This window comes from Pantoea sp. EEL5 (assembly GCF_049892805.1).
GTDB lineage: Bacteria > Pseudomonadota > Gammaproteobacteria > Enterobacterales > Enterobacteriaceae > Pantoea > Pantoea ananatis.
The window spans coordinates 230,687-346,029 of record NZ_JBNDNJ010000003.1 but is presented as its reverse complement, the minus strand read 5'-3'; the positions used below and the strand labels follow the sequence as shown (position 1 = coordinate 346,029).

At 53.9% G+C, this 115,343-nt stretch carries 105 protein-coding genes, 3 tRNA genes and 3 pseudogenes (2 of these 111 running past the window's edge); 77 read left to right on the top strand and 34 right to left on the bottom strand.

Translation table 11 applies throughout. The annotated features are described in order from the left end of the window. The 11 genes from ACPXSQ_RS15830 to pntB form a co-directional block, all read left to right on the top strand. Positions 1-384: the final stretch of an MFS transporter gene (locus tag ACPXSQ_RS15830; protein WP_024472350.1), read on the top strand. 927 nt of this gene lie to the left of the window's left edge; 384 of the gene's 1,311 nt are visible here — the last part of the coding sequence; the start codon falls outside the window, past its left edge; the stop codon is at positions 382-384. Between the two features lie 87 nt (positions 385-471). Continuing rightward, positions 472-1,140, top strand: coding sequence for a 3-oxoacid CoA-transferase subunit A (locus tag ACPXSQ_RS15825; RefSeq protein WP_064373136.1), 669 nt, complete (start codon positions 472-474; stop codon positions 1,138-1,140). Next, on the top strand, positions 1,133-1,789 hold the full coding sequence (locus tag ACPXSQ_RS15820) for a 3-oxoacid CoA-transferase subunit B (RefSeq protein ID WP_080721688.1): 657 nt from the start codon (positions 1,133-1,135) through the stop codon (positions 1,787-1,789). Before ACPXSQ_RS15825 ends, ACPXSQ_RS15820 begins: the two co-directional genes overlap by 8 nt. A 13-nt stretch (positions 1,790-1,802) precedes the next feature. Next, a complete protein-coding gene (locus ACPXSQ_RS15815) occupies positions 1,803-2,144 on the top strand; it encodes a cupin domain-containing protein (protein WP_064373138.1) in 342 nt (113 codons plus the stop codon). Between the two features lie 16 nt (positions 2,145-2,160). Next, on the top strand, positions 2,161-2,949 hold the full coding sequence (locus ACPXSQ_RS15810) for an SDR family NAD(P)-dependent oxidoreductase (protein ID WP_024472346.1): 789 nt from the start codon (positions 2,161-2,163) through the stop codon (positions 2,947-2,949). Positions 2,950-2,959: 10 nt separating this feature from the next. Next, the gene (locus ACPXSQ_RS15805; RefSeq protein ID WP_105078966.1) at positions 2,960-3,886 is read left to right on the top strand and encodes a 3-hydroxyacyl-CoA dehydrogenase family protein; all 927 of its coding nucleotides are present in this window, start codon (positions 2,960-2,962) and stop codon (positions 3,884-3,886) included. Between the two features lie 4 nt (positions 3,887-3,890). Beyond that, on the top strand, positions 3,891-4,829 hold the full coding sequence (locus ACPXSQ_RS15800) for a cyclase family protein (protein WP_024472344.1): 939 nt from the start codon (positions 3,891-3,893) through the stop codon (positions 4,827-4,829). Between the two features lie 193 nt (positions 4,830-5,022). Continuing rightward, positions 5,023-6,207, top strand: coding sequence for an acetyl-CoA C-acetyltransferase (locus ACPXSQ_RS15795; protein WP_024472343.1), 1,185 nt, complete (start codon positions 5,023-5,025; stop codon positions 6,205-6,207). A gap of 17 nt (positions 6,208-6,224) precedes the next feature. Beyond that, a complete protein-coding gene (locus ACPXSQ_RS15790) occupies positions 6,225-7,085 on the top strand; it encodes a 3-keto-5-aminohexanoate cleavage protein (RefSeq protein WP_174261189.1) in 861 nt (286 codons plus the stop codon). A gap of 85 nt (positions 7,086-7,170) precedes the next feature. After that, positions 7,171-8,697: a Re/Si-specific NAD(P)(+) transhydrogenase subunit alpha gene (gene pntA / locus ACPXSQ_RS15785; protein WP_426144139.1), complete on the top strand. Its 1,527-nt coding sequence runs from the start codon at positions 7,171-7,173 to the stop codon at positions 8,695-8,697. Between the two features lie 9 nt (positions 8,698-8,706). Continuing rightward, the gene (pntB, locus tag ACPXSQ_RS15780; RefSeq protein WP_105080465.1) at positions 8,707-10,095 is read left to right on the top strand and encodes a Re/Si-specific NAD(P)(+) transhydrogenase subunit beta; all 1,389 of its coding nucleotides are present in this window, start codon (positions 8,707-8,709) and stop codon (positions 10,093-10,095) included. A gap of 556 nt (positions 10,096-10,651) precedes the next feature. Here pntB and ACPXSQ_RS15775 read toward each other — a convergent pair. Beyond that, positions 10,652-10,783: pseudogene (locus ACPXSQ_RS15775) on the bottom strand (transposase); the annotation flags it as partial. Positions 10,784-11,096: 313 nt separating this feature from the next. Between ACPXSQ_RS15775 and ACPXSQ_RS15770 the strand changes: the two are divergent. From ACPXSQ_RS15770 to ACPXSQ_RS15755, 4 genes are all read left to right on the top strand, one after another. Continuing rightward, positions 11,097-11,588, top strand: coding sequence for a hypothetical protein (locus ACPXSQ_RS15770; protein ID WP_426144138.1), 492 nt, complete (start codon positions 11,097-11,099; stop codon positions 11,586-11,588). A gap of 264 nt (positions 11,589-11,852) precedes the next feature. After that, positions 11,853-13,238, top strand: coding sequence for a lysine decarboxylase (locus ACPXSQ_RS15765; RefSeq protein ID WP_426144137.1), 1,386 nt, complete (start codon positions 11,853-11,855; stop codon positions 13,236-13,238). Positions 13,239-13,270: 32 nt separating this feature from the next. Continuing rightward, entirely contained in the window at positions 13,271-14,767 is a 1,497-nt protein-coding gene (locus ACPXSQ_RS15760) for a class I adenylate-forming enzyme family protein (protein WP_426144136.1), read from the top strand. A gap of 124 nt (positions 14,768-14,891) precedes the next feature. Next, on the top strand, positions 14,892-15,857 hold the full coding sequence (locus tag ACPXSQ_RS15755) for a DMT family transporter (RefSeq protein ID WP_029568415.1): 966 nt from the start codon (positions 14,892-14,894) through the stop codon (positions 15,855-15,857). Positions 15,858-15,898: 41 nt separating this feature from the next. Here ACPXSQ_RS15755 and ACPXSQ_RS15750 read toward each other — a convergent pair whose 3' ends face one another. The 6 genes and pseudogenes from ACPXSQ_RS15750 to ACPXSQ_RS15725 form a co-directional block, all read right to left on the bottom strand. Continuing rightward, positions 15,899-16,777, bottom strand: a complete 879-nt coding sequence (locus tag ACPXSQ_RS15750; RefSeq protein ID WP_277285768.1) for a LysR family transcriptional regulator — start codon at positions 16,775-16,777, stop codon at positions 15,899-15,901. A gap of 582 nt (positions 16,778-17,359) precedes the next feature. After that, a pseudogene (locus ACPXSQ_RS15745) lies at positions 17,360-18,229 on the bottom strand (phosphorothioated DNA-binding restriction endonuclease). A 200-nt stretch (positions 18,230-18,429) separates the two neighbouring features. Beyond that, entirely contained in the window at positions 18,430-18,615 is a 186-nt protein-coding gene (locus ACPXSQ_RS15740) for a hypothetical protein (protein WP_227022888.1), read from the bottom strand. A 125-nt stretch (positions 18,616-18,740) separates the two neighbouring features. Next, positions 18,741-20,285: a methyl-accepting chemotaxis protein gene (locus tag ACPXSQ_RS15735; RefSeq protein WP_426144135.1), complete on the bottom strand. Its 1,545-nt coding sequence runs from the start codon at positions 20,283-20,285 to the stop codon at positions 18,741-18,743. Between the two features lie 547 nt (positions 20,286-20,832). Next, positions 20,833-21,459, bottom strand: a complete 627-nt coding sequence (locus ACPXSQ_RS15730) for a LysE family translocator (protein ID WP_207806412.1) — start codon at positions 21,457-21,459, stop codon at positions 20,833-20,835. Positions 21,460-21,694: 235 nt separating this feature from the next. Continuing rightward, on the bottom strand, positions 21,695-22,981 hold the full coding sequence (locus ACPXSQ_RS15725) for an MFS transporter (protein WP_013024435.1): 1,287 nt from the start codon (positions 22,979-22,981) through the stop codon (positions 21,695-21,697). A gap of 708 nt (positions 22,982-23,689) precedes the next feature. On the opposite strand from ACPXSQ_RS15725, the gene ACPXSQ_RS15720 reads away from it, so the two are divergent. From ACPXSQ_RS15720 to acpT, 25 genes and pseudogenes are all read left to right on the top strand, one after another. Continuing rightward, entirely contained in the window at positions 23,690-24,223 is a 534-nt protein-coding gene (locus ACPXSQ_RS15720; protein WP_024472337.1) for a DUF2778 domain-containing protein, read from the top strand. Next, positions 24,220-24,435, top strand: a complete 216-nt coding sequence (locus tag ACPXSQ_RS15715) for a hypothetical protein (protein ID WP_041457457.1) — start codon at positions 24,220-24,222, stop codon at positions 24,433-24,435. Before ACPXSQ_RS15720 ends, ACPXSQ_RS15715 begins: the two co-directional genes overlap by 4 nt. Before the next feature lie 299 nt (positions 24,436-24,734). Next, entirely contained in the window at positions 24,735-25,931 is a 1,197-nt protein-coding gene (rbsK, locus tag ACPXSQ_RS15710) for a ribokinase (protein WP_013024438.1), read from the top strand. Between the two features lie 46 nt (positions 25,932-25,977). Then, positions 25,978-26,898: a dihydrodipicolinate synthase family protein gene (locus tag ACPXSQ_RS15705; RefSeq protein WP_019105032.1), complete on the top strand. Its 921-nt coding sequence runs from the start codon at positions 25,978-25,980 to the stop codon at positions 26,896-26,898. 52 nt (positions 26,899-26,950) lie between these two features. Further along, on the top strand, positions 26,951-27,442 hold the full coding sequence (locus ACPXSQ_RS15700; RefSeq protein WP_064352929.1) for a YhcH/YjgK/YiaL family protein: 492 nt from the start codon (positions 26,951-26,953) through the stop codon (positions 27,440-27,442). Continuing rightward, a complete protein-coding gene (locus tag ACPXSQ_RS15695; protein WP_072137779.1) occupies positions 27,439-28,728 on the top strand; it encodes an MFS transporter in 1,290 nt (429 codons plus the stop codon). The genes ACPXSQ_RS15700 and ACPXSQ_RS15695 overlap by 4 nt, the downstream gene beginning before the upstream one ends. Before the next feature lie 496 nt (positions 28,729-29,224). After that, positions 29,225-29,614, top strand: coding sequence for a hypothetical protein (locus ACPXSQ_RS15690; RefSeq protein ID WP_022622303.1), 390 nt, complete (start codon positions 29,225-29,227; stop codon positions 29,612-29,614). A gap of 35 nt (positions 29,615-29,649) precedes the next feature. Next, positions 29,650-30,185 (top strand): annotated as a pseudogene (locus ACPXSQ_RS15685) (methyltransferase); the annotation flags it as partial. Positions 30,186-30,238: 53 nt separating this feature from the next. Beyond that, complete coding sequence (locus ACPXSQ_RS15680; protein WP_022622301.1) at positions 30,239-30,961, top strand: beta-ketoacyl synthase chain length factor; 723 nt, start codon at positions 30,239-30,241, stop codon at positions 30,959-30,961. Beyond that, entirely contained in the window at positions 30,940-31,773 is an 834-nt protein-coding gene (locus tag ACPXSQ_RS15675; protein WP_031283437.1) for a lysophospholipid acyltransferase family protein, read from the top strand. The genes ACPXSQ_RS15680 and ACPXSQ_RS15675 overlap by 22 nt, the downstream gene beginning before the upstream one ends. Then, positions 31,754-32,011 (top strand): phosphopantetheine-binding protein, encoded by a 258-nt coding sequence (locus ACPXSQ_RS15670; protein WP_019105036.1) that lies wholly within the window; start codon positions 31,754-31,756, stop codon positions 32,009-32,011. The genes ACPXSQ_RS15675 and ACPXSQ_RS15670 overlap by 20 nt, the downstream gene beginning before the upstream one ends. Positions 32,012-32,023: 12 nt before the next feature. Further along, positions 32,024-32,275 carry an acyl carrier protein gene (locus ACPXSQ_RS15665; protein WP_019105037.1) on the top strand — a complete coding sequence of 84 codons (252 nt, stop codon included), beginning with the start codon at positions 32,024-32,026 and terminating at the stop codon, positions 32,273-32,275. A gap of 6 nt (positions 32,276-32,281) precedes the next feature. Continuing rightward, complete coding sequence (locus ACPXSQ_RS15660) at positions 32,282-32,860, top strand: hypothetical protein (protein ID WP_014595234.1); 579 nt, start codon at positions 32,282-32,284, stop codon at positions 32,858-32,860. Then, a complete protein-coding gene (locus ACPXSQ_RS15655) occupies positions 32,860-34,221 on the top strand; it encodes an AMP-binding protein (protein WP_031283435.1) in 1,362 nt (453 codons plus the stop codon). The genes ACPXSQ_RS15660 and ACPXSQ_RS15655 overlap by 1 nt, the downstream gene beginning before the upstream one ends. After that, a complete protein-coding gene (locus tag ACPXSQ_RS15650; protein ID WP_019105040.1) occupies positions 34,208-34,561 on the top strand; it encodes a hydroxymyristoyl-ACP dehydratase in 354 nt (117 codons plus the stop codon). The genes ACPXSQ_RS15655 and ACPXSQ_RS15650 overlap by 14 nt, the downstream gene beginning before the upstream one ends. Beyond that, positions 34,552-36,243, top strand: a complete 1,692-nt coding sequence (locus tag ACPXSQ_RS15645) for a glycosyltransferase family 2 protein (RefSeq protein ID WP_014595236.1) — start codon at positions 34,552-34,554, stop codon at positions 36,241-36,243. Before ACPXSQ_RS15650 ends, ACPXSQ_RS15645 begins: the two co-directional genes overlap by 10 nt. A gap of 3 nt (positions 36,244-36,246) precedes the next feature. Beyond that, entirely contained in the window at positions 36,247-36,669 is a 423-nt protein-coding gene (locus ACPXSQ_RS15640) for an acyl-CoA thioesterase (protein ID WP_041930962.1), read from the top strand. Beyond that, positions 36,666-37,271: a LolA family protein gene (locus ACPXSQ_RS15635; RefSeq protein WP_014595237.1), complete on the top strand. Its 606-nt coding sequence runs from the start codon at positions 36,666-36,668 to the stop codon at positions 37,269-37,271. The genes ACPXSQ_RS15640 and ACPXSQ_RS15635 overlap by 4 nt, the downstream gene beginning before the upstream one ends. After that, a complete protein-coding gene (locus ACPXSQ_RS15630; RefSeq protein ID WP_013024454.1) occupies positions 37,240-39,558 on the top strand; it encodes an MMPL family transporter in 2,319 nt (772 codons plus the stop codon). The genes ACPXSQ_RS15635 and ACPXSQ_RS15630 overlap by 32 nt, the downstream gene beginning before the upstream one ends. Positions 39,559-39,674: 116 nt before the next feature. Further along, positions 39,675-40,211 (top strand): DUF3261 domain-containing protein, encoded by a 537-nt coding sequence (locus tag ACPXSQ_RS15625; RefSeq protein ID WP_042677869.1) that lies wholly within the window; start codon positions 39,675-39,677, stop codon positions 40,209-40,211. A gap of 1 nt (position 40,212) precedes the next feature. After that, complete coding sequence (locus tag ACPXSQ_RS15620; RefSeq protein WP_019105044.1) at positions 40,213-41,382, top strand: beta-ketoacyl-[acyl-carrier-protein] synthase family protein; 1,170 nt, start codon at positions 40,213-40,215, stop codon at positions 41,380-41,382. Next, on the top strand, positions 41,379-41,855 hold the full coding sequence (locus ACPXSQ_RS15615; protein ID WP_013024457.1) for a 3-hydroxy-fatty acyl-ACP dehydratase: 477 nt from the start codon (positions 41,379-41,381) through the stop codon (positions 41,853-41,855). Before ACPXSQ_RS15620 ends, ACPXSQ_RS15615 begins: the two co-directional genes overlap by 4 nt. Continuing rightward, positions 41,852-42,583 (top strand): 3-ketoacyl-ACP reductase FabG2, encoded by a 732-nt coding sequence (locus ACPXSQ_RS15610; protein WP_013024458.1) that lies wholly within the window; start codon positions 41,852-41,854, stop codon positions 42,581-42,583. The genes ACPXSQ_RS15615 and ACPXSQ_RS15610 overlap by 4 nt, the downstream gene beginning before the upstream one ends. Beyond that, positions 42,580-43,809, top strand: coding sequence for a beta-ketoacyl-ACP synthase (locus ACPXSQ_RS15605; protein WP_013024459.1), 1,230 nt, complete (start codon positions 42,580-42,582; stop codon positions 43,807-43,809). The genes ACPXSQ_RS15610 and ACPXSQ_RS15605 overlap by 4 nt, the downstream gene beginning before the upstream one ends. A 1-nt stretch (position 43,810) precedes the next feature. Then, a complete protein-coding gene (acpT, locus tag ACPXSQ_RS15600; RefSeq protein ID WP_014595240.1) occupies positions 43,811-44,389 on the top strand; it encodes a 4'-phosphopantetheinyl transferase AcpT in 579 nt (192 codons plus the stop codon). Positions 44,390-44,426: 37 nt separating this feature from the next. On the opposite strand, the gene ACPXSQ_RS15595 is transcribed toward acpT, so the two are convergent. Beyond that, positions 44,427-44,639 carry a hypothetical protein gene (locus ACPXSQ_RS15595; protein WP_014606673.1) on the bottom strand — a complete coding sequence of 71 codons (213 nt, stop codon included), beginning with the start codon at positions 44,637-44,639 and terminating at the stop codon, positions 44,427-44,429. 249 nt (positions 44,640-44,888) lie between these two features. Here ACPXSQ_RS15595 and ACPXSQ_RS15590 point away from each other — a divergent pair, with 249 nt between their 5' ends. Next, complete coding sequence (locus ACPXSQ_RS15590) at positions 44,889-46,079, top strand: alpha/beta hydrolase-fold protein (RefSeq protein WP_022622295.1); 1,191 nt, start codon at positions 44,889-44,891, stop codon at positions 46,077-46,079. A gap of 116 nt (positions 46,080-46,195) precedes the next feature. On the opposite strand, the gene ACPXSQ_RS15585 is transcribed toward ACPXSQ_RS15590, so the two are convergent. Then, positions 46,196-46,675 carry a GNAT family N-acetyltransferase gene (locus ACPXSQ_RS15585; protein WP_014606671.1) on the bottom strand — a complete coding sequence of 160 codons (480 nt, stop codon included), beginning with the start codon at positions 46,673-46,675 and terminating at the stop codon, positions 46,196-46,198. On the opposite strand from ACPXSQ_RS15585, the gene ACPXSQ_RS15580 reads away from it, so the two are divergent. Both ACPXSQ_RS15580 and ACPXSQ_RS15575 read left to right on the top strand, forming a co-directional pair. After that, positions 46,635-46,874, top strand: coding sequence for a hypothetical protein (locus ACPXSQ_RS15580; RefSeq protein ID WP_033774915.1), 240 nt, complete (start codon positions 46,635-46,637; stop codon positions 46,872-46,874). The genes ACPXSQ_RS15585 and ACPXSQ_RS15580 overlap by 41 nt on opposite strands. A 231-nt stretch (positions 46,875-47,105) precedes the next feature. Beyond that, positions 47,106-47,780, top strand: a complete 675-nt coding sequence (locus tag ACPXSQ_RS15575; RefSeq protein WP_227008667.1) for an EAL domain-containing protein — start codon at positions 47,106-47,108, stop codon at positions 47,778-47,780. 155 nt (positions 47,781-47,935) lie between these two features. Here the strand turns inward: ACPXSQ_RS15575 and qhpR are convergent, their stop codons facing one another. Together qhpR and ACPXSQ_RS15565 are read right to left on the bottom strand one after the other, a co-directional pair. Next, positions 47,936-49,000, bottom strand: coding sequence for an AraC-like transcriptional regulator QhpR (gene qhpR, locus ACPXSQ_RS15570; protein WP_014606669.1), 1,065 nt, complete (start codon positions 48,998-49,000; stop codon positions 47,936-47,938). Positions 49,001-49,129: 129 nt separating this feature from the next. Further along, a complete protein-coding gene (locus tag ACPXSQ_RS15565) occupies positions 49,130-50,134 on the bottom strand; it encodes a phosphotransferase enzyme family protein (RefSeq protein ID WP_181134754.1) in 1,005 nt (334 codons plus the stop codon). A gap of 243 nt (positions 50,135-50,377) precedes the next feature. On the opposite strand from ACPXSQ_RS15565, the gene eat reads away from it, so the two are divergent. Further along, positions 50,378-51,742: an ethanolamine permease gene (eat, locus tag ACPXSQ_RS15560; RefSeq protein ID WP_014595250.1), complete on the top strand. Its 1,365-nt coding sequence runs from the start codon at positions 50,378-50,380 to the stop codon at positions 51,740-51,742. 63 nt (positions 51,743-51,805) lie between these two features. After that, a complete protein-coding gene (locus ACPXSQ_RS15555; RefSeq protein ID WP_015701027.1) occupies positions 51,806-53,146 on the top strand; it encodes an aspartate aminotransferase family protein in 1,341 nt (446 codons plus the stop codon). 155 nt (positions 53,147-53,301) lie between these two features. On the opposite strand, the gene ACPXSQ_RS15550 is transcribed toward ACPXSQ_RS15555, so the two are convergent. The 6 genes from ACPXSQ_RS15550 to ACPXSQ_RS15525 all read right to left on the bottom strand — a co-directional run bounded on the left by ACPXSQ_RS15550 (position 53,302) and on the right by ACPXSQ_RS15525 (position 60,922). After that, complete coding sequence (locus ACPXSQ_RS15550) at positions 53,302-55,791, bottom strand: hypothetical protein (RefSeq protein WP_133344756.1); 2,490 nt, start codon at positions 55,789-55,791, stop codon at positions 53,302-53,304. 29 nt (positions 55,792-55,820) lie between these two features. Further along, on the bottom strand, positions 55,821-56,900 hold the full coding sequence (locus ACPXSQ_RS15545; protein WP_133344758.1) for a glycoside hydrolase family 88/105 protein: 1,080 nt from the start codon (positions 56,898-56,900) through the stop codon (positions 55,821-55,823). A 382-nt stretch (positions 56,901-57,282) separates the two neighbouring features. Next, on the bottom strand, positions 57,283-58,044 hold the full coding sequence (gene kduD, locus ACPXSQ_RS15540) for a 2-dehydro-3-deoxy-D-gluconate 5-dehydrogenase KduD (protein WP_133344760.1): 762 nt from the start codon (positions 58,042-58,044) through the stop codon (positions 57,283-57,285). A gap of 55 nt (positions 58,045-58,099) precedes the next feature. Continuing rightward, on the bottom strand, positions 58,100-58,936 hold the full coding sequence (kduI, locus tag ACPXSQ_RS15535; RefSeq protein WP_019105053.1) for a 5-dehydro-4-deoxy-D-glucuronate isomerase: 837 nt from the start codon (positions 58,934-58,936) through the stop codon (positions 58,100-58,102). A gap of 420 nt (positions 58,937-59,356) precedes the next feature. After that, complete coding sequence (locus tag ACPXSQ_RS15530) at positions 59,357-59,953, bottom strand: hypothetical protein (protein ID WP_426144134.1); 597 nt, start codon at positions 59,951-59,953, stop codon at positions 59,357-59,359. A 9-nt stretch (positions 59,954-59,962) separates the two neighbouring features. Next, a complete protein-coding gene (locus ACPXSQ_RS15525) occupies positions 59,963-60,922 on the bottom strand; it encodes a hypothetical protein (RefSeq protein WP_014595257.1) in 960 nt (319 codons plus the stop codon). 505 nt (positions 60,923-61,427) lie between these two features. Here ACPXSQ_RS15525 and ACPXSQ_RS15520 point away from each other — a divergent pair. From ACPXSQ_RS15520 to ACPXSQ_RS15510, 3 genes are all read left to right on the top strand, one after another. Beyond that, positions 61,428-63,164: an ABC transporter permease gene (locus ACPXSQ_RS15520; protein WP_022622292.1), complete on the top strand. Its 1,737-nt coding sequence runs from the start codon at positions 61,428-61,430 to the stop codon at positions 63,162-63,164. 10 nt (positions 63,165-63,174) lie between these two features. Then, a complete protein-coding gene (locus ACPXSQ_RS15515) occupies positions 63,175-64,512 on the top strand; it encodes an AAA-associated domain-containing protein (protein ID WP_014595259.1) in 1,338 nt (445 codons plus the stop codon). A gap of 458 nt (positions 64,513-64,970) precedes the next feature. After that, entirely contained in the window at positions 64,971-68,459 is a 3,489-nt protein-coding gene (locus ACPXSQ_RS15510) for a beta strand repeat-containing protein (protein WP_426144133.1), read from the top strand. Positions 68,460-68,682: 223 nt separating this feature from the next. Here ACPXSQ_RS15510 and ACPXSQ_RS15505 read toward each other — a convergent pair whose 3' ends face one another. Beyond that, the gene (locus ACPXSQ_RS15505) at positions 68,683-69,936 is read right to left on the bottom strand and encodes an enolase C-terminal domain-like protein (protein ID WP_015701020.1); all 1,254 of its coding nucleotides are present in this window, start codon (positions 69,934-69,936) and stop codon (positions 68,683-68,685) included. Positions 69,937-70,260: 324 nt separating this feature from the next. Here ACPXSQ_RS15505 and ACPXSQ_RS15500 point away from each other — a divergent pair, with 324 nt between their 5' ends. The 4 genes from ACPXSQ_RS15500 (at position 70,261) to ACPXSQ_RS15485 (ending at position 74,451) form a co-directional block, all read left to right on the top strand. Beyond that, positions 70,261-71,028 (top strand): SDR family oxidoreductase, encoded by a 768-nt coding sequence (locus tag ACPXSQ_RS15500; RefSeq protein ID WP_022622289.1) that lies wholly within the window; start codon positions 70,261-70,263, stop codon positions 71,026-71,028. Positions 71,029-71,069: 41 nt separating this feature from the next. Then, positions 71,070-72,101, top strand: coding sequence for an L-idonate 5-dehydrogenase (idnD, locus tag ACPXSQ_RS15495; protein WP_029570973.1), 1,032 nt, complete (start codon positions 71,070-71,072; stop codon positions 72,099-72,101). A gap of 142 nt (positions 72,102-72,243) precedes the next feature. Continuing rightward, the gene (locus ACPXSQ_RS15490) at positions 72,244-73,641 is read left to right on the top strand and encodes an MFS transporter (protein WP_014595264.1); all 1,398 of its coding nucleotides are present in this window, start codon (positions 72,244-72,246) and stop codon (positions 73,639-73,641) included. 99 nt (positions 73,642-73,740) lie between these two features. Further along, entirely contained in the window at positions 73,741-74,451 is a 711-nt protein-coding gene (locus tag ACPXSQ_RS15485) for a FadR/GntR family transcriptional regulator (RefSeq protein ID WP_013024491.1), read from the top strand. Here the strand turns inward: ACPXSQ_RS15485 and ACPXSQ_RS15480 are convergent. Both ACPXSQ_RS15480 and ACPXSQ_RS15475 read right to left on the bottom strand, forming a co-directional pair. Next, positions 74,429-74,647 carry a hypothetical protein gene (locus ACPXSQ_RS15480; RefSeq protein ID WP_146109178.1) on the bottom strand — a complete coding sequence of 73 codons (219 nt, stop codon included), beginning with the start codon at positions 74,645-74,647 and terminating at the stop codon, positions 74,429-74,431. The genes ACPXSQ_RS15485 and ACPXSQ_RS15480 overlap by 23 nt on opposite strands. Positions 74,648-74,726: 79 nt before the next feature. Further along, a complete protein-coding gene (locus tag ACPXSQ_RS15475) occupies positions 74,727-75,395 on the bottom strand; it encodes a YecA family protein (RefSeq protein ID WP_014606658.1) in 669 nt (222 codons plus the stop codon). 473 nt (positions 75,396-75,868) lie between these two features. Here ACPXSQ_RS15475 and ACPXSQ_RS15470 point away from each other — a divergent pair, with 473 nt between their 5' ends. The 3 genes from ACPXSQ_RS15470 (at position 75,869) to ACPXSQ_RS15460 (ending at position 78,503) form a co-directional block, all read left to right on the top strand. Next, positions 75,869-77,011 carry a serine hydrolase domain-containing protein gene (locus ACPXSQ_RS15470; protein WP_024472366.1) on the top strand — a complete coding sequence of 381 codons (1,143 nt, stop codon included), beginning with the start codon at positions 75,869-75,871 and terminating at the stop codon, positions 77,009-77,011. A gap of 131 nt (positions 77,012-77,142) precedes the next feature. Continuing rightward, a complete protein-coding gene (locus ACPXSQ_RS15465) occupies positions 77,143-77,649 on the top strand; it encodes an RcnB family protein (protein WP_014595268.1) in 507 nt (168 codons plus the stop codon). Between the two features lie 146 nt (positions 77,650-77,795). Further along, positions 77,796-78,503: a GNAT family N-acetyltransferase gene (locus ACPXSQ_RS15460; RefSeq protein ID WP_024472367.1), complete on the top strand. Its 708-nt coding sequence runs from the start codon at positions 77,796-77,798 to the stop codon at positions 78,501-78,503. 22 nt (positions 78,504-78,525) lie between these two features. Here ACPXSQ_RS15460 and ACPXSQ_RS15455 read toward each other — a convergent pair whose 3' ends face one another. From ACPXSQ_RS15455 to ACPXSQ_RS15445, 3 genes are all read right to left on the bottom strand, one after another. Continuing rightward, positions 78,526-78,960, bottom strand: coding sequence for a hypothetical protein (locus ACPXSQ_RS15455; RefSeq protein WP_426144132.1), 435 nt, complete (start codon positions 78,958-78,960; stop codon positions 78,526-78,528). Positions 78,961-79,210: 250 nt separating this feature from the next. Beyond that, positions 79,211-81,502 carry a phosphatidylglycerol--membrane-oligosaccharide glycerophosphotransferase gene (gene opgB, locus ACPXSQ_RS15450; RefSeq protein WP_072404412.1) on the bottom strand — a complete coding sequence of 764 codons (2,292 nt, stop codon included), beginning with the start codon at positions 81,500-81,502 and terminating at the stop codon, positions 79,211-79,213. 203 nt (positions 81,503-81,705) lie between these two features. Beyond that, complete coding sequence (locus tag ACPXSQ_RS15445; protein ID WP_072404414.1) at positions 81,706-82,719, bottom strand: glycosyltransferase family 32 protein; 1,014 nt, start codon at positions 82,717-82,719, stop codon at positions 81,706-81,708. Positions 82,720-83,225: 506 nt separating this feature from the next. Between ACPXSQ_RS15445 and ACPXSQ_RS15440 the strand changes: the two genes are divergently transcribed. Further along, complete coding sequence (locus ACPXSQ_RS15440; RefSeq protein ID WP_013024499.1) at positions 83,226-84,176, top strand: YncE family protein; 951 nt, start codon at positions 83,226-83,228, stop codon at positions 84,174-84,176. Here the strand turns inward: ACPXSQ_RS15440 and ACPXSQ_RS15435 are convergent. Next, positions 84,173-84,727: a histidine phosphatase family protein gene (locus ACPXSQ_RS15435; protein WP_014595273.1), complete on the bottom strand. Its 555-nt coding sequence runs from the start codon at positions 84,725-84,727 to the stop codon at positions 84,173-84,175. The genes ACPXSQ_RS15440 and ACPXSQ_RS15435 overlap by 4 nt on opposite strands. 585 nt (positions 84,728-85,312) lie before the next feature. On the opposite strand from ACPXSQ_RS15435, the gene ACPXSQ_RS15430 reads away from it, so the two are divergent. From ACPXSQ_RS15430 to ACPXSQ_RS15415, 4 genes are all read left to right on the top strand, one after another. After that, complete coding sequence (locus tag ACPXSQ_RS15430) at positions 85,313-86,707, top strand: MFS transporter (protein ID WP_015701011.1); 1,395 nt, start codon at positions 85,313-85,315, stop codon at positions 86,705-86,707. Positions 86,708-86,753: 46 nt separating this feature from the next. Then, positions 86,754-87,809: a LacI family DNA-binding transcriptional regulator gene (locus ACPXSQ_RS15425; protein WP_014595275.1), complete on the top strand. Its 1,056-nt coding sequence runs from the start codon at positions 86,754-86,756 to the stop codon at positions 87,807-87,809. Further along, positions 87,790-88,776 carry a nucleoside hydrolase gene (locus tag ACPXSQ_RS15420; protein ID WP_015701009.1) on the top strand — a complete coding sequence of 329 codons (987 nt, stop codon included), beginning with the start codon at positions 87,790-87,792 and terminating at the stop codon, positions 88,774-88,776. The genes ACPXSQ_RS15425 and ACPXSQ_RS15420 overlap by 20 nt, the downstream gene beginning before the upstream one ends. Before the next feature lie 196 nt (positions 88,777-88,972). After that, positions 88,973-90,193, top strand: a complete 1,221-nt coding sequence (locus tag ACPXSQ_RS15415; RefSeq protein ID WP_014606652.1) for an MFS transporter — start codon at positions 88,973-88,975, stop codon at positions 90,191-90,193. Here the strand turns inward: ACPXSQ_RS15415 and ACPXSQ_RS15410 are convergent. Beyond that, complete coding sequence (locus ACPXSQ_RS15410) at positions 90,190-90,654, bottom strand: YbaK/EbsC family protein (protein WP_014606651.1); 465 nt, start codon at positions 90,652-90,654, stop codon at positions 90,190-90,192. The genes ACPXSQ_RS15415 and ACPXSQ_RS15410 overlap by 4 nt on opposite strands. Before the next feature lie 212 nt (positions 90,655-90,866). Continuing rightward, positions 90,867-91,964 (bottom strand): GGDEF domain-containing protein, encoded by a 1,098-nt coding sequence (locus tag ACPXSQ_RS15405; protein ID WP_024472369.1) that lies wholly within the window; start codon positions 91,962-91,964, stop codon positions 90,867-90,869. A 252-nt stretch (positions 91,965-92,216) separates the two neighbouring features. Between ACPXSQ_RS15405 and ACPXSQ_RS15400 the strand changes: the two genes are divergently transcribed. Beyond that, positions 92,217-92,453 (top strand): DUF1435 family protein, encoded by a 237-nt coding sequence (locus ACPXSQ_RS15400; protein WP_024472370.1) that lies wholly within the window; start codon positions 92,217-92,219, stop codon positions 92,451-92,453. Positions 92,454-92,526: 73 nt separating this feature from the next. Here the strand turns inward: ACPXSQ_RS15400 and ACPXSQ_RS15395 are convergent. From ACPXSQ_RS15395 to rsmC, 4 genes are all read right to left on the bottom strand, one after another. Further along, positions 92,527-92,613 (bottom strand) — tRNA-Leu (locus tag ACPXSQ_RS15395). A 28-nt stretch (positions 92,614-92,641) separates the two neighbouring features. Then, positions 92,642-92,728, bottom strand: a tRNA-Leu gene (locus ACPXSQ_RS15390). A 30-nt stretch (positions 92,729-92,758) separates the two neighbouring features. Beyond that, positions 92,759-92,845, bottom strand: a tRNA-Leu gene (locus tag ACPXSQ_RS15385). Positions 92,846-93,006: 161 nt separating this feature from the next. Further along, a complete protein-coding gene (gene rsmC, locus ACPXSQ_RS15380) occupies positions 93,007-94,038 on the bottom strand; it encodes a 16S rRNA (guanine(1207)-N(2))-methyltransferase RsmC (RefSeq protein WP_105091738.1) in 1,032 nt (343 codons plus the stop codon). Positions 94,039-94,143: 105 nt separating this feature from the next. Here rsmC and ACPXSQ_RS15375 point away from each other — a divergent pair, with 105 nt between their 5' ends. The 3 genes from ACPXSQ_RS15375 to yjjG are packed head-to-tail and all read left to right on the top strand — an operon-like array spanning position 94,144 to position 95,666. Further along, positions 94,144-94,554, top strand: a complete 411-nt coding sequence (locus ACPXSQ_RS15375; RefSeq protein ID WP_013024509.1) for a DNA polymerase III subunit psi — start codon at positions 94,144-94,146, stop codon at positions 94,552-94,554. After that, positions 94,526-94,966, top strand: a complete 441-nt coding sequence (gene rimI, locus ACPXSQ_RS15370) for a ribosomal protein S18-alanine N-acetyltransferase (protein WP_014606647.1) — start codon at positions 94,526-94,528, stop codon at positions 94,964-94,966. The genes ACPXSQ_RS15375 and rimI overlap by 29 nt, the downstream gene beginning before the upstream one ends. Positions 94,967-94,985: 19 nt before the next feature. Beyond that, positions 94,986-95,666, top strand: a complete 681-nt coding sequence (gene yjjG / locus ACPXSQ_RS15365; protein ID WP_014606646.1) for a pyrimidine 5'-nucleotidase — start codon at positions 94,986-94,988, stop codon at positions 95,664-95,666. Positions 95,667-95,794: 128 nt separating this feature from the next. Here the strand turns inward: yjjG and ACPXSQ_RS15360 are convergent, their stop codons facing one another. After that, positions 95,795-96,463, bottom strand: coding sequence for a YtjB family periplasmic protein (locus ACPXSQ_RS15360; RefSeq protein ID WP_029570983.1), 669 nt, complete (start codon positions 96,461-96,463; stop codon positions 95,795-95,797). A 107-nt stretch (positions 96,464-96,570) separates the two neighbouring features. Between ACPXSQ_RS15360 and serB the strand changes: the two genes are divergently transcribed. The 10 genes from serB (at position 96,571) to ACPXSQ_RS15310 (ending at position 108,090) form a co-directional block, all read left to right on the top strand. Then, positions 96,571-97,548, top strand: a complete 978-nt coding sequence (gene serB, locus ACPXSQ_RS15355; RefSeq protein WP_014595282.1) for a phosphoserine phosphatase — start codon at positions 96,571-96,573, stop codon at positions 97,546-97,548. 13 nt (positions 97,549-97,561) lie between these two features. Next, positions 97,562-98,944 carry a DNA repair protein RadA gene (gene radA, locus ACPXSQ_RS15350; protein ID WP_013024514.1) on the top strand — a complete coding sequence of 461 codons (1,383 nt, stop codon included), beginning with the start codon at positions 97,562-97,564 and terminating at the stop codon, positions 98,942-98,944. Positions 98,945-99,036: 92 nt separating this feature from the next. Then, complete coding sequence (gene nadR, locus ACPXSQ_RS15345; RefSeq protein WP_014606644.1) at positions 99,037-100,275, top strand: multifunctional transcriptional regulator/nicotinamide-nucleotide adenylyltransferase/ribosylnicotinamide kinase NadR; 1,239 nt, start codon at positions 99,037-99,039, stop codon at positions 100,273-100,275. Between the two features lie 328 nt (positions 100,276-100,603). After that, positions 100,604-101,536, top strand: coding sequence for a winged helix-turn-helix domain-containing protein (locus ACPXSQ_RS15340; RefSeq protein WP_029570984.1), 933 nt, complete (start codon positions 100,604-100,606; stop codon positions 101,534-101,536). Beyond that, entirely contained in the window at positions 101,533-101,982 is a 450-nt protein-coding gene (locus ACPXSQ_RS15335; protein WP_029570985.1) for a hypothetical protein, read from the top strand. The genes ACPXSQ_RS15340 and ACPXSQ_RS15335 overlap by 4 nt, the downstream gene beginning before the upstream one ends. Before the next feature lie 209 nt (positions 101,983-102,191). Next, positions 102,192-102,779 carry a fimbrial protein gene (locus ACPXSQ_RS15330; protein ID WP_231963267.1) on the top strand — a complete coding sequence of 196 codons (588 nt, stop codon included), beginning with the start codon at positions 102,192-102,194 and terminating at the stop codon, positions 102,777-102,779. A gap of 39 nt (positions 102,780-102,818) precedes the next feature. Beyond that, a complete protein-coding gene (locus ACPXSQ_RS15325) occupies positions 102,819-103,508 on the top strand; it encodes a fimbrial biogenesis chaperone (protein ID WP_019106382.1) in 690 nt (229 codons plus the stop codon). 5 nt (positions 103,509-103,513) lie between these two features. Further along, the gene (locus tag ACPXSQ_RS15320) at positions 103,514-106,042 is read left to right on the top strand and encodes a fimbria/pilus outer membrane usher protein (protein WP_033776867.1); all 2,529 of its coding nucleotides are present in this window, start codon (positions 103,514-103,516) and stop codon (positions 106,040-106,042) included. A 7-nt stretch (positions 106,043-106,049) separates the two neighbouring features. Then, positions 106,050-107,333, top strand: coding sequence for a fimbrial protein (locus ACPXSQ_RS15315; protein ID WP_029570987.1), 1,284 nt, complete (start codon positions 106,050-106,052; stop codon positions 107,331-107,333). A 1-nt stretch (position 107,334) separates the two neighbouring features. Then, positions 107,335-108,090, top strand: a complete 756-nt coding sequence (locus ACPXSQ_RS15310) for a fimbrial biogenesis chaperone (RefSeq protein ID WP_029570988.1) — start codon at positions 107,335-107,337, stop codon at positions 108,088-108,090. A gap of 45 nt (positions 108,091-108,135) precedes the next feature. On the opposite strand, the gene ACPXSQ_RS15305 is transcribed toward ACPXSQ_RS15310, so the two are convergent. Further along, positions 108,136-109,137, bottom strand: a complete 1,002-nt coding sequence (locus ACPXSQ_RS15305; RefSeq protein ID WP_014606636.1) for a zinc-binding alcohol dehydrogenase family protein — start codon at positions 109,135-109,137, stop codon at positions 108,136-108,138. A 95-nt stretch (positions 109,138-109,232) separates the two neighbouring features. On the opposite strand from ACPXSQ_RS15305, the gene ACPXSQ_RS15300 reads away from it, so the two are divergent. Continuing rightward, positions 109,233-110,129: a LysR family transcriptional regulator gene (locus tag ACPXSQ_RS15300; protein WP_029570989.1), complete on the top strand. Its 897-nt coding sequence runs from the start codon at positions 109,233-109,235 to the stop codon at positions 110,127-110,129. 36 nt (positions 110,130-110,165) lie between these two features. Here ACPXSQ_RS15300 and ettA read toward each other — a convergent pair whose 3' ends face one another. After that, positions 110,166-111,833 (bottom strand): energy-dependent translational throttle protein EttA, encoded by a 1,668-nt coding sequence (ettA, locus tag ACPXSQ_RS15295; protein ID WP_013024525.1) that lies wholly within the window; start codon positions 111,831-111,833, stop codon positions 110,166-110,168. Between the two features lie 238 nt (positions 111,834-112,071). Next, positions 112,072-112,836, bottom strand: coding sequence for a DNA-binding transcriptional repressor DeoR (gene deoR, locus ACPXSQ_RS15290; RefSeq protein ID WP_024472311.1), 765 nt, complete (start codon positions 112,834-112,836; stop codon positions 112,072-112,074). Between the two features lie 385 nt (positions 112,837-113,221). Between deoR and rbsK (ACPXSQ_RS15285) the strand changes: the two genes are divergently transcribed. Beyond that, complete coding sequence (gene rbsK, locus ACPXSQ_RS15285; protein WP_013024527.1) at positions 113,222-114,139, top strand: ribokinase; 918 nt, start codon at positions 113,222-113,224, stop codon at positions 114,137-114,139. A 9-nt stretch (positions 114,140-114,148) separates the two neighbouring features. Then, on the top strand, positions 114,149-115,343 hold the 5' portion of the coding sequence (fucP, locus tag ACPXSQ_RS15280) for an L-fucose:H+ symporter permease (protein ID WP_426144131.1). The gene runs 131 nt beyond the window's last position; 1,195 of the gene's 1,326 nt are visible here — the first part of the coding sequence; the start codon lies at positions 114,149-114,151; the stop codon falls past the right edge of the window.

Genomic DNA, 115,343 nt, shown 5'->3' with positions numbered 1-115,343 from the left:
GGTACCCGAAAAGCCAGCATCGCTTACGCCTTTTTCTTTGCTGTCACTCACGCCTGCCTGCTGGTTCGCGGTAGCGATTACTTTACCTATTTCACGCTATTAATGGTGGGGGCGAGTATCGCCGGTATCAAAGAGCTCTGTACATCGATGGTCGGTACCGTTTATGGCCGCTATGACTTCTCCGCCGCTAACCGTCTGGTTTCAACCATTGCGTGTTTATTCCGGGTCAGTTGTTTTGCGGTGGCGGCTATTAGCCTGAAATATACCGGCGATTACGACGCAGCTTATATTTCATTTATCGTGCTGGATATTATTGCCGCCGTATTAATTTTCATGATTAACGACAAATGCAAAGGCAAAACAGATTCCGTCGTCGCCGGATAACAATTTTACAGTTCCTCACCAGGGAAAACTGTTTTCGTTAACTATCGGTTTGCAAACAGTAACGTCACTTATTCAGGAAGTCATACCATGCTAAAAAAAGAAAATATTTCGCCGCAACGCGCAGCCGACATGGTGGAAGAGGGCATGACTATCATGATTGGCGGATTTATGGCGGTTGGGACGCCAGAAAAAATTATTGATGCGCTGGTGGAAAAAGGCGTGGGTAATTTAACGATTATCGCGAATGACACCGGGTTTATCGATCGGGGGATCGGCAAGCTGATCGTCAATAAGCAGGTTCGCAAGATCATCGCTTCCCATATTGGCCTGAACCCGGAAACCGGACGCCAGATGTCCAGCGGCGAGCTGGAAGCGGAGCTGGTCCCCCAGGGCACGCTGGTTGAGCGTATTCGCGCAGGCGGAGCCGGATTGGGCGGCGTACTGACCCGCACCGGGCTGGGCACGGTGGTGGAGGATGGCAAGCAGCAGGTCATCATTGACGGCCTGCCCTGGCTGCTGGAACGGCCGCTGCAGGCTGACATAGCCCTGATCCACTGCTCCGTTGCCGATACGGCCGGTAACGCAATGTTCAATAAAACCACCAAAAACTTTAACCCGGTGATGGCCACCGCCGCACGTCTGGTGATCGCCGAGTGCGAATCCATTGTGCCGATGAACTGTACCGCCGCCGACCGTTACAACACGCCCGGCATTTTTATCGACTACCTGGTTAAGGGGGAAGATCACCATGGATAAAAACGCCATGAGAGAACGCATTGCGCGCCGGGTTGCAAAAGAGCTTCACAAAGGGGATCTGGTGAATCTGGGGATTGGCCTGCCGACGCAGGTCGCCAACTACGTCGCCGACGATCTTGGCGTCATCTTCCAGTCTGAAAATGGCCTGGTGGGGCTCGGCCCCATGCCGGATAGCGACAGTATCGACGCCGATTTAACTAACGCTGGCGGTCAACCGGTCACCGCCGTACCCGGTGCTGCGTTCTTCGACAGTGCCCTGTCGTTCGCCATTATACGCGGTGGTCACGTCGATGTGACCGTTCTGGGGGCGCTGGAGGTAGATCAGGAGGGCAATCTCGCCAACTGGATCATCCCCGGCAAAATGGTTCCCGGAATGGGGGGCGCTATGGACCTGGTGAACGGTGCCCGCCGCGTCATCATCGCCATGGAACATTGCGATAAAAGAGGCCAGTCAAAAATTTTGCCTCGCTGCCAGCTTCCGCTGACCGCCGTCGGCCAGGTCAATCTGATCGTGACGGAAAAAGCGGTCATTGAAGTCAATAACGGCCTGGTTTTGCGCGAAATCGCTGCGGATACCAGCGTGGAGGAAGTGGTTGCGCAAACCGCCGCACCGCTACGCATCTCTGAAACATTAATCCAGTTTTCCTAAAAGGACACCATCAATGAAAGTGATACCGATTAGTGAAGCCAGCCCTTACAACCCACCACTGCATCACGCCATGGTGGCGCTGAAGTTGTGCGACGCTGCGCTCTGTGAGGCAAAACAATTCTGGTGTGGACTTTCACACTTCTTACCCGGCGGCGGTGCCGAGTGGGCCTATGACGACTCGCCCACAGAGAAGCTCTACGTCGTGCTGGAGGGAGCCATCACCATCCGAACCAAAGAGGAAACGCGTGTTGTCAGCAAAGGGGAAGCCGTTTTCCTCGCGCCGTTTGAGGGGCGTGAAGTGGTTAACCACACCAATTATCCGACCAGTATGCTGGTCATCGCCAGCAATACGTAACCTGTAAGGGATCATTATGGACACAACATGGGATAACAAAGTCAAAGCGCTGTTCAACCTTGAAGGCAAAGTTGCGGTTATCACCGGCGGTGCAGGCGCGCTCGGTGAAGGTGTCGCCCGCGGCCTGGCGAACTACGGCGTTAAAGTCGCGGTAACCGGCCGTACCATCGCCACCCTGGAAAAAACCGTTCAGCAGGTGCAGGAAGCGGGCGGCGAGGCCCTCGCTATCGCTGGCGACATGACCGACGAAGTGGCGGTTAAAGCCCTGGCCGATCAAGTGGTCGCAGTCTGGGGAAAAGTCGACTTTCTGATCAATATTGCCGGCATTGCTATCCGGCATCCAGCGGAGGCCTTTGACGTTAATGATTTCCGCAAAGTAATGGACGTCAACATCACTGGTACCTTTATTCCCTGCAAAGTATTTGGCCAACTGTTTATCCAGCAGGGATTCGGGAAAATCGTCAATACCTCATCGGTGCGCGCCTTTGCCGGACACCCCGGCGGCTACGCGGCTTACGGCACATCAAAAGGGGCAATCAATCTGTTAACCAAACAGCTGGCTACCGAATGGGCGAAATACAGCATCAACGTTAACGCCGTCGCACCGACCATTTTCTGGACGCCGCTGACCCAGGAAGTACTGGAAGACGAAAAGCTGAAAAAGATCTTCCTCGATCGCATCCCGATGGGCCGGGCTGCCGTTGTGGAAGATATGGTCGGCACTGTCGTATACCTCTGCTCACCTGCCGCAAATTTTATCACCGGCCAGGTCATTTACATCGATGGCGGCTGTACGGCGGGCTAAGGAGAGGGTGATGAACAATCCGGTCACTCGCATCACGGTTCTCGGCGGCGGCCTGATGGGCAGCGGTATCGCGCAGATCTTTGCCGCCCGCGGTGTGGAAGTCACGATTTATGATATCGACGCGGGTGCCTGGACCGCACCGGACACCATTCGCAGCAATCTGCAGCGTATGCAGGCGGACGAGGCCACCATCGAAGAAGTTGTCAGCCGCGTCGTTTTTTGCGACCGGCTGGCGGAGAGCGTTAAGGGGGCGCAAATCGTCTTTGAATGCGTACCTGAACAGCTGGCCCTTAAGCAGCGGCTGTTTTGCGAGCTGGACGCGCTTTGTCCACCAGAAACTATTCTCGCCTCCAATACGTCGGTCATCAGCATCAGCGAGATCGCCCGCGATGTGACCCACAAACAGCGCGTACTGGGCACCCATTTCTGGAATCCGGCCTTTCTGATCCCGCTGGTGGAGGTCATTCGCACGCGCTGGACCGACGATGTGCTATTCGAACGCACATTCGACATCCTCGCCTGGGTTGGGAAACGCCCGGTACGGGTCAACAAAGATGTGCCAGGTTTCCTGGTAAACCGCCTCCAGCACGCCCTGTGGCGCGAAGCGATTTACCTTGTGGAGCAGGGCATCGCTGACGCGCGCACCGTGGACGAAGGCATCCGCTACGGCTTTGGTATCCGGCTGCCGACCCTCGGCCCGCTGGAAAACGCCGATATGGTGGGGACGGACCTGACCCTGGCGATTCATGAATATATTTTCCCGCATCTGAATAACGCGACAACTCCCTCGCCGCTGCTGCGCCAGCTGGTGAGCGAAGGCAAGCTGGGCTTCAAATCCGGTAGCGGATTTCAGACCTGGAACGACGCATCAATTAACGAAAGCCGTGAGCGCCTCCTGAACTATCTGCAGCGCGTCACTCAGCAATCTGAGGAGTAACACTATGGGTAAGAAAGTTTTTGTCGATTTAACGCATCCATTTAGCGCCGACACTCCGCGCTGGCCCTACTTCGATAAGCCGCTGATCGACAGCGCGCATACCATGGCAAAAGGCGGCGTGTTAACCCAGCGTATTTCCTGCACCATGCACACCGGCACCCACTGCGATGCCCCGCGTCATGTGATGGAAACAGAGTTCGACGGTAAAAGAGCGCGCTATACGCATGAAATGCCGGTCGATGCTTATACCGGCGAGGCGATATGCCTGGAAATTAACGTCGGACGCTGGGAATTAATTCAGCCACATCATCTGGAAGATGCCTGTCTCCGTGCGAATATCAAACCGGAAGCGTTAGCCGGAATGGTGGTATGCCTGAATACCGGGATGCACCGTAAATTTGATGACTCAAAAGAGTATTATCACTACTCCTGCGGGACTGGCGTGGAAGCCGGAAAATGGTTTGTCAAAAATAAAGTTAAATGCGTCGCCATGGATATGCAGGCATTAGATCACCCGCTACATACTGCGATGGGGAATAACGGTGCCACACGTATGAATTTACTCGGCGCATCCGGACGCCCACTGACCGAAGAATATATTCAACAGTTCGGTGAAGAAGCCTATGCCGAATTTGATAAAGAGCTGTATATCAAACTTCACGGCCAGGCCGCCTATGATGAAAAGTTCGGCGATCTGGAGGCTATTGGCTGCTGGGGCACCTGGGAACCCTGCCATAAGCAGATGCTCGGCCACGGTATTGTCGGCGTTGAAAACCTCGGCGGCAATCTGGATAAAGTTTCCGGCAAGCGTTTTCGTTTCTTCTGTTTCCCGCTGCGCTGGTATTTAGGCGATGGCTCGATGGTGCGCTGCGTGGCGGAAATTGATGAAGATGATATGAATAATGTGCCGGAAAGAACCTATAGCTACGGAGGTTGCATTTAATAAAATTCCTCCTTAATTAATTTTTAATAAGTAACGTAGCTGACTCATTTGCTATTTAGCGAAAGGTAATCTGTGCCCGAAATAATAGTTTAATTCATTCCGGGCGCATAACACTTTTACGCCATAATAATCTTATAGCGATATTTTTACATTATTAAATATCAATGCCGCTCTGCATCGGAGGAGCAACCACATGAGTACAAAAGATGTTGTCATTGTCAGCGCCGCCCGTACGCCCATCGGCTGCTTTGGCGGCGCGCTCAAGGATCTCTCAGCTATCCAGCTTGGTGAATATGCAATCACCGCCGCTATCGCCCGTGCCGCTATCAAACCGGACGATGTTGACGAAGTCATCATGGGCAACGTACTGGGGGCCGGGCTGGGTCAGAACGTCGCTCGTCAGGTCGCTATCGCCGCCGGGATCCCGGTAGAAAAAAGCGCCTTTAACGTCAGCAAAGTATGCGGTTCCGGGCTCAAGGCGACCATTCTCGGTGCGCAGGCCATCGCGCTGGGCGATGCGGACATCGTGGTGGCCGGCGGGACGGAAAGCATGAGCAACGCCATGTACTTATCCGCCGCTGCCCGCTGGGGAAAGCGCATGGGCGACAGCGCGCTGATTGACAGCCTGATTAGCGACGGTCTGACCGACGCTTTCTCCGGCGAGCATATGGGGATCACCGCTGAAAACCTGGCACAAAAATACCAGCTCACCCGGGAAGCGCTGGACGCCTATGCGGCGGAAAGCCAGCAGCGCACTGAATGGGCGCAGAAAAACGGTCGTTTCGACAATGAAATTGTGCCGATAAAAATCGTCACGCGTAAAGAAGAGCGTTACGTCAAAGCCGATGAATTCCCCCGCCACGGCACCACGCGTGAAACCCTCGCCCGGCTACGTCCCGCTTTCCGGCCTGACGGTGTGGTCACAGCAGGGAACGCTTCTGGCATTAATGACGGCGCCGCCGCGCTAGTACTGATGAGCCGTGAAAAAGCCGCCGCCCTCCAGCTTCAGCCGCTGGCAACGATCCGCGCCTGGGGCAGCGGCGGCGTCGATCCCAACATTATGGGCTACGGTCCAGTACCCGCAACGCGCAGGGCCCTATCCCGCGCGGGTTTACAGGTGAGTGACCTCGACGTCATCGAGGCCAACGAGGCTTTCGCCTCCCAGTGCCTGAGCGTCATGAAAGGGCTGGGGTTGGACCCACAAAAAACCAACGTCAACGGCGGCGCAATTGCCCTCGGTCACCCGATCGGCGCTTCCGGCGCACGCATTCTGGTCTCGCTGGTTCATGAAATGCAGCGTCGCCACGCTCGTTACGGTCTCGCTACGCTGTGCATTGGCGGCGGCATGGGATTAGCCATGGTGGTTGAAAAAGAATAAGGATCAAGGAGTTAATTATGTCCGTAGAAAACCGCGTTATCCTGACCGTCGCCTGTACCGGGGCCTGGCCGCAGAAAAGCGATACCCCGTATATTCCGCTTACCCCGAAGGACCAGGCTGATGAAATTGTCCGCTGCTGCGAGGCTGGAGCCTCCATTGCCCACATTCATGTGCGTGATGAGGAAAGTCAGGCGTCGATGGATTTCGATCAATTCGCCGAGACCGTGCGCCTGGTAAGGGCGCGCTGCGATATCGTCATTAATCTGACGACCTCCGGCGGACTTGGACTAAGTGACGACATTCGCATGAAGCCATTCCAGTTATTGCGGCCCGAAATGGCCTCTTTCGATGCCGGAACCATGAACTGGGCCCACTCAACCATATTCGAAAATAGCCCGCGCTTTCTGGAGAAACTCGCCGTCAGCATGAACGAGTGCCAGGTGAAGCCGGAGTTTGAAATCTTCGACGCCGGGATGATTTACAACGTCCTGTACTACATGAAGAAAGGACTGATCGAGGGGAATCCACACTTTCAGTTTGTCCTCGGTGCGCCGGGTGGAATGACGGCGGAAGTGCGTAACCTGATGTTCTTGCTCGATACCTGCAAACAGCATCTGGGCGATAATTTCACCTGGTCGGCTCTGGGCATCGGTCGCGGTCATCTGCCGGTTGTTCTCGCCGCGCTGGCGCTGGGGGGCAACGTTCGGGTTGGCATGGAAGACAACATTCTCTATCGCAAAGGTGAACTGGCGCAGTCCAATACCTGGTTCGTTGAGCGCGTTAAGCGGCTGGCTGCAGAAGTGGATAAAACCATCGCCACGCCGGATGAAACCCGCGCCATGCTTGGCCTGATACGCCAGCAGCCGGTTAGCGCCTGATTGCGATCCTGCTTACCAAAGGCCGATCGCCTCTCTTGATGTGTAGGCGATCGCTTTCGATCTCTATCTGAACGAGAACCTTTATATGAACATTTCGATTCCCCGGGAACAGCTGGCGGGTGAGACGCGGGTCGCCGCCACGCCCGCTACCGTTGAACAGCTGCTGAAGCTGGGCTTTACGGTCTCCATCGCCCACGGCGCGGGTGCAGCGGCAAATATTACTGATGATGCATGGCAGACCGCAGGTGCAACGCTGTGTTCGCAGGATGAGGTCTGGCAGAGCGATATTATCCTGAAAGTGAATGCGCCTCTTGAGGATGAAATTCCTCTTTTGCAGCCGGGCAGCACGTTAATCAGCTTCATCTGGCCTGCACAGAACCCCGAGCTAATGACGAAACTCGCCGCCCGCGGCGTGACGGTCATGGCAATGGATGCTGTGCCGCGCATTTCTCGCGCCCAGTCGCTGGACGCCTTAAGCTCAATGGCTAATATCGCCGGATACAGGGCGGTGGTGGAAGCCGCCCACCATTTTGGTCGTTTCTTTACCGGACAGATCACCGCGGCCGGTAAAGTTCCCCCGGCGAAAGTGCTGGTGATTGGCGCAGGCGTTGCCGGGCTGGCGGCAATTGGCGCTGCCAGCAGCCTCGGCGCCATCGTGCGCGCCTTCGACACCCGCCCGGAAGTCAAAGAGCAGATCCAAAGCATGGGCGCGGAGTTTCTGGAACTCAATGTTGATGAACAGAGCGGCAGCGGAGATGGCTATGCCCGCCAGATGTCTGCCGAGTTTATTGAGGCGGAAATGGCGCTGTTCGCCGCTCAGGCCAGAGAGGTCGATATTATTATCACTACCGCGCTCATTCCCGGGAAGCCTGCGCCGCGGCTCATTACCCGCGAGATGGTCGCCAGCATGAAACCTGGCAGCGTTATCGTCGACCTGGCTGCCCAGACCGGCGGCAACTGTGAGCTGACGGTTCAGGGCAAATGCATCACCAGCGATGATGGCGTAAAGATCATCGGCTATACCGACCTGCCAGCCCGGCTGGCGGCCCAGTCATCCCAGCTTTACGGTACCAATCTGGTCAATCTGCTGAAGCTTTTGTGTAAAGAAAAAGACGGCAATATCGTCATCGATTTTGATGATGTCGTTATCCGTGGCGTTACCGTGGTTCGCGAGGGTGAAATCACCTGGCCCGCGCCGCCGATTCAGGTTTCGGCCCAGCCGCAGCAGCCTAAGCCCGTACCAACCGAGCAGGTGAAAAGCGTGCCCGCTTCACCGTGGCGTCCATACCTTTTTCTGGCGCTGGTTATTGTGCTCTTTGGCTGGCTTGCGCATTGCGCACCGGCGGACTTTCTTGCCCATTTTACCGTCTTCGCTCTCTCCTGCGTGGTGGGCTATTACGTGGTGTGGAACGTCAATCACGCCCTGCACACGCCGTTGATGTCGGTCACCAATGCGGTTTCAGGGATCATCATTGTCGGTGCGGTCCTGCAAATCAGCCAGGGAGGCTGGATCTTTGCCCTGGCGATCGTCGCCGTTTTTATCGCCAGTATTAATATTTTCGGCGGTTTTTACGTCACCCGCCGCATGCTGAAAATGTTCCGCAGAAACTAAGGAGTCGTTATGTCTGAAGGTCTTGTTACTGCGGCTTACATTATTGCCGCGCTGTTGTTTATTTTTAGCCTGGCTGGCTTATCGAAGCACGAAACGTCGCGAGCAGGGATCGTTTTCGGCATCGCCGGGATGACGATTGCGCTGGCGGCGACCATCCTCGGCCCCCAGGCGGCCAATCTTGCATGGATACTGGTCGCGATGATGGCTGGCGGCGGCATCGGTATCTTTCTCGCGCAGCGGGTTGAAATGACCGAAATGCCGGAGCTGGTGGCGATTCTGCACAGCTTTGTCGGCCTGGCGGCGGTACTGGTTGGGATCAATAGCTACCTTGGCCACGCGCCGCTCGACGATACGGCCATGACGGCTATTCACCTTGTAGAGGTCTTTCTGGGGATCTTCATCGGAGCCATCACCTTTACCGGTTCAGTGGTGGCGTTCGGTAAACTACGCGGAATTTTCGCATCAAAACCGCTGATGTTGCCTGGCCGCCACGTTATGAACCTTGCGGCTCTGCTGGCTTCTTTGGCCTTAATGATAGTATTCGTGCGCAGCGATAGCCTGTTGTGGCAGAGTCTGGCATTAAGTGTGATGACGCTAATTGCGCTGGCGTTTGGCTGGCATCTTGTTGCTTCAATCGGCGGTGCAGATATGCCGGTGGTGGTCTCAATGCTCAACTCCTATTCCGGCTGGGCAGCGGCGGCGGCAGGTTTTATGCTCAGTAACGACCTGCTAATCGTGACCGGCGCGCTGGTTGGCTCTTCCGGGGCCATCCTTTCTTATATTATGTGTAAGGCCATGAATCGCGCGTTTATCAGCGTCATCGCCGGCGGCTTTGGCAGCGAGGGTACGGCATCTGACGCTAGCGCCCCGCAGGGCGAACATCGCGAATGCAGCGCTGCGGAGGTAGCGGAAGCGCTGAAATACGCCCGTTCAGTCATTATTACTCCCGGCTACGGCCTGGCGGTAGCCCAGGCGCAGTATCCGGTACAGGAATTGACCAGCCGGCTGATTGCGCTAGGCGTACAGGTACGATTCGGTATCCATCCAGTAGCCGGGCGTTTACCCGGACATATGAACGTGCTGCTGGCGGAAGCAAAAGTCTCCTACGATATCGTGCTGGAGATGGAAGAGATTAATGACGACTTCAGTGATACCGACGTGGTGCTTGTCATCGGCGCCAACGACACCGTCAACCCGGCCGCGCAGGAAGATCCCGGCAGCCCCATCGCGGGTATGCCGGTACTGGAGGTATGGAAAGCACAGCAGGTGGTGGTGTTCAAACGTTCGATGAATACGGGTTACGCAGGGGTACAGAACCCGCTGTTCTTCAAAGAAAACACCGCCATGCTGTTTGGTGATGCAAAAGCGAGCGTAGAGGCGATACTTGCTCAGCTCTAATTAATTGATTAGCCGTACTGGATGCATTGCAGAGGGTGATGGAAAAGTCCATCGCCTCCTGAATTTTGTTCGAATCAGAATCAGGGGATGACATTGAGTCTCAACACTGTACGTCCGGCGCAGACAGTGATCTGACGCCTCGTAAAAAATCGTAAAAATAAGAAGCTCACCCCGCAGTAATAAACGTCAATGTGGCAGCCGTTCAATATAATAACGGATAGGGTGGGCTTCTGCTTTTCAGATTCTGAGCTGAGAGTCGCCGAGATTAAATTAAGTCTAATAAAAAATAGCGCGTGAATTGTTTTAGTGACCTGTTCTCCGTATGTGATCTATTCATGATCAGGAATAACCGGCTTCGTTCTGGCTGCATATTCTGACAACCGGCAGATTTTTCAGCAAATTCGGAAGGCGTCATCCAGCTCAGCGCAGAATGGGGGACGCGGATGATCGTGTACGCGCCAGGCCTTGATTTTGCTCCGCGCATCCTTCAGAGACATGAACCCGTACTCGTTCAGTCATTCCTGCCGCAAACTGCCGTCGAAGGATTCAACCGTAATTTCTTACGCCAGGCGTAAAAGGTAGAATCGAAAATACCCAGCCTGCGGCAGACATCCGGCACGGACTTAGCCGGTTCGGCCTGCTTCAGGGCAAAGGCAATCTGTTCTTCGGTATAACGGGTCTTTTTCATGGCGATGTGCCCCTTTTTGAGATGGAAGAAAGACTGGAGACTTCAGTTTATTCTGGTACTTTTTTCAGGGGGGAGGTCATTTGAGCGCTATCCTCAAAGCACGTGCCCGCGAACAAAAAGCTACGTTCAAGTCAAAAAAACGGCGCTGGCGCGTGAAATAGCACTGCCATGAAGTAAGGGCGTGAACGTGTGAGGCCGTTATACCTTTTCATGGATTTCGCGAAGGGCCGGGCAATTTCGTCGATTTTCCATTTAGCGAAATAATCAGGCTTTAAGTGGCTCAGAAACCCTAATCATCACCCTAACGTGCAGCGTGAGCCATTATTCAAACTGCAAAGGCACCGAATACCAGATACACATTTTTTTATCACTTGTCTTGCCGCTGGCGCTTATCATTTTGCTGATTAAGTATTTCTTTCTGCCGATGTTCAAACGAGACGATTTCTTTGCTGCTAAGGGCGAGTTGAAGAAAATTTCTATTGATACACCGCTGCTTAACCGTCTTGGGATGAACACGGAGGATTACTATTACGACGCAGATTTTCTCTATCAAAAACGCAAGGAAGACATCCTTAATAAAATCGCGCTGGGCCAAATTATTCAGGTGAGACCGACCGGAACGAAGATCGGCAATCGCTGCGTCTGGCAGGTTCGATACCTCACGGGTGCCTCGCGGACAGAAAAAACAGTCAGTATTCTGAATAACTACTCGCTATTCAATCAGGATTTTGCCGGTTTTCTTTCAGCCGTTCGGGTAGCCAATCCCGAGGCTGAAGTAGAAAAAATGGCAATCTGGCGCATATAAACCTTTGGCGGCCGGTGCTGAAATGAGTCCTGAACTAGGCCACGATGGGCGCGAATCGTGGTTTCCCGAGGTCAGTCAGGAATCGTTCAAACACCTCTGGGCTGGCAGAGGAGTAACAGCTGTATTATGAAATGCATTGGGGCCCCGTTCCTTCATAAAGGACTATCACCAATGCTGATAACTGAATCAAAAAATACAAATATTCATTTAAAAAATATGGAGGCATATTTTATGGCGAACATAACATAACGACAGGGAATGAATATGAACGCCAGAGTAATAAATATGACAGGATCTACCCCTGTATTAACCAGGCTTAAATATCTTCGAGAGAGAAAATTCTTTTCTTTTCATGCACTCCCTATATCAAGCTATGGAAAAAGTGACATCATAGACGGGTCGAATAGTGAATTAACTGAGCATATTGAAAGTTCAGTGACGGGAGAACTCTTTGATAGTTTCTTTTTTCCGTCTGGAATTATCTCAGAGTCGCAAAAACTGACTGCAGGGCTATATAATGCTGATCATTCATTTTATATCACGGGTGGAACCAGTGCAGCTAACCAAATAGCGATTTCCGCGCTATATGAAAAAGGAGAAAGAATTCTCGTTGACAAAAATTGCCACCAGTCGGTGCATTTCCACACCAGATCAATCGGTGCCGAAATTCATTATATCTGTCCGGACCTGCGTACTGAATATGAAGAAATGAGCGCGTGGTCATACGAACATCTGGAACGGACTCTTCTGACCCTTCAGGAGAGTGGTAGAGCCTGTGATATGGTTATCCTCACTGCACAATCGTATGAAGGGGTAATCTACGATATTCCTGGTGTTTTGGCGCGACTTCTGGCGGCAGGCATTACTACGCGTAAATTCTTTATTGATGAAGCCTGGGGAAGTCTGAATTATTTCAGTGAAGATATTCGTCCTTTTACAGCAATGAATATCGACTCATTACGCCAGAAGTATCCAGATCTTGAGGTCATCTGTACCCACTCCGCGCACAAATCTCTATTTTGTCTTCGCCAGGCATCTCTCATCCATTGTCGTGGGGCCGACAATCTCGCGGAAAGAGTTGAAACCGCTAAATACCGCATTCATACCACTTCACCGAGCTACCCGATTATCGCCTCACTTGATAACGCACAGGCTATTATGAGCGAACACGGCAATGCCCTCGCTATGCACTCGCGCAGTCTGGTCGATAGATTTGTTAACGGCATATCCTCCCTAAAAAATCTGGGATCTGAAGCTGTCAGTCGACAAATTTTCAATTCACACTGGCATGTTCATTATGATCCTACAAAAGTAATACTTGATGTGTCATCAATTGGAACCGGCGCAGAGATAAAACAGCGGCTGTGCGAAGAAAACATTTACGTAAAAAGAGTGATTAATAACTTTCTTCTCTTCAATTTCCACATCGGTATCAATGAGCAAGCAGTTTCAGCACTCCTCTCTGCGCTAGATAAGATCTGTCAGGAAAAAATGGTTCAACCTGATTCAGAAAATGAAATTTCAGACAAGTTTATTATCTCTTATCCTCCGGGTGTTCCACTTGTTTTTCCTGGGGAAGTTATCGACGAAGTGATAAAAAGTAAAATAGAAAAATATCGCAAAAATGGATTTATTATCATCGCAGCCTGAATTTTAAACCTTACTTCTACCGGGTGTTTATAATGATTACACTTAGCCGAATGAATGAAATTGCCGCCTTGCGCGGTAACAAGACGTGTATCGCCGACAATAAAAATAATTACACATGGAATGATATTATACAACAGACCGAATCCCGCGTGATTTTTCTTAGGCGCAGTTTTAGTGCAGAACAGCTCCGCTCGGTTTGTTATCTGTCGAAAAATAACGCGGAACTTATTAGCTGGCTGGCCGCTTTCGCAACGTTGGGTATTCCAGCCAACGGACTGGATTATTCGCTTCCGACAGAGACACTCCGCAAACTGATTAAACAAATTAGCCCCGGTTTGTTACTGGTTTCGTTCAGCCTCTACGAACCCGAAGAACTCAGTAACCTAAACATTGCTGGAACCAGCATGCTGGGTGTTAATTCCCCAATTGATCCCGTAATCGAAAGTATCGGCGAATTGCATCATCCTGAACTCAGCAGCCTGCTTTCCGTACCGAATGCGTCATCGTTCCGGGCAGTTGCACTGACTTCCGGGACGAGCGCGCTACCTAAGATAGCTCTACGCTACCGCTCTTTTGACGCCCGCCGCTTCGCGTGGTTTACCGATCGATTTGGCTTCAGTGACTCGGATGGATTCATGCTCATTCTGCCTCTTTATCACGCAGCTGGTAACGGATGGGCACGTATGTTTATGGGGCTTGGTGCTCCTCTGTATTTGGTCGACCAGGACGATGAGAGAGCCCTTATACAAACACTCTCAGGAGAGGACGTCCGGGCAACGGTAATGACACCTAATCTGGTTACCAGGATGATAACTATCTGTAAAGATACCGCTTTGCCACATCATTTGCGCTGGGTGCTTGTTGGAGGCTGCTATTTTCCGGTGAAAACCAAACTTGCCGCACGTGCTGCCTTTGGTGATATTTTTTGTGAGTATTACGGATGTACTGAAACGGGAGTGAATGTGCTGTCAGATCCTGACGACATGCTGGAGTGTCCTGCGAGCGTGGGGCGCCCTTATGACGGTAACCAGGTCAGGATTCTCGATAGAAACAATAAACCACTTAGTGCGGGAGAAACAGGAAGAGTGGCTATCTCCAGCTATATGCTTATGGATGAGTACCACGACGGAAGTAAACCGTTCATCGTGCTTGAGGGGGAACACTACTTTTTAATGGCTGACTACGGCTATCTGGATGATAGCGGCAGGCTATTTCTGATGAATCGAAACGGTGAAACTTATAATAAACATGATGTTTACCGCATTGAGGAAAAAATTCGTGCTCTGCCATGTATTAAAGATGTCGCCTTAATCGCGATCCAACGTGAGGGGGTAAATCATCTCAAATGTATTTTTAGCACTGATCAGAATGGCAAAGAAAAGTTTATCCGCCTGTTTGAAAAAATCAATGAGGAGGCAGGAAAAACAGGGGCCATTAATTTTTCAGCTCACTGTGTTGACGAAATTCCTTACAGCCCAAGCGGAAAAGTGCGTTTTAGTGAAATCATACGTATTCTCGATGCGGCATAAATGAGCAGTATCAGAATTTCTGATACCTGAATAAAAACTCGCGAATAGTTAATAACTGGCGAATATGAAAATATAAAAAACAACTCCTGCCAAACTTTTCTTAATACATGATGAAGGTGAATAAATGAATAACTATATCAAAGGGCTGCTCTGCTGCCTTCTGGCCACAGTTTCATGGGGCGCTATGTTTCCTGTAATGACACAAGCTCTAACCAGAATCGATCCGTTTAATTTCACTACGCTCCGTTATGGCATTGCAGGTATTGCTTTCGCGTTACTGCTGCTATTTCGTGAAGGGCATTCAGCTTTTACGCTGAAGGACGAAAAATGGGGACTGGCCTGGCTTTTCGGAACACTGGGATTTGCCGGATTCGGTTTTCTGGTGTTCCTGGGCCAGCATCTCGCAGGGCCAACGGGTGCGCTGACTGCATCTATTATGATGGCGACGATGCCAATGCTGGGGCTCCTCACTATCTGGGCACTGAAAAAGGTTCGTCCCCGGGCCAGCACCTTTGGATTTATCCTGCTGTCCTTTAGCGGCGTGTTGCTGGTCATCACTAACGGTAATGTCTCAGCAGTCCTGAACTCGCCGATGAGCCTGACTGCTAATCTGCTGCTGATTGCGGGTGCGCTTTGCTGGGTCTTGTATACCCTCGGCGGGAGCTACTTTCCGGGCTGGAGTCCGCTGCGTTATACCACGATAACGACGCTGCTGGGTATGACCAGCGTCATGGGCACGGATGTGCTGCTGATGGCCACGGGTAAGATTGCTGTACCCGACGCCTCTGCAATCATCTTCGTGATTCCGCACCTGATTTACATGGCACTCGTCGCAGGTCTTATGGCGGTTCTGTGCTGGAATATCGGTAACCGGATTATCACACCTACCAATGGCGTGCTCTTTATGGATGTCGTCCCCGTCACCGCCTTTCTTGTATCAGCACTGAACGGCGTGCTACCGACGCACATGCAGATTATCGGTGCCGCCATCACGGCCACGGCGTTGGTGCTTAACAACCTTAACCAGCGCAAAATGGCACGTCAGGCCGTAAACAACACGATTCTGAAAACGTCTACCGCCCGTCGTTGAGGTTCAGGCTCCCCTCTCTGGAGGAGGGGAGTTTTACTACATCACGATGCCACCTGCCAAATATCTCTCACCGTCTCGATCAGCGCGGCAACGACTGGGGACGTTTCTTTTTCACGGTCCCAGACAAAACACAGTTGGCTCACTGTTTTCTCGCCGGGCCAGATATACAACTCACCACTATCCTGAAGCGCCAGAGCAATATCCTCACGCATAAGCGTGATCCCGACTTCCATGCCGACCAGTTCCGCTAGCGTTTTTTCCTGATCGGCGATAATGGCTGGCCGTACCTCAATGCCATGCTTATGAAGAAAATCCCGAGCTATTGAACTAAAAGAACATTTTTCAGGCGTGGCAATCCAGGGAAACGCCCTAAGCTCATCCCAGCCAGCAGTCTCCAGTTGCATTTTCCAGGCGCGGGGGCCAACAATACATAGCGTAATAGGAGAAACCACAATCGTGCCTAATCGCTCTTCATGTACTTTGCCGATGATGAAACCCGCGTCCAGTTCACCGGCGAGCAGGCTATCAATGATAAGGCCGGATATATTCTGACGAATTGTCAGACTGACGTTATGATGCCGCTGACGCAACTGGGTCAAAACCTGCGGCAGGTTCAGGATAACGGGAACTGAAATAGTGCCGAGCGCACAAGTACCAATAGCATTCAGCGACCGGGCCTTACTGACAAATTTACTGGCAGCATCAAGCGCGAGGCGAGCTTCATCACGCATGATTAAACCGGGTGCGGTTAGCTCCATACCACGAGGGGTGCGTTTAAACAGTCGAACATTAAATTCCGTTTCAAGTGATTTTATGTGAGCACTCACCGCTGGCTGGCTGAGAAAAAGTAGACTGGCCGCTCTTGTAAGGCTTGCTGTTTCTGCGACGGTCACAAAGGTCCTGAGTTGGTTTAAATCCATTCCGCTTTCCGCCTGTTATGGTTAGATGATTCATCAGTTTGTGCGACTGGGATAATTTACATTAGAAATTGTTACTTTACGTTAAAATACGATCGACTCTTCAGCACGCTCATGATGATGACGTTCGGGTCTGTTACAGCTTTTATTTGGAAATAAAATTAATAAGATACCAGGATTGATCTTGGCGGTGAAAAATACTCTTTTTTTGTATTAATAAGAAAGAGTTGTCTGGTTTGGTGTAGGAAAAGAGATATTAAAAAATAGTGTAAATTTTCTATGGGAAATCTTTGCGTGTAGGCTGGCAGGAAAAATTAGCAGGTTTCTTTTTAACAGGATGCGTTTTGATGAAGTTACTACGTTCTATCGTCTCGGTAGAAACATAATGTCACAGGCAGTCAGTTCGCTTTCTTTGATGTATTAGTCCGGCGAGTCATAAGGTGTTGACAGTGTTGCGGATACCGTAACGCTTCCCTGACCTCAACGGGAGCATAGGTTCACAACTTTTAGCATTTTAACTTTTATAATCAGAGGCTTGCCAAAAAATAATATTTTCAGTTGTTCTTGAGTGATTAATTATAGTGCTTATCCTCGAAAAACCTCTCGTGAATGCCAGCCCACAAAATTGTCTGACGGATAATGCTGACTGACCTGCGGCAATGTAATCTGCTTGCCCGAAAAGTCCCAGAACAGGCGATCAACAATGCCACCGCCGTTTACACCGTTAGAAACAACTACGCGCATATTTTCATCCAGCCCAATCGATCCTTTATCAAAGGCTTTATGATGAATAGCGCACAGTGCCAAACCATTCGTGATGTCACAGGGACCACCGTACTGTTTCCATTTGATGTGCGCGGCTTCCACCGCCACCAAAGCGTTGTCGTGGCGCATATTGAATCCACATATCGCACACTGATAGTGATAAGCACGTAGCACCAACTGTCGAAAATGGGGATCGCGTTGCTTTCGCATCTCGCTGATGCCAAAACCCAGTTCGTCTGCCAGCTCTTCCTGAATGCTTTCGGGAAAATGCGCTTCAAGAATTTGCTATGCCAGGCTATCAATTAACCTGCTGTCTCTTTTGACGAGTTCGTAATGTGCAACATCGAAACCACCTGCGACCTCATACCTTTCGAGTTCACCGGCCGGAGGTTGCTTGCTGCCAGTTGATGAGCAATGTTCAGCGTTAAGTAATTCCCAAAACCCGTCACCTTTTAAACGCCAGAAGGGCATATCAGGTCGATATTCACGACGTTGTGGGCCATAGCGTTCCAGCAGTGCGTGAAGGACAGGCTGAATTTCAGATGCATAGTCAAATAACCGGGCATGCCCATTGCGATACTGCGACAGTGCATAAAGCACAAGCAGTGGTTTATGCGGCGCGCGCTGTTCGCCTTTACGCCAGACAGTGATTTCAGAGAGCAATTTTTGCAGGCTTTTAGCTGATGTCATGACGCAAAGTGATAAGAAAATAATTGCGATAATGCTCGCAAATTCGCGAATGATCAATCGATTAGCTATCAGAAATGCAATTAAGAAAAAAGGCATTCTTAGATAGTGAAAATGAAGCCGCCAGGTAAGATTGCCATTGCCTTAAATTGAATCTGTGGGAACATTCAGTGAAGCAAATACAGCCCTTATCAGGGCTTCACTTAATACAGCGACACCAAAAAACCCACCGCCACCAACGCATAAAACCCCGCACAGATCAGATCGAAACTGCGCCGTGCCCGATTGAGGTCTTTCTCTGCGGTTTGCGAGGCCAAAATCAGCGCATACAGGCTAAATATCATCGCGCCGGTCAGTGCACAGGTTGCACCAAAACATCGTACTGCCACTGCGCTGCGGGTCAGCCCATTCGGGGGAGGGAGCCGTTACCGCTGACCATGCCGTCAGCGGGGTGCAGAATAAAAGTGATCACTGCCGAGCGCGAATACGCCTGTCATCGGCAGTGTTTTTACATTCAGACTTTGAATGTCTCTACGGCGAGACGCAACCTCTGAGCCTGTTCAGAAAGCGACTGTGAGGCGGCTGACGACTCTTCAACCAATGCAGAGTTGTTCTGCGTTACACCATCCATCTGGCTTACCGCCACGCTCACCTGAGAGATCCCCTGCATCTGCTCAGCGGACGACAGGGCGATGGTATCCATTGATGTGGCCAGTTCGTCAACCAGATCGATCACTTTAAGAATATTTTGGCCTGTTTCATTCGCCACCGTGACGCCAGATTCCACCTGACCCACCGCCTGCTCAATGAGTGATTTAATGTCTTTTGCCGCTGTGGCGCTTCGCTGTGCCAACGTCCTGACTTCCGCTGCCACCACGGCAAATCCACGCCCGCTTTCACCCGCGCGTGCCGCTTCTACTGCCGCGTTAAGCGCCAGAATATTCGTCTGAAATGCAATACTTTCGATGACAGAGGTAATGTCTCTGACCTTAGACGCGCTTTGTGAAATTTCGCCCATGGTGCCAGACATACGGCGGACATCGTTTTCACCATTTTTTACGTGTAAAGCCGTATCCCTCGCGGCGTTGGCCGTCTGTCTGGCCATGGCGCTGTTACTCTGCACGGTGGCCGTCAGCTGTTCCATACTTGCCGCTGTCTGCTGGAGTGCTGCTGCCTGCTCTTCAGTGCGGGAAGCTAGTTCGTTGTTACCCTGTGAGATTTCGTTTGCTGAAAGTGCAACGGAAGCGGAGCCAGATTTAATGTCGGATACCACCCCGCGGAGCCGCGCCTGCATACTGGACAAAGAGGCCATCAGGCTCCGGGTGTCATTTTTGCATAGCTGAACGGCTGAGGTTAAATCTCCCTGAGAAATTGCATAGGCAAGGCGCTGTGCGGTAGCGGGTTCACCACCGAGTTCACTCATCAGCTTACGAATCAGATAGATGCCCGTGGACAGGCCAAAAATGACCGCGACAGCGAGCAGTACCAGTAAAATGACGTAAGCCTGTTCCGTCGTTTTACTGTTTGCACTGACGGCGTCATCAGACCGCTGAGTGAGCACCTGACCCATAGCCGTCAGTCCGTCAATCAGGGGATTTTGGGCGGGCCTGACGGTATCCAAAAGAAACTTCACGGTCGCGGCGTTGTTTTTTCCCAGTGCGAGTGGAACCGTATTACTGAATGATTCCAGTGCTTCTTTTTCACTGTTTTTAATCGCGTCGAACGCTTTTTTTTCCTCATTGCTGCCAGACTGGTCAATCATCTGCCCCAGTTGAGTGCTGCTGTCGACAAAGCGGGTCTTTAATTTTCCAAGCCGCGCGGATTGCTCCTCAATGCCTTTTTCATCGGTAAATAACGACAGATTCCTGACTGTAATGGCCATGTCGCGCTGGATTAGCGTCAGGTCTGTTATCAGTTTCGTTTTTTTCATATCTCCCTGAACGATGGATTCAAGGGCGTTTTTGGACTGATACAAAGAATGAATGGCAACCACTATGCACAGGGAAAAGAAGACGATTAACGTACCAAAACCCGAGCCGAGCCGTGTTGAGATTTTCATAAATCTTTCCTGAAGAAGGGAGGGGAGACGACGATCTTTCGGCGCAGACCCGGCAATCTTTATCCCGGCCGTGATAATTAAAATGTAAGCAATCACGACATAAACTTTTACAGGAAAAACCCCTCTCGCGGGTCTGTTACTATTTCTTATCTATAGGTTTTTTTATGGCCCGGCCCGCAGTAGAAATGGCAGATTGCGAGTGGAAACCGCGTCGCGCTGGCATCTTGCTGAGCGTTCTTTGGGAACGGGCTCAGTGCCGGTCATGAGGTGAGCCAGTCGCGATAAGGGCTGTCAGGACATAAGACATGGGTAGCAATGAAACTATGCGGTTAGCGGGCATCGCGTTAATGGTTGCGATAACCTGCTGGCAGAACGCGTTTTCCAACGGCTGAACCGCGAGCGGTGCTAAATCAGAGATCGTCATCTTTTCTGAAGTTCAGGATGAGTGCAGCCAGCGTCATGCCATTTTCAAGTCGTATCCTCAGGTTGTTATCTGCGAAGCTGACGCGCCAGGCAGATCGAACAACCGCCTGTGAAAGGGGCTTTTTTAACCCAGCGACACCAAAAACCCCACCGCCACCAACGCATAAAACCCCGCACAAATCAGATCGAAACTGCGCCGTGCCCGATTGAGATACGTCTCCGCCATTTGCGAAGCAAAAATCAGCGCATACAGGCTAAATATCATCACGCCGGTCAGTGCGCAGGTAGCAACCAGAACATAGCTCTGCCACTGTGGCGCAGAGTTCGTCAGGCCCACGCTGGTCACGGTGAACCAGGTTAACGCGGCTTTGGGATTGGTCAGGTGCAATCCCAAACCCTGCAAATAATAGCCGCGTAAACGCGCGTGGGCCTGGGCTGGTCGTGCCGAAAGTTCTCCAGGGCGAAAGGCACTGCGCAGCGCTTTCGAGGCCAGCCAGAGCAGATAAGCCGCGCCGAGCAGTTTTAACCAGACGATAAAACCGTGGGAAGAAACCAAAATCGCGGACACGCCAAAGGCGGTTAACAGGCCCCAACAAATCGAACCTGAAATCACACCGGTGGCCAGCACCAGACCAGCTTTACGACCATAGTTCATCGCCGCATTGGCAATGGAAAGATTGCCCGGGCCAGGCGATGCCGTCCCTATGCTGTAAACCAGTAATGCTGCAAAGAATGAAGACATATCCCACATCTATCCAACCCCAACAGAAAGCATAAGCATGTATTAACATAATTTTAAAAAACATACATAACGGCTTGTATTGGATGGACGTGCACAGCAATGCTCGACCCCACGTGATTAACGCTGTTCAGCACTGAATCCCGCACTTTCGACGATGAGAATGTTCCCGCGTCGTACTGGTCGCCTGAAGCTGAAAAAGGAGGCACGTCCCTTCACGTGCCCCGGGACACATTCCGCGACAACACTACTGCGATACCGCTAACCCGGCATCCGGTTCTCCAGGTTCCTTTGGTTCTTTGATCAGAATCCACAGAGCCGCCGCACCGATAAGGTCAAACACCGCCAGCGCAACAAAGAACGGACCAAAGCCGATGATGCTGACAAACGCGCCGATAAACAGGTTAAAGATCAACTGACCGGACCAGGCACAGGCGCCAGCCATGCCGACGGCAGTCGCGACCTCATCCTTCCTGAACAGGTCTGCGCCCAGCGTGGCAGCTACGGTAGAAAGCAACTGGTGCGAGAAGCCACCAATGCTGATCAGCAACACGGCGACATAGGGGTTTTGAACAATGCTGACCAGGCCGATGGTGGTCATCAGCACCGCCCCGAGCGTAAAGGTAATACGGCGCGAATTGATCAGGCCGATGCCGCGATCGTTCAGGAACTTCGCCACAAAGCCGCTGGCCAGGCAGCCCAGATCGGCCATCAGGAACGGCAGCCAGACAAACATCGCAATCTCTTTCAGGCTGAAGTGCAGGGTTTCCACAAAGAAGATCGGCACCCAGAAATTGATGGTGCCCCAGGCCGGATCGGCCAGAAAACGTGAGAGGCCAATGCCCCAGAAATTACGCTGTTTGAGGATGGCTAATTTAGAGGTCTTCTCTTTCTGCTCGGTATGAAGGTGTTTTTCCTGACCGCCCTCAATATAGGCGCGCTCGTCCGCCGACAGCCGTTTGGCCTCTTTGGGATCTTTATAAAAGATGAGCCAGATAAAGGCCGCCACAATAGCCAGTCCACCGGCAACCAGAAATGCAAACTGCCAGCTGTGAAACAGTATGCACCAGGCGATCAGCGGCGGTGCCAGCATGGCACCAAAAGAGGTGCCCATATTAAATACGCCAGTGGCAATGCCGCGCTCCTTCGCCGGAAACCAGGTGGCAGCGGTTTTCACCCCGGCCGGAATCGCCGAGGCTTCACTAAAGCCCATGATGGCGCGCATAAACGCCAGGCCCTGCCAGGAACCCGTCAGTGAGTGCGCTAAGGTGGCCAGCCCCCAGACGATGGCGCAGATAAAAAAGCCCAGCTTCAGGCCAATGGTATCAATGAAATAACCCATCACGGGCTGGCCGATGGTATAAGCCAGCTGAAAGGCGCTGACGACCCAGGAATATTGCTCCTTGGTAATATCCAGCTCCTTCATAATTGTCGGGGCGGCAACGCCCAAGGCAGTGCGATCGAGGTAATTAATAATCGTAATAAAGCACACCAGTAATATCATGTGCCATCGGTAATGTTTGATTGTTTTCATGATTGCTCCCTCATTGTTACCTTTTCCTTATGACTTTGCTAAACAGGTGACATGATTTTTAAATTAGAGGCAGGTTAATTAATTGAGTGTTAGTAAATCTCGTGATTGCACCTTGTTATTATTAGGTAAGCGATTTTGCAATAAACACGGAATTGCGTGGTGTGATGAGGCGCATTGTTTAATGCCGTGAAAATCACTTTTGGTAAATAATGTGATCAACGTAACCCACACAGATAAAAAGATTAAATAGCGGCAAGATGGCCTGGAATCAGGTTAACACTAAGACGTTGCAGCCAAATCTTTATACCTGAAGCCACTTGCTGGCGTGCATAAGGGCATGTCCCTTGCAGGTTGAGAGGCGAGGTGCGTTTTTATTTCGACTGATTCAGACGTGATGTTAATCACCACAGCGGGTTGGATGCCTGATGGTCAATAAGGCAGCCTGTCGTTTTTAACGCAAATAAGATCGCGCTTTTATGAATATTTTTTAATTCAGACGCTTTTCTCTTTTGTTCGTTTACGCTGCCGGTGCAGAGCGTTTATTCCTGCTGAAAAAACAGAAATGATGGCGATGTTAATCGTTCATGGAAATACGAGCGTGAAGGAATAGGTTGCAACTTTATAAGAGGAATCTTAAAAGGTCGTCGTTTGATGTTGAACAGGGATTCAGTATTATTTTCACCCTGTGCCACCCGCAAAGGATGTGAGATGCAAATCTGTACGATGGACTATGCTCGTCTCTCGCCAGACGGAAAAAGGGTCAAGCTTGACTGTTACGGCATCGGCTCATTTGATGTTTTGTCAGGAATTGACCGTTATCTCAATAACCCAGACTGTTCAGATAGAGAAAAGGCCGCGATCCCGCCGGGCACATACTGGATAGTCGACCGCCCGAAAGGAAGCGTGCTAAATCAACTGCGTGCAGAAGTGATTGATGCGTATCATTTGTACAGAAATCATCATTCCGAATGGTTTGGTTTATATAACGCAGAAACCATGAGTGATCATGCTTACGTCAATGGCACACGTCGGGGCAGCTTTCGGCTTCACCCATTGAACAGCGACGGCACCGGGGTTTCGTGGGGCTGCGTAACGCTGTACAGTTCATCGGATTTTGAAACCCTCAGAAATGCTTTGCTGCGGATACCTAAGATAAAAGTGCCCGGCGGGAAAGACCTGATGGCTTATGGCCGCCTTGATGTGCGCGGCATTCCAGATTTTAGTCGGTGTGGTGTGAGATGAAAATTGCGATATTTATTATTGTGTTGCTGGCGGCTTTTGTGCTGATCCCGGATAGCTGGATCACCACGTTATTCATGAGCCATATCACTATTGAAGGCGATGGCGAAGAGGCGATGAACAGCTATTCGTTTACGTTCATCGTGGTGAAGTTCGTACTGTCTCTCGTGCTGGCTGTCCTGGCCTCGTGGGGATACCGTAAGCGAAAACGTTAGCCCGCGCTCAGGTGCCTGGCGGGGACGCACGACAGGTGCTCAGCGCGATAAGCCAGGCCTTTCCTGAAGATGATCATCCGCATTCAACGCGCGTTTACCGTCCACAGACCCTTTGTTTCGCGCCCTTCACGACTCACATTTTCTGCTTTTCAGCCATCACACTGCCCGCTTTGATAACGCTTTAGCGACACAACCCTTCACTTCCGTTTACTTCCGTTTTTCCCCAGGTGCTGAGATCTGCATCACTTTCACGCTGCGTGCGCTCCCTTACGCTTAACGGCCAGGCAGGAGGGGGGATGATGTTTCTGGAAGAACGACGCAATCAAATTTTGCAATGGCTGGACGAACATGAACGCGTCACCGTTAACGGGCTGGCGAGCCAGTTGCGTGTGACTCGGGAGACGATTCGCACCGATCTGCGTGCGCTGGCAGAGCAGGGGCTGGTTCAGCGCTGCTACGGCGGTGCCATAGTGCAACGCCGTAATCTGCAGGAAAAGCTCATCAGCGAAAGTGGCCATTTTGATGTTTTACTCAAGCGGTTGCAGGCGCGTAAAACCACCGTAAAGACCACCAGCAGGCAGGGAAAAGTCTGCATCCTTGGCGCATTCAATGTTGATATCGTCGCCAGGGTGGCGCGTTTTCCGCAAAGTGGTGAATCGCTGATGGCGCAAGGCAGCACACTCGGGCCCGGCGGCAAGGGGGCCAATCAGGCCATGGCCGCCAGCCGGGCCGGAGCGCGCGTCCATTTTGTTGCCAAGGTCGGAACCGATCGGTTCAGCCAGTTTGCGTTTGATCACCTTTCGTCATCGGACATTCACTCTTTCCGTTTATACCAGACGGATACCGAACCCACAGGCAGCGCCATCATTTATGTCTCGCAGGAAAACGGCGAGAACATGATTGCCATCTACCCCGGTGCCAATAAAACCCTGACGGATGGCGAAATTGCCGAGCTGACCCATGAACTTACCGATGCGGATGTGTTGTTACTGCAGCTGGAAAACAACGTCGAGGCCACGCGCAGCGCTATTCGGCTGGCACACGCACTGGGCGTCCGCATCATCATGAACCCGGCGCCGTTCTCGTCTGAGGTTGTGAACGTTCTGCCGATGATCGATGTGCTGACGCCCAACGAAACCGAGGCCTCGCGGCTCTCGGGCATTGAAATCTGTGACATGGCGAGTGCGCGTAAGGCGGCGCAGGCGATTGTGGCGCAGGGGGCGCAGCGAGTGATCATCACCATGGGCGCGCGCGGCGCGCTGCTGTTCGACGCGCCGCATTGTCACGTCATTCCCGCCTTTCCTGCGCTCAGCGTGGACACCACCGGCGCGGGCGATGCCTTTAACGGCGCGCTGGCCGCCGCGCTGGCGCAGGGGCAGCCGTTACTGCAGGCCGCCACATGGGCATCAGCCTTTGCGTCCCTGGCCGTAGAGCGGGAAGGCGCAAGCAATATGCCCAAGCGGCATCAGGTCATCACCCGACTTAACCAACGATAATCCGACGTAACGCAACAGCCGCGCGCTGGCGCTGGCAGGAGAAACCATGAAAAAGATTGAAGGTATTGTCCCCGTCATGCTGACCCCATTCACCGCAGAGAATCAGATCGATTACCCCGGCCTGTCACGCCTGATCGACTGGTATCTGGCGCAGGGCGTGGATGCGCTGTTCGCCGTGTGCCAGTCCAGCGAAATGCAGTCTCTAAGCCTGGACGAGCGCGTTGCGCTGGCGCGTTTTGTGGTGGAGAAGGTGCAGGGCCGGGTGCCGGTGATTGCCTCTGGTCACATCAGCGATGAGTTAAGCGAGCAGACTCAGGAATTGCAGGCGATGGCCGGAACGGGCATTGATGCGCTGGTGCTGGTGACCAATCACCTCGATCCGCACAATCAGGGAAGCGAAACCTTTTATGCTCACCTGAATCACATTCTGGACGCGCTACCTGCCGGGCTGCCGTTGGGGCTCTACGAGTGCCCGGCGCCGTATCGTCGTCTGCTGAGCGACGACGAGTTCAGCTTCTGTGCCAACAGCGGCCGCTTTGTGGTGCTGAAAGACGTGAGCTGCGATCTGCCCACGGTGCAACGCCGCGTCAGGCTGGCGGAAGGCACGCCGCTAGCGGTGATTAACGCCAATGCGGCCATTGCGTGGCCGGCCATCCAGGCGGGCTCGCGCGGCTTCAGCGGCGTGTTCACGAACTTTCATCCGAACCTCTACGTCTGGCTTTATCACCAGGGCGCCCAGCAGCCTGAGAAAGCCCATGAGCTGTCGCTGTTCCTGTCGCTGAGCGCCGTTACCGAAACCCTTGGCTATCCCAAAAACGCCAAAATTTATCACCAGCGCCTCGGCACCTTCGCCAGCGAGCACTGCCGCGTTAACCGGGACAACGTGCTGGAGAAGTTCTGGGGGCTTGGCGTGTTGCTTGACCAGATTCGTGATGGCAGTGCGCTGTGGCAACACCGTCTTTCATAAAAAAACCGGACACCGTCTGTTCCTGCACCGTTTTACCACAAGGGAAAACACCATGATTGTATGCGATCAACTTGACTGGGCGCGTGAGCGTCACGCGTTTCATCCCATCGTTGACCAGGCGATTCGCTGGATAGCGGCCAGCGATTTCAGCCAGATGGAAACGGGGAAATACGATTTACTGCCCGACAACCAGATGTTCTGCCTGCTTCAGGAAATGGAGACCGAGCCCGCCAGCGCCCGCCGGGCCGAATCCCATTTTCGCTATGTCGATATTCAGTACCTGCTGGCCGGACGCGAAACCATCGGCGTGACGCGTGCCCATCCGCAGCATGTGATAGCGGAAGACCGGCGGGAGGAAAATGACGTGGTGTTTTATCAGGACATCACGGATGAGTACAGCATCGCGCTGACGCCGGGGCAGTTTGCGCTGTTTTTCCCTCACGATATTCATCGCCCTGGCTGTGCGTCGCCGGTGGCGCAGACTATCCGTAAAGCGGTGATTAAAATCCATCTCGATCTGTTTGCCGGGCGGGAGGCATCATGAAACCCTCTGCGGCGATGTCAGAAACAACGTTGAGCGGGCAGGGCACGCTGAAAGGGAAGCTGCGCTGGGGCATTGTCACGCTGCTGTTGCTGGCGGCGATAGTGAATTACCTGGACCGCGCCAACCTGAGTATTGCCAACACCACCATTGCGGCGGAATTTGGCTTTTCGCAAACCGAAATGGGGTTGCTGTTGTCGGCGTTTCTCTGGCCCTATGCGCTGGCTAACCTGCCCGCAGGCTGGCTGGTGGACAAGTTAGGCCCCAAAAAGATGTTCTCCTGGGCGCTGGGTCTGTGGTCGGGCTTTACCGTGCTGACGGCGTTTGCCAACAGCTACAGCTATTTCTACGGTCTGCGTATGCTGCTGGGCGTGTCCGAATCCCCGTTCTTTACCTCGGGAATTAAAATCACTCATCGCTGGTTTGGCGACAGTGAACGCGGTTTACCCACTGCGATTATTAATACCGGTTCGCAAATTGCCAACGCCATTGCGCCGCCCATTCTGACCGTGCTGTTGCTGACCTTAGGCTGGCGCGGCATGTTTGTGGCGATCGGCGTAATGGGGCTTCCCCTGCTGCTGGCGTGGTGGAAGTTTTATCGCGATCCCAATGCCCGGGAAGATGCGCTGCTGCATGCCGGACAACCCAGCGTCGTAGTGCCGCAAGAGAAGGGCGAGGTGCGCTGGCGTGCGCTGTTCCGACACAGCACCACCTGGTTTATGGTGATCGGCAACTTCTCCATTATGTTCACGATCTGGGTCTATCTGACCTGGCTGCCGGGCTATCTGGAAAAATCGCTGGGCTTTAGCCTCAAAGCCACCGGCTGGATTGCCTCCATTCCGTTTCTGGCCGGTATTCTTGGCGTGCTGGTGGGGGGGATGCTTTCAGACAACCTGGTGCGCCGGGGCGTCAGAGCCATCACCTCGCGTAAGGTGCCAATCGTATCGGGTGCGGCCCTGGCGGCCTGCTTCGTGGCACCGATTCCGTTTGTAAACAGCACCCCGCTGGCCATTGGCCTGCTGGCGCTGGGTTATTTCTTCTCGCAGATGCCGCAGGGGGCGCTCTGGACGCTGGCCAGTGACATCGCACCGAAGTCGCAGGTGGCCTCGCTGGGCGCTATTCAGAACTTTGGCGGTTTCCTGGGGGCGGCAATGGCACCGATCGTTACCGGCATTATTCTGGATACCACCGGCAAATTCACCAACGTGTTTTTGCTTGGTGCAGCGCTCTTGATGCTGGGCGCGCTGAGCTACGGCCTGTTTGTGCGCAAGCCGCTACAGGCAAGCTAACAAGCCCAACCCTGGCGGCCAGCCGGGGTTGTACCAGATGGCAGCCCACGCTGACGGTTATCGCAGACAGGGTTTACCTTCTGTTAAAGAGGGCTGTCGTGAGATATACCAGTACGAAAGGGTTTAACGCGGTAATCGGCAGAGCAGGGTGGGGATAACGCCGGTTCAGGATTATCGGCGCATCGATTGCCCTTAAAGAAAATGATTCATCCAGACGGGGGCGTTTTCTCCGTCTGTCATCGTTCTTTCTATTCGGGTTAACCTCTTTGCCCGGCGCGTAATTATCGTTTTTCCTCTTCCCGCCAATAAATCGTTTTAATTAAATTCTGTTGAACTGAAAGAGAAAATATAACAACATTGCGGCCGTTTATCATGGCATCACAGACGAGGCACCGCGTTTAAATTAACGCAAATAAGCCCTGTATGATGATCTCAATAATCATTTTCACGCTAATTATTGTTGTCCTTATTTACTTCACACAGACAGGTATGTTGAATGAAAAAGTCTATGAAATGGTTTGCCGCCCTCGCGGTCGTTGGGGCGTTGGCAGGCTGTGCGCGTACCGCCCCGGTTGAGAAAATTCATACTATCGTCGCGGCGGGTTATACCCAGGATCAGGTTAAAAATGCCATTTTAAGAGCCGGTGTTCAGCGTCAGTGGATGATGACGCAGGTGGCTCCGGGCGAGATTAAAGCGCGTCAGCAGGTTCGTGATCACATGGCTGAAGTGCGAATCAACTACTCGTCGACAGGCTACGATATCGTCTACGACCACAGCACCAATCTGCTGGCATCGGGCGGGCAGATTCATAAAACCTACAACCGCTGGGTGGAAAACCTGGATAAAGATATTCAGGCCAATCTCTCGGCAGGCACAAAATTGTAATTATGCCTAAAGTCGGGCCAGTGATGGCCCGATAAACCGCTTATGACTTAGCAGGTTTTCTCAGCCATCACACCGGAAAATGTGCCATACGCTGCTGCCAGTATGACCACGCAATGGCGGTGGCCTGTCAGATTTGCCGCCCCGGATTGCGCTGACGCGGGAAAATATCGAAAATGCAGGCTTTTCTCATCGCATCGCCTGCCATGAAGTCGATATGCTTGGCGACCTGCCTTTACCCGCAGAAGCCGATGTCGGTTGGATGAGTCAGTTTCTGGACGGCTTTTCGCCTGAACAAGTCGTCACGATGCTGGACCCTGTTGCCGACGTGATAAAACCCGGCGCGAAGCTGTTCATCATGGAACCGTTCTGGGATGCGCAGAACATTGAAGCGGCCTCATTTAGTCTCAATGCGTCTTCGCTTTATTTTACCTGTATGGCTAACGGCAACAGCCGTTTCTACTGCATAGAGACGTTTTATCACTATCTGGACAAGGCAGGGTTCCAGAGCGATGAGCGCCACGACGGCCCGGGCGTTGGGCATACATTATTGCAGTGCCAGAAGAAACCATAACAACACGGCGATAAGCGCCCTGAGTATCACCTGAATATCGCGGACGCGCGTTGATGAAATTTGCATTAAACATTGTTGACTGGCAGGCCAGGGCCCCAGGATTAAGCGAAACGGCACAGTGGCTGGAATGGGCTCGGCTGTCGCACGCCATCGATCCTGCGGCACCGCAGGCAAAGCTGACCGAACTGCCGATGATGACCGCGCGCCGCCTTAGTGCCGGCAGTAAGCTGGCCGTTGAGTGCGGGCTGGCGATGCTGCGTCAGCATGAAATCGATGCCGTGCTTTACACCAGCCGTCACGGGGAGCTGGAACGCAATTTCCGCATTCTGCAGGCGCTGGCGACAGACCAGGCGCTTTCACCAACCGATTTTGCCCTGTCAGTGCACAACTCCGCCGTTGGCAGCCTGACGATAGCCGCGAAGAAGCCGATCGTCTCCTCGTCGCTTTCTGCCGGTAAAGACACCTTTCAGCAGGGGCTGTGTGAGGTGTTGTGTCTGCTCCAGGCGGGCTATCAGCGCGTGTTAATGGTCGATTTTGACGGGGCGATGCCGGCGTTTTATCACTCGCATCTCACATCAGAAACCCCGATGTGGCCGTTCGCGGTCGCGCTGGTGATTGAAGCCGGTGATACCTTGCAGTGTGAAACCCGGTCGCAGCACACCGCGAAAGCGCCCGCGCTGCCGCAAAGCCTACTGTTTTTGCAGCACTACCTGCAAGATGCTGCCACCTTTGTCTTAAGTGGGGAAAGAGTGGAATGGCACTGGAGCCGCGGATGAGCAGGATAGTTTCGCGCCTCAACCGGGCATGGCGATGCGCGATGACCGGCTTTTGTTTTGCCCTGTTCGGTATCGGCGGACTGCTGTTATCTATGGTGTGGTTTAACCTGTTGTTACTCGCGGTATGGGATAAAGGCCGCCGCCGTCGCATCGCCAGGCGCAGTATCGCCGCCAGTTTCCGCTTCTTCTTAAGGGTGGCAAAAGGCGTTGGCGTACTGGATTACCGGATGCGCGGGCTTGAGCACCTGCGTCAGGATCGCGGCTGTCTGGTGGTCGCCAATCATCCGACGCTCATCGATTATGTGCTGTTGGCCTCTGTGATGCCGGAAAGCGACTGTCTGGTAAAGGGGGCGCTCCTGAAAAACCCGTTCGTCAGCGGCGTTATCCGGGCAGCCGATTATCTGATTAACAGCCAGGCCGATGCACTTCTGCCTGCCTGCCGACAGCGGCTGGCACAGGGCGACACGATTTTGATTTTTCCGGAAGGCACCCGAACCCGGCCCGGTGAACCCATGACGCTACAACGCGGTGCGGCCAATATTGCTGTGCGCTGTGGCAGTGATTTACGCGTAGTGATCATTCACTGTAGCGAGCATCTGCTGGACAAGCAGAGCAAATGGTATAACGTGCCGCCCGCCAAACCGTTGTTCAGCGTTGAGGTGCGGGAGCGGATATCTATCGATCAGTTTTACGATGCAGACATACAAGAACCGGCACTGGCGGCAAGACAGTTGAACCGGCATCTTTTGCTTCAATTACAACCAGGTTCTTCACCTTTTTCAGGAATTAATGATGCAAGCGCTTTACCTTGAAATCAAAAATCTCATTATAACGACGCTGAATCTCGACGAACTGTCGGCCGACGATATTGATAGCGATGCGCCGCTGTTTGGCGACGGCTTAGGACTGGACTCCATCGACGCGCTTGAGCTGGGGCTGGCGGTAAAAAATGCCTACGGTGTGGTTCTCTCGTCGGAAAGCGAAGAGATGCGCCAGCACTTTTTCTCCGTTGCCACGCTGGCAGCGTTCATCCACGCGCAACGTGCCTGAGGAGCGTCCGTCATGACAGAACAAAACGCTATTTATGAAGAGGTCACCGCGCTGTTGGTTAAGCTGTTTGAGATCGACCCGCAGGATATCTCCCCACAGGCGCGGCTGTATGAGGATCTGGAGCTGGACAGCATCGATGCGGTCGACATGATCGTGCATCTGCAAAAGAAAACCGGCAAGAAAATCAAGCCGGAAGAGTTCAAAGCCGTGCGTACCGTGCAGGACGTTGTCGATGCGGTAGAACGGCTGCTGAAAGAAGCGTAAGTCGCGATGTCCGGCAAACGCACGCGGCCCGTTCTTACGTTGCTGACAGGCTTGCTGCTGGTGGCGTGGCCCTTTTTGATCAGCGTCGGCCTGGCGCATAACAGCCTGCACTGGCTGTTGCCACTGATGGCGCTTGTTCTTTTACTCCGTCTTCGCCAGACCCGGCGCAAAACGGGGCCGATGCGTGTCATCACTCAGGTGGTGGCGGTGGCCGGCATTGCCCTGTGCGCGGCCAGCTACCTGCTGAAAACCCACCAGCTCCTGCTTTTTTACCCGGTCGTGGTCAATGGCGTCATGCTGGCGGTGTTTGGTGGCTCCCTGTGGTCAGCCATGCCCATTGTCGAACGGCTGGCCAGAGTCAGTGAGCCGGATCTGCCTGAAAAGGGCGTGCGTTATACCCGCCGGGTGACGCAAATCTGGTGCGTCTTTTTCATCCTCAACGGCAGCATGGCGCTCTTTACCGCGCTGTATGGCGATATGGCGCTGTGGACCGCCTGGAATGGAATGATTGCCTATCTGCTGATGGGCACGCTGATGGCGGGCGAGTGGCTGGTACGCCGGAAAATAAAACAACGAGATTCATGATGAAGCAGACGCTTACACTGACCCAGTGGCTCACTGCACCGCGACCGGCTGACGTGCCTGTGGCCTGGCTGGACGACCGCACTTGGACGCTGGGACATCTGCGGCAGGATGTGGCCTGCTTAATCGCCTTACTGCAGCAGCAGGCAGGCCAACGCTGGGCCTTGTGCTTTGAGGACAGCTACCTGTTTACCGTGGCCCTGCTGGCAACGCTGCACGCGGGCAAAACACCGGTTGTCCCCGGTCACTGTCGTGTTTCCTTGCTCAACGAACAACACGCCCTGTTTGACGGCGTGCTGAGTGAAAAAACGCTGAGCTGGCAGGGGCCGCTGCTGGTGGTCAGCAGTGCGATGACCCTCGCCGCCTTTGCTCCGTCTTTTCCGGCCATACCTGACGAGGCCAGCATCGAACTGTTTACCTCCGGCTCCACCGGTCAGCCGAAGCGGGTGGTGAAGGCCGTTCAGTCCCTGGATCATGAAGCGGCCCTGCTGGCCGACCGCTTTGCCGGGCGGCTGGCCGGTTGTCGGGTCGTGGCCTCTGTTGTGCCGCAGCACCAGTACGGTCTGACCTTTCGTATTATTCTGCCGATGGCGCTGGGATTACCGCTGCATGCGGCGATGCTCTGGTATGCCGAACAGCTCGCCGCCTTAAGCCACGATTATCAGTATGTTTTTATCAGCAGCCCGGCGTTTCTGAAACGCCTCGATCGCCAGCTCACCGCACCGCCGGTCGCGATGGTCTTTTCCGCCGGCGGCATGTTACCCTGGCAGGATGTTTCTCAGGCGGCGGACTGGATGCATATCTGGCCAGATGAAATTTATGGCAGCACGGAAACCGGTATCCTCGCCTGGCGCTATCGTCAGGAAGAAGATATCACCTGGCAACCCTTTGACGGCGTCCGTTTTCATCAGGAAAGCGATACGTTGCGTGTGTTTTCACCGCTGATCGCCGACAGAGAGGGTTTGTTGCTCGACGATATTCTGCATATCGAAGAAAACGGCCAGTTCCGGCTGGTGGGCCGTCGGGGCAGAGTGGTTAAAATTGAAGAGAAGCGTATTTCGTTAAGCGAAGTCGAACAGCGGCTGCTGGCGCTGGACGGGATCAGCGAGGTGGCGGCGGTGCCGGTTTTACGTCGCGGCCGACAGAGCATTGGCGTTCTGCTGGTGTTGGACGATGCAGCACGGCAACGCTGGCAGGAACACGGCGGTAAACAGCAAGAGCTGGCCTGGCGACGTGCGTTGTTGCCGTGGCTGGAACCTGTCGCCGTGCCGCGTTACTGGCGGGTGATCGATGCGATCCCGGTTAACAGTATGAACAAGCGTGTTTATGCGCAGTTACAGGAGTGGTTTCATGAAACCCCATGAAATTGAGCGCCATCAGTCGCAGCCCGATCAGGCTGAGATGGTTTTACACCTTGATCCGTCGCTGTTCTGGTTCAAAGGGCATTTTGCCGTTCAACCGCTGCTGCCCGGCGTGGCGCAACTTGACTGGGTGATGCAGTACGCGACGACGCTGCTGGCACCCGGCTGGCGTTTTCACAGCATTCAGAACGTGAAGTTTCAGGCTCCGCTGCTGCCGGACACTACCGTTACGTTAACGCTGAACTGGCAGGAAGCGCGCCAGATGCTGAGCTTTAGCTACCAGCGCCACGACGGTGAGGCACGTCATGTCGCCAGCAGCGGTAAGATTCGGTTATGTCGCTAGCCTTTTCCCCCTGCGTGCTGATCCCCTGTTATAACCACGGTGCCATGATGGCAGCGGTGCTGGCGCGCCTGATGCCGTTTGGTCTGCCGTGCATTGTCGTTGATGACGGCAGCGATGCCGCTACCCAGGCGGTACTGGATCGGCTGGCATCAGAAAACAGCACGCTGACGCTGGTGCGGCTGGCGCAAAACGCCGGAAAAGGTGCGGCGGTGCTGCGCGGTATGCAGGTGGCGGCGCAGGCCGGTTTTACCCATGCGGTGCAGGTCGATGCCGACGGCCAGCATGCCATAGAAGATATTCCCGCGCTGCTGGCGCTGGCGCAGCAGCATCCCGATGCGCTGATTTCCGGCCAGCCCATTTATGACGACTCCATTCCCCGCTCGCGGCTTTACGGGCGCTGGATCACCCACGTCTGGGTGTGGATCGAAACCCTGTCATTGCAGCTGAAAGACAGCATGTGCGGCTTTCGCGTCTATCCCATCGCGCCAACCTTACAGCTGGCACAGCGTGCCACCATCGGCAGGCGCATGGATTTTGATACCGAAGTGATGGTGCGGCTCTACTGGCAGGGTAACAACAGCTACTTTGTGCCGACCCGGGTAACCTATCCGCAGGACGGCCTCTCGCATTTCGACGCGGTCAAAGACAACGTGCGCATCTCCCTGATGCACACGCGGCTGTTTTTCGGCATGTTGCCGCGTATCCCTTCTTTACTGTTTCGCCGCTCGCCCCAGCACTGGGCGCGGCAGAAAGAGGTCAAAGGGCTGTGGGGCATGCGCCTGATGCTGCTGGTGTGGCGCCTGCTGGGCCGTAAAGCCTTTTCTCTTTTGCTGTATCCGGTGGTCGGCGCGTACTGGCTGACAGCCGCAACGGCACGAAAAGCCTCGCAGAACTGGATAACCCGCGTGCGTGAGCAGCTGCGGATACGCCAGCAGCCGGTGCCGAATAACCTGACCAGCTACCGGCACTTTCTGCGCTTTGGCAACGTCATGCTGGACAAAATCGCCAGCTGGCGCGGTGAGCTGCATTTCGGCAGCGACGTGGTCTTTGCACCGGGCGCGGAGGCGATGCTTGACCTCAATCATCCGCAGGGCAGGCTGTTGCTGGCCTCGCACCTGGGCGATGTGGAGGCCTGCCGGGCGCTGGTGCAGCGCAGCGGCAGTAAAACCATTAATGCTCTGGTGTTTAGCGATAACGCCCAGCGCTTTAAGCAGATTATGGAAGAGATGGCTCCGCAGGCCGGGCTAAACCTGATGCCGGTAACGGATATCGGTCCGGACACCGCCATGTTGCTGAAAGAAAAGCTGGATCGCGGCGAGTGGATCGCGATTGTGGGCGATCGCATTGCCGTTAATCCGCAGCGCGGCGGGGAATGGCGTATTTGCTGGAGCCGCTTTATGGGCCAGCCTGCTCCCTTTCCGCAGGGGCCGTTTATTCTGGCGTCGATCCTGGGCTGTCCGGTTCACCTGATCTTCGCGCTGCGCCAGCAGGGAAAACTGCACATTCATTGCGAGCCGTTCGCCAATCCGCTGCTGTTGCCGCGTGCCGAGCGTCAGAAAGCCCTGCAGCAGACCATCGATCGCTATGCTGAACGCCTTGAGCACTATGCGCTCCAGTCGCCGCTCGACTGGTTTAACTTTTTCGATTTCTGGCAACTGCCGGATAGCAAAGACAAGGAGTAAAGGGTGCTTAACGATCCCCGTTTTACGGTCGACGTAGACCTGACCATTCCCTTTCATGATGTCGATGTGATGGGCGTGGTCTGGCACGGTAACTATTTTCGCTATTTCGAAATCGCCCGCGAGGCGTTACTGAACCAGTTTGACTATGGCTACCGGCAGATGAAGGCCTCTGGCTACGTCTGGCCGGTAGTGGATACGCGGGTAAAGTACCGCCATCCGCTCACCTTTGAGCAACGCATTCGCGTGCGGGCGCGCATTGAAGAGTGTGAAAACCGTCTGCGCATTGGGTATGAAATTTTCGATGCCGACAGCGGCCAGCGCGCCACTACGGGCTATACCATTCAGGTGGCGGTGGAAGAGCAAAGTCGCGAGATGTGCTTTGTCTGCCCGGACATTCTGTTTGAACGTATGGGAGTGGCGCCATGAGAGGCCTGCTATTCCTGGCGCTGTTGATCAGCCCGTTTGTCAGCGCGCTGACGCTCGACGATCTGCAGCAGCGCTTCACCACTCAGCCGGTGATCCGTGCGCACTTCGATCAGGTGCGCACCATTAAGGATATGCCGCAGCCGCTAAAATCGCAGGGCACGATGCTGATCGCCCGCGACAAGGGCCTGCTGTGGGATCAAACCCGTCCGTTCCCGATGCAGCTCCTGCTGGATGACAAACGCATGGTGCAGGTGATCAACGGCCAGCCACCGCAGACCATCACTGCCGAAAACAATCCGCAGATGTTCCAGTTTAATCACCTGCTGCGCGCGCTGTTTCAGGCGGATCGCAAGGTGCTGGAGCAGAATTTTCGCGTTGACTTTGCCGACAAGGGCGAAGGCCGCTGGACGCTGCGCCTGACGCCGATCACCACGCCGCTGGATAAGATCTTCTCCAGCATCGATCTGGCGGGCAAAACCTATCTGGAGCAGATCCAACTCAACGATAAGCAGGGCGATCGCACGGACATTACCCTTTCGCAACATCAACTGACGCCAGCACAACTGACTGATGACGAACGCCAACGCTTTGCCGCCCCGTAAACGGCCCGCGCTGCTGTGGGGGCTGGTCTGCCTGCTCATGCTGTTGGTGCTGCTTACGCTGCTGCCGCAGGCCCGGCTGAACAGCAGCGTGCTGGCGATGCTGCCAAAGCAGGCGCTGGGCGCGATTCCCCCCGCCCTGAACGACGGCTTTATGCAGCGGCTCGATCGGCAACTGGTCTGGCTGGTGAGCCCCGGTAAGCAGGCCGATCCCCAGGTGGCGCGCGACTGGCTGACACGGTTACAGCGATCCGGGGCGCTGGCCGAGGTAAAAGGGCCGATGGATGCCCGCAGCCAGCAGGCGTGGGGCACGTTTTTCTGGCAGCACCGTAACGGCATGATCGACAGCGAAACGCGGCAGCGGCTGCAAAACGGCGGCGAGGCGCAGGCGCAGTGGATCCTCTCTCAGCTCTATTCCGCCTTTTCCGGCGTCAGTGGCAAAGAATTACAGAACGATCCGCTGATGCTGACGCGCGGATCGCAGCTGGCGATGGCGAAAAACGGTCAGCGGCTGCGCCTGATGGACGGCTGGCTGGTGACGCAGGACAGCCAGGGGAATTACTGGTATTTGCTGCACGGCGAACTGGCTGGATCCTCGTTTGATATGCAGCAGACGCACAAACTGGTCACCACGCTGGGCGCGCTGGAAAAAACGTTCAAGGCGCAGTACCCGCAGGTCCGGCTGCTCTCGCGCGGCACGGTGTTTTACAGCGATTACGCCAGCCAGCAGGCGAAGCATGATGTGTCCACGCTGGGGCTGGCAACCGTGCTGGGCGTGCTACTGCTGATTCTGGTGGTGTTCCGTTCGGTACGGCCAATCCTGTTATGCCTGCTCTCGATTGCCATTGGCGCGCTGGCGGGCACCGTTGTGACGTTGCTGGTGTTTGGCGAGCTGCACCTGATGACGCTGGTGATGAGCATGAGCATCATCGGCATCTCCGCCGATTACACGCTCTATTACCTCACCGAGCGCATGGTGCATGGCGCCGATACCTCGCCCTGGCAGAGCCTGGCGAAAGTCCGCAATGCGCTGCTGCTGGCCCTGCTGACCACGGTGGCCGCCTATCTGATCATGATGCTGGCACCGTTTCCGGGCATTCGCCAGATGGCGCTCTTTGCGGCGGTGGGCCTGAGCGCCGCCTGCCTGACGGTCGTGTTCTGGCATCCGTGGCTGTGCCGCGGCTTGCCTGTGCGTCCGGTCCCCGCCATGGTGCTGATGCTGCGCTGGCTTGCCGCATGGCGGCGTAACAAAGCCCTGTCGGTGGGGCTGCCGGTGGCGCTGGCGCTGTTCTCGCTGGCGGGCCTCGCCACCTTGCGCGTAGACGATGATATCTCACAGCTTCAGGCGCTGCCGCAGCACCTTCTGGCGCAGGAAAAAGCCATTACTGCGCTGACCGGGCAGAGCGTCGATCAGAAATGGTTTGTAGTATACGGCAACAGTGCGCAGCAGACGCTGACGCGGCTGGAAGCCTTCACGCCCGCGCTGGAACGGGCCAAAGCGCAAGGGCTGATCGGCGGTTATCGAACGCTTCCCCTGAACTCGCTGGCGCGTCAGGCACAGGATGTGGCGCTGTTGAAAAATGCCGCGCCTGCCGTCACGCGCGCGCTCAGCGAGGCGGGCGTAACGACATTGAAGCCGGATCTCAATCCTATGCCGGTCAGCGTTGCGGCCTGGCTTGCCAGCCCGGCCAGCGAAGGCTGGCGCCTGCTGTGGCTGACGCTGAAGAGCGGTGAGAGCGGCGTGCTGGTGCCGGTAGACGGCGTAACACACAGCGCCGCGCTTGATGCGCTAAGTAAAGGCTATCCCGGCGTCGCCTGGGTGGATCGCAAAACGACGTTTGACGGGCTGTTTGCCTTGTATCGCCATATCCTGACCGGCCTGCTGCTTGTTGCTCTGGCCGTGATTGCCTGCGGTGCCGTCATGCGGCTTGGCTGGCGCAAAGGCGCGCGCAGCCTGGTGCCATCTGTGCTTTCTCTGGGCTGCGGCCTGGCGGTGCTGGCCTTTACCGGCCATGCGGTCAACCTGTTTTCCCTGCTGGCGCTGGTACTGGTGCTCGGTATCGGCATCAACTACACGCTGTTTTTCAGTAATCCACGCGGTACGCCGCTCACCTCCATGCTGGCCATCACACTGGCAATGATGACAACGCTGCTGACGCTGGGCATGCTGGTTTTCAGCACCACCCAGGCCATTAGCAGTTTTGGTATCGTACTGATCAGCGGTATTTTCACCGCCTGGCTGCTGGCACCGCTGGCGATGCCGACGAAAAGAGAGAAAAAAACACGATGATCAACCAGACTTTACGCATGCTGAAATATTGCCTGCCGCGATGGCGTGCCAGGTCGGTGCCGCTACGCGGTCGCCGCGTGTCCACTGGAGGCTGTTTGATTATTGCCGCCACGCTGATGCTGGCCGGGTGCAGTCATTCCACGCACAGCCCGCAGCAGCGTCCGCAGGCCTGGCTGGCACCGGGCGCACGCGTGACGCTGCCTGCGCCGGGCATTGCGCCGTCAATCCGTTCCCAGCAGCTTCTGACCGGCCGTTTTCACGGCAAGACCCAGTCGCTGCTGGTGATGCTCAACGCAGATGATAAAAAAATCTCTCTGGCAGGGCTGTCGTCGGTGGGTATTCGTCTGTTCCTGGTGACCTACGATCGCCAGGGATTGCACACCGAACAGTCGATTGTGCTGCCGCAGCTGCCACCGGCCAGTCAGGTGCTGGCCGACGTGATGCTCAGCCACTGGCCCATCAGCGCCTGGCTGCCCCAGTTGCCAGAGGGCTGGACGCTGAAAGACCGTGGGGATAAGCGCGAGCTGCGTAATGCCAGCGGCAAGCTGGTGACGGAAATCACTTATCTGAACCGCCAGGGTAAGCGCGAACCCATCAGCATTGAGCAGCACGCGTTTAAATACCACATCACCATTCAATATCTGGATGACTGAGATGATCTACGTTTCTGCCGTTGGCATGATTAACGCGCTGGGCAAGGATAACGATGAGGTCGCTCTCAACCTGGTGCGTGGCGTGGCCCCTGGTATGCGCGCCCGCAGCGGCTGGTTGCAGGCGCATCCGCACGCCGTGCTGGCCGGCGTGGAAGGGGCGCTGCCGGCGATCCCTGACGCCTTCAGCGCGCATCGTTCGCGCAATAATCAACTGCTGCTGGCCGCGCTGGCCCAGATTCAGCCCGACGTGGATCAGGCGATTGCGCAGTATGGCCGCGATCGTGTCGCCATCGTGCTGGGTACCAGCACATCCGGGCTGGACGAAGGGGATATGCACGTCCGCCTGTCGCTGAATCAGCAATCAAGCACGGCATGGCGCTATCCGCAGCAGGAGTTGGGCGATCCCTCGCGCTTTCTCAGCCACTGGCTGGCACTTGACGGTCCGGCGTTTACGCTGTCCACCGCCTGCTCCTCCAGCGCCCGTGCGATGATAAGCGGACGTCGCCTGATTGAGGCGGGGCTGGCGGATGTAGCGATCGTTGGTGGAGCAGACACGCTCAGCCGGATGCCGGTCAACGGCTTTCACAGCCTGGAGTCGCTTTCTCCCACCCTGTGTCAGCCGTTCGCCCGCGATCGCAGCGGCATTACCATCGGTGAAGGTGCCGCGCTGATGTTGTTAACCCGTGAGCCGCAGCCGATTGCGCTGCTGGGCGTGGGCGAATCCAGCGATGCCTACCATATCTCAGCCCCGCATCCAGAGGGGGAAGGGGCGATTCGCGCCATCCATCAGGCCCTGAACGAAGCCGGTATTGCGCCTGAGGCGGTGGGCTATATCAACCTGCATGGCACCGCAACCACGCTCAACGATCAGATTGAATCCAGCGTGGTAAACGCCCTGTTTGGCGAGCAGGTGCCCTGCAGTTCAACGAAACACCTGACCGGGCACACGTTGGGCGCGGCGGGCATTACCGAAGCGGCGCTCAGCATGCTGATCCTGCAACGCAACCTGCCGCTGCCGCCGCAGGATTTTAGCCTGTCGCCGCGCGATGCGGATTTGCCGCCCTGTGGCATCATTGACCGGCCTCAGCCGCTGGCGCGCCCGGTGATTCTGTCAAACTCGTTTGCCTTCGGCGGTAACAACGCCAGTATTCTGCTTGGGAAGATCTTATGAGCCACTATTTATCCCCCACGGACTATCTGCCGCACGATGCGCCGATGCTGTTACTGGAAAAGGTCAGCGACGTGACGGCCGACAGCGCGACCTGCTGCGTCACGGTATCGCCGCAGGGCGTGCTGGCCCCGTTTCTCGATTCCGATGGCAACCTGCCGGGCTGGTATGTCCTGGAGTTAATGGCGCAGACGGTCGGCGTCTGGTCGGGCTGGCATCGGCATCAGCAGGGACAGGCCAGTATCTCGTTAGGCATGGTGCTGGGTGCGCGCGAATTAGTGTGTAGCGCAGGGATTCTACCGGCGGATGCCACGCTGATCGTCAAGGTCAAACTGCTGATGCAGGATGAACGCTTTGGCAGCTTTGAGTGCGCCATCGAGGCGGGGAGCGCTACGCTGGCAACCGGCCGGGTAAATACCTTTCAGCCCACCGCCGAAGAACTTCATTCATTATTTCAACAAGGAGCGACCTCATGAGCCGTTCAGTATTGGTTACCGGTGCCAGCAAAGGCATTGGTCGCGCCATCGCCTGCCAGCTGGCGGCAGACGGCTTCACCCTTGGCGTGCATTATCACCATGATGCTGCCGGGGCGCAGCAAACCCTGGATGCCATTCTGGCGGCAGGGGGCACGGGCCGCCTGCTGCAGTTTGATGTGGCGAACCGTCAGCAGTGCCGCGAGGTGCTGGAGCAGGATATCGACGCACACGGAGCCTGGTACGGCGTGGTCAGCAATGCCGGCATTGCCCGCGATGCGGCCTTTCCTGCGTTGAGCGACGACGACTGGGATAAGGTGATTCATACCAATCTGGACAGTTTTTACAACGTGATTCAGCCCTGCATTATGCCAATGATCAGCGCCCGCCAGGGCGGACGCATTATTACGCTTTCCTCGGTGTCGGGCCTGATGGGCAATCGCGGTCAGGTGAACTACAGTGCCGCGAAAGCAGGCATTATTGGCGCCACCAAAGCGCTGGCGATTGAGCTGGCCAAACGAAAAATTACCGTTAACTGTATTGCGCCGGGGCTGATCGATACAGGAATGATCGAGATGGAAGAGACGGCGCTGAAAGAGGCGATGTCCCTGATCCCCATGAAACGCATGGGACAAACCGAGGAAGTGGCCGGGCTTGCCCGTTACCTGATGTCGGATATCGCAGGTTATGTGACGCGCCAGGTGATTTCCATCAACGGAGGCATGTTATGACACGGCGCGTGGTCATTACCGGTATGGGCGGCGTCACCGCGTTTGGCGAAAACTGGCAGGACGTTTCAGCCAGGCTGCTGGCGTATGAAAATGCCGTACGCAGAATGCCGGAGTGGCAGGTTTACGACGGGCTGCATACCTTACTGGGTGCCCCGATTGATAATTTCAGTTTGCCGGAACACTACACCCGCAAACGTATTCGCGCCATGGGGCGCGTTTCATTAATGTCGACCCGCGCCAGCGAACTGGCGCTGTTGGACGCGGGATTGATCGGCGATCTTGTGCTCACCAATGGTGAAACCGGCATTGCTTACGGCTCCTCGACTGGCAGCACCGGACCGGTAAGCGAATTCGCGACCATGCTGACGGAAAAGCACACCAATAATATTACCGGCACCACCTATGTACAGATGATGCCGCACACCACCGCCGTGAATACCGGGCTGTTTTTCGGCCTGCGCGGTCGGGTTATCCCCACCTCCAGCGCCTGTACCTCGGGTAGCCAGGCGATTGGCTACGCGTGGGAGGCGATCCGCCACGGTTATCAGACGGTGATGGTGGCCGGTGGCGCAGAAGAGCTGTGTCCCTCGGAAGCGGCGGTGTTTGACACGCTTTTCGCCACCAGCCAGCGCAACGATGCGCCGACCACCACGCCTTCGCCCTTTGATGAAAAACGGGACGGTCTGGTGATTGGCGAGGGCGCAGGCACGCTAATTCTGGAAGAGCTGGAACACGCGAAAGCGCGCGGCGCGACAATCTATGGCGAGATCGTCGGCTTCAACACCAACTGTGACGCAGCCCATATCACTCAGCCGCAGCGGGAAACGATGCAGATTTGCATGGAGAAGGCATTGAAGATGGCGGGATTAAGCCCGCAGGACATCGGCTATATTTCGGCGCACGGCACCGCCACCGATCGCGGCGATCTGGCGGAAAGTCAGGCGACGGCGGCGATTTACGGCAATCAGGTGCCCATTTCGTCCCTGAAAAGCTATTTCGGCCACACATTAGGGGCCTGCGGCGCGCTGGAAGCCTGGATGAGCCTGCAAATGATGCGCGAGGGCTGGTTCGCTCCTACGCTGAATCTGACGCAACCGGACGCCAACTGCGGCGAACTGGACTACATCATGGGCCAGGCTCGCCCTATCGATTGTGAGTTTTTGCAGAGCAATAACTTTGCGTTTGGCGGCATTAACACCTCCATCATCATCAAACGCTGGCACTGATATGTATCAGATCTTTCTGGGAAAGATTTCCCGACTCAGTGCTGGCGCGTTAGCACCCGAGTTGAAAGATCGGGCACCTTCGGGCGCGCGGCGTGCCAGTTGGCTTGCCGGGCGCGTCATGCTCTCTGCTGCTATCGCGCCGGTGCCCGCGATGCAGTACGGGGTAAATGGCAAGCCCGCGTTTCCCCCCGAGGTGCAACGCGGCTTTAGTCTGAGCCACAGCGGGGATGACATTGCCCTGCTGTTCAGTGACGAAAGGGACGTGGGCTGTGATATTGAAGTCCTGCGACCGCGACCAAACTGGCCGCGCCTGGCAGAAAAGCTGTTCAGTCCGGGTGAACAGGCCCTGATCGCCGCACAACCGGGGGTGCAGCAGTTAGCGGTCTTTTGGCGCATCTGGACGATAAAAGAGGCGATAATCAAGCAGCGCGGTGAGAGCGCCTGGCAGATGGCCAGCATTGACAGTACGGCCCCGTCTGCGTTGTCGGTCAGCGCGCTGCAGGTGGGCGGCCTGAGTCTGGCGGTCTGCACGCCGACGCCGTTTGAGTTGAGCGCGACCACTCTGCGGCGGCTGGCATAAAGGGCTGGCCACGTTCTCACCGGGCAGCCCTGATTGTTTAGTGACTCTGTTTGCTGTCTTCTTCTTTATGCTTCTTCGCCAGGTAATGGCCTGCTGCGCAACCCGCCACGGCACCGGCAACCGCATGATGTTTAAGATGACCCGCTACGCCGCCCACCAGCGCGCCTTTCAGGCAGCCTTCAGCCTGCGCCTGAGAGGTAACCGACATCAAAAGGCCCAGCGTGACCAGCAGAAAGGGAAGTTTACGCATCAATACTCAGTCCTTATCAAGGGGGAAAAGTGTTCATGTTGCGACGATAACGCGAATGCGAGGCGGGCGGATAAAAAAATGCGAGTCGTTGCGCGACTGTTGCAGAAAAAGCGACGGACTTTTCATGCCAGAGAGGGCCTGAATTTTTTGAACCGCATCACACCCTGCGTTTTTTGCGTATCCCTTTGCTCTCTTCCTGAACGTAAAGATGCAATAACTACCTCGCCATACATACAACCGGAACCCACGATGAAAAAAACTTTAGCCTGTTTTTCATTCCTGGCAGGCAGCCTGCTCACGGGATATGCACCTGCACTGATTGCCGCCCCTTTGCCGTTAACGCCAGACACGAGCATCCCGGTAAGCCGCTACATTACGGCGCTGAATCCGGATCACTCCATTACCTTTCGTCTTTTTGCCCCTGCCGCGAAGCAGGTTGCCGTCGTAACCGGCGCCACGCCGCTGAGCCAGCAGTCGCATGACATGAAAAAGGACAGCACGGGGATCTGGTCATGGACCAGCGAGCCGTTGAAGCCCAACCTGTATGAGTACTATTTTGACGTAGACGGTTTCCGCACGCCGGATACCGGCAGCCGTTTCCCGAAACCGCAGCGCCAGGTAAACACCAGTATGATTCTGGTGCCGGGCAGTATTCTGGATGAGCGCAACGTGCCGCACGGCGATGTACTGACCCTGACCTATCACTCCACCGCCCTGAAGTCTGAACGTCAGGTGTTTGTCTGGGCACCGCCGGGTTACAAGGCCGATAGCAAGCCGCTCCCGGTGCTCTACTTCTACCATGGCTTTGGCGATACCGGGCTGTCGGCCATCTCTCAGCTCCGCCTGCCGCAAATTATGGATAACCTGCTGGCAGAGGGCAAAATCAAGCCGATGCTGGTGGTGGTGCCCGATACCGAAACCGACATCGTGCAGGCTATTCCTGAAAACTTCCCGCCTGCCGACCGTCGCAAAGACTTCTACCCGCTGAATGCCGCCGCAGCAGATAAAGAGCTGATGCAGGATATTATCCCGCTGATTGAGAAACGTTTTACGGTTAGCACCAAGCCCGCCGACCGCGCGATAGCCGGGCTATCCCAGGGCGGCTATCAGGCGCTGGTGTCCGGCATGACGCACCTGAGCGACTTTGCCTGGCTGGCCAGTTTTAGCGGCGTGACCACCAGTACAGTGCCTAATGAGTTCGTGACGCGTCAGCTGAGCCAGCCGCAGACCGTGAATAAACAGCTGAAAAACTTTACGCTGGTGGTGGGCGATAAAGATATCGTGACAGGCAAAGACATTGCCGGGCTGAAAACCGAACTGGAAAAGCAGGGCGTGAAGTTCCATTACACCCAGTATCCGGGGCTGGGACATGAGATGGACGTCTGGCGACCTGCGTATGTGGAGTTTGTGCAGCAGCTGTTTAAACCACAGTCGCACTAATTCTGGCTTCAACGCTGACCGCGCACAGGATGAGCAGAGCATCCTGTGTATCCTGTGCGCATTCTCCCCAACGCGGCGGGAACGCTGCTATTTCGTTGGCGGCGGATTGCGTCATATCAGCCACGCGGTAAGCGCTTACGCATCACCCGCTGCCCAAACGCATCACTGCCTTCTGCGACCCAGCCATTTGCCTGATAAAACCCCTCCGCGTTCGAGCCGGGATCGGTGGTCAGCATAATCGTCTCTGCGCCCCGATCGCTAAACCACTGGACGATCGCGTTCAGCAGGTGCGTCCCGATGCCCTGTTTTTGATATTCAGGTTTAACAAACAGTCCGCCAATTAGCGGTTCGGGCGCATAGATCCCCAATCCATAACCTGCATAATCATCCCCGACCTGGCAAATCCAGCCGCCGCCCTGACATATATCCTCCAGCGCTTGCTCACGCTGTAAATAGTGAATTTGATGCGCGTGAAGCCGGTTTTCCGTTACGGAAAAGCGTATTTCATATATTTCTTTAAGGTGCCGGGGTTCAAGTTTAAAAAAGGAAAGAGACATGGTCGTTCTGTATAACATGACGGTGAAGTTGGAACACATTATCGTCTGGACCGCGGTATTTCAAGTCGCCAATATTTGGGTTGACCTCTGTATTTCCCGGAAGCGGTTTTTAACCCGCTTTTTTCATTTGGCTGGCATCCGGCTGTCATCGGTCTGTCAATTTCTTCTGTTTAACGCTGGCCTTAAGGCCGCCGGGACGATTGAACCCAGCCCTGTTCCCATTTCCCCTGTACTCTGAAAGGAATTAATCGGGACACATTGCCCAACAGGGATGACCGGCAAAAAATGCGGTCCATGGAAAACTGGAGTTTTATAGTTTGCCATTCATCATTAAATAACAAGGGTTTAACGATCGATTTTTGGGATTTGATAGGTTTAATCATAGTTTAATCCGTTAAAATTCATTTGATTGATAGCTAAAGGCGATCAATAATCAATCCACTTCAACATCGTTAATCAGAGCATGGGAATGGAAATCCAGAATCTTGATAATAATAACCGTGCCTGGCGGTTCATTGCTGAACCCATCGTAAACCTGAAATCCGAACGTATTGCCGTTGAAGTCTTAACCCGATTTGCCGCACCAGGGACGCCTTTTTCACATATAAGTAAAATGAATAAAGAACAAAAAATAAGGCTCCTGAGAGAGCAGTTGTGCTTAATTCACCAAAAAAGACATTTCTTTGAACGTAACCAGTTGCTGTGTTCTGTCAATGTAGATGTAGAGATGGCTTTTGCGCTGCTGGAAGAACGGGATATTTACGAGCTCGCCACAGCGCATTCTTTTCTTCGCATCGAGGTTTCAGAAGACTTTCCCAACCTGGCTGAGGGGCTAAATAATCCCTTACTGCGAAAGTTATATAATAATTACACTTTATGGCTGGATGATTTTGGCAGTGCATCGTCTCATTTTCCCTGTTTGCAGGAGGGATTATATGAGGCGGTTAAAATCGATAAGCACTTTTTCTGGGAACATCATAATCGTCCACTCTGGAAAGAGACGCTGACGCAAATTAAAGACTACTGCCAGTTTATCATTGTCGAAGGCGTAGAAAAGGACACCTACTTCCAGTTTGCTAAACCCCATGCTGCCGCATTTCAGGGCTATCTTTTTAAAGCCTTTTCTTTTGATGCCATTACCTGACGACGCTTTTATTCTTAACGTCGCTGCCTGCTCGTTTTGATTTATTCTGATCGTAAATTTGCTCACTGTCTTATTACTGGCTGAGAGGGTTAAAGCCTACAGCCGGTTGTTGAAGCACGCAGCGTAACGAATGCTGTTCTGGCTGGATAGATTAGCTACAAGAACAGCCCCTCCTGTGATTTACGGCAATCGCGCGGGCTGCAGCCGAACCAGCGGCGAAAGGCGCGTGAAAAAGCGCTGACTTCAGAGTAGCCCAGCAGCAGCGCCATCTCGGAAACAGAAAGATGATGCTGTTTGAGATAATGCGTGGCCATTTCTTTGCGTACGCTGTCCACCAGCGCCGAGAAGCTGGTTTGCTCATCACGTAAGCGCCGTTGCAATGACCAGGCGGATAACCCCTGTTTTTCCGCGATGATTTCCAGTGAAGGTTCGCCGTTCAGCAGTTGCAGATGAATGTCCGTTCGGGTTTGATTAACGGTGTCCTGACGCACCACGGGCGGGCTGAGCCGACGGATGGCATCCTGCATCACCAGCAGCAGCATCGGATCATGATCCGGCATTTTCCGGTTCAGATCCGCTTTCGCGATGATCATCGAGTTAAAGGGTTGATCGAAGTAAACCGGGGCATCAAACACTTTACAGTGTTCGTGCCAGTGCTCAGGGCGCGGATGCTCAAAATGCACTTCCCGCGGCGCCCAGTGCCGACCTGCGGCATGGCGGATCAGGTTGAGGAACATGCCCAGCGTTAACTCGGCATCCTGGCGGCGCATCAGGATCACGCCATGGCGAACCTGATAATCCAGTTGCCAGCAGTCGCCGCGTTCGGTCAGCCGGATGCAGGTGTTGTGTTGATGAAAGGGAAAGGCATTGACGACGTTCCGCAGCGCCTGTTCCAGCGTGGCTGAACACAAGCCAATATAGCCGATCAGCCCCAGTGACTGGGGTCGGAACTGATGACCGTATTGCAGACCAAAGTTGTCCACGCCAGCCTGGCTTGCTGCTTCCTCCAGCACCCGGCAATAGCTGACCAGGTCCAGGCTCAGCGTTGGGCAGGCGAGCATATCGGGATCGATCCCGCTGATCCCGAAAATGCGATCGACATCGCCGCCCTGTGCATTGATAAATTCGCCTAAGCCCGTTGCGGCGGCAGACAACACACCGCGATGGCCGCCTGCGCCGGAGATGGCCGTTAACGCGGCCTCTGGAACTCTGCTGGTCATCTTGTTTTCCGCAAAAAGTGAACGTCTTAGAGTTCTGCAAAAAACGTACCAGCTGGAAACCACGCGATAACAATCGCTTACCCGATTCGCTTTCCGTGTTGCACCGCGATCAGGCACTGCGGCGGTGCGTTAAACGCCAATCGGCAGCGCGGCACCTTCAAGATAGCGCTGGCACAGCCGGACGGTGTGGCTGGCCCAGCGATCGCCCAGGCTGCGCGCCATCTCGGTTTCGCGGTGGGAAGCCACCCAGGCCGTCAACTGGATACGCCGCTGGATCAGCATGGCGGGGATCATAGCCAGTTCCCGATCGCTGATGTGTGCGAACTGTTCGTAACCGCGTAACCAGTTTTCCACCCACTGCGGCGCACTCGGATGATGCTCAACAAAACTGATGGCCGCGGCAAGATCGTGCAGGTACCAGCCCATGCCGCAGTCATCAAAGTCGATCACCCGGGTTTCGCCTTTATGTACCAGCAGGTTGGTCAGGCGCAGGTCGGCATGAATCAACCCATAGCGTTCAGGTGACTGTCCGAAGTCCAGCATCTGGCGGCGCACGTGTTCCAGCGTTTCTTCTACCACCGCGTGTTCAGCGGTGGGTAACCCCGCAACGTCCCGCCAGTCGCCCCAGTGGCCTGCCGGAGACACCATCGTATGATGATCCCAGATGATGCGGTGAAACCCCTGCGGCTTCTGCCATTTCCGGCTGTGATGGTGCAGACGGGCAGTAATGGCACCGAGCTGACGAAACGCAGCCGGATCGACGCTGTCGGTCAGCATATCGCCCTCTATCCAGTGAAACAGCACCGCATAGCGTTCGCCGCCATCGGGCAGCGGCAGGACCTGAATGCGTTCACCCTGACGATCTTCTACGGCAGCGGGGACGCTGATGTCCGCCGCCTGAAGCGCGTCCAGCCAGAGCAGCTCACTTTCAATATCCTGCTTCGCGTGGTAATCGCCCCGGTGAATGCGCAGCGCGTAGCGGCCCTGCGGCGTGCTGACAGATAACGTCGCGTTTTCTGAGCGACACAGCAGCCTGACCTCAGCCTGTGCACAGGCGGGATAGTTCACTAATGCCCGGTGGGCAAGCTGAAGGATGGTGTCGTTACTCAGCGTATCGTACTGTTTATGGCTCATGTCCGGCTCCCGGGTTTCTGCGTGTAGGGCCAGCATGGCGCTGAACCCTGCCTGCACGCTTGACCTGAAAGCAGGGGAAAATTGACTTTGGCAGGCACCTGGCAGCCAGGCCAGGGGCAAGTTGACCTTAAATCACGGCGTTCTGTTTTCTGCGGTCAAGTTTTTCCCTTCCCACTGTGTCCATCATCTACCCGACAGCTTTTGTGCAGCATTTTTCAATTAACACAGACGGGGAACGCAGTGATGAAAGAGAAACTGAAACCCACCCTGGGCACCCTGCGACTTTGGGGCATTGCCGTGGGGCTGGTGATATCGGGTGAGTATTTCGGCTGGAGCTACGGCTGGGGCGCAGCGGGCACGCTGGGCTTTCTGGTCACGACGTTTTTTGTTGCCGTCATGTATACCTGTTTTATCTTCAGCTTTACCGAACTGACAACGGCTATTCCTCAGGCGGGCGGCCCGTTCGCCTATAGCCGCCGGGCGTTCGGCGACACCGGCGGGCTGATTGCCGGAATCGCCACGCTGATTGAGTTTGTGTTTGCGCCTCCCGCTATCGCGATGGCCATTGGCGCCTATCTCAACGTGCAGTTTCCTGAAATTAATCCCAAGCTTATCGCCGTGTGCGCCTATCTGGTGTTTATGGGGCTGAATATCATCGGCGTGAGCATCGCCGCGACCTTTGAACTGCTGGTTACGCTGCTTGCCGTGATTGAATTACTGGTGTTTATGGGCGTTGTGGCGCCCGGCTTTAGCCTGGCGAATTTCGTCGCGAACGGCTGGGCGGGCCAGGGAACCTTCTCGCTGGCTTCCGTTTCCGGTATGTTCGCTGCGATCCCCTTTGCCATCTGGTTCTTTCTGGCGATTGAAGGCGTCGCGATGGCGGCAGAAGAGGCAAAAGATCCCCGCCGCACCATTCCCCGCGCCTATATCAGCGGTATTTTAACGCTGGTGGTGCTGGCGATTGGCGTGATGGTGTTTGCCGGTGGAGCAGGCGACTGGCGTACGTTATCGGGCATTAACGATCCGCTGCCTCAGGCGATGAAAATGCTGGTCGGGAATGACTCGCGCTGGATGCACATGCTGGTGTGGATTGGCTTATTCGGCCTGATCGCCAGTTTTCATGGCATCATCATGGGCTATTCCCGCCAGTTCTTTGCGCTGGCCCGTGAAGGGTATCTGCCGCCCGCCCTGGCGAAGCTTTCACGCTTTAACACACCGCACCGCGCCATTCTGGCCGGTGGCGTAGTGGGCATTCTGGCCATTTTCTCTGACGGGATCAGCTTTCAGGGCATGAGCCTGACCGCCGCCATGATCACGATGTCGGTGTTTGGCGCCATTGTGATGTACATCATGAGCATGCTGAGCCTGTTTAAGCTGCGTCGTACCGCTCCCACGCTGGAGCGCAGTTACCGTGCGCCGGGTTATCCGGTGATCCCTGCCATTGCCCTGTGCGGATCGCTGATCTGCCTGGCGGCGATGCTGTGGTTTAACCCGGAGATTGGCGCGCTGTTTATGGCCTTTATGGTCGTGGGTTACCTCTATTTCCTGACGACCCAGTCCCGGCGCGGCACGATCGCGCAAACCTCTGTCGCGGCGGAGATCGACTAACGCAGACAGACGCTGCCGCGCACTGATGTACGGCAGCGACAGTATTGAATCCGAGGAGTGATGATGACGGTACGTTCAACCATTATGGATACCAACAGCTTTCGTGCAGAAAATGCGGAAGCGCTGGCCCCGGCGATTCGCCAGTTAACCGACAAACGCAGCAAGGTGCTGGGCGAGTCATATCGGCTGTTTTACCGTAACCCCGTGCATCTGGTGCGCGGGCAGGGGCAGTATCTCTGGGACAAGGCGGGCAAACAGTACCTGGATATGTATAACAACGTCGCCAGCATCGGCCACTGTCATCCGGCGGTCGTGGAAGCCGTGCACCAGCAGATGATGCGGCTGAATACGCACACCCGTTATCTGCATGAGTCTATTCTGGACTACAGCGAACGCATTTTGGCAACGATGCCGGCGGCCATCGATCGGGCCATGTACATGTGCACAGGGTCCGAGGCAAACGATCTGGCGATTCGTATGGCGCACGCGTGGAGCGGCGGCACGGGCATTATCGTTTCGAAAGAGGCCTACCACGGCACCAGCGCGCTGACGTCCGGCGTATCACCGGCACTGGGCAGCGGCCAGCCGCTGTCATCGCATACCCGGCTGGTGGCATCGCCAGATTTTTACCGCATTCAGCCCGCCGATCAGGGGGCCTGGTTTGCCCACGAAATTCAGAAACAGATCGATGATATGGCCGCGCACGGCATTAAGTTTGCGGGCTTTCTGGCGGACTCCATTTTCTCTTCGGACGGCGTATTGCCCGGCCAGCCGGGCTTTTTAAAGCAGGCTATCGACGTCGTCCATCAAAACGGCGGAATTTTTATTGCCGATGAAGTTCAGCCCGGCTTTGCCCGTACAGGGGAATCATTCTGGGGATTTGCGCGCCACGGTGTGGTGCCCGACGTGGTGACCACGGGTAAACCGATGGGCAACGGTATTCCCGTATCCGGTCTGATGGCGAAAGCCCCGGTTATGGCGGCCTTCAGTGACTCGCTCCCGTATTTTAATACCTTTGGTGGCAATCCGGTGTCGATGGCGGCGGCGCACGCGGTGATGGATGTGATCGAGCAGGAATCGCTTCAGGCGCACAGCCTGAAAACCGGGCAAGCTTTGTTAGCGGCCCTGCAGTCCCTTCAGGATACCTATGCCTGCGTAGGCGACGTGCGCGGCGCTGGCCTGTTTATTGGCTTTGAGCTGGTCACGGACAGAGAGACGAAGCAGCCTGACAAACGGCTGGCGCTCGATTTGGTCGAGGCGCTGCGCGAAGAGTGTGTGCTGACGTCTGTCGCCGGACCTTACGGCAACGTGCTGAAGATTCGGCCGCCGCTGTGCTTCCAGACGCATGATATCGACTGGGTAGTCAGCGCGATGGATCGCTGCCTGAAAAAACTGCAGGGATAGGCCGCTGCCGGGCACAGGACAGGGCGGTAACGGGATGATTTTGCTGAATGCTGCACGCGTCGCATAACGCCCGTCATCACTGCACGGATAAAGCCCGACGTCAGCCGGGCTGGCGATATCCGTAAAACCTGATGCCAGGGATTGGCACGGCAGAATTACAAGGGGAGTTCGTGGCTGTCGCCGGAAATTGTCCAGCTGTCAGGATCCAGTAACCGCCCCTGCCCGAAAACACAGCCGTTTGGCTGGAAAAACACCTCGCCATATTGCGGATCGTTGACGTAAAAGGTGCCGTCTTCGCGCCGCTCAACGGTGAGCTGTGCAAATCGCGCCTCAAAATCCGCCAGGTTATCCAGCCGCGGATCGTCATTCAGGCGAATCAGCCAGCAGGTTTCCTGCCCCGGCAAGCGGACTTCACAGTGCTGTGTCGGGCCATGAGCGATCCGCTGGAACGCGCGGTTGCCGGAGATCTGTACCATACCTTTACCACTGCGCAGCAGAATGCGTTTATCGTAGCAACGCACGTCATCAAAATAGCGCTGCGGCAGCCAGGCGTGAGAAAAATCAGGCTGCCCTTCATGAACACGAAACAGAACGATCGCCAGGCCGCGATACTGCTGCACGCGCGGTAGCGTGCCACATCCTCCCCAGTAGGAAGGCCGCCCGAAGCCACTGTGCAGGCGTTCACCTGGATGGTTGATCCAGATCTGCGCCTCCGGCGTCTCGCCGATCCTCAGATGAATCGGGGTTTCCTGATAGCCCCATTCGCCCCAGCGGTATCCGGCAAGGGAACCCATTGCCACGTCGCGGGTTTTATAGTGGTAAAGGCGCGCAATGCGGTTAAGCCCCTGAGCGAAATACCATTCCAGCGCGCTGTCACCTCGCCATACCGCCACCTTTGCCAGTTCAGGTGAGTGCGTCAGTTTGCCCTGCTTTAACAGTAGTGCCAGCTGCGGTAAGGCATGAAAGCGACAGCCAACGTTGCCTTTGCCCCACAACAGGCGCGAAATTGCGGACAGCTCCAGCGAGCGACCTGCGCGCAGCGTGTGCTCGTATGAACGACCTTGCGATGCGGTGAGCATGCCCTGGTGGGAAGAGCGTGCTATCTGTTCCAGCAGGCGAAGGATAGCGCGCTGGCTACGGGCAACGATATCGGCATCCGGTGCCAGGGCGGCGAGGGCGGTTAATCCCTTGAGATCGATAGGGAAGTAAGGCGCGGAATTCCATTCGGCCATCTCGCATTGTTCAAAGTGATCCAGCCATGCCAGCACGCGCTGACGGCCTGCTTCTGCCTGCTCATAGCCCAGGCGGCCGGATCGCACAAAGGTTTTATCCGGAAAGGTGCTTCCCGCCAGGTAGGCGGCGGTATGAAACAGCAGCGCGTGGTTTTCAGAAAAGTACCACTGCACGTCATTTCCCGGCTCATCCATCCAGTAACGAAAGGCTAAAATCGCCCGATCCATTTTCTCGCGAACGGGAGCGGCAATGCGATCCGCCCACTGGATCCGGCACCACAGCAGCGGTACAAGCGTAAAGTCGGCGCAGTCATGGCAATCTTCAACCGGTGTTAAAACGCCTTCCAGCATGTTCTGGGTTTCGGTGTCATCCCTCCCGCAGGCTAGCCGGGCCAGCGCTTTTACGCTGCTGTATTCGCCGTGCAGGGCAACATGCATCAGCGCTTCGTCTGCACGCGCGTCTGCCGTTTTCGGCACCTGCGCCTGTTGCTCTGCATGGCAGATCTCCACGCCCAGGGTGCGCCTGATATGAAAGTTGTTTTTTTCCATGCTGATAACGAAATGACGAAAATCAGCCGGCAACGCGTCGCTTTCGGCAATCTCAGCCACCGTTTCGCCTTGATGTAAAACCGCGTTGAGCAGTACGGGCTGGTCTAGCGAAATAAAGTCGCCCTGCACGCGGATATTCAGGTTCAGCGTTTCCGGGGCTGGGATTGGGAAGCACAGGCGAACGGTGCCGCCTGTGTAGGTCGGCTGTTCAAACGCCATGCCTTCGAGCAGGGCTTCCATTTGCCGCACCCGATCTGCCTCAATCGGTGTTGCCAGTGCCACCTGCAGCGGCGCACCTTCAACATAGTCCAGTTGAAAAAAGAAGCGCACATCGCGTTCGGCCAGGTCATCGAACCAGACCGCGATAGCGTTCACTCCGGCATCCAGCATGAGCGCGAACTCAACGGTGCTTTCCAGATTACGCTGATAGTCTGCCTGCCATGCCACATCACCGCCGTTCAGCGTAATACAGGCGGCACCGCAGGTGGTCAGCCGAAAACGGTACAGGCCACCTTGTTCCGCAACAAGGTAGGTTTCTGCCTGAGCGCCGATGCGCGTGGCCCGGAACCAGAAACCTGATAAATCGACCCGATCGGAACCAAAAGGGAACCACCAGTTTTTCAGGGTAGTATCGCCGAAAGGAGTGGGCTTTTTTCCGGCATAGTGTTGCTGAAACTGCGTACGACAGGGATAGGTATGGGGAATAAAGTTTTTATGTTGGCTCAGAAAGAAAAACGGATCCATTTCACCGGACATCGGCGCATTGGGCACATCATAGCGCTGTGAAGAAATCGCGGATAACTGCCAGTAGCGAACGGCTTCATTCTGGTTAAGGGGGAAGTAACAATAATGGTTCTGGTCCATGATGATATTCTCCTGGTGTCGACGTCCTGTTATTTTTTTAAATGTCTTAACCCTTCGGTCAGGCATAAAATAGCCAGCGCCTGGCCATAACCGGTTGGCTGTAGCGGAATGTCTTTATAGAACTGCAGGGTTCTTCCCATGCGTGTGCCATAAGAGACGTTGTGGACTGTGCCGCTGCTGTCAATATTTCGCCGTACCGCGCCCAGGGCTTGTAAACCTGCCTGCAACCAACGTTCATCGCCATAGCCAAGACGAACGCCTTTTAATAAGCCATAGCCAAATCCGGCGGTAGCCGATATTTCTTCATAGCTGTCTGGATGGTCGAGCAGCGTGTGCCATGCACCGCTCTCAGATTGCAGCGTGATTAATGAATTAATTTGCGTTTTCAGGCATTCGAGTAAATAGTCACGGACCCCGCCGCGAAGCTGGGTCAGTTCCAGAAACTCAATAATGCCGACGGTTATCCAGGCATTTCCCCGCGCCCAGCGGGCCTGAGCAAAATGGCTCTTCTCGGCAAAGCTCCAGCCGTGAAACCATAAACCGGTCTGCGGATCGTTAAGATAACGGGCATGCAGTAAAAACTGGCGTACGGCCTCATCGACCAGCGCCTGTCGTCCGGAGGCCACACCGTAATGGCCGAGAAACAGCACCACCATAAACAGTGTGTCATCCCATATCTCCATGGGGTTAATGCCGTCGGACACCACGTGCTGGAAGCCTTGTTCCGGGGTACGCGGCAGCTCTGTCATCACCCTGTCGGCCCAGCTATCCAGCACCGCTTGATAATGTGGTGCCCGGTTATGTGCCCACAACAGAGATAACGGCAGCATGGGGGCGGTGGTATTAATATTTAACGGGGGCAGGCCTTTTTGAATATTTTGCTGAAACCAGTTTTCAATGATTTGGTAAATATCGTCGCGACGGGTCAACTCCCATAATCTCACCAGACCAAACAGGCCAACGCCCTGCGGCCATTCCCAGTGAGCAAATGAGATGTAATCCCCCGCTGTGCCATCCATATTGGGTTCGTTAAATTTCCCTTCGTCTTTTAGCTGTGTAAATCCATTCAGTAACCGATCAAGTTGGCGGGCTGTTGATAATAATTCCATTATATTTCCCTCAATGCTGTATAAATCCTTACTCGTTTTTTATATTTCTGTGATTATTCACTGTAACCTTGACGTCCTTATTCGCCTCGACAGGCGGGAATAACGGTTATCCATAAGTTTCTCTGGGAAATGAAATCCCATGACGTCATCATTATCGGCTGGCCTTAAGAAGCCAGTTTTACATTAACCAGATATGTTGACTTACTCATACGGTTGGCGTTCAGGGTCACTATTCTGGCCTCAATCATTATTCTTTCTCATAAGAGAGTAAAACCGGCTTTAATGATGCGATTGCCTGCCTGATTAATCGGGCTGCCTGGCATCATTATTCACGCATAACGACAGGCTCGCCCGGGCAGACGTAAAGGCTTAATGCTCAGCCTTAACGCGCGAGCCAGCCACCATCGACGGCAATCGTATAGCCATTCATATAGTCAGAAGCCCGTGAGGCAAGAAATACCACCGGCCCCATCAGGTCCTCTGGTTTTCCCCAGCGACCGGCGGGAATGCGATCGAGGATTTCGGCACTTCGCTGTGCATCAGCGCGCAGTTGCTGCGTGTTATCGGTTACCATATAGCCCGGGGCAATTGCGTTGACATTAATACGGTGCTTCGCCCACTCGTTGGCCAGCAAGCGGGTTATGCCCATTACGCCACTTTTAGACGCGGTGTAAGAAGGCACGCGGATCCCGCCCTGAAAAGAGAGCATTGAGGCGATGTTGATGATCTTGCCCCCATTCCCTTGGGCAATAAAATGTCGGGCGGCGGCCTGCGACATAAAGAACAGGCTCTTGATATTCAGATCCATCACATCATCCCAGTCCTGTTCGCTGAAGTTGATGGCATCCTCACGGCGAATCATGCCCGCGTTATTCACCAGAATATCAATGCGGTCAAAGCAGGCGATGGCGCTGTCCAGTAGAGAGGGGATAACGTCAATGTTACGCAAATCAGCTTTCAGGCTAAGGAAGCGACGTCCCAGCGCGGTCACCTGTTTAATCGTTTCGTCGGGTTCAACCTGATTAATACCAACAATATTGCAACCGGCTTCAGCCAGTCCCAATGCCATAGCCTGACCCAGGCCGGTATTGCAGCCCGAAACCACCGCGATTTTGTCCTGAAGAGAAAACGCATTCAGTATCATGTGGACTCCTTATTCACGCGCTACCTGCTTCTGACAGGCGGCGCATTGGTGAGGATTAGCGCAGATCCTTGACCGATACGTGGTCCATATCATCAAACACCTGGTTTTCACCGACTGTTCCCCAGATAAAGGTATAGGCTTTCGTACCGACACCTGAATGGATCGACCAGGCCGGTGAAATGACGGCCTGCTCGTTGTGAACCAGAAGATGACGCGTTTCCTGGGGCTCACCCATCATATGAAAAACGCAGGCATCATCATCCATATCGAAATAGAGATAGACTTCCATACGGCGTTCATGGGTATGACACGGCATGGTATTCCAGAGGTTGCCGGGTTCAAGCTGCGTTAACCCCATACTGAGCTGGCAGGTTTCCAGGACGTCAGGAACCAGATACTTGTTGATCGTGCGGCGATTGCTCGTGAGGTTATCGCCGAGCGTGACGGCAGCGGCATCGCCAGCCGTCACTTTGCGGATGGGCAATGTTTTATGCGCCGGTGCGCAGTTGTAATAAAACTTCGCGGGACGATGGGGGGCCAGGCTGCTGAACAGGACTTCTCGGGCACCTTTGCCGATATACAGCGCTTCACGATGACCGATCTCATAGTCTTCGCCATCAATGGTGACCTGACCGGGCCCGCCGATATTAATCATGCCGAGTTCGCGACGCTCCAGAAAATAGCTGACGCCAAGTTGCTTACCCACATCGTTACCTATCGCGACAGCCTGGCCGACCGGCATCACGCCGCCAACAATGATACGGTCGATATGGCTGTACACCATGGTGAACTCATCGGGCACAAAGATCTTCTCAATCAAGAATTCATCGCGTAATCCTTGTGTATCCAGCGCGTTGGCGTGGGCGCTATGAATGCTTTGTCTGACTTCCACGTTAACCTCCCGTTAGTGGTGCAAGTAAATTTATTCAGTAATGAATTAAAGCAGCATGAATTCATTTTTGTGCATCCTATTCGGCAAAAAATCTCTTTTCAATTAAAATTGAAACAATGTTTTATTTTTAAATTGAATTGGTGAGATGGCTCTGGTTTTTTTGGGTGAATTAATGATTTTTGTAAGTGTAATAGCTAACTTTGCAGCATTATTCTTATTTTTTAAAAGTAGTGTATTAGGACGGTTTTATTTAATTGTTAATTTAAATAAGTACTATCCGAAGGGGAAGAGAAAGTTCATTAAAGGGAGGGGTATATGATGTTAAATTTTCTATTTATAAAGTTAATTTTTGAAAGAAAGTCCTTTTTCCTGTCAGGGCCCCATGCAAGGGGCCATATATTTAAATTAGGTAAATTTTCACTATCGGAAAGCAGTTGTTTTTCTTTGCAAGTCCAACTGTTTTCTCCAGGCTCGATTGTGAAGAATAAAAGCGCAGGACTTATAAAACATCTCGCTATTAAGACACTTAAGAGCGATCAAACTTAACCCGATGCTTAATAATGCGCCAGTAAAAGAAAGAGAGTAATTATTGTTGCCGCTTATTGATGAAATCATAGTGATAAGTAGAAAAAATAAAGCGGTAATCAATGCCAGAATTAATATGAAAATATAAGCCCTTAGCGCCAAATATATTCCGCGCGAAACCATCATCATTGTCGTAAACAATACGAGTACATAGATAAAGGCTGCGGCAATAATACCGATAAAAACGGCGTGTTGTTCCCATCCCATCAGGTCATAGATAAATAACCAGAATGAAAATTGAGGCAGGGAAAAACTGATCACAGTAAGCACCATACTAATGATTAATGGTGCGCCAAAGGTATGTAATCCAATTGGCATGCCCATTTTTTCTTTCATATCATCTTTAATGTGCTCTAGTTCATCAACACCACTAACCTCTATTTTTTTATTTGTTTTTTCGCTTAATTTGATTATTTTATTAATGTATTTCATTTTTATAACTTATGTAGAGGAAAGTGACTGAATAACGCCGATAACATACTTTCCCGATTGAACAATGTTTTGTGGATTTCTTAATGTGCCTGTCAACGCACTACCAGCAAACGCCGATGAATTAACCAGCGCTGACGTTAATTCGCGCTGCAGAGATTTTTGTATAGCCTCAGCAGGGTAACGTTTAGGGTAAACACCTGCTTTCATCGCTGCCTTAATACCCCCGTTTGAAATACCGGGATTTTGAGCGCGTATTATTTCTTCTGTAATTCTTTTTCTCTCAGCGCGACTTAACGTTTTAAGCCATTCGAAGGCCTTTGCAGAAGAGGATGCTTTCATTACCTTGTATGTTTCAATTGCGCTCTTCAGACCGGCTCCCGCTCCTGCAAGCGATATCACATCCAGCGCAGTCGTTGTTGCAACGTACCAGGATTGTGAATCAAGCCACGCGACATAATCTTCGTTGCCTTCATAGATAGCATACAACCGTGCAGTGCCGATAGCGCATTGCATACCTGTAGCCAATCCGCCTGCGATAATCATACCCGCGACAACACCCGATGCGCCTGCTGTCAATGGCACGGCTGCAGCAGAACCAAATGCAAGGAATCCCGTCACCACTAAAGCACCACATGAAAACATCGTCGATGTAATCTCGCTAGCCAATGACGGTTTGCTAAGCGTTTCCGTCAGCGCCTTTGCAGCAACCTGAGGATTTGTGGCATTAACCTTGGTAATGATTACATGGCTCACACTACTCTTGCTGGCTTGAGCGTGACGACGTGAAGGGCGAACCAGCCATTGTGCAAGACCATCAGAGTAAATAATGCCGACCTGACTGAAGTCCCGCGTGCAATCTAAACGATTTGCCAGAGCATTGAAATCAATGTCATCTGCGGACACCATCCCCATCCGTTGGCCAAGGCCGTAATCCGGAAGGTTATTTGAATACGATTCTGGTAAGGCCATTCGCTCACTCCTTGATCATGAAAGCCGGGTTGTCAACCCTAAAGGATAAAGCGTAGCGGAAGCTGATAAATTAAGAATAGTCTCAATAACCGATTAGTCCCGCAAATGCATTTACAGAAAAATCGAGTCAGCAATCTGCTTCTGTCTGGATAAGATGTACAAAAAATATTAATGGGGTTTATATTTTAAGTAACAGGTGCAGTCGTTCGTCGCGCAGGCAATGACTGAGTGGGCCGTGATGAAACAACGGGGGTTATTGCCGTCTTAGTACGCTTCAGTTGCCAGCGTTTTGGGCGTGAGTCTCTGGTGCCATTTCCGCTATGGCAGGTTTGATGGTGTTAAGAAAATGGCTGCACCAGATGAGCCCGCCAAAATCGGGACCGGGCTTTCACAAAAAATTAATAAAAACCCGGTCATCAGGTGAGCATACGTTTAACAATCCTGCCTGATAATCCCTCACCTGAAATAATTCAGTCGCTCCCGTGATGAAAAGAAGAGAGGGTTCATGAACTTCCGATTCACCATGCTGGCGGCCAACAGACGGTTATTGCCTAACGTCTGGGATGCCGTGGCTTTTCCCTTGATCATTTGTCTGATTGCTATGGTCGCGGTCGGCTTTCATCAAACGTTGATGCCGATAGACAGTTTAAAAACCCAGGCTATCTCGCTCGATCCCACTAATCTGCCGGAATATGCCATGCGCACCACGCTGCGCATGCTGGTGGCAATGCTGGCTTCCCTGGTGTTCAGCCTGATTTACGGCACGCTGGCCGCCAAAAGCCGCCGTGCTGAAAAGGTGCTGGTGCCAATTCTGGATATCCTGCAGTCTGTGCCGGTGCTGGGATACATCTCCTTTACCGTCACCTTCTTTATTGCGCTTTTTCCGGGGCAGGTGCTGGGCGTAGAACTGGCGGCCATCTTTGCCCTGTTCACCAGCCAGGCGTGGAACATGACCTTTAGCTTCTATCAGTCGTTGCGCACCGTGCCAGCCGATTTGGTGGAAGTCTCGCGCGGATTTCATCTGACCGGATGGCAACGTTTCTGGAAGCTGGATGCGCCTTTTGCTGTGCCGGGGCTGGTATGGAACATGATGATGTCGATGTCAGGCGGCTGGTTCTTTATTGTCGCCTCTGAAGCGATCACGGTCGGCAATAACACCTTTACCTTGCCCGGTGTCGGAGGCTATCTGGCGCAGGCTATTCTGCATAAAGATATCCACGCGGTAGGCTGGGTGTTACTCACCATGGTGATTGTGATTCTGGCTTACGACCAGTTGCTGTTCAGACCGCTGGTCGCCTGGGCAGATAAGTTCCGCATGGAAAACACCCGCTCAGGCAATGCGCCAACCTCCTGGGTGCGTGATTTGATGCGTCGAACCCGTCTGATTCATCAGATCTTCACGCCATTACGGCTGCTGCTGTCCGCGCTGGCGCGTATCTCATGGCGCTGGCCGACAGCGGCAACCGTGCGTTTCGAGAACAATACTCGCCGCGCTTCAAGGCTGGGTGACATTGTCTGGGGCGCGTTCGTCATTTTACTGACCCTGTATGTGGTGTACAGGGTCATTACTTACGTTCAGATCGGCGTGACGCTGGATGAGGTGAAACACGTTTTCACGCTGGGGCTGATTACCTTATTGCGCGTGACGGTGCTGATTCTGATTTCGTCGCTGATATGGGTGCCGTTAGGCGTAATGATTGGCCTGCGGCCTGCTCTGGCGGGCAAGATTCAGCCCGTGGCTCAGTTTCTGGCAGCCTTCCCGGCAAACCTGATGTTCCCGGTTTTCGTGATTATGATTGTGCATTTTCATCTTAATCCCGATATCTGGCTGTCACCGCTCATTGTGCTTGGCACCCAGTGGTACATTCTGTTTAACGTTGTGGCAGGGACTACTGCGTTTCCGAATGACTACAAAGAGGCTGCAGCGAACTTTCATATCCGCGGCTGGCAATGGTGGCGCCAGGTGATGTTGCCCGGCATTTTTCCTTATTACATTACGGGCGCGATTACCGCTTCCGGAGGCGCGTGGAACGCCAGCATCGTGTCTGAATTTGTGCAGTGGGGGAATACGCAGGTCACGGCGCACGGTTTAGGTGCCTACATCGCACAAACCACCGCCGCCGGGGATTTCCCCAAAATCATTCTCGGTATCGCGGTGATGTCGCTGTTTGTCACCCTGTTCAACCGTCTGTTGTGGCGACCGCTGTACGTGTACGCCGAATCAAAATTCCGTGCCAATTAAGGGACACCTGATGTTAAATAATCCACCCACACTGAACCCAGACGTGTCGAACAGGAAACCAGAAGGGCGCAAAGCGGTCCTGACGGTGAAAGACATTAAGCACGGTTATGATAAAACGCATGGTGAAGTACTGATTCTGGATGACGTTAATCTCACCCTGCAGGAAGGGGAAATTGTCGGTCTGCTGGGCCGCTCAGGCTCAGGGAAATCCACGTTGTTACGCATCATTTCTGGCCTGATCACGCCAGGTTCGGGCGCGGTTGAGTATCTGGGCAAGCCGCTTAACGGGCCGGCCAAAGGCGTGGCGATGGTGTTCCAGACCTTTGCGCTGTTTCCCTGGCTGACGGTACTGCAAAACGTGGAAGCTGGCCTGGAGGCGCTGGGCGTGGAAAAAGCGGAGCGCAGAAAACGCGCCCTGGCAGCCATCGACCTGATCGGCCTGGACGGTTTTGAAAACGCCTACCCACGCGAGCTGTCAGGCGGAATGCGTCAGCGTGTCGGTTTTGCTCGCGCGCTGGTGGTTGATCCCACTCTCTTATTAATGGATGAGCCTTTCTCTGCACTGGACGTATTAACCGCCGAAACGCTGCGTACGGATTTACTCGATTTGTGGAACGAAGGGCAGATGCCGATGAAGTCGGTGCTGATTGTCACTCACAATATCGAAGAGGCCGTGTTTATGTGCGACCGCATTCTGGTGCTGTCGTCGAATCCTGGACGCGTGGTGGCTGAAATCAAAGTGCCCTTTGGCCATCCCCGCAATCGCCTTGATCCCGCATTCCGTCGTCTGGTTGATGATGTGTACACGCAGATGACCGCCAGGCCAACCAGCGATAATGTGAAAAAGAGCCTCAGGCTGGGCACGCACCTGCCGCAGGTATCAACTAACCTGATGGCCGGCCTGATTGAAACCCTGGCGGCCGCGCCCTATCACGGTCGTGCAGACATGCCGGATGTTGCGCGTTCGCTGCATCTGGAGGTCGATGAGCTGTTCCCGATAGCCGAAGTGCTACAGTCACTGGGTTTTGCCGACGTCAGGGAAGGGGATATTTTCCTGACGCCACCTGCCCGGGTTTTTGCCGAATCGGATACCCAGCAGCGCAAAGTCATGTTTGCCGATCATCTGCTGCGCTATGTGCCGCTGGCCGCCTTGATTAAAACCGTGCTGGATGAACGTCCCGGTCATCGTGCGCCACGCATGCGTTTCGAGCAGGAGCTGGAAGACTCACTGGCTGACAGCGCCGCCAAAGAGACGCTGGACAGCGTGATCAACTGGGGCCGCTATGCAGAGATCTTCTCTTATAACGATCAGACCGAATATTTTAGTCTGGAAGACGTTGAGTTTTAATTCTGCTCGCTCAGCAAAACGTTGCGTTATCCCTTACACCATCCCGTTACTCTGCACGGGATGGTGCCTGAAAGATTCTCAAGGCAATAATCCTTTCTGAAAGATAAATAAACGCGGTTTACACTGTTCTTATTCCGCAGAGGTAAATGGTTTATTGTGGTATTTGATGACTATAATTCATTGCCTGCACATTGAAAGCCAGTTGTTTAACTGGCTTGTTCGTGTTTTTTTCTCTTATTATTTTGGGGTGAATTGATTATTGGTGAATATTTAATTCTGTTTTATTTATTAATTTTATGGTTTCTGAAAATTAAGTGGCGGTAATTTATTATTTATTAATATTTCGTGATCTCATTAATGTTTGTGAGTTGGGCGATGGTTAAACAATTAGGATTAGGTTCTTTTAGAACCAGAGGAGTAAGACTGTTTTCATGCCCTAATGAAATGAAGGTTTAGACATGAAAGAAGACAAGGTTTTAATATTACGTACCTGTGCTAATAATATGGCCGATCACGGCGGAATCATCTGGCCGTTAAGCGGTATCGTAGAGTGTAAATACTGGAAGCCGGTTAAAGGCTTTGAGAACGGACTAACGGGGCTAATCTGGGGAAAAGGATCGGATTCACCGCTGAGCCTGCACGCTGATGCCAGGTGGGTTGTCGCTGAAGTGGCTGCCGATGAGTGTATCGCTATTGAAACGCATGGCTGGATTAAATTTCCCCGTGCTGAGGTTCTTCACGTTGGAACGAAAACCAGTGCGATGCAATTTATCCTGCACCATCGGGCTGATTACGTTGCCTGTACGGAAATGCAGGCCGGGCCTGGAGCGCCTGATGTCGCTTCAGAGAGAAAGGCAGGCGATCGATCGCTGCCTGTAACAGATGATATTGATGCGACCATCGAATCAGGCAGTACGCAGCCGACACAAACGATTGAAATCGCAACCTATGGCAGTACGCTCAGCGGCACGCATCAGAGTCAGCTGATTGCCGGATATGGCAGTACTGAGACGGCGGGTGATAGCAGCACATTAATTGCTGGTTATGGTAGCACTGGTACAGCGGGATCAGACAGCACATTAGTTGCGGGCTACGGCAGTACCCAAACCGCAGGCGAAGAGAGCAGCCAGATGGCGGGTTACGGCAGCACGCAGACCGGCATGAAAGGCAGCGATCTCACCGCCGGTTACGGCAGTACCGGCACGGCGGGTGACGACAGCTCCCTGATCGCCGGTTACGGCAGTACCCAGACGGCGGGCGAAGACAGCTCGCTGACAGCCGGTTACGGCAGCACGCAGACCGCGCAGAAGGGCAGCGATCTTACCGCGGGTTATGGCAGTACCGGCACGGCGGGTGCCGACAGTTCATTAATCGCGGGCTACGGCAGCACCCAGACGGCCGGGGAAGAAAGCACCCAGACAGCCGGTTATGGCAGCACCCAGACCGCGCAGAAGGGCAGCGACCTTACGGCCGGTTACGGCAGTACCGGTACGGCGGGTGACGACAGCTCCCTGATCGCCGGTTACGGCAGTACCCAGACGGCGGGAGAAGACAGCTCGCTGACAGCCGGTTACGGCAGTACCCAGACCGCGCAGAAGGGCAGCGATCTTACCGCGGGTTATGGCAGTACCGGCACGGCGGGTGCCGACAGTTCATTAATCGCGGGCTACGGCAGCACCCAGACGGCCGGGGAAGAAAGCACCCAGACAGCCGGTTATGGCAGCACCCAGACCGCGCAGAAGGGCAGCGACCTTACGGCCGGTTACGGCAGTACCGGTACGGCGGGTGACGACAGCTCCCTGATCGCCGGTTACGGCAGTACACAGACGGCGGGCGAAGACAGCTCGCTGACAGCCGGTTACGGCAGTACCCAGACCGCGCAGAAGGGCAGCGATCTTACGGCCGGTTATGGCAGTACCGGCACGGCGGGTGCCGACAGTTCATTAATTGCGGGCTACGGCAGCACCCAGACGGCCGGGGAAGAGAGCACCCAGACAGCCGGTTATGGTAGCACCCAGACCGCGCAGAAGGGCAGCGACCTTACGGCCGGTTACGGCAGTACCGGTACGGCGGGTGACGACAGCTCCCTGATCGCCGGTTACGGCAGTACCCAGACGGCGGGCGAAGACAGCTCGCTGACAGCCGGTTACGGCAGTACCCAGACCGCGCAGAAGGGCAGCGATCTTACTGCAGGTTATGGCAGTACCTCTACGGCAGGCTATGAAAGTTCATTGATCGCGGGCTATGGCAGTACCCAGACAGCGGGTTACGGTAGCACGCTGACAGCGGGTTACGGCAGTACACAGACCGCGCAGAACGAAAGCGATCTCATCACCGGCTATGGCAGTACGTCTACAGCCGGGGCAAATAGTTCACTGATCGCAGGCTATGGCACCACGCAGACAGCCAGCTACAACAGTGTGCTAACGGCAGGCTACGGCAGTACCCAGACGGCTAGAGAAGGCAGTGACCTCACTGCCGGGTACGGCAGCACCGGCACGGCAGGCTCGGACAGCTCAATCATTGCAGGTTACGGCAGCACCCAGACCGCCAGTTATCACAGTAGCCTGACGGCGGGCTACGGCAGTACGCAGACGGCGCGCGAACAGAGTGTGCTGACGACCGGTTACGGCAGCACCTCAACCGCCGGCGCCGACAGTTCCCTGATCGCGGGCTATGGCAGCACGCAGACCGCCGGTTACAACAGTATTCTGACGGCCGGTTACGGCAGCACCCAGACGGCGCAGGAGGGCAGCGATCTCACCGCAGGTTATGGCAGCACCTCAACCGCCGGTGCCGACAGCTCTCTGATTGCAGGCTACGGCAGCACGCAGACAGCGGGTTATAACAGTATTCTGACGGCCGGTTACGGCAGCACCCAGACGGCGCAGGAGCGCAGCGATCTGACCACGGGCTACGGCAGTACCTCGACGGCAGGCCCCGACAGTTCCCTGATCGCAGGCTACGGCAGCACCCAGACCGCCAGTTTTAAAAGTACGTTGATGGCTGGTTACGGGAGTTCGCAGACTGCCAGAGAACAGAGTTCGTTGACTGCCGGATACGGCAGTACCTCAATGGCCGGTTATGACAGCTCATTGATTGCCGGTTACGGCAGTACCCAGACGGCGGGTTATCAAAGTACGCTGACAGCCGGTTACGGCAGCACGCAAACGGCCGAGCACAGTAGTACGCTAACGGCAGGTTACGGCAGTACCGCAACGGCGGGTGCCGACAGCTCCCTGATCGCAGGCTACGGCAGTTCGCTGACCAGCGGTATTCGCAGCTTCCTGACGGCGGGTTATGGTAGTACGTTGATCAGCGGACTTCGCAGCGTACTCACCGCCGGTTACGGAAGCAGCCTGATTTCGGGCAGACGCAGTAGTCTGACGGCGGGATATGGCAGTAATCAGATCGCCAGCCACCGAAGCTCGTTGATTGCTGGCCCGGAAAGCACCCAAATCACCTGCAACCGCAGCATGCTGATTGCGGGAAAGGGCAGCTCGCAAACGGCGGGTTATCGCAGCACATTGATCTCCGGGGCAGACAGCGTGCAAATGGCCGGAGAGCGCGGCAAGCTAATTGCCGGAGCGGACAGCACCCAAACCGCCGGGGATCGCAGCAAGCTTCTGGCAGGCAACAACAGCTACCTCACCGCTGGCGATCGCAGCAAACTCACGGCAGGCAATGACTGCATCCTCATGGCGGGAGACCGAAGCAAGCTGACGGCGGGCATCAACAGCATTCTCACCGCCGGATGCCGTAGCAAGCTGATAGGAAGCAATGGTTCAACCCTCACCGCCGGGGAAAACTCAGTTCTGATTTTTCGCTGCTGGGATGGAAAGCGCTACACTAACGTGGTCGCTAAAACCGGAAAGGGAGGAATAGAAGCGGATATGCCTTACCAGATGGATGAGGACAATAATATCGTGAATAAACCCGAAGAATAATCGCCATAACAGAGGGAATGTTCGCGAGGGGACGGGAGGTTTAAACAGCGCGCAGACCAGGCTTAAAAAAGCAGAGAAGCGTGTTCTTGTTGGCTATTTATCTGTCCCTGAACACAGTAAAGCCGACCTGAACGGCCTGTTGTGGTCCAGGCCGGCCAGGCCAACAATGCCAGGGAAAAGCAAAAAGGCCCATTGCTGAGCCTCTGCAAAAAGACCTGATGACTCAGGGACGCCAGACTGTGCCATCCGGAGTCCTGGCCATCGTCCAGGTCGGATTGCCGCCCTCGCAGGGGAATTTCGCCGCCAGCGCTTCGTTGATATCAATCCCTAACCCCGGCTTGTCATTGACGTAAGCATAGCCCTGATCCACTTCAGGACAGCCCGGGAAGACTTCACGTAGCGCATCATTCATTGGCGTGTATTCCTGAATGCCGAAATTAGGCGAGCTCAGATCCAGATGCATGTTTGCGCAAACCCCAATCGGGGAGATATCCCCAGGGCTGTGCCAGGCGGTGCGAACACCGTTTAATTCACTGTAGATGGCGATTTTTTTCGCCGGTGTGATACCGCCAATCGAGCTGATATGACAGCGGATATAATCAATCAGCTTATTGTCGATCAACGGCTTCCACTCATTCACGTTAACGAACAGCTCGCCCATTGCGATCGGCGTGGAAGACTGCTGGCGCAACATTTTCAGCCACTCCGTATTCTCGGGAGCAACCGGATCTTCAAGGAAGAAAAGCTGATAAGGCTCCAGCGCTTTAGCCATATGAATGGCATTAATCGGCGTAATACGTTCATGGGCATCATGGAGTAGCTCAATGCTGAAACCCAGTTTATTACGCAGATGATCAAACAGACGCGGAATGCTTTTCGCATAGGCTTCCGGATCAAAATAGATCCCCGGGGCTTTGGTGCGAGGCGAGCGCTTGGGTTGAATATTTTTCGCTTTCACCATGCGATTGGCAATCAGTCGCAGGTCATCAGTACCGGCACCGCCGTACATGCCCATCTGGCAGCGAATATACTGGTAGCCTTCTTCCATTTTGGCGCGAGCGCTGTCTTCCACTTCAACTTCATCGGCGCCATCGGTGTGCACATAGAGCGCAATACCGTCGCGACATTTCCCACCCAGCAGTTCATAAACCGGCAGGCCAGCCTGTTTACCTTTGATATCCCATAGCGCCATATCAATGCCGGAAAGGGCATTATTCATTACCGGACCATTGCGCCAGTAGCCACTCACTGCGGCGGACTGCCATATATCTTCTATTCTGGCGGGATCTTTGCCAATCAGAAACGGGGCAAGGTACTCATCAATGGCACTTTGTACGGCGTAAATGCGCTGGGTAAAGGTGGCGCAACCCAAACCGTACAGTCCGGGCTCATTAGTTTCAATTTTAACCACCACCAGATCGATGCCGCCCGGCGCAGTCAAAATTGTTTTTACATTGGTGATGAACAGATTGCTCACACTAGCTCCTTATTATTCAGAACATTAACCGCACCGTACTCATCTCTGCTACGCAGGGTTTAATGGTATGTTGTCATACAACATTGCCTTTCTATCATAAATTTATCCGGCTTGAATTCTGCACTGCTATTTTTGTGACGGCGATCTAATGAAACGTCTCAGGCTAAATGCATTGTTTTTATGTCTATTAAATACAATGATTTGATGTATTTTTCTGTTAAGCATTTGTGATATGTGCCTCATAAATACGCTTTGTGTATTGATTTAATCTGTCGGCAAATTCACCTTAATAAGATAGTTGTCATACATATTTAAAGGTGGATTATGACTGCAATGTTCGATCTGACTGGTAAAACGGCTTTGATAACGGGGTCCTCCCGCGGCCTGGGGTTTGCCTACGCCGAAGCATTAGCCGCTGCCGGGGCAGACGTTATTTTGAACGGCACGCGTGAAGCGGTGCTGAACGAGGCCGTTGAACAGCTTAAAAATAAAGGCTATCGCGTCTCCGGCCGGGTGTTTGATGTGACCTGTGAAAGCGCGATAGAGCAGGTGTTCGCCAGTCTGGATGAGCAGGGCATCGCAGTCGATATCGTAATAAATAATGCCGGGATCCAGTACCGCAAACCCATGCTGGAGCTGGAGCTGGAAAACTGGCAAAAGGTGATTGATACCAACCTCACTAGCGCCTTTCTGGTTTCGCGCGCGGCAGCCAAACGCATGATTGCCCGCGATCGGGGCGGCAAAATCATCAATGTCGGTTCGTTGACCAGCCAGGCGGCCAGGCCAACCGTTGCACCTTATACCGCTGCCAAGGGCGGCATTAAGATGCTGACCTGCTCAATGGCGGCCGAATGGGCGCAGTTTAATATCCAGACCAATGCGATTGGGCCGGGATATATCCTGACAGACATGAACAGTGCGCTGGTAGACGATGCCCGGTTCGACAGCTGGGTGAAAAGCAGTAACCCTTCGCAGCGCTGGGGACGGCCAGAAGAAGTGGCCGGTACGGCCGTTTTTCTTTCATCGCCTGCCTCAGATTATATCAATGGTCAGATTATCTACGTGGATGGCGGCTGGCTGGCCGTGCTGTAAGCGTTATTGACCCGGAAGAGGAAAAACATGTGCACAGCATAATGACGCATGCCTGCGTGGCAAAGGGCAAAAAAGAGATCGCGGTTGAGCAGCGCGAACTGAAGTATTCGGATGATGATGTCGTTGTTCAAGTGGAGTGCGGCGGCATCTGCGGCTCGGATATTCATTATTACCATGAAGGACGTGCCGGATTATCCGTGATTAAGCAACCGCTGGTGATAGGTCACGAATTTGTGGGGCGGATTTTCCAGGCGCCGGCAGCATCAGGGCTAGAACCGGGACAAAAAGTCGCGATTAATCCATCACAGCCATGCGGTCAGTGTGAGTATTGTCGGGCAGGTAAACAGAATGCCTGCGCCACCATGCGCTTTATGGGGAGCGCCCAGTTCACTCCGCACGTGAATGGTGGATTTGCACAATATGTCGTGGTGCCTGCGAAGCAGTGCGTGGCTTATGATGAGCAGGTTCCGGCCAGCGTCATGGCCGTTGCTGAGCCTACCGCCGTCGTGATCCATGCGCTCAACGTGGCAGGCAGCATCGTCGGGAAAAGGGTGCTGGTGATGGGCGCGGGCCCCATCGGCGCCTTAGCGATTGCCGCCGCAAGCGCTTCCGGCGCGGCAGAGATCGTGGCGTTCGATCCGAGCGAGCGCTGCCGCCGCATCGCGGTAGAAATGGGGGCTGATGCGGCAGTGGATGCGAGCGATCGTGCCGCCGTTGCCCGCTACGGTGAAAATCGGGGATATTTCGACGTTACGCTGGAAGCCAGCGGAGCCGAAGCAGCGATTGAATCCAGTATTCTGGTTACGCGGCCGGGCGGCGTTGTGGTTCAAATTGGGATGGGAAAAAGTCCGCTTAATTTCCCGGTAGCGCAGATGCTGGTAAAAGAAATTAGCTGGAAAGGCTCCTTCCGTTTTATCGATGAATTTGATGTGGCGGTTAAATGGCTGGAAAAAGGCATTATCGATCCGCGTCCGATTCTTTCCGGCAATTATGCCTATCACGATATTGAAGCGGCATTAAAGGCGGCCAGTGATAAAACACAACATTCAAAAGTATTAGTTCAGTTTTCATAAAATATCTCAGAACCTGTAGTTATTACTCTGGCTTAAAACATCGGTGATTGTCGCGGGTGAAGAGATCCTCACGCTCCGCGTAAGCGGCACTCGCCTGTCATTTAGTCGCCTGTTAACGCATCGTCGACCTCAGGGTGAAAACATGAGTCATTTAAATACCAACACCACAGAACGTAATACCTCTGATCTGGTCCGGGCATCCGTATCAGGATGGCTGGGTACAACGTTAGAATTTATGGATTTCCAGCTCTATTCTCTTGGTGCGGCATTAGTTTTTCATGAAGTCTTTTTTCCCGAACAGTCGGGTGCGATGGCGCTGATTCTGGCAATGGGAACCTACGGTGCAGGTTATATCGCGCGAATCGTCGGCGCCGTTTTTTTTGGGAAAATGGGCGACCGTGTTGGCCGAAAAAAAGTCCTGTTTATCACTATCGCCTTAATGGGCGTTTGTACCACCTTAATTGGCGTATTACCCACTTACCAGCAGGTGGGTATTTTAGCGCCCTTGCTGCTGGTGGCGCTGCGTATTATTCAGGGATTAGGCGCCGGTGCAGAAATATCGGGTGCCAGCACTATGCTGGCTGAATATGCACCCAAAGGGAAAAAGGGCATTATTGCCTCGCTGGTTGCCATGGGCACCAACTGCGGCACGTTAAGTGCAACCGCCATCTGGGCGGCTATGTTCTTTTTCTTCACCAATGACGAAGTCATTGCCTGGGCATGGCGCATTCCTTTCCTGGCCAGTTTCGTCGTGATGGGATTTGCTATCTGGCTGCGCTTCAACCTGAAAGAAAGTCCGGTGTTTGAAAACGTTGCCGAATCTGCCACCGTCAAGCCCCACGATCAGCCGGCACAGTCTGTTTTCCAGTTAATCAAAGGCAAAGCCTTCTGGATTGCTACCGGGCTGCGATTTGGTCAGGCGGGTAACTCGGGCATCATCCAGACCTTTCTGGCGGGTTATATGGTTCAGACGCTGTTGTTCAATAAGGCGGTTCCCACCGATGCCATCATGGTGAGCTCGGTAATAGGATTTATGACAATTCCTCTTATCGGCTGGCTCTCAGACCGGATAGGGCGCCGTATTCCTTACCGCATTCTGACGCTGGGCTCGATTATTCTGGCTTATCCGATGATTTCACTCATCGTCGATAACGCGCAGGCGGTGAGTACCATCATGGTTTGCCTGATCGTCATTCACAATATCGCAGTGTTGGGCCAGGCGGCGATTGAAGGGATCACCATGGCAGAGATGTTTGGTTCCAGAAACCGTTTCGCGCAAATGGCCATCTCTAAGGAGATCGGTGGGCTGTTTGCCACTGGCTTAGGGCCGCTCCTGGCCGGTATTTTCTGCCAGCTCACGGGCACCTGGTATCCGATTGCGATCATGCTGATCGGCTATTCCTGTATCGGCCTGCTGGCTTCACTGATAATGCCAGAGGTGGTGGATCGGGATCTTACCGCAGAGGCCGATGCCTCGGGCGGCGTGCCGGATGGTTGTCATCCTGTTGCCCCCTCGATCCGGGCAGGAAGCGGCGAGTAAGGCAAGGTTGAACCCTGTCTGTCACTGCGTTAGCGCAGGACTTTGCTGGAAAGGATAAGATAGAATGGCGTCATGTAGGACATCATATGAGAAGGTGTTGTGAGCATAAAATCCATTCAGAAACAGAACGTCGTTAACGAAGTGTTCGAGCAAATTAAGGCGAAGCTACTGGACGGTAGCTGGTCCGCAGGCACGCGTTTACCTTCTGAAGCGGAGCTGACGCACTCTTTTAATGTCAGCAGGGTCAGTATACGCAGCGCGGTGCAGCGCCTGCGCGATCTGGGTATCGTGATTACCCGTCAGGGCAGCGGCAGTTACGTGTGTGAAGACTTTTCGCCACAGATGCTTAATCACAATGCCAGACCGTTAATGCATCTGAGCCGGGAAGCCTTTAACGACATGATGGTTTTTCGCCAGACCGTCGAGTTTAAATGTGTTGAGCTGGCAGTGGAACATGCCACAGAAGAGGATATTGGCCTGCTGGAGCAGGCGCTCAATAACATGCTTATTAATAAAGGCGATTATAAGAAATATTCGGAAGCGGATTACGAATTTCATCTGGCGATTATCCGCGCCTCTCATAACAGCGTGTTTTACAACGTGATGAAGTCAATCAAAGATATTTATTACTATTATCTTGAAGAACTGAATCGCTCACTGGGCATTACGCTTGAAAGTGTTGAGGCGCACATCAAAGTCTTTATGGCGATTAAAAACCGCGATGCGTCCTCGGCGGTACAGGTGCTGAATGAGGCGATGAAACATAACGTGGTCGCCATCGATATGATTAAAAAAGAAGAGGGGGAATAGGCTGTTTCGCGCTGCGGGAACGCGAAAAAAGCCACCCCTTCTGCAGGCTGAGGAAAACAGGATTCACCGTGACAGGCTTCTTATTGCCATTGCCCTGCTGGTCCGTTTTATCGCCAGTAACGCGCTGGTCTGGGTCATGAGCACGTAGCGATCCAGCATTCTGTAAGAAATGAGGGCGAAGCGGCAGGTTAGCCATAGGGCTCTTCCGACGTGAGTGGTGAAGTTAACTGTGGCAGAATAAACAAGGGAGCCAGTGGACCGGGCTCCCTCTTCAATCAATGCAGGCAGCACTGCTTGTATTTTCTTCCGCTGCCGCAGGGGCAGGGATCGTTGCGGCCCGGCTGTTTTTCCGCAGTGACCGGCTGCTGCACCTGAGGAATCGCTTCGGGCTGTGAGATCCAGTAATCATGAAGCGCCAGGGCGGCAGGGCGGATAGCATCAATGCTGCTTTCCATTTCTTCAGGCGTGAGCGCATCAACCTTTTCCAGATTCTCTTCTGTGCCGTGCAGGGCGATGGCGTCCAGTGAGTCCTGGAGTTCAGCAGGGAGTGCAGACCAGTCGGTTAAGGCCACGCCGCGCATATAGCCGTAGCACCACTCTTCAACGACGGTAAATTCCAGACCTTCCATTTCGCGCACGCCAAACAGGGGTTCAAACTGTTCTGGAAACTCAGACAGGCGGTCAGCAATGTCATTCATGTGCTGGAAACTGAGTTCCATAAAGCGCGTCATTTCGCGCTCATTACTCCATTTGGGAATATGCTTTTCGCCGCCCCAGAGCGCGACCAGCCAGCGGCTTGGCTCTACCGTCGTCGGACCTGAAAGCACGGCAGTAAGCAGGCCATCCAGTTCTGAAACATCAAGAATCGACGCTTCACTACCGTATTTTTCCAGCATATCTTCGAGCCATTGCAGCTCTTTTTCGCTTAACGGGCCTTCTTTCATGGGATATCTCCGAACGTGTCTGGTGCAGCAGAAAATTTACTGCGTGTAAAAACGCGCAGTGTACACGCTTATTGCGCTGATGGCAGTGTCGTCGGGTTGCCCTGAACGGCAGCGGACTCAGCAGAGGCATTACCAGGCCTGCTATGTTACTCTTCGCGGCCTGCAATACGTTTTCCTGCACGATCGTGGCTATATCAGGCGCCAACCTGCTTCGTTTCCCTTACGTGTGTCCTGCCAGGGGTGACATCCTTCAGTAGGAAACGATGACCAGAAGCATAAAGATTTGGCTAATCTGTGTCGATATAGGCACAGCGGAATAATCCCCCGGCATGATGCTGATATGAACGTTCGTCAGTGCCTGATAACAACAATAAAATGGGCGCGAGGACGTGACCAGAAAAGAGTATTCACCCCAGAGGTTACACCGCCTGTTGAGCGGATGCGGGCACCTGTTTAGACGCAGTGCAGTTCTGATGATAAGCGCGCTGTTATTGGCTGCCTGCGGCACGCTGTCGCAGACCTCTGCGCCAGCAGGCGACAAGCTTTATCTGACGCACAGCGATTTTCATGACAACCTGGACGATCTGGTGCGCCATTATATGCAGCGTAAACAGGTGTCCGGCATCAGTATTGCAATTATCCATCATCTTAATCCCACCTTGTTTTACAGCGCGGGTGTCACCGATGACGTACATCGCTATCCGATTACGCCTGAAACCTTATTTGCGCTCGGCTCACTGAGTAAAGGCGTAACCGCAGAGGTGATTATTGAGTTGGTTAACGAAGGCCAACTGCACTGGAGTGACACGCTGGCCGATTTGTTGCCCTCTGACGTCAGATTGAGCCAAGATGCACGTCAAATCACGCTATTACAGTTAGTGACCCATACCTCGGGTTTGCCGCGTCAGGATATGGATTTGCCGATGTTTATGCAGTTTATGGGCTATCTGCGCAGCGGTCAGAACTTTTATGGCAACCTGGATAGTGATGACGTTCTGGAATACCTGGCGGATTTTTCTGCGCCGCGTCAGCGGGGAGCGCAATACTCTAACCTTGGCTATGCGCTGCTGGGCTATATTTTGCGTGAACGCTGCCATAGTGATATTGAAACGCTTGCCCACCAACGGATTTTCCGACCGCTGGGAATGAACAACACCAGCTTTGTGCCTGAGCGTTTAAGCGGTTTTTCCACACGGGCGTTAGGGCATGCTGGCGATCAGCCAAAGCTTATCCCGCGCGGTGATCTCACCCCGGACTGGCGTTTCCAGCGTAATATGGTCGCGGCGGGCAGTCTTTACAGCAACGCACGGGATCTGAGCGTCTATCTGCGTGCACATCTCACTGCGGGCAGCGATCCGGCGCGTAATCGTGCCTTTGCTGAGATCAATAAAGGCGTGTATCAGCAGGGCGCACAGACGCAGAATATCGCCTGGGTTACAGACAGGCTGGCAGGAAGGAACATTACCTATCAGGTCGGCTATATTGGTGGTTATTCCGCTTTTATCGGTTTTGACAAGCAGGCAGGCAATGCCATCGTGGTACTGCAAAACGCGTTTAACTGGAGCAACTATCTTGGTATCACATTGTTGCTTAACCTGGCAGAGAAAGACAGGTAAGGTGTAGGTTGGGTCCAGAATGAGTCGTGATTCCTTACACTTACCTTTATGAGTGACGGAACCGCAGCCCTGTTTAGATTGTCTTCAGAGTAGTCTACTGTTATTAAAATCAATTCAATGTGGAAATTATTATGCGCAGGACTCAAATTGCTTTTATTTCAGCTGGTTTACTGTTCGGCTCGCTGAGCCTGATCCCCGCCGCTCAGGCTGCGGGTGAAACCACCGACAATGTGCCACCGCCGCCGCAGATTCAACCGGCCAATCCAACCGCTCAACCTGGCGATAACAACGCGCAGCCCGGTGCTGCAGCACCTGCCCAGCCGCAGGCGCCGATGAGTTCTGACTCTAACGACGGTATTACCCCAACAACGCCTTCGCAGTCAGCAGGCAATCCAGGTAAGCCAAATTACGATCTCAGCACCATTATCATTGATTATAAAGAGCATAAAATCGGTGATACCGTGCCTGATAAGTACCGCAGCAAGACTTACACCATCACAGAGTGGCAGAAACGTAATTTGCCTGCGCCTCAGCCAGATACCCACTGGGCTTATATCAATGCCAATTACATTCTGATTACTAACGACACCGGTAAGATCGTTATGGGTAAATCCGGCGATATCTTCTTCCGCGGATAGTCCTGCGGCGCTTTGTTAGTTATCTCTTCTTTCAACGGCCGCGTTAAGCGGCCGTTTTCTATTTCTGTCTTTTTTATCAGTGATGACTTCTCAACGTGTTTGCAACATGGCAACGTGTTTTTATTCACTGCAATGGAGAAGGCATGATGTCGCAACACGTCAATCAGTATGGTCAACCTGTAGGGCAATCCATGCCCGACTGGCAGCCACGTCCCTTACCTCAGCGTGAGGTGCTTCAAGGTCAGGTTTGCCGTCTGGAGCCCTTTAGCGTGGCTTCGCATGCTGAAGCACTCTGGCAGGCCTGGTCGCTGGCAGAAGATGGCCGTGACTGGACCTATCTTTCTGATGGGCCGTTTAATGATGAAGCCGCCTGGCTCACCCATGCTGCTACGATGGAGGCGAGTCAGGATCCGTTGCATTTCAGCGTCATTGATGTTGAAACCGGTAAGGCCGTCGGAACGCTATCGCTGATGCGTGTTGATGCGCAAAATGGGGTGATGGAAGTGGGATATGTCACCTTTTCCCGATTGCTAAAGCAAACAAGAATGGCGACCGAAGCGCATTTTCTTCTGATGCGTTATGCCTTTGAGCAACTGGGCTACCGGCGTTATGAATGGAAATGTGACAGCTGTAATCTGCCTTCGCGTCGGGCCGCGCTTCGGCTGGGATTTCGCTTTGAAGGTGAATTTCGTCAGGCCCGCGTTTATAAAGGCCGCACGCGCGATACAAGCTGGTTCTCAATCATCGACAGTGAATGGCCAGCTGTTAAAAATGGGCTGGAACGCTGGCTGGCAGAGGCTAACTTTACAGCCGACGGGCGACAGCGTGAAAAGCTGGAAACTCTGCGAGGTTAAGGCCTGAAGCGCGGGTAACGGCTCAGGCAAGCACATATTTAATGGTCGCCATAAGCAACGTGGTGGTCATGATCATCAGCAGACGCTGTACCCAACGCATATCGTTTTTTAAACTCCCGACGTCGGTCTTGAGTACGCTGACATCCGTTTTGAGCTCGGCGACGTCGGTCTTGAGTACGCTGACATCGGTCTTGAGCACGGCAACGTCCGTTTTGAGTACTCTGACGTCTGCCTTGAGTTCATCCACATCGGTTCTGAGGCACGACTCCGTTTTCTTCAGTTGCGTGCTTAGCGAAAAGATATGCTGATTCTGACGCTGAAAAGCCTGCATGACATCAGCACGGGACAGCGCATTGTCCTGCTTTAATGCCGAAAAAATATCCACCATCGCTTCTGCCTGGCGATCGTTGATGCCTGCGCGCTGTAAACGTTTAAACGCTTTGTGTGTATTCATCATGGTGAGTGTCATTCAAGAGCCTTCCCGATTCATCACGTTATTTGAATATCATGTCAGGAGAGCCGGTCTGGTCACAGAAGATAAAAAACATATTGCGAAATAAATTCCATTATATCAATTAGTTAAACGCGTAGTTTTCATCTTTTTGCGGGGTGGGCCGCAAAAAAAACGTTGTCAGTTAGCCTCTTTTACACAGCCCGCTTACCAGGCAGTGTAAAAGGTGGGGGCTAACCGTCATCGTGAATAAACATCAGGGAACGGGGACAACCTTTAACGTAATCAGACCGATGCCGAGTTTGCGTGGGTCCTGACCTGCGATGTTGTTAAGATTGCTGAGTTGCGGCTCTGGTGGGGTAAACGTTAACCGATGGCTTCCGCGGGTGTTATCAAAACGCAGCGTCTGGGTTGATGCTTCTTCTCCCAGCATCAGGGGCTGTTTTGTGTCGCCTACCTGCACCCTTGTGGGTCGGTGCGCATTTGGGCCATAGGCGCGAGCGGTAATCACCAGATCAAATCTGGCGGGCAAAGGGTTAACGAATTCTATGGTCACTTCCGGGGCAAGATTGGCGTTTGACCAGCGGCCCCAGTTTTCCGTACGGGAAAGGCCGCTGAACTGCTTCACGCTTGCGGGTGCGCCGGGAACCGCGAACAGAAAGCTGTCGGCATCATAACGAATCGCATTATCGTCGATGCGCAGCTGCGCCACGGCATGTTGATAGTTTGCATCGTTCTGGGGGCCTGCCGGGAACTGCACCTTTCCTTTCCACAGGGGGCTATCCATACGCATGACGGAGGGATGGCCCGCGAGCTGGCCCATTGCCAGGCACCAGTCGCTGGACAGGGCCAGCGCCGGTTGCCAGATACGGGCAATTTTAAAGCAGCGATCGACCCAGACAAACTTTTCCGCCGAGGTAAAGTCGGCCAGCTGATAACGTAAAGGCGCCGAATATTCCCCCTCAGGCAGTGGCTCTACATGCTTCTCCGTCACCCGCAGCAGAATGGGCAAGGCAAAGCTGGCCCCGGAAAAGCTGAGCGTATTTTTCGTCTGATCCAGCGTGATGCTGTCGATCTTTTTGGGAAAGTTCCACAGCTGAATGATATCGGCTTTCCAGCTCAACACTTTGGTTTTCATATCCTCAAACTGGCTCGACAACGACACTGCAGACAGGCTGCTACGTCCCAAACCTATCGCATTGTCGCCGCCCAGAATATCCAGTAACGTCGCGCCGTTATCCAGCGTACTGCGTTTCATATCTATCACTTCTGCCTGCGGTTGATCGCCACGGATCACCATAAACAGATCGTGACGAGGACGCTTGATCAGAAAGGGATGCGCCGTGTTGTTCATGGCCAGATGATCGGATGCCACCACAATCACGGTATTCTTAAACCAGGGAGAAGCCTTAATACGGGCAATCAGGCGTGCGATATGCTCCTGCGAGCAGGATACGGCGCTGAACGACTGATTTGGCTTGCCCGCATAGCTGTAACTTTTGCGCTGGCAACTTCGGGAAATAAACCCATCAGGATGATGCGTATCCACCGTGAGCGCAAACAGCGCAAAACGTTTCTGCTGGCGCGAAAGTGCCTCATAGGTTTCAAACACCTCGTCCAACACGGTATCGTCGTAATAACCCCAGTTGTTGCGGTAGGTGGGATCGCTAACCTTGTCTTTGAGTTCCTGTGAACCGTACAGGCGCGCAGGGTCAAAGCCGTGAGAACGTAAAAAGACATCTTTACCCGCAAAGCGCAGGTCAGCGCCCTGAATAAACCAGTTTTCATAACCGGAATTTTTTAAAATATCGCCCAGGCAAACGTTCTGTGGGTAAAAACTGGAAAGGGAGGCGGAAGCATTTCCGTCGAAAGGGGCAAAAAGCGGGATACCGCACATCGATGCGACCATACCGGCAATGGTGTAATCCGTGCCGGGAAGCTGCTCGGTCTGGGTGAAGTCGATGCTTTGCTCTTTTTCCCGGCTGAGTTCGGGAGCCAGCTCAGGGAAGGCAATCGGGTCGAAATAGGTCCGCTCCAGGCTTTCAGCATAAATATACACCACGTTAAGTGCGGGCTGCGCAATGCGCTTTTTCGGGACTTTATAGACGGTGGCAAAGTCGGAGTTTTCGCGCAGTGAGTGCGAGGTAATGAGAGAACTCACTTGCTGAAAGGCTGGCGTTGTTTGTACCGCGCCTGCGGCACAGGCAAAAGCCACCAGGCTCCAGCCTGAATGAAAGGGCCGCTCACGGCGGCGCAGCAGCCATGACAGGGCACAAAACAGTAAAAACAGCACGATGACCAGCCCAAGGGCGGGCACAACGTATTTACTCAGGCCGGCACCGGTGAGGCTGTTCGTTAAGGTATACACTACAGCGTCAGTAATGCCGTCGCCGGTAAAATAATTACTGGCGAACAGCGTGGCGTTGAGCAGCACGAACAGCATTAACAAGCACAAGGTGAGGGAAAACCAGATTCTGCTTCGGCCTGCTTTACAGGAATAAACAGCAATCGCGGTCAGAAAAAGTATCACTGACACGAATTCAGACAACGTCAAATCCTCTTATCGTATGAATATGTCTCTTATCAACAGGGGGACATTCCATGGATTTTTGACTCAATCTATAGTGGCTGTCATCAGGCTGCAACATCTCTGCGCAGATTTGGCTGCAGACTCACAGTACAGTCAATTCGACGTTAAACAGGGGCGAAGTGCCCGGCGATTTCTAATGAAACGGCCGGGCAGGGGGCGGATTACGCGCGTTGTTCCTGCGGCGCTGAAAGTCTGGCGGGAGAGGATGGGCTGTCGTGCATCGCTTCTCCGACCAGGCTGGCACGATTGTAAAAGCGTAACCGCAGGTTAAAATCGAGGTGCGCGCGCGCACTGTCACTGAGCCGGATGACCGGCGGCGGCGTGAGCGGACGCTGCTGAAACAGAACAGAGCGCACACAGGCATCGTTGCTGCCAGCATGCACCTGCTGATAATAGCCGACGCTGGCTTCCGCTTTACGTAACCTGGTATTAACCCGACGATGCTCATCCATAGCCAACTGATGTGCCAGCGCCGTGAGTTCGTTACCGGGGTTGCTGAGATTCTGTTGCACTGCAGGGAAATCACTGCGTTTCATTAACTCCAGCAGATAGTTTTGTCTCCCCACGTATTTTACCGGGGCCAGTTGTTTCAGCCATTCACGAATAAAGGGGTTTTGAGCAGGCGCCGCGATAAAGCCGGTTTCAATCATCGGTCTGAGTGGGTTAACCGTGTTTTGCTGACGATAATATCCCAGCACATCCATGGGGCGGTCGCTTTGGGCCTGATGGACCCAGGCAAGATCCTCGAACAGCAACGTGTTGCAGTCGATGCTGATGCCACCGTAACGTAATAATAGCTCCAGCCGGATGATGTCGCTTTTTAGCTGCGGAGTCAGATCGGAAGAGACAAATTGCACATCCGGCAGCCACTGTCCCAGCGTCTGAGGGGTAAGCAGGTGGATCTCATGATCCGGATTATCACGGCAAATTTTACTGGCGTTAAGGGCAACGGAAGCAGGTAGCCGGTCGCCGGGCCAGTACAGCCAGACTTTTTTAGCAATGGCAGGCAGGGTCTTAGGTACGGATTCCAGCAGCACGTCCTGTTCCAGCGTAGGATCGTATTCAGGCGCGCTTACGGCCCGGTGTTGTTTAATCGTCCACAGCATGCGGCTGGTGAAAGCAAGTTTTTCCCATTGACGCCAGAGATGATGCAAGGAACGGCGGTGTGAATTCATGTTTCACCTGTTATTTTGATTATAGTGTTTATGCCAGTCGGCAAAATAAGGGCTTAAGCTGTCATCCCGTATATAAACCGCCATAAACGCAGACATGCTGCGCTGCGCAATTTTTATTGTATTTCCCTGGTGATGGTTCAATGGCGAGCCACGACAGTTTCTGTGCACATGCGTGACGTGAGCGGCCGCGACTCATTTATTTAATAGAACACAATTCAACAATTCGCTATTCCTGATGGAAACTTTAGGATAAAACGGAAATAAGCCTTCGCCTGAAATAAAAATAAATATTTATTTACGCTAATGTTTTATTCCGCTATGGCAATATCTTTATATCGACAGAGGGGGCGTTTTTCTGTCGTGAAACCGATAAACAGTGCGCGAGTATGAGAATCAGTGCGGAATTGAGATAAGTGAAATATTCAGCATGATTAATGAATTTACAGATGTGCGCAGCCTGACAGTCATTGTCTACGCTTTAGCTATACAGACGAAAAGGAGATGACATGCCGTTTGAATCTCGAGGATTACTGGCGATTGACAGGCAAACCAGACGGGCGCTGTTTCTCGATCCTGACACCTTTGACGTCAGCCAGGCCGTGGACGTTGTCCCAACGCGACTGCACGAGCTTTTGATGCTCGCGCCCTGGGAAAAGGCTTTTCTCCCTCTGTACGGTGACGATATGCAAGGCGATGCGCCTCATCCTGGCCATAAAGTGGCGGTCATTGATTTACGACAGCGGGCGATTAATGACTATATCGACCTCTCACCGTCACAAGCGCCGCACAGCGGTCAGTTAGGGCGCGACGGCAAAGTGTATCTGTGCTGTGAAAATCCTACTGTCGTGGTGGTGATCGATCCCCTTACCCACCGCGTTGAAAAGACGATTCCCATTCCACTTGATAATACCCATCGCCTGACGCTTTCACCCAGCGGCCGCAAGCTCTTTACCGACAATGAGCAGGATGCCACCATTACCGTCGTCGACCTGTGCGAAGCGGAAGGGCGAGTCATTGATACCATCCTGATGCCCGGCCCGGTTTCAGGCCTTACTGCATCACCCAGGCATCCCTATCTCATCGCCAGCGCCGCCGATGTGCCGCTGCTCTATGTCGTCGATCGCCAGAGCCATCGAATCCGCCAGCGTCTGGCGCTTCCTGGCCATCAACAGCCCTGTCAGAAGGTTCGCTTTAGTCCGGATGGCGAGTATCTGATGGCGATCGGGCACCAGGAACCCATCGTCACGCTTTTTGATGAATTACTGAATCCTTTGGGGCATATAGCGCTGACTCACCAGCCGCTGGATGGCTGTTTCAGTCCGGACAAGAAACGGCTATTGATCACCCATGATGATAACCGGACGCTGAGCGTCATTGATCTGGTACAGAAAACCGTTCTTGCGACAACCGAGGTGGGGGCTGGCTACGAAACGCTGAGCTACTTTCAAATTGGTTAAATAAAGGGGCGATGGTAGATGGCCGAACTCCAGTGGCGGCTGCTGGCGTGTTTTTCCGCCTGCCAGCCGCGCTTACGCAATTCACGGGCAATCATCTTGTTCATAATGCCGTGCCCCAGCAACAAAACCGTACCCTGCTGCGACAGGGCGATCAGCCGATCGGCGGCACGCGAGGCGCGGGCGCGCGCATGCTGCAGCGACTCGGTCTCCCCGGCATAGCCACAAAACCACATGGCGCGCAGGATGGCCTGCCAGACAAAGGTGGGTAACTGAATGCGATCAGCCCGGAGCAAAGGAATACCGACTTCACTGAACAGCGCATCAACGTGATGGGGATGCAGTCCGAGGCGCTCCAGCGAAGAGTGGGCGCGGGGTAGAGGACTGCAGACCACAACCGCCGCTTTTCTGGCGATGCTGATGCTGCGATCGGGCGGGCCATCGCTCACCAGTGACAGATCATAGGCTTCACACCAGTCTGCCAGTCCCTGTGCGCTTAAACGTCCGGCAAAAGGGTGGTCAGGTTTACCATGTCGCATCAGGATAATGGTCATAATGATTTAACGGCGTTCTCCGGTTTATGCGCCAGTCAGGTATATCTGAGGATGCGGTATGTGGCAATCGCTGCCTGTGCTGTCATCAGGCAGTCACACCAATGTGCGACAACATCAGGCGATGAAAGGGTCAGACAGCCAGTTTGGCTTAATGTTAAAAGAAAAGTGCCTCTGGTTCCGGTGTATGCTGTTTTTTTGTGCGCCGGGTCGGGATTAACCGCCTGATTTTGCGCTTAAAATGGCATATTAATGAAGCTTGATAGTGAAGGAAATCTAACAAATTTTCTCAAAGGCTATTGATTTATCTACGCGCGTAGATACACTAGCTTCCAGTGATTGCTCACGGTGCTCGATGCACGGTAGGCCGATCGAGGATCAAGTTACATTCGCCAGATTAATACGACCGCTGAAATATACAGCGGCGAAGCTCGCGATACTGCGGATTCCAACACCAGGGAATCTTTAACTTTCCTTTCATCATGGTTAGCCAACTGAATGTCGCCACCGGGGCGTTCTGCTCGTAGTCAGGGAACCGTCTCTCGGAATGGCATTTATCGATCTGCATATTTTCAAGGGACAGCGTTTATGACGGCACAGCACTCCGTTACGCAGCAGGCAGCACAGCCTTCCACCTCCGCCGCTGATGAGCGGTTTACTACCCCAGCCGGCCGCAAAGATTTTTGGCGCGCGACGGTTTCATGCTGGTTAGGGACGGCAATGGAGTACGCGGATTTCGCACTCTATGGCCTCGCCGCCGGCATTATCTTCGGTGATGTTTTCTTTCCTGAACAAACCCCCGCCATGGCGCTGCTTGCCAGCTTTGCAACCTGGTCGGTTGGATTTGTTGCCCGCCCTATCGGCGCGTTATTTTTTGGCTGGCTGGGCGATCGAAAAGGTCGCAAAGTCGTCATGGTAACCACCATTATTCTGATGGGCGCATCCACAACCCTAATCGGCTTGATTCCCAGCTACGCCTCCATTGGCATCTGGGCGCCTGCCTGTCTGGTTCTGCTACGTTTCAGTCAGGGGTTTGGCGCAGGCGCTGAGCTTTCCGGCGGAACCGTGATGCTGGGAGAATATGCGCCGGTTAAGCGGCGTGGCCTGGTGTCTTCCGTTATCGCCCTCGGCTCTAACAGCGGCACGCTGCTGGCATCGCTTGTCTGGCTGCTGGTGGTGCAGATGGATAAACAAAGCCTGCTGGAATGGGGATGGCGTATTCCCTTCCTGAGCAGCGCCGTCATTGCCCTTGTGGCACTTTGGATCCGCCGCAACCTGCGGGAAACCCCGGTGTTCGAGCGCAAGAAAGCGCAACTGGAAGCGGAGCGGGCGAACCTTATCGCCACGCAGCATCAGACGGTTGATACGCGCCCCTTCTTTCAGCGTACCCGTGCTTTCTGGACCATGGTCGGCTTACGTATTGGCGAAAACGGTCCCTCTTATCTGGCGCAGGGTTTTATCGTCGGGTATGTCGCTAAGGTTCTGATGGTCGATAAATCCGTGCCGACCACGGCGGTCTTTATTGCCTCGCTGCTTGGCTTCCTGATTATTCCCCTGGCCGGCTGGCTGTCAGACCGCTTCGGTCGCCGGGTCGTTTATCGGGTTTTTTGCCTGTTGCTGATGATTTATGCCTGGCCAGCCTTTACGCTGCTGGATACGCGCGAACCTGCGATTGTTATCCCGGTTATCGTGGTGGGCATGGCGCTGGCTTCTCTGGGCATCTTTGGCGTCCAGGCGGCCTGGGGCGTGGAACTGTTTGGCGTGAACCACCGTTATACTAAGATGGCCGTGGCCAAAGAGCTGGGCTCGATTATTTCAGGTGGCACTGCACCTTTGGTGGCGGCGGCGATGCTGTCGTACACCGGGCACTGGTGGTCCATTGCGATCTATTTCTCTGCGATGGCTTCCATTGGTTTCCTGACTACCTTTGTGGCACCGGAAACGCGCGGGCGCGATCTTAATCTGCCAGAGGACGCCATCTGAATACGATGAAGTTACATGGCAAGCGGCATTAGATGAGGAGGGCGAAGTGGCGAAACCGGTAAAAACGACGGTCACGCGCAACGACGTGGCAAAAGCCGCAGGGACCTCGGTTGCCGTGGTCAGTTACGTCATTAATAACGGACCACGCCCGGTCGCGGATGCCACCCGTCAGCGGGTGCTTGCCGCCATCGAGCAAACCGGCTATCGCCCGAATGCCGCCGCCCGCGCCCTGGCGTCAGGCCACACCAAAACCTTTGGGCTGGTGGTGCCGAATATCAGCAACCCCTTTGTCGCGTCGATGGCGCACATGCTGCTGCAGGAGTCGCTCAATCACGGGCATGTAATGCTGCTTGGTGATGCAGGCGACGATCGCAAACGGGAGCTGGAGCTGATTCAGGGGCTACTGAATCGTCAGGTCGACGGCCTGTTTTATAACAGCGTGGATCGCCATCCTTTCATTGATATCATCACAGCCAGCGGGACACCGCTGGTTATGCTTGATCGGGTTGAAGCGCAGCCCGGGGTCAGCATGTTACGGGTGGATGAGCGACAAGCCGCCTTTCAGGTGTGCGCACATTTGCTGAGCCATGGTTATCAGCAGGTCGGCATGATTAGCGGACCGCTGGATATGCTCAATGCCCAGGATCGTATTCAGGGCTGGCGTGACGCGATGCAGGCGCACAATGTACAGATTGATGAATCACTGATTTTCCCCACCACCTATACCCGTGAGGGCGGTTATCAGGCAACGCTGCGCATGATAGCCAGCCAGAAGCTGCCCCGCGCGCTGTTTGCCAGTAACGAAGGCCAGGCCATTGGCTGTATCCGCGCCTTGAGTCAGCACGGCATTCGCGTGCCGAAAGATGTCGCGCTGGTCTGCTTTAATGGCACAGAACAGTCTGCCTATCACGTTCCGGCATTAACGACCGTGCGTCAGCCGGTAAAAGAGATGGCACGCTGCGCTATCCATATGTTGAAACAGTGGAATGGCGAGGCACGCATTGAATCGTTTCCACACCATCTTGAAATTGGTGAATCTTGTGGCTGTCGGCCATCACAGGCCAGAGTAAATAAACCAAATAATGAAAAGACTGATTATTGATTGTGATCCGGGGAATGGTATTGCAGGGGCGAACACGGATGACGGCCTTGCACTTTCTCTGGCATTAGCCTCACCAGGGCTGTCGTTAGAATTAATTACCACCGTAGCAGGGAATACGCCGAGTGATGTCGGTGCGCGGGTCGCCAAAGATTTGGTGACACGGCTGGGCTGTGCCGTGCCTGTCGTGCAGGGGGCCCGTCAGGCATTGTGTGAAGATCCCGGCCCCTGGCGCGCTGTGCTGGACAAGCGGGTTGAACAGCTCAATCTGCTGTCACTCTGGCAGGGCGTTCCTCAGCCTGCCATGTTAGAGGCCGATGCAACGGATGCCGCGCAGGCGATGGGGCAACTCATCTGCGATAACCCCGGCGAAATCACGCTGATTGCGATTGGCCCACTCACCAATGTGGCGCTGGCCATGCAGCGTTTTCCGGACATGGCGGAATCGGTGGCAGAGATAGTGATTATGGGCGGCGTTTTTGCGCTGGATGATTACATCAAAGACACCAATTTCGGCATCGATCCGGAAGCTGCTCATCAGGTATTACACAGCGGCGCCGCCATTACGCTGCTCCCCATGGATGTCACCACGCAAACGCTGCTGACTCAGGACGATCTGACGCGCATGACCTGTCGCGAACATCCGCTGACGCGCTTTGTGCATGACACCTTGCAGCCCTGGATCGACTACTCAATGCAAACCCGTCGCCTGGCCGGATGCTGGATCCATGATGCGCTGGTCGTCGCCTGGCTGCTTAATCAGCGCGTGGCATGGGGAACGGACTACCGTGTTGATATTGAGCTTCGTCCGGGCGCGACGCGCGGTAAAACCTGGCGCTATCGGCAACCACTGCGTCTGGACGTGGGTATTCCGCCTGACGCCGGCGCGCTGGTGCATGTGTTGCACAGTGTGGATAACGCGCTCCTGCTGTCAATCATTGAGCAGGCCTTTAACCACCTTCCCGAGTAAAACCCAGGCGATTCGTCGCCTGGATTCTCTGCCGTCAGACACGCTTTCTTACAGCCTGATCCACTGCCTGACAATTGCGCGGTACGCTCTCCTCTAGAACATGATGTATACATTTGATTAACAATTACATCACTCTCCGACAGCGGCCAGGAACGTTATGGGCGATGCGCCAGAGTGTCTCACAGAGGAGACGTGTATGCTTGACTGGACATCGACCCAGCGCAACGTTGCTTTCGCCTGTTTTGCCAGTTGGACGTTGGACGCATTCGATTTTTTTATTCTGGTGTTTGTACTGAGTAACCTTGCTCAGTACTTCCACAATTCTGTCACCGATGTGTCCGTCGCCATTATGCTAACGCTGGCGGTGCGCCCGATTGGCGCGCTACTGTTTGGGCGGATGGCGGAGAAATATGGCCGTAAGCCGATCTTAATGCTGAACATTGTCTTTTTCTCCGTGTTCGAACTGCTGTCTGCCTGGTCACCGACCTTCGCTGCATTTCTGGCTTTCCGCATTTTCTATGGTATAGCCATGGGCGGCATTTGGGGCGTAGCCTCTTCGCTGGCAATGGAAACCATTCCCGATCGCTCCCGCGGTCTGATGTCGGGACTTTTCCAGGCCGGCTATCCGTGCGGTTACCTGCTTGCATCCATCGTCTTTGGTTTATTTTTTGATGCGGTGGGCTGGCGCGGCATGTTCCTCATCGGGGCTGTTCCGATTCTGCTGTTACCCTTTATCTATTTCAACGTCCCTGAATCGCCCGTGTGGCTGGCGGCACGTGAGCGCAAAGAGAGCAGCGCACTGATGCCGATACTGCGCCAGCACTGGAAAATCTGCATCTACATGGTGCTGTTAATGGCCTGCTTTAACTTCTTTAGTCATGGTACGCAGGATCTTTACCCGACTTTCCTGAAAGTGCAGCACCAGTTTGATGCCCACACCGTGAGTATTATTGCCATCAGCTATAACATTGCCGCTATGCTGGGTGGCATCTTCTTCGGCACGCTGTCTGAACGTATTGGCCGCAAGAAAGCCATTATTATCGCCGCATTGCTGACGCTGCCGGTGCTGCCGCTGTGGGCCTTTTCCAGCGGTTCATGGGCTATTGGTCTTGGTGCCTTTTTGATGCAGTTTATGGTGCAGGGCGCATGGGGCGTGATACCGACTTACCTGAACGAACTGGTGCCGGGGAATGCAAGAGCGGTATTGCCCGGCTTTGTTTATCAGTTAGGTAATCTCATTGCGTCCGTCAACGCGACGCTGCAGTCACGTATTGCTGAAGCGCACGGTGGCAACTACGGGCTCGGTATGGCCATCGTAGCGGGAACCGTGGCCGTATTGATTTGTGTTTTTGTCGCCTTTGGCCGCGAAACGCGCGGAATTAAAATTTCCGGCGCGATGGCAAAGCAGACACATTAACGCGTTTCACAGACGTCTACCCATTTTGCCGCAGTAAGTTCAGCCATCTGCTGCGGCGAAATGCGTACGGCACTGTGAACCGCGCCCGCGGCGGGCAACACTTCATCAAAGCTTTTTAACGAGATATCACAATATACCGTGACCGGATTTTCCAGGCCAAAAGGGCAAACCCCGCCAACCGGATGCCCGGTCCAGTTGATCACTTCGTCCACGCTTAACATCCGCGCTTTGGCACCCAGGACGGCTTTGAGTTTGCGGTTGTCTAGCCGCGCATCGCCACGGGTCACCACCAGGATCACCTCATTCTTGACCTTGAGGGAAAGGGTTTTGGCGATTTGTCCCGGCGCCACACCGTGAACGCGAGCCGCCATTTCTACCGTTGCCGTACTGTAAGGCATCTCAATGATGTCGATTTCCGGCGCACGCTCGGCAAAAAACTGGCGTACAGACTCCAGGCTCATTTTTCTCTCCATGCTAATTGAAGGCGTAAAAATTGCCACAAGCCCGCAGCGGTGTAAACGAGAGAGAGAAAGAATAGGTAACAGAATGCATAGCGGCGAGAGGGCTGGGGAAGGGCGGAGGCAAAACGAGAGGGCGCTAAGGGGCTGGCACGGTTTTATCTCTTCCTGTTTTCACTAAGTGCCGCCGGATAACATGGCTATCCGGCACGCACTTATATGACGTCACTCGTCGCGGGGCTGGGAACACCGGGCAGATCTTCCCAGGCCAGAATCGTATTTCGCCCCCGATTTTTTGCGACGTATAATGCGCGATCAGCATTGGCAACGGCCTGATCAAATTCATTGTCGTAAATCGGCGCAATACCTGCACTAATGGTGACATGCGTCGAAACGCGCTCATTAAACAAATGGGGAATTTCCAGATTCACCACATATTGGCGAATTCTTTCCGCCAGCTTCATAGCGATTGATGCATTGACGTTGGTCATTAATACTAAAAACTCTTCTCCGCCGTAACGTGTTACCACATCGCGTGAGCGTACCGCATCGCGAATGGCAACCGAAACGCGTGCCAGCGCCTGATCACCCATCGCATGACCATAATTATCGTTGTAAGCCTTAAAGTGATCGATATCTAACAGCAACACATAATGACTGCCGACATGATTATCCAGAATGTTATCAAGGCGATTTTTCAGTCCGCGTCGGTTATATAAGCCTGTTAAGGGATCGAGCATACTGAGGTCGCTGAATGACTCTTTTTCTTCATACAATTGATACATTAAGCGCAGCGTAAAGTCTTCCGAACGGCGTCGCATCAGATGTTGCAATGAAAAGCCAATCAAGGGTAAGGCAATCGTCAATAAAATCAACGGCAGATGTTGCCCGTGATCCAGCATGAGCACTGTTAACATGGAAGGGGTAATGTGCAGGCAAAACGCGACCAAATAATCGCTCAGTGCAATGGCGCTGATAAAAAAAACGCACAGCAGACTGACAATCAAAAAACCACCATCGTCAATTAAAACAGAATGATAGCGATACTGAATATGCCATGCCCATAGCGCGCCCAGGATGAGCGCGACGGGATTTAACAGCGGTAATTTTAGTTTAGTTTTTATTAAACACGTGCTCAGCATGGTCAGGCTAAAGAACGCCACCATCATCACCGGCACGGTGATTTGTGTTTCATTATTTTCGGCCAAAGGGAGCAGACAAAATAGCGAAACGGATGCGTTTAAAAACAAAAAGAGCATCAACGAGAGGCGGTATTTGCTGTGTTTCAATTCATCATAAGATTCTATTTTCATTATTCATACTCGTGACGGCCCTGAAATAACAAAGCAAAAACCGGCGCAGGATTTCAGCCGGTCGACAGGCATTATATTGCTGTTATAAAAAGTGTAATCGGTTGCAATTTAACATTTTCTTGTTTAGCTGTCATCTTCCCGCCCGCCTGTAAAAAAACAAGCTGAAAGTTGAGAATTATTATCATATGCTAATGGGAATGGTTATCATATCGGATTAACTAAAACGGCTCGCAGGTGGTCAGGGGGAAAGCAATGCGCGGTATCAAACTGGATAGTGCATGGGGAAGTATGCTGGCATGTGCGGCAATACCGGTAATAACAGCATGGCAGCCTACCTTTGAACAGTGGCGCGTCGTGATGTTAATCGCGTTATTGCTCACCCTGCTTATGTTGTTTAATCAGCGCATGCGGCACTATGTATTGCTGCCTTCCTGTCTCGCGCTGGCAGGCGGCATTGCGGCAACAGGCTTCAAATTCAGCGGGCTGTAGTCTGTCCGGGGAGTGAAACGGGTAACGCAAGGGAAAGGAAAATGCAGGAATAATAGAGTGGGAATGACAACATTGGTGCGAAGAGAGGGACTTGAACCCTCACGTCCGTTAAGACACTAACACCTGAAGCTAGCGCGTCTACCAATTCCGCCACCTTCGCATCGAGTTGTCTTTTCATATCACCGCAATGGTGCGAAGAGAGGGACTTGAACCCTCACGTCCGTTAAGACACTAACACCTGAAGCTAGCGCGTCTACCAATTCCGCCACCTTCGCGCAGTGCTCGCGATATGAAATATGTGATTTTGGTGCGAAGAGAGGGACTTGAACCCTCACGTCCGTTAGGACACTAACACCTGAAGCTAGCGCGTCTACCAATTCCGCCACCTTCGCATACCCGCAATACGTTACCGTATTACAACCACGGAGGCGCATTTTAGAGATTTTACTCAATGCGTCAACACATATTTCGCCAGACGGAAACGATCGCTGCAAAAAGCAACGTTTTCAGCCTGGCGACGCGCTAAAACGGCGAAAAAGGCAGAGAAAATGTATTAACGGGCTTTGGCACCGCGACCGTAAACCGCACGATAAACTTTAAAGCGGCCGGTTTGCGCCAGCACTTCGTGATTGCCAAAGGCTTCGTCCAGCACCTGGGGATAAGGAAGGAAGGCGTTCGCGACAATGCGCAGCTCTCCACCGCTGTTCAGGTGCTTAACGGCACCCCGGATCAGCGTTTGGGCGGCATCCAGGCTGGTCTGCGTGCCTTCATGGAACGGCGGGTTAGAGATAATCATATCAAAGCGCCCGGTCACGTCGGAAAAGACGTTACTGGCAAAGACTTCGCCTTCCAGGCCGTTAGCGGCAAGCGTGGCTTTACTGGCCTCGATGGCGGCGGCATGCACGTCACACAGCCACAGGCGCACTTTAGGTGAATGCGCCGGTAACGACGCGGCGATCACGCCTGCGCCGCAGCCGATATCCAACACTTTCCCTTTGGTGTGCGGCGTGAACGTGGATAGCAGTAATGCGCTGCCCGCATCCAGACCGTCGCGACTGAATACGCCGGGTAACGTATGAACGGTCAGATCATCCAGCTGGTAGCTGTTACCAAAGGCCGAGGCATCAAAGGCAGGCTGCTTCTCCAGACGACCATGATAAAGACCACAGCGGCGTGCACTGTCGATTTTTTCCAGGGGCACCCACTGCTCCAGCATCCCTTCCGCACTGCGCACGCCGCTGCGGTTTTCACCTACCACAAAGACATCGCAGCCAACCGGCAGCAGAGACAGCAGATTTTGTAACTGGAATTGCACTTCCGGTTTGTTCTTGGTCCAGAAGTAAACCAGCGTATCGCAGCCCTGAACATCCTCTGCCTGAGCGACCAGTCCATAACGCGCCTGTTCCCCCATACGACGGCTCAGGTTTTGCCAGTGATGATATTGCTGAGTGTGCACGCGTGAAGAGGCGGTCTCAAGCTGTGCGGGCAGGTCATCCTGCAGATCGCCAGCAAATAAAACGTGGCGGGCGGTAAATTCATCACTGTGGCGCAGAATGACTTCGCTGGCCGGGGTAAAAGCAGACATGTAGGGCTCCTGTAAGATCTGAGCGGAGATTATAGTGGTTTGTTGGCGCATGTTCGATGGGTTTGCTAGCATAGCGTCGCATTCAGCGAGCAAAGCAGGTATATCATGACGTCCAGGCGCGACTGGCTTTTACAGCAAATGGGGATTACGCAGTATCAACTGCGCCGCCCGCGCGTGCTCCAGGGCGAGATCGCCGTACGGCTTTTGCCGGATACGCAGCTGATTATTGTGGCGGAGAATCCGCCAGGTTTGCAGGAACCCATCCTGCGTGATGTCCTGCACACGCTCAGTCTTAAACCGACGCAGGTGATGACTGTGACGCCTGACCAGCTGCAAATGCTGCCGGAAACGCTCAACTGCGCGGGCTGGCTATTGGGCGTTGAGAGCGAACAAACCTTTAATGGCGTTGCCTTAACCAGCGCTTCTTTTAATGAACTGCTTAGCAGCGGTGCCGCCCGGCGCGCGCTCTGGCAACAGATGTGTGAACATGACAGCCATTTCTTTCCTCACGCCTGACGCGATTCCCGAGGCCTTTGCTATTGAATGTCGCAGCCATGCATTCCCCTGGCGCGAAGAGACCTTTAACAGCAATCAGGGCGAACGTTTTCTGAATCTGCGGTTGGATGTCGATAACCAGATGGCCGCCTTCGCGATCACCCAGGTGGTTCTGGATGAAGCGTCGCTGTTTAATATTGCTGTCGACCCGGCTTATCAGCGGCGCGGCCTTGGCCGGGCGCTGCTGCAGCATTTAATCGATCAACTGATTGCGCGCGATGTCATGACATTGTGGCTGGAGGTGCGTGCGTCAAATGCACCCGCCATCGCGCTGTACGAACAGCTGGATTTCAACCAGGTCAGCCGCCGTCCCCACTATTATCCCACCGCCAGCGGCCGTGAAGATGCACTGATCATGGCGCTCACGCTGTAGCCGTTTCTGAGGAGTTTTGATGTTAGATAACTGGGATTGCATCCTGTTTGATGCGGATGACACGCTGTTTCACTTTGACTCGTTTGCCGGCCTGCAGCGTCTGTTTGCCGGATACGATGTGCAGTTCACCGACCAGGATTTTGCGGATTACCAGGCGGTCAACAAGCCACTCTGGGTGGAGTATCAAAATGGCCAGCTGTCTGCACTGGAGCTCCAGACCCGCCGTTTTGTCGGCTGGGGGCAGAAACTCAGCGTGGCACCGGCGATCCTTAACGATGGCTTTTTGTCAGCCATGGCGGAAATTTGTCTGCCGCTCGAGGGTGCAGTCAGCCTGATGACGCTGCTGCACGGCCGCGTCAAAATGGGCATCATCACCAACGGCTTTACCGCGCTGCAGCAGCGTCGTCTGGAGCGTACCGGCTTTCTCGAGTACTTCTCTGCACTGGTGGTGTCAGAAGAAGTGGGCGTGCCTAAACCTGACGCCAGGATTTTTGACTATGCGCTCGAACAGATGGGACATCCGCAACGCGATCGCGTGTTGATGGTTGGCGATACGCCAGAATCAGACATCCTCGGCGGCATGAATGCGGGCGTTAAAACCTGCTGGATCGACCACGGCTCGCGCCCGCTGCCCGAATCGATCAAACCGGACTGGCGGGTGAATACGTTATCCGAGCTGGAAGCGCTGCTAAAAGGCTGATCCTGGCGCGTCACGCGGATCTGGAAAGGAAAAGGCCCTTAAGACGGGCCTTTTTTCATCGAGTGGGTTGGTGAGGCATGAGAGCAATGTCTGGCAGGCGGTAAAGTAAACCGCGCCGGGCCGTCGCGTCAGACCGAGGGGTCTGCGGTATCGTCCTTTTTCTCGTCCTCATCATCATCCTCTTTCACAGGCGTACTGGCCGTGAGCAGGAACGGAGACTGCTGCCAGCGCGTGCGGCGGTCACGCAGTAACGTACGGCTGAGGATGATGCCAATCGCCAGCGCCAGCAGCATCATCAGGCGCAGAATATTCGTGGTGTTATCCACCTGACGCGATTCGGTGACCAGCACGTGCGTATCCAGCGTCACCCGCAGAAACCCTGCGGGGCCGTTGCCGCCGGTGAGCGGTTGAACGATTTGGTGATTGAAGTAGCTTCCCGCGCGTTTGCCATCCAGCGCCAGCCGATCGCGCACGTTAATATTTTCGCCGCTGTGCGCCACCAGGCTGCCATCGCCTGCATAGACGGACGCATCCAGAATACGGCTGTTTTCGGTCATCTGATTAATAATGGCTTCAATCTGACTGCGGTTGTCTTCGCTGTTATCCATCAGGGGCTTAAGACTGAACGCCACCTGGCGGGTCAGCGTTTGAGCCAGCTCTTCTGCCTGTTCAGAACGCGCCATCTGATGGCCAAGGCTAAACCAGGATGCGCCTTGCATAAGCACCACTAACAGCGCCAGCGAAATCAAAACGATCACCGTGCGATGTAAGCGAAATTTCAGTGCGGTTTTAGCCATTAATTATCCGAATCACGTTACGACAGAAAGCCTGGATATTATGTTGCCAGAAGCAGCGCAGACAAGGTAGCCTCTTGCGTGGTTTTGTTGTTCCTACAGGAGCCCTGATGTCAAATCATCTTACCTGGTGCGATCTGCCTGCTGATGTCTCTCTCTGGCCGGGGTTGCCCCTTTCACTCAGCGGTGACGAAGTCATGCCGCTGGACTATCGTGCGGGTCGAACCGGCTGGTTACTCTATGGTCGCGGCCTGGATAAACAGCGTTTGACCGATTATCAGCACCAGCTTGGTGCCGCGATGGTGATCGTCAGTGCCTGGAACGTAGACGACTACCAGGTGATTCGTCTGGCAGGTTCCCTGACGCCGTTTGCCAGCAAACTGGCGCACGATCTGGCGCTGGATGTGGCACCGCTCGGGAAAATCCCGCATCTGAAAACGCCGGGCCTGCTGGTCATGGACATGGACTCCACCGCGATCCAAATCGAATGTATCGACGAGATAGCCAGACTGGCGGGCTGCGGCGAGCAGGTGGCAGAGGTCACCGAGCGGGCGATGCGCGGCGAGCTGGATTTTACCGCCAGCCTGCGCCAGCGCGTGGGCAAGCTGAAAGATGCCGACGCCAATATTCTTAAACAGGTGCGCGATGAGCTACCGTTAATGCCAGGCTTAACCACGCTGACCAAAAAATTGCAGGCGCTGGGCTGGCAGGTGGCTATCGCCTCTGGCGGCTTTACCTATTTTGCGGAGTTCCTGCGCGACAAGCTGCATCTGTCGGCCATCGCGGCTAACGAACTGGAAATCCGCGACGGTAAACTCACGGGTGAAGTGCTGGGCCAGATTGTGGATGCCCAGTACAAAGCCGAGACGTTAAAAAAACTGGCGAAGCGGTTCGGGATTGCGCCAGAACAAACCGTCGCCGTGGGTGACGGGGCGAATGATTTGCCTATGATCAAAGCCTCGGCGCTGGGCATTGCTTACCACGCCAAACCGAAGGTCAATGAGCAAACGGCCGTCACCATTCGCCATGCCGATTTAATGGGCGTGTTTTGCATCCTGACCGGAAGCCTGATTCACGAAGAGCGTTAACTGAGGAGTTGTTTTGGCCAAAGCGGCAAAACGCGCATTTGTTTGTAACGAGTGTGGCGCAGATTATCCGCGCTGGCAGGGGCAATGCAGCGCCTGTCACGCCTGGAACACCATTACCGAGGTACGGATTGCCGCCTCACCCGCTGCAGCGCGCAATGAGCGCCTCAGCGGTTATGCGGGCAGTGCCGGGACCAGTCGGGTGCAAAAGCTGTCCGAAATCAGCCTGGAAGCCTTGCCCCGTTTCTCGACCAGCTTTAAAGAGTTTGACCGTGTGCTGGGCGGTGGCGTGGTGCCCGGCAGTGCCATTTTGATTGGTGGTAATCCCGGGGCCGGTAAATCCACTTTGTTGCTGCAGGTCATGTGCCGCTTAGCGCAGAACATGAAAACGCTGTATGTCACCGGCGAAGAATCTTTACAGCAGGTGGCAATGCGCGCCCATCGGCTGGGTTTGCCGACTGAAAATCTGAACATGCTGTCGGAAACCAGCATCGAACAGATCTGCCTGATCGCCGAGCAGGAAGCGCCGCAAATCATGGTCATCGACTCCATCCAGGTGATGCACATGGCCGATATCCAGTCTTCACCCGGCAGCGTCGCCCAGGTGCGCGAAACCGCCGCTTATCTGACGCGCTTTGCCAAAACCCGCGGCGTGGCGATTATCATGGTGGGCCATGTCACCAAAGACGGATCGCTGGCCGGGCCGAAGGTCCTTGAGCACTGTATCGACTGTTCGGTGCTGCTGGATGGCGATGCCGATTCGCGCTTCCGCACCTTGCGCAGCCATAAAAACCGTTTTGGTGCCGTGAATGAACTGGGGGTTTTTGCCATGACGGAGCAGGGCATGCGTGAGGTGAGCAATCCTTCCGCCATTTTCCTGTCGCGCGGTGAAGAGATTACGTCGGGCAGTTCGGTCATGGTGCTGTGGGAAGGAACCCGGCCATTGCTGGTCGAGATTCAGGCGCTGGTGGACCATTCGATGATGGGGAATCCCCGTCGTGTTGCCGTCGGGCTTGAACAAAACCGCCTGGCGATTCTGCTGGCGGTACTGCATCGTCACGGTGGATTGCAAATGGCGGATCAGGATGTGTTCGTCAACGTCGTGGGCGGCGTGAAAGTCACAGAAACCAGCGCCGACCTGGCGCTGATGCTGTCAATGGTTTCCAGCCTGCGCGATCGCCCTTTGCCGCAGGATCTGGTTATCTTTGGCGAAGTCGGGCTGGCCGGCGAAATTCGCCCGGTGCCCAGCGGCCAGGAACGGATTTCAGAAGCGGCTAAACATGGCTTCAAACGGGCGATTGTGCCTGCCGGTAACGCGCCGAAAAAGCCGATTGAGGGCATGCGCGTCTACAGCGCGAAAAAGTTGGCGGATGCGCTGGCGATTCTCGATGATCTTTAAGCTTTCCCCAATGCCCTTTTGCCGTAGCGCAAAAGGGCCGGTGAGGGACAACTGTCCTCACGTCGTTGATCATTTTTTGCAGGAGGCACCACATGTCGGCGTTTGATTATTTAAAAACGGCCATTCGCCAGCAGGGCCACACGCTACAACAGGTGGCCGATGCCAGTGGCATGACCAAAGGGTACTTAAGCCAACTGCTTAACGCGAAAATTAAAAGCCCCAGTGCACAAAAGCTGGAAGCCCTGCACCGTTTTCTCGGTCTGGAGTTTCCACGTCGCGACAAAAAAATTGGGGTGATATTTGGTAAGTTTTATCCGCTACATACCGGCCATATCTATCTGATCCAGCGTGCCTGTAGTCAGGTCGATGAGCTGCATATCATTATGGGCTACGACGAGCCGCGCGATCTGAGCCTGTTTGAAAACAGCGCCATGTCGCAGCAGCCTACCGTTAGCGATCGTCTGCGTTGGTTACTGCAAACCTTCAAGTACCAGAAAAATATTCGCATTCATGCCTTCGATGAAGAGGGCATTGAACCCTATCCACACGGCTGGGATGTGTGGAGTGCAGGGGTGAAAACCTTCCTGGACGAGCAGGGAATTGCCGCAGACTGCATCTATACCAGTGAAGCACCCGATGCCGAAATGTATCAACAGCACCTGGGCATTGAGACGATACTGATCGATCCAAAACGATCGTTTATGAATATCAGCGGCGCGCAGATTCGTCAGGATCCCTTCCGCTTCTGGGAGTATATTCCCACCGAAGTGAAGCCTTTCTTTGTACGCACCGTGGCCATTCTGGGCGGTGAGTCGAGCGGAAAGTCGATGCTGGTGAACAAGCTGGCGAACATCTTTAATACGTCCAGTGCGTGGGAATATGGCCGTGACTATGTTTTTTCCCATCTGGGCGGCGATGAGATGGCACTGCAGTATTCTGACTACGATAAGATCGCGCTGGGCCATGCACAGTACATCGATTTTGCGGTGAAATATGCCAATAAAGTGGCGTTTATCGATACCGACTTTGTCACCACCCAGGCCTTTTGCAAAAAGTATGAGGGACGCGAGCATCCTTTTGTTCAGGCAATGATTGATGAGTATCGCTTTGACCTGGTCATTTTGCTGGAGAATAACGTGCCCTGGGTGGCGGACGGATTGCGCAGCCTGGGCAGCTCTGTGGATCGCCGTGAGTTCCAGAGCATGCTGATCTCGATGCTGGGTGAAAACCACATCGATTTCGTTCATGTGCAGGAAGAAGACTACGATACGCGTTTCCTGCGCTGTATTGAACTTGTGAAAGGAATGCTGGGCGAACAGAGCCCGCTCTAAGGCTTTTACCTTCATACCAGGGCGGGGAAGGAACAAGACGTCGCCCCTTTAATGGCTATTTTTTATTCATATTATTTGCGCCCTCTCTAACCTGAACATGAGAAATAATGGCTCGTGAAAAACCACGTGCAGCCAAATAACGCGCGTAACATTAGAAAACAAAAAAAGAGATTTTGAATTCTCAGGTAACATTATTACGTATTTAAAAACTGATATTATTTCATTTCTTCTGTGTGTTGCTGTTAAATGTAAGTTCAATATTTTTAACTGGTTTATATTGAGGGAATGTTCTTAAGATAGAAATAATGATATACCCGGATGTAATAAGATGAAAAAGATTGGTATTGGTAGCGATGTGGTTTTTTATCCTGGGAAAAGGGAAATTATTAGTCATGATCAGACGGTGAAGTTGCACTCATCGGCCTCCTATTGTTTTGAATTGCTGATCGCGCGCCAGGGCGAAATTGTCGATCATGAAGCATTTTATCAATATGCCTGGCGCCGGTTCGGTATGGAAGTCAGTGCCAATGCCTTATATCAAAGTATTTCCCTGATCAGAAAAGCGCTGCTGGCATGCGATATCCGCCAGGACGTGATCAGAACAATTCCGCGTCGCGGCTTTATGCTTTCAAACGCAATCCTCATTGAGGAATCGACGACTGCGCCTGAAAAGCGTATTTCTGATGAGGAAGCAGTGGCTGGTAAATGTGCCCAGGAAGAAGAACAGCGCATTCCGCTCTCACCTTCGGCCAGTGAAGATGAGGTTTTGCCAAATACGACGCAGCCCGTTATTCAGGATGATGAGAATATTTCAGAAAACCTCATTAATGACATGCCGCATTCTGAACCAAAATCAAAAAAACCGATCGGCGATCCTGAATCTGCTATATTAACACTCAGAAAAAGCGCAAATCGCTATGCGATTTCCCCCCGTCATCTGTTTGTGACAGGGCTGACGGGGTTGACGATACTGATTTGTGGTTTTGCCATCATGGTCTTTTCACTTTACCGCCAGGAAATGGATTTTGTTAAACGCTTTGATATGAATGGATGCGAAATATATGGCAATGAAAAAGCGGATAACAGTCTGGTGGCACGAGTCGCTGTCGATATTAAAGTCGGTTGTACGGAGCGACGAAAAATTTTTATTACAGCGTTCACCAATGGTGAAAGAATTTCAGTTTTACAGTGTAAAAATACCCTTTCACTTTTCGGCTCCCCGGACTGTGTTTCGTATTATTATATAAGGAGTCAGTGGTGAAGTTAACCTTTCTGTTAGCTGTAATCGTGATGACAGCAGCAGGCATTGTCGTATTTATGTTTCGACAGGATTCTGTCCATTGTATAGCAAACATTAATTACATCAGAGGCGGTGAGACATTTTCAGTGATCGCCTCTCACGATATGCGAAACGGTCAGGGTATTATTGCGATTACGGGCCGACTCACCGATAGCGCGCATAAGGTTATCAGCCTGAGTAAAATTATCCGTTTTACTTATCAGCGCGAGGGTGATCTGTATCTTGCGCGATCAACATTAATAGAACCCTCACCGGATAATCAAATGTCTTTAGAGGAGCAACAAAAGTGGCTGCCGGCATTTTTCATTACCGTCGGGGCGACATTTCCGTTTGTCATTAAAAGGATAGGCCTGCAGACGTGGGTATTCTATTCTGGGCCGGTACCGCTTTACCTTTGCGAAAAGTGATGTCGTCAATGTGGCGTTCGCTGTCGTCGCGCGCACGGCCTGGCCTGTTGTTATCTTATGAAATGTCTCTCTTTAGCAACACAGGGTTAACATTATCATATTGAATTTAAATATATTTTTTGTTTTCTAAAGCCTTCTTCACATAAGGTCAGAACACTTCACACACAGTTTCTCTCCCATGCCCCTTATGATTCTCGCCGCCAATGAGCATGTTTATTAATCAGAATCACAAGAGGGAACCAATGAAAGCCAGGTCTTTATCACTCGGCATGACAATTGCCTTATGCGGTGCAAGTTTTATTTCTTTTAATGCTTTTTCCGCATCACAAAATACCATTCGCTTTCAGGGCGAGGTCAATGCACAAACCTGTAACGTTAATGTCAATGATGCAACCGGTAGCCCGATTATTCTGCTGCCAACGGTTTCCACTACCGCGCTGAGTACGGCAAAATCAACCGCCGGAAAAACGCCTTTTACCATTAACTTAACCGGTTGTGTTGCACCGGCATCAGGATCAACGCAGGCAATTAATATCAATCTGGTCGGCAACAATATTTCATCGACTGGTGATTTACTGAATACCGGAACAGCGAAAAACGTGGCACTGCGTTTGCTGGATAGTAGTGATAAAGCGATCGATTTATCTGGCGGTGCGGCGACGGTCAGCGGCATGACGCTGGCGAGCGGAAGTACCAGTGCATCACAAAATTTTTCGGTCGAATATTACAGCGACTCTGGAAGCGCTGGTGCAGGTACAGTTTTGAGTAGCGTCCAATATTCTGTCAGCTATCCATAACTATCAGGCCCTCTTTATTTAAGAGGGCAGGAGAAACCTGTGTTTAAATCTAGCGTTATTTTGTTGCTGATGCTGTCAGCCACTCTGTGTCAGGCGAGTGTGGTACTAAACGGCACCCGGATAATTATTGATGGTTCGAAAAATGAAAAGACCATCCAGTTTACTAACGCAGGCGATCAGCCTGCGCTTATTCAAATTCAGGCAGTGAATCCTGATGCAAATTCAACGCCGCCCTTTGTGGCGCTGCCGCAAATTTTTCGTATAGCACCGGTCGCCGGTCAAACGGTGAAAGTCAACGTCACTGAAAAAAATTTGCCGCAGGACAGAGAGTCGCTGTTTTATCTGGACTACACGGAGCTCCCCTCTGTTAAAAAGGGCGATGAAGATAAAAATAAACTTTATCTGATTATCAAGAACAGGGTGAAAGTCATCGTTCGTCCCGGGGATCTCGATTTCTCTGTGGATAAAGTCAGACAGGCACTTTCCTGGCGTATCCAGGGGCACACAATCCTCCTTAAAAATGCGTCTCCCTTTTACGCCAATATTCGCTCGTTTGTCCTGGTAAAAGGTAATCACACGCTTCCCTGGGACGATGCCGTCACGCTGGCACCTTTTAGTGAACAGCGCATTACGCTGAAAAGCCATTCACCCCTCTCTGGATATGCGCTTAATGCCGTCCTGATTAATGATTTTGGCGCCGACGAAAAAATCAACGTAAACGAAAAATAGCAGAAATGAATAAAGCCACATTATTGTTATTCTTCGCTTCAAGCCTGATTGCAGCCTGGGCAAGTCAGGCGGCTGATGCGCAAAATGACTATACGTTTGATCCTGCTTTAATCCGTGAAATGATGCCGGGACAGGTTGCGATGCCCGTTGATTCACAGGATGCCTGGTTTCAGCCTGGCCGTTACGATGTCGATCTTTACCTCAATGGTAAGTTCCAGCAATCCACGGCTCTGCAAATCGTGCGCGCCGAGGGGCCGCTCTCCGTGTGTCTTACCTCGCCGTTTTATCGGGCGTTTGGCGTCAAAACCCCTTATCTGTCAGCCCTGAAGGCGGAAGACTGCGCACGGCCTGAGGCATTTTTGCCCGGCGCGACCGTCAACGTGAATACGGCAAGCTTACGCGTGGATGTGACCATTCCTCAGGCGATGCTGGTCCAGCGGCCCGTAGGCTATATCGCGCCCGAAAACCTGACGGCGGGCGATACCATGGCTTTCGTGAATTACAACCTTAACCAGTTTTATTCCGATTATAAAAATGCGCAGCGTTTTGAATCCACCTATCTGGGCATTAACAGTGGTATGAACGTCGGGATGTGGCGTTTCCGTCAGCAGGGGAATTTCACCCATGACGAGTTCGGCAATCGCTGGCAAAGCGCCCGGGCCTGGGTGCAACGTGCGCTGCCCACTTTACGAAGTGAGGCGGGGATAGGGGAACTTTTCAGTAACGGTGACTTATTTACTGCTGTCAGTTTTAACGGCGTCAGTCTGGACTCTGACGATCGTATGCTGCCGGATTCTGTTCGGGGTTATGCCCCGGTGGTGCGCGGCGTGGCAAACAGTAATGCACGGGTAACAATCTGGCAGGGCAAGCAGCGGATATACCAGACAACCGTGCCGCCGGGTCCGTATATCATCAATGACCTGAGTCCGGTGAGCTATGGCGGCGATCTCAGCGTTGAGGTTCAGGAGTCTGACGGCAGCCTTCATCGATTTAGCGTGCCTTATGCGGTGTTACCGCAGTCGCTGCGTCCTGGCCGGACGGACTACAACTTTGCTGCCGGTAAAGTCAGGGATTACAGTAAATACAACGCCTTTACCGAATTAACCGTTAAGCACGGACTGACCAACGCCATCACCCTTAATGGCGGCGTACGGCTGGGCCAACGCTATCATGCTTTGCTGGCCGGCGGCGTCTGGGCCTCTGACATCGGCGCAGTGGGATTTAACAGCGCGTATTCTGAAGCCGATCTGAACGGCGGTGAGTCGACCCAGGGATGGCGTTACGCACTGAGTTACAGTCGAACCTTTCAGCCTACCAATACCACACTGACCTTTGCCGGATACCAGTATTCCACTCAGGGTTACCGGGACCTTAACGACGTGATTGCACTGAATAATGCAGAAACGCCTGGCCGCAACCTTATCAACAGCGAATATATGCAGCGTAACCGCCTGCAAATGACCCTTAATCAAACGCTGGGGCAGTGGGGCAATGTCTATCTCTCTGGCTCGAAGCAAAATTACTATGATGGACGCTCCCGGACGACGCAGTTTCAGGTCGGCTATGGCACGGTGCTGCCCAAAAATATCGCGCTGAATATTTCGCTCTCCCGCCAGTATTCGCGCAGAGCCTACTCAACCGATCCGCGCATGGCGGTGATGGCCCAGCATGCAGACGATACCTTTTATAAAGATACCCAGTTGCAGGTCAGCCTCTCTGTGCCGTTGGGCTCGGACGCCACCTCACCCTATCTGGCTCTGGGCGGCACGCGGGGAAGCCAGAACGGCAGTAACTACAACGCGTCGCTCAGCGGACTGAGCGGCGAGAGCGGCACCAGCTATAGCGTGAATGTGAATCGCGATCAGCAGCAACGTGATACGACGTTAAGTGGCAGCCTGGGCAAAAAGTTTTCAGAAGCCAGCGTGACCGGTACCGCATCGACCTCTTCGCGGTTTAACCAGATGTCCGTTAACGCGATGGGCGCAGCAGTGATCCACAGCGGCGGCGTGACGCTGGGCAATTATCTCGGCGACACCTTCGCCCTTGTCGAAGCGAAAGGCGCCAGGAACGCCCACGTTCTCAACAGCCAGGGTACCGAGATCGACCGCTTCGGCTATGCCCTGGTGCCGTCGCTTAACCCCTATCACTACAACCGGATTTCGTTGGGAGCCGGCGGCAGCGATAGCCATGTTGAGATACAGGACAGCGAGAAAATCGTCGCGCCCTATGCCGGTGCGATGGTGAAGGTGTCGTTCAGAACCTTACGCGGTTATCCGCTCATGTTAAAGACCCGCACCAATCGCGATAACACGGTGCCGATGGGCGCAGATCTGCTGGACGAGTCGGGCAATCGGGTGGGGACATTTGGTCAGGGCGGCAATGCCTGGTTGCGGGTGGCTAAAACTCAGGGGCAACTGAAGGCCGTCTGGGGAGAGGGCGCACAGTCAACCTGTTTAATTGATTACCGCATCCCGAAACCCAAGCCCGACGCGGTGATCACCTACGCGGATGCCGTCTGTCGTTTTAGAATCTGAGGTATAAATGATGAAGCGCATTTTAGCGGTAATAACAGTATTTTTTTGGACGGTGTGGCTCCCGGCTCACGCGACCTGCACGCGTATACAGCCGGTCGATCAAGGCTGTGATGCCTGTGGTGCGCCCCTGAATTTCGGCAATATCGGGTTAATGAATCTTCGCTATCAGCCCGCCGGCACCGTGCTGGCCCGTTCGGTGTTTCGGGTGGTGCCGTCTGTGGCTAACAATAATCCCGATCGCGTGTTGTACGAGTGTGACCTTGCTGATAAAGACCAACTGTTTGAAGTCTTCGCCACCAACGGTGACAGCAACGTTGGCGGTGCCTGGGACATGGGGAACAACTATTTCCAGACCTATTTTCCTTTTACCGCATTAAAGCTGGTTCACGTGCGCAGTGGTAAGCCTTTTACCCGTATCTGGCAAAAAGTGCCGCTCACGCAGTATGAGATAGACGGGAACAAAATCAAGATCAGGGGGCGCGATTTCAGCCCCATCAGCGCGGAGCTCATTCGTACCGACAGCAACAACCGCACGCCCGGTTACGCGTCATGGGGCTGCCCCTGGGCGGCAGCCGATAATTATACCGGCGCATACAGTTGTAATCAGCCCAATGGCTATGTGGTGTTTATGGGGCCGGGAATGAATGTGCCCGAAGCGGGTCAGGACAGCTGGAACCATTTTGAAACCTGGGGTTCCGGACGTTACATGGCCTTTGGGATGAATACCGCGCCGGTCGCCACCCTGACGCAAAATATGACCCAGGGCTGCCGGGTGGAAAATTATACCGCAAACGTCATTTTCCCTGGCATCAGCATCAACGGGCTTAATGAAGGCCAGGCCGTGACAGCGCCGCTCAGCATTACCCTGGCCTGTGCAAACGGGACCGAGAACATCTCGGGTATTAACTCAGGCCAGCTCTCTCTGGGCTTCCAGCCAAGTTACGCGGCTTGGCTGCAGGCCGAGCAACTGAGTTTGACGACGGGAGACGGGCTTTCGCGCTACCTGGTGTCCGATCGCTATGACAGCGATCCTTCACTGGCAAAAGGCGTCGGCATTCAGTTACAGACGTCCAGTGGTCAGCCTGTCTCCTTTTTGAGCTGGAGCAGCTTCAGCAGTAATGCGGGCTGGCGGCCGGTACTGGAGGATGCGCAGGTCATCAGCGGTGGCCAGCAGAGTGACGAAAAGCTGTACCAGCGTACGTTCAGTGCCCGTCTTGCAAAGATTCCCGGTCAAACAGTGACGGCGGGCCGTGTTGATGCGACCGCATCCATCCTTATTCGGCTGCAATAACATGAAAACGTTTTTTTGGTTAGTTATGTCTGTCGCGATTCATGCCCATGCCGCAGTGATTCCACAGCAAAGCCGGCTCATCTTTCATCCTGGCGAGGTACAAATTCCGTTGCTGTTGGTCAACAGTGGTGACGCGCCTGTACTGATCCAGACCTGGATAGACGGCGGTTCACCGGAACGATCACCCGGCAGTAAAGCCTTTCCCTTTGTTGCGCTTCCCGGCGTTTTTACGCTGAATAAAGATGAAAAAAAGCAGATTGCGGTTCTGCGCACCGAGCTGGCCGCACAGCTGCCAAAGGATCGGGAATCCCTGTACTGGCTCAATCTTTACGAGATCAGCGCAGTGAAAAAAAGCACGCTACGGGCGGGCAACGACAAGATCAGCATGGCGCTGAACACTCAGCTTAAAGTGATTAACCGGCCGTTCACGGACATTACGCCCTTTGCGGCACGGGTAAACGCGGTCACCTTTCAGGTAAGAAAAAAGCAGGGACAGTTTTTTATTCAGGCCATGAATCATAGCCGTTACTTTTTTACGCCGGGAAAAATGACGGTGACGGCAGGGGGGAAACGTTATCCCGTTTATCTGGACGGGGATAAAACGCTGGCACCTTTCACCCATAAAGCGTATCCCCTCATGGGTGATGCGCCGCCTTTAGCCACAGGTGAGGGCAGCCTTAACTTTACCGCGCTGGACGATCAGGGGAATCCTCAGGTTTTCACGGCAACGTTGAGCCAGGCTTCGGCTTCCCCGTAAAATAACCGTACGCGGGTGCCCCTATTGTCTGGCACCCGCGAGTGATCAGTAAACCATGACAACCTTGCCGCGCATATGGCCTTCCAGCACGCGCTGGTGAGCGGTCTCAAGCGTTTCCACACTCAGGCCATGAAGCGTTTCGTTGAGTGTACTTTGCAGCTTGCCTTCGTCCAGCAGGCTGGCGACGGTATTGAGGATTTCACCCTGCTGCGCCATGTCTGGCGTGTTGTACATGCTGCGCGTATACATGAACTCAAAATGCAGTGCGGCGCTTTTTAACTTCAGTTGATCCATCGACAGCGGATGTTCATTCTCGACGATGGTGCAGATATGGCCCTGAGGGGCGATGAGCTGGCTCATGGTTTCCCAATGGCCGTCGGTGTCGTTAAGGCAGAAAATATAATCGACCTGTTTGATACCGTGCTTTTCCAGCTCCCCAACCATGTCTTTGTAGTTAATGACAAGGTCTGCCCCGCGATCGCGGCACCACTGGGCGGAATCTTCCCGTGAGGCGGTGGCAATCACTTTGGCTTTGCTGCGCATTTTTGCCAGCGGAATGGCCAGCGAACCGACGCCGCCAGCGCCGCCCACGACAAGCAGTGTTTGATCTTCACGTGCGGCGGCCATATCCAGCCGTTCAAACAGGCCTTCCCATGCGGTCAGCGCCGTCAGGGGAATAGCGGCAGAAGCCGCCCAGTCGAGGGTTTTCGGTTTGTGGCCGGTGATGCGTGAATCGACCAACTGCTCCGTACTGTTGCTGCCCGGGCGGGTAATATCGCCCGCGTAGTAAACCTCATCGCCTGGCTTAAAGCCGCTGACTTTGCTGCCGGTTTCCAGTACCACACCGCTGGCATCCCAGCCAAGAATACGCGGCACCTGTAAACCATTTTTGATCGCCCCTTTGTGGACTTTGGTATCCACCGGGTTGACCGAGGCGGCTTTCACCTGGACGCGCAGGTCATATTCGCCAGGCGTGAGGGTTTCTGGAAAAATTTCGACGAAGTTTTTTGGGTTTTCGGGATCGACGGCAATCGCGCGAACAGACATGGTTTATCTCCTGTAGTGTTTTCTCAAGTGTAGAACCCTGAGGCGATACTGATAAGATGGACAATCGTTATTAGCGTGTTCGTCTGAGGTGAACAATGGCGTTTCGTCAGTGGCAGGATATGGCGCTGTTTGCGTTAGTGGCAGAGTGTGGCAGTTTTACCGCCGCGGCAGAACGGGCGGGCTTACCCAAATCCAGCGTCAGTCAGCGCATCAGCCAGCTTGAACAGCGGCTGGGCATTCGCCTGTTAAACCGCACCACGCGCCAGTTAAACCTGACGTTTGCGGGCGAACGCTACCTGCTGCATTGCCAGGAGATGATGCAGGCCAGCGAACGTGCTGAGCAGGCTATTGCCAGTCTGCGGGAAAATCCCAGCGGTCGCCTGCGCATTACCAGCCCGGCGGGTATTGGCGCAACCTTACTGGCCCGCTGCAACGCCGCGTTTTTACGGCGCTATCCGGATGTGACGCTGGATATTTCCATTTCGGATGATATCCGCGATCTGGTGCAGGACGGTTTTGATCTGGCCTTGCGCACCGGCCAGCCGCAGGAGTCGTCTCTGATTGGTCGGCGCGTTGGCTACTGCCAGCGCTCGCTGGTGGCCGCGCAAGCCTATCTCGATCAGCATCCTCCGGTGACCCATCCTCAGCAGTTGGCCGCGCACCGTTGCATTGCGCACCGGGCCTGGAACGAGTGGGTGCTAAAACGGCACGATCAGTATCACCGTTGGCTGCTCCCGCCTGCACACCTCACCGACAATTTACTGTACGCACGCGAATCGGCGTTAGGCACTGCCGGTATTACGCTTCTGCCGCGCTTTTTAATCGACGGAGAGATGCATGATGCGCGCCTGGTGCAGGTCTTGCCGGAATGGGAAATGGAGGGGAATGAACTGTGGCTGGTGTATCCCAGCCGAAAACTGAACTCACCTGCGCTGATGAAGTACATTGAATTTGCGTTGCAGTCGCCAGTGTTTCGCGAATTCTACCACTGAAGAAAAGAGAAGGGCGGCATCGCTGCCGCCCCTGTGTTACTTAATAATACGCTTGTACTTAATACGCTTCGGCTCCAGCGCATCCGCGCCCAGCGTGCGTTTCTTGTACTCTTCGTATTCGGTAAAGTTACCTTCGAAGAACTCGATCTTGCCTTCATCCTGGTAATCCAGAATGTGGGTCGCGATACGGTCAAGGAACCAACGGTCATGCGAGATCACCATGGCGCAGCCAGGGAACTCAAGCAGGGCGTTTTCCAGCGCGCGCAGGGTTTCAATGTCCAGGTCGTTGGTTGGCTCATCGAGCAGCAGCATGTTGCCGCCAACCTGCAGCAGTTTTGCCAGATGCAGACGACCACGCTCACCACCGGACAGCTCGCCGACACGTTTGCCCTGATCCACGCCTTTAAAGTTAAAGCGTCCGACATAGGCACGGCTTGGCATTTCAGTGTTGCCGATGCGCATAATGTCCTGACCGCCGGAGACTTCTTCCCATACGGTTTTGGCATTATCCATGCTGTCACGGAACTGATCGACAGAAGCCAGCTTCACGGTTTCACCCAGCACAATCTCGCCGGAGTCCGGCTGTTCCTGACCGGACATCATGCGGAACAGCGTTGATTTACCGGCGCCGTTCGGGCCGATGATGCCGACGATGGCGCCTTTCGGTACGGAGAACGACAGGCCGTCAATCAGGACGCGGTCACCGTAGGATTTACGCAGGTTGCTGACTTCCAGCACTTTGTCACCCAGGCGGGCACCCGGCGGAATAAACAGCTCGTTGGTTTCGTTACGTTTCTGGTAGTCGGTGTTGTTCAGTTCTTCAAAGCGAGCCAGACGGGCTTTGCCTTTAGACTGCTGGCCTTTTGGCCCTTTACGTACCCACTCCAGCTCTTTCTCGATGGATTTACGACGTGCGGCTTCGGAAGAGGCTTCCTGTGCCAGACGGGCATCTTTCTGCTCCAGCCATGAGGAGTAGTTACCTTCCCACGGAATACCTTCGCCGCGGTCCAGTTCCAGAATCCAGCCAGCAACGTTATCCAGGAAGTAGCGGTCGTGCGTAATCGCTACCACGGTCCCTTCGAAGTCGTGCAGGAAGCGCTCCAGCCAGGCGACAGATTCGGCATCCAGGTGGTTCGTCGGTTCGTCCAGCAGCAGCATGTCGGGCTTTTCCAACAGCAGGCGGCACAGCGCGACACGGCGACGTTCACCACCAGACAGGTTTGCGACTTTTGCGTCCCAGTCCGGCAGGCGCAGGGCATCGGCGGCGCGTTCCAGCTGCGTGTTCAGGTTATGGCCATCATGTGCCTGAATGATCTCTTCCAGACGTCCCTGCTCGGCAGCCAGCTTATCGAAATCCGCATCTTCTTCAGCGTATAAGGCATAAACCTCATCAAGACGTTTCAGCGCACCGACCACTTCGGACAGGGCTTCTTCAACGGACTCGCGCACGGTGTGCTCAAGGTTAAGCTGCGGTTCCTGTGGCAGGTAGCCGATTTTAATACCGGGCTGTGGGCGAGCTTCACCTTCGATATCTTTATCAATACCGGCCATGATGCGCAGCAGCGTAGATTTACCCGCACCGTTCAGGCCGAGTACGCCAATTTTCGCGCCGGGGAAAAAGCTAAGGGAGATGTTCTTGAGAATATGTCGCTTGGGCGGAACTACTTTGCCGACGCGATGCATGCTATAGACGAATTGAGCCACGTTGTATTGAGCCTCTGGGTCTGTTTGTCGTTTGGATGATGTCGAAGTTTAGCCTTTTTCGCCGCCTATTCACAGCCGATGGGCCGGGATAATTCCGCGCAGTCGCGCAGTCGGGCGTAACTGTTTGATTTGTGTCCGCTGTCAGACGGAGCAGCAAACGGCCGCCTTAGCGCAGCGCGTCTGCTGTCCGCGACGAGAATTTAGCAACAGCCTGTTGCCGCCGCGTGACAGAAAAGCGTCAGGGAAGGCGGACGGGAATGTGCTGTTGGGTTAACCACTCACGCAGGGCGGGTTCGGGCGCGCTGTCGCTGACCAGTAAATCAAAGCGGGCGAGCTCGCCAATGCGCGCGGGCAGCACTTTGCCATATTTGCTGCTGTCGGCAACCAAAATACGTTGGCGGGCGCGCAGCATGGCATGGTGTTTCATCGGCAGCTCGTTGAGGTTGTAGCAGGTCGCTCCCTGATCCCGATCTACGCCAGCCGCAGAGATAAACGCCAGGCTGGGACACAGGTCATCCAGAATGGAATGGCCGCCGACGGGCGTGAATAAGGCATTGTCTGCATGAAATTCCCCGCCGCTCAGGATCACGTTGCAGGCGGGTTTTTCTTTCAGCGCCAGAAAGGTATTCATGGCACAGCAGATGGCGGTAAAGGGCAGCTCATCCGGAATCGCATCCACGACATAGGGCAGGGTGGTGCCGCAGTCGAAAAACACCGTGTCGTTTTCACTAATCAGGCTGGCTGCTGCCTGAGCGAGCCGCTGCTTGCGGGCCGCATTTTGGCCATGTTGATCGGAGATGAAATAGTGTCCGGCGTGGTTTCGGGGATCGCTCACAATATAACCGCCCAACAATACCACGCTCGATGTCGGTTCACTTAAGTCCCGACGCACGGTCATTTCGGAGACGTCCAGCAGCTGTGCGGCATCTTTCAGATGTAATTTATCGGTGCGCTTAAGTGCCAGAGCCAGTTTGCGAATGCGTTCGTCGCGGCGGGTTTCCATTGTCATTTCTGAACCTGTATTCCTTGAAGAAGACGTCATACGTCAGTGCCTGTCACATTGTTATCGCGCAATTAAATTTACCTGAAATCGCCGTGGTTTTATTGAGGCTGTGACAAATTTCAAAAAATATAAGGTGTTGCGTGCTCACCGGGTAAGATTTTTCATCTTACCCGCAATGTTATTACCCCGCAAACCTGCACTAAAGCTAAGAATAACGCGCCGTTCAGATAGCTTGCTTTGTTATAATAGTAACATCTTGAGGGCGAGAAATCCGATATATCGCGGAATCTTGTCACGTTAAATGTGAAATTTATCACATATTAAACGCCGTTGAATTGATAGTGTTATTTTTATAACATTTTAGCTGTTCATTACCGGGGGAAAAATGGATATCGCCGTTATTGGTTCAAACATGGTGGATTTAATCACCTATACCAACAGCTTTCCTAAAGCTGGAGAGACGCTTGAGGCACCCGATTTTGCGATTGGCTGTGGGGGAAAAGGGGCCAATCAGGCTGTGGCGGCAGCAAAACTGGGTGGCGAGGTGATGCTGGTCAGTAAAGTCGGCGATGACCTGTTTGCGCCCACCACGTTGGCTAATTTGCAACAGCAGGGCGTGGATACGCGTTATGTCACAACCGAAAAAGGGGTTTCCAGCGGCGTGGCCCCCATTTTTGTTGATGATCAGTCGCAAAACCGCATTTTAATTATCAAAGGCGCGAATCAGCACCTCAAGCCGGCGGATATTGATGCTGCGGGTGATGCGTTGAAACGCTGTCGGTTGATCATTCTTCAGCTCGAAATTCCGCTGGAAACGGTTTACTACGCTATCGATTTTGCCCGTCAGCATGATATTCGCGTCATCCTCAACCCTGCGCCCGCCGTGGCAGACCTGGATATCCGCTATGCCTGCCAGTGCGACTTTTTTATGCCCAATGAGACGGAGCTGGAAATTCTTACCGGGATGCCGGTGGGGACGGATGATGACGTCAGGCTGGCCGGTGCATCCTTGCTGAAACGTGGCCTGAAAAACCTGATCGTTACGCTGGGCAGTCGCGGATCGTTGTGGATGACCGGAGAGACACAGCACCAGGTTGCGCCTGTGCCGGTTAAGGCAGTGGATACCAGCGGTGCGGGTGATGCGTTTATCGGCTGCTTCGCTCATGAACTGGTGAAAACGGGCGATATTCCTGCGGCGATGGCCAAAGCCTCCGCCTACGCGGCCTGTAGCGTGACGGCGCGCGGCACACAACGTTCTTATCCTGATACAGCGGAATTTCAGCGCTTTCTTGACCTTCAGTGAGGTACAGCCATGCACCAGAACATTGTTCAGCAAAATGACGGTTATCTAAATAAGACTCCGCTGTTCCAGTTCATTCTGCTTTCCTGCCTGTTCCCCTTGTGGGGCTGTGCGGCAAGCCTGAATGACATTCTGATTACGCAGTTTAAAAGCGTTTTCGCCCTGAGCGATTTTGCCAGCGCCCTGGTGCAGAGCGCCTTTTACGGCGGCTATTTTCTGATTGCGATTCCTGCCTCGCTGGTGATCCGTAAAACCGGTTACAAGCTGGCTATATTAGCCGGTCTGGCGTTGTACATCCTGGGCTGCCTGCTGTTTTATCCCGCCTCGCATATGGCAACCTACACCATGTTTCTGGCGGCGATTTTTGCCATTGCCATTGGGTTAAGCTTTCTGGAGACGGCGGCGAACACCTACAGCTCAATGATCGGACAGCGTCAGCATGCCACGCTGCGTCTTAACATCAGTCAGACGTTTTATCCGGTGGGGGCGCTGATGGGCATTGTGCTGGGAAAATATCTGGTGTTTCAGGATGGAGAAAGCCTGGAAACGCAAATGGCAAACATGACGGCGGCGCAGGCGCATGCTTTCCGCCTGTCCATGCTGGAACATACCCTGGAACCCTATAAATATCTGGTGATGGTGCTGGTGGTTGTCATGCTGCTGTTTATGTTCACCCGCTATCCACGCTGCAAGCCGCAAAGCAACGAAAAATCGCTGCCAACGCTGGGGGAAACCTTTCGCTATCTGGCTAAAAATCGCCATTTTAAACGCGGTATTCTGGCGCAGTTTTTGTACGTCGGTATGCAGGTGGCGGTGTGGTCCTTTACCATCCGTCTGGCGCTTACGTTGGGAGCTGCCAATGAGCGCGAGGCATCCAGCTTTATGATTTACAGCTTTATCTGTTTCTTTATTGGCAAGTTTGTCGCCAACATTTTAATGACGCGTTTCCGGCCAGAGAAAGTGCTTATCGCCTTTTCACTCCTTGGCATCGCAACGCTGGGCTACGTGATGCTGGTGCCCAATTTCACAGCAGTCTACGCCGCGGTGTTTGTCAGCGTGCTGTTTGGCCCGTGCTGGGCGACGATCTATGCCGGGACGCTCGCGACCGTTGACAGTAAATACACCGAAGTCGCGGGAGCATTTATTGTGATGTCCATTGTGGGTGCGGCCTTTGTGCCCGCGCTGCAGGGCTTTGTTTCCGATCACC

What these genes read in the sequence shown, in the direction of transcription:
- ACPXSQ_RS15825 (WP_064373136.1), top strand. Translation starts at nt 472, where the DNA reads ATGCTAAAAAAAGAAAATATTTCGCCGCAACGCGCAGCCGACATGGTG.
- ACPXSQ_RS15820 (WP_080721688.1), top strand. Translation starts at nt 1,133, where the DNA reads ATGGATAAAAACGCCATGAGAGAACGCATTGCGCGCCGGGTTGCAAAA.
- ACPXSQ_RS15815 (WP_064373138.1), top strand. Translation starts at nt 1,803, where the DNA reads ATGAAAGTGATACCGATTAGTGAAGCCAGCCCTTACAACCCACCACTG.
- ACPXSQ_RS15810 (WP_024472346.1), top strand. Translation starts at nt 2,161, where the DNA reads ATGGACACAACATGGGATAACAAAGTCAAAGCGCTGTTCAACCTTGAA.
- ACPXSQ_RS15805 (WP_105078966.1), top strand. Translation starts at nt 2,960, where the DNA reads ATGAACAATCCGGTCACTCGCATCACGGTTCTCGGCGGCGGCCTGATG.
- ACPXSQ_RS15800 (WP_024472344.1), top strand. Translation starts at nt 3,891, where the DNA reads ATGGGTAAGAAAGTTTTTGTCGATTTAACGCATCCATTTAGCGCCGAC.
- ACPXSQ_RS15795 (WP_024472343.1), top strand. Translation starts at nt 5,023, where the DNA reads ATGAGTACAAAAGATGTTGTCATTGTCAGCGCCGCCCGTACGCCCATC.
- ACPXSQ_RS15790 (WP_174261189.1), top strand. Translation starts at nt 6,225, where the DNA reads ATGTCCGTAGAAAACCGCGTTATCCTGACCGTCGCCTGTACCGGGGCC.
- pntA (WP_426144139.1), top strand. Translation starts at nt 7,171, where the DNA reads ATGAACATTTCGATTCCCCGGGAACAGCTGGCGGGTGAGACGCGGGTC.
- pntB (WP_105080465.1), top strand. Translation starts at nt 8,707, where the DNA reads ATGTCTGAAGGTCTTGTTACTGCGGCTTACATTATTGCCGCGCTGTTG.
- ACPXSQ_RS15765 (WP_426144137.1), top strand. Translation starts at nt 11,853, where the DNA reads ATGAACGCCAGAGTAATAAATATGACAGGATCTACCCCTGTATTAACC.
- ACPXSQ_RS15760 (WP_426144136.1), top strand. Translation starts at nt 13,271, where the DNA reads ATGATTACACTTAGCCGAATGAATGAAATTGCCGCCTTGCGCGGTAAC.
- ACPXSQ_RS15755 (WP_029568415.1), top strand. Translation starts at nt 14,892, where the DNA reads ATGAATAACTATATCAAAGGGCTGCTCTGCTGCCTTCTGGCCACAGTT.
- ACPXSQ_RS15750 (WP_277285768.1), bottom strand. Translation starts at nt 16,777, where the DNA reads ATGGATTTAAACCAACTCAGGACCTTTGTGACCGTCGCAGAAACAGCA.
- ACPXSQ_RS15735 (WP_426144135.1), bottom strand. Translation starts at nt 20,285, where the DNA reads ATGAAAATCTCAACACGGCTCGGCTCGGGTTTTGGTACGTTAATCGTC.
- ACPXSQ_RS15730 (WP_207806412.1), bottom strand. Translation starts at nt 21,459, where the DNA reads ATGTGGGATATGTCTTCATTCTTTGCAGCATTACTGGTTTACAGCATA.
- ACPXSQ_RS15725 (WP_013024435.1), bottom strand. Translation starts at nt 22,981, where the DNA reads ATGAAAACAATCAAACATTACCGATGGCACATGATATTACTGGTGTGC.
- ACPXSQ_RS15720 (WP_024472337.1), top strand. Translation starts at nt 23,690, where the DNA reads ATGCAAATCTGTACGATGGACTATGCTCGTCTCTCGCCAGACGGAAAA.
- ACPXSQ_RS15715 (WP_041457457.1), top strand. Translation starts at nt 24,220, where the DNA reads ATGAAAATTGCGATATTTATTATTGTGTTGCTGGCGGCTTTTGTGCTG.
- rbsK (WP_013024438.1), top strand. Translation starts at nt 24,735, where the DNA reads ATGTTTCTGGAAGAACGACGCAATCAAATTTTGCAATGGCTGGACGAA.
- ACPXSQ_RS15705 (WP_019105032.1), top strand. Translation starts at nt 25,978, where the DNA reads ATGAAAAAGATTGAAGGTATTGTCCCCGTCATGCTGACCCCATTCACC.
- ACPXSQ_RS15700 (WP_064352929.1), top strand. Translation starts at nt 26,951, where the DNA reads ATGATTGTATGCGATCAACTTGACTGGGCGCGTGAGCGTCACGCGTTT.
- ACPXSQ_RS15695 (WP_072137779.1), top strand. Translation starts at nt 27,439, where the DNA reads ATGAAACCCTCTGCGGCGATGTCAGAAACAACGTTGAGCGGGCAGGGC.
- ACPXSQ_RS15690 (WP_022622303.1), top strand. Translation starts at nt 29,225, where the DNA reads ATGAAAAAGTCTATGAAATGGTTTGCCGCCCTCGCGGTCGTTGGGGCG.
- ACPXSQ_RS15680 (WP_022622301.1), top strand. Translation starts at nt 30,239, where the DNA reads ATGAAATTTGCATTAAACATTGTTGACTGGCAGGCCAGGGCCCCAGGA.
- ACPXSQ_RS15675 (WP_031283437.1), top strand. Translation starts at nt 30,940, where the DNA reads ATGGCACTGGAGCCGCGGATGAGCAGGATAGTTTCGCGCCTCAACCGG.
- ACPXSQ_RS15670 (WP_019105036.1), top strand. Translation starts at nt 31,754, where the DNA reads ATGCAAGCGCTTTACCTTGAAATCAAAAATCTCATTATAACGACGCTG.
- ACPXSQ_RS15665 (WP_019105037.1), top strand. Translation starts at nt 32,024, where the DNA reads ATGACAGAACAAAACGCTATTTATGAAGAGGTCACCGCGCTGTTGGTT.
- ACPXSQ_RS15660 (WP_014595234.1), top strand. Translation starts at nt 32,282, where the DNA reads ATGTCCGGCAAACGCACGCGGCCCGTTCTTACGTTGCTGACAGGCTTG.
- ACPXSQ_RS15655 (WP_031283435.1), top strand. Translation starts at nt 32,860, where the DNA reads ATGAAGCAGACGCTTACACTGACCCAGTGGCTCACTGCACCGCGACCG.
- ACPXSQ_RS15650 (WP_019105040.1), top strand. Translation starts at nt 34,208, where the DNA reads ATGAAACCCCATGAAATTGAGCGCCATCAGTCGCAGCCCGATCAGGCT.
- ACPXSQ_RS15645 (WP_014595236.1), top strand. Translation starts at nt 34,552, where the DNA reads ATGTCGCTAGCCTTTTCCCCCTGCGTGCTGATCCCCTGTTATAACCAC.
- ACPXSQ_RS15635 (WP_014595237.1), top strand. Translation starts at nt 36,666, where the DNA reads ATGAGAGGCCTGCTATTCCTGGCGCTGTTGATCAGCCCGTTTGTCAGC.
- ACPXSQ_RS15630 (WP_013024454.1), top strand. Translation starts at nt 37,240, where the DNA reads ATGACGAACGCCAACGCTTTGCCGCCCCGTAAACGGCCCGCGCTGCTG.
- ACPXSQ_RS15625 (WP_042677869.1), top strand. Translation starts at nt 39,675, where the DNA reads ATGCTGGCCGGGTGCAGTCATTCCACGCACAGCCCGCAGCAGCGTCCG.
- ACPXSQ_RS15620 (WP_019105044.1), top strand. Translation starts at nt 40,213, where the DNA reads ATGATCTACGTTTCTGCCGTTGGCATGATTAACGCGCTGGGCAAGGAT.
- ACPXSQ_RS15615 (WP_013024457.1), top strand. Translation starts at nt 41,379, where the DNA reads ATGAGCCACTATTTATCCCCCACGGACTATCTGCCGCACGATGCGCCG.
- ACPXSQ_RS15610 (WP_013024458.1), top strand. Translation starts at nt 41,852, where the DNA reads ATGAGCCGTTCAGTATTGGTTACCGGTGCCAGCAAAGGCATTGGTCGC.
- ACPXSQ_RS15605 (WP_013024459.1), top strand. Translation starts at nt 42,580, where the DNA reads ATGACACGGCGCGTGGTCATTACCGGTATGGGCGGCGTCACCGCGTTT.
- acpT (WP_014595240.1), top strand. Translation starts at nt 43,811, where the DNA reads ATGTATCAGATCTTTCTGGGAAAGATTTCCCGACTCAGTGCTGGCGCG.
- ACPXSQ_RS15595 (WP_014606673.1), bottom strand. Translation starts at nt 44,639, where the DNA reads ATGCGTAAACTTCCCTTTCTGCTGGTCACGCTGGGCCTTTTGATGTCG.
- ACPXSQ_RS15590 (WP_022622295.1), top strand. Translation starts at nt 44,889, where the DNA reads ATGAAAAAAACTTTAGCCTGTTTTTCATTCCTGGCAGGCAGCCTGCTC.
- ACPXSQ_RS15580 (WP_033774915.1), top strand. Translation starts at nt 46,635, where the DNA reads ATGGTCGTTCTGTATAACATGACGGTGAAGTTGGAACACATTATCGTC.
- ACPXSQ_RS15585 (WP_014606671.1), bottom strand. Translation starts at nt 46,675, where the DNA reads ATGTGTTCCAACTTCACCGTCATGTTATACAGAACGACCATGTCTCTT.
- ACPXSQ_RS15575 (WP_227008667.1), top strand. Translation starts at nt 47,106, where the DNA reads ATGGAAATCCAGAATCTTGATAATAATAACCGTGCCTGGCGGTTCATT.
- qhpR (WP_014606669.1), bottom strand. Translation starts at nt 49,000, where the DNA reads ATGACCAGCAGAGTTCCAGAGGCCGCGTTAACGGCCATCTCCGGCGCA.
- ACPXSQ_RS15565 (WP_181134754.1), bottom strand. Translation starts at nt 50,134, where the DNA reads ATGAGCCATAAACAGTACGATACGCTGAGTAACGACACCATCCTTCAG.
- eat (WP_014595250.1), top strand. Translation starts at nt 50,378, where the DNA reads ATGAAAGAGAAACTGAAACCCACCCTGGGCACCCTGCGACTTTGGGGC.
- ACPXSQ_RS15555 (WP_015701027.1), top strand. Translation starts at nt 51,806, where the DNA reads ATGACGGTACGTTCAACCATTATGGATACCAACAGCTTTCGTGCAGAA.
- ACPXSQ_RS15550 (WP_133344756.1), bottom strand. Translation starts at nt 55,791, where the DNA reads ATGGACCAGAACCATTATTGTTACTTCCCCCTTAACCAGAATGAAGCC.
- ACPXSQ_RS15545 (WP_133344758.1), bottom strand. Translation starts at nt 56,900, where the DNA reads ATGGAATTATTATCAACAGCCCGCCAACTTGATCGGTTACTGAATGGA.
- kduD (WP_133344760.1), bottom strand. Translation starts at nt 58,044, where the DNA reads ATGATACTGAATGCGTTTTCTCTTCAGGACAAAATCGCGGTGGTTTCG.
- ACPXSQ_RS15530 (WP_426144134.1), bottom strand. Translation starts at nt 59,953, where the DNA reads ATGAAATACATTAATAAAATAATCAAATTAAGCGAAAAAACAAATAAA.
- ACPXSQ_RS15525 (WP_014595257.1), bottom strand. Translation starts at nt 60,922, where the DNA reads ATGGCCTTACCAGAATCGTATTCAAATAACCTTCCGGATTACGGCCTT.
- ACPXSQ_RS15520 (WP_022622292.1), top strand. Translation starts at nt 61,428, where the DNA reads ATGAACTTCCGATTCACCATGCTGGCGGCCAACAGACGGTTATTGCCT.
- ACPXSQ_RS15515 (WP_014595259.1), top strand. Translation starts at nt 63,175, where the DNA reads ATGTTAAATAATCCACCCACACTGAACCCAGACGTGTCGAACAGGAAA.
- ACPXSQ_RS15510 (WP_426144133.1), top strand. Translation starts at nt 64,971, where the DNA reads ATGAAAGAAGACAAGGTTTTAATATTACGTACCTGTGCTAATAATATG.
- ACPXSQ_RS15500 (WP_022622289.1), top strand. Translation starts at nt 70,261, where the DNA reads ATGACTGCAATGTTCGATCTGACTGGTAAAACGGCTTTGATAACGGGG.
- idnD (WP_029570973.1), top strand. Translation starts at nt 71,070, where the DNA reads ATGACGCATGCCTGCGTGGCAAAGGGCAAAAAAGAGATCGCGGTTGAG.
- ACPXSQ_RS15490 (WP_014595264.1), top strand. Translation starts at nt 72,244, where the DNA reads ATGAGTCATTTAAATACCAACACCACAGAACGTAATACCTCTGATCTG.
- ACPXSQ_RS15480 (WP_146109178.1), bottom strand. Translation starts at nt 74,647, where the DNA reads ATGGCTAACCTGCCGCTTCGCCCTCATTTCTTACAGAATGCTGGATCG.
- ACPXSQ_RS15475 (WP_014606658.1), bottom strand. Translation starts at nt 75,395, where the DNA reads ATGAAAGAAGGCCCGTTAAGCGAAAAAGAGCTGCAATGGCTCGAAGAT.
- ACPXSQ_RS15470 (WP_024472366.1), top strand. Translation starts at nt 75,869, where the DNA reads ATGATAAGCGCGCTGTTATTGGCTGCCTGCGGCACGCTGTCGCAGACC.
- ACPXSQ_RS15465 (WP_014595268.1), top strand. Translation starts at nt 77,143, where the DNA reads ATGCGCAGGACTCAAATTGCTTTTATTTCAGCTGGTTTACTGTTCGGC.
- ACPXSQ_RS15460 (WP_024472367.1), top strand. Translation starts at nt 77,796, where the DNA reads ATGTCGCAACACGTCAATCAGTATGGTCAACCTGTAGGGCAATCCATG.
- ACPXSQ_RS15455 (WP_426144132.1), bottom strand. Translation starts at nt 78,960, where the DNA reads ATGATGAATACACACAAAGCGTTTAAACGTTTACAGCGCGCAGGCATC.
- ACPXSQ_RS15445 (WP_072404414.1), bottom strand. Translation starts at nt 82,719, where the DNA reads ATGAATTCACACCGCCGTTCCTTGCATCATCTCTGGCGTCAATGGGAA.
- ACPXSQ_RS15440 (WP_013024499.1), top strand. Translation starts at nt 83,226, where the DNA reads ATGCCGTTTGAATCTCGAGGATTACTGGCGATTGACAGGCAAACCAGA.
- ACPXSQ_RS15435 (WP_014595273.1), bottom strand. Translation starts at nt 84,727, where the DNA reads ATGACCATTATCCTGATGCGACATGGTAAACCTGACCACCCTTTTGCC.
- ACPXSQ_RS15430 (WP_015701011.1), top strand. Translation starts at nt 85,313, where the DNA reads ATGACGGCACAGCACTCCGTTACGCAGCAGGCAGCACAGCCTTCCACC.
- ACPXSQ_RS15420 (WP_015701009.1), top strand. Translation starts at nt 87,790, where the DNA reads ATGAAAAGACTGATTATTGATTGTGATCCGGGGAATGGTATTGCAGGG.
- ACPXSQ_RS15415 (WP_014606652.1), top strand. Translation starts at nt 88,973, where the DNA reads ATGCTTGACTGGACATCGACCCAGCGCAACGTTGCTTTCGCCTGTTTT.
- ACPXSQ_RS15410 (WP_014606651.1), bottom strand. Translation starts at nt 90,654, where the DNA reads ATGAGCCTGGAGTCTGTACGCCAGTTTTTTGCCGAGCGTGCGCCGGAA.
- ACPXSQ_RS15405 (WP_024472369.1), bottom strand. Translation starts at nt 91,964, where the DNA reads ATGAAAATAGAATCTTATGATGAATTGAAACACAGCAAATACCGCCTC.
- ACPXSQ_RS15400 (WP_024472370.1), top strand. Translation starts at nt 92,217, where the DNA reads ATGCGCGGTATCAAACTGGATAGTGCATGGGGAAGTATGCTGGCATGT.
- rsmC (WP_105091738.1), bottom strand. Translation starts at nt 94,038, where the DNA reads ATGTCTGCTTTTACCCCGGCCAGCGAAGTCATTCTGCGCCACAGTGAT.
- ACPXSQ_RS15375 (WP_013024509.1), top strand. Translation starts at nt 94,144, where the DNA reads ATGACGTCCAGGCGCGACTGGCTTTTACAGCAAATGGGGATTACGCAG.
- rimI (WP_014606647.1), top strand. Translation starts at nt 94,526, where the DNA reads ATGACAGCCATTTCTTTCCTCACGCCTGACGCGATTCCCGAGGCCTTT.
- yjjG (WP_014606646.1), top strand. Translation starts at nt 94,986, where the DNA reads ATGTTAGATAACTGGGATTGCATCCTGTTTGATGCGGATGACACGCTG.
- ACPXSQ_RS15360 (WP_029570983.1), bottom strand. Translation starts at nt 96,463, where the DNA reads ATGGCTAAAACCGCACTGAAATTTCGCTTACATCGCACGGTGATCGTT.
- serB (WP_014595282.1), top strand. Translation starts at nt 96,571, where the DNA reads ATGTCAAATCATCTTACCTGGTGCGATCTGCCTGCTGATGTCTCTCTC.
- nadR (WP_014606644.1), top strand. Translation starts at nt 99,037, where the DNA reads ATGTCGGCGTTTGATTATTTAAAAACGGCCATTCGCCAGCAGGGCCAC.
- ACPXSQ_RS15340 (WP_029570984.1), top strand. Translation starts at nt 100,604, where the DNA reads ATGAAAAAGATTGGTATTGGTAGCGATGTGGTTTTTTATCCTGGGAAA.
- ACPXSQ_RS15330 (WP_231963267.1), top strand. Translation starts at nt 102,192, where the DNA reads ATGTTTATTAATCAGAATCACAAGAGGGAACCAATGAAAGCCAGGTCT.
- ACPXSQ_RS15320 (WP_033776867.1), top strand. Translation starts at nt 103,514, where the DNA reads ATGAATAAAGCCACATTATTGTTATTCTTCGCTTCAAGCCTGATTGCA.
- ACPXSQ_RS15315 (WP_029570987.1), top strand. Translation starts at nt 106,050, where the DNA reads ATGATGAAGCGCATTTTAGCGGTAATAACAGTATTTTTTTGGACGGTG.
- ACPXSQ_RS15310 (WP_029570988.1), top strand. Translation starts at nt 107,335, where the DNA reads ATGAAAACGTTTTTTTGGTTAGTTATGTCTGTCGCGATTCATGCCCAT.
- ACPXSQ_RS15305 (WP_014606636.1), bottom strand. Translation starts at nt 109,137, where the DNA reads ATGTCTGTTCGCGCGATTGCCGTCGATCCCGAAAACCCAAAAAACTTC.
- ACPXSQ_RS15300 (WP_029570989.1), top strand. Translation starts at nt 109,233, where the DNA reads ATGGCGTTTCGTCAGTGGCAGGATATGGCGCTGTTTGCGTTAGTGGCA.
- deoR (WP_024472311.1), bottom strand. Translation starts at nt 112,836, where the DNA reads ATGGAAACCCGCCGCGACGAACGCATTCGCAAACTGGCTCTGGCACTT.
- rbsK (WP_013024527.1), top strand. Translation starts at nt 113,222, where the DNA reads ATGGATATCGCCGTTATTGGTTCAAACATGGTGGATTTAATCACCTAT.